Here is a 112,005-nt window from a genome sequence, read left to right as displayed (position 1 = left end):
CACGAACTCACCGTCTGGGAGCGCCTCATCGCCGCCGGACTCGCGGTCAAGCCATAGCCGTAACCGGCCCCACCAGTACGGCTCCCCGCCGGGCGCCGACCACCGGCCCGGCACGGAGTAGCTGCTCGCGCGTACCGACTCCGACCGTGTGAAACTCCCAGTAGTGATCCGACTACCAGGAGGTACCGCTGTGCTTCGCAAGCTCGCCTCGGCCGCAGTGACCGCCGGCGTCATATTCGGTGGCCTGTGCGCCGCAGCGCCCGCACAGGCCGACGATGCCGCGGGCGCGGCGTACGTACTGAAAGGCAAAGTCCTGTGCCCCGGCGGCGTGAAGCCCACCGGCGCCGTGGCGATGCAGCTCAAGGTCGGCGAGGAAGTGACGGGCACCTTCGACAGCAAGGCAGACGGGACGTTCAGCCAGTCAGTGACCTTCCCGAGCAGCCTCGGCTTCGATGCCGTCACCCTGATCGCCACAGCCCCGACCGCGGCGTGCGCGGCGGAGACCAAGCCGACGACGGTGGCGCTGGGAGCCCGGGTTCTGGGCCTGAACCTGGTGCCCGCGCTGCTCGGCGCGGACGTGACGGTCGTGCTCACAGCCAGCGATCAGCCGGTGAAGTAACCCCGGGACACACGGTCGTCGCCCACCTCCCGGGGCGGAGCCGGGAGGTGGGCGGGCCGGTGGGCGTCAGGCGTGGTCGCCGTTGCGGCGGCGGCGTACGAGGAGGAGACCGCCGGCGGTCGCGGTGGCAAGGAGGGCGCCACCGATGAGGGCTTCGGGGGTGTTCAGGCCGCCGGCGGTGCCGCCGAAGCCGCCCTGGATGGCGGCGGTAGGCGCGGGGGTGGTGCCGGGGGTCTGGGAGGGGTCGGCGGACGGCGAGGTGGACGGGGCGGCGGAGGCCCTTGCGCCGCTCGCGATGGTGAGGGTGGTGTGGCCGGACTCGCCGTTGCAGGTGAAGTTGACGGTGTACTGGGCGCCGGGCTTGGCGTCGGAGTCGACGCGGACGAGCTTGGGGTGGCCCTCGACGAGCTGGACGGTGTCGAAGACGCCGGAGGAGGCGGTCACGGAGGGCACGTCGCAGCCGGAGGAGCTGAGTTTGACGAGGCCGCCGGCCCTGACGGTGCCGGGGCTGACGCCGTATCCGAAGGACGTGATGTTGCTGTCGCCGGAGGGGGAGACGGCCGAGACGGCGGGCGAAACGGAGAGGCCGAGGGCGGCCATGGCTATGAGGGCGACGGCAGCCGGGCGGACGGAGCGCGAGCGGGGGCGGGAACGCATGTGAGGAACCTCCAGGTATCGGGCCGAGTGCCCGTCACATGTGACGTTATGTCGGCTTTATACCGGTGGCGATCGGTCGCCGTTCAAATGGGTGAGGCCGCAGGAAAGTTACCGACCAGTTAACTGAAGTTCGGTTAGCGCTCATCCCGCAGGGCCAAAGTGTCTGCATGGACACATCACGTTGGAGACGAGGCGTCGCGACCGCAGCGGTCGTCGCAGCGATCGGCACCGCCGGAGTCGCCCTCCCGGCGACACCCGCCCTCGCGGCGAGCACTTCGGCGAGCAGCACGGCCAGTACGACCACCACGCCCACGTACGACACCTGGGTGCAGGACGTCAGCGCGGTCACCGACACCGCGCAGTCCTACGTCGCGCAGCGCACCGCGAGCGCGGGCAGCGGCGAGAAGCTCGCGATCGTGCTGGACATCGACAACACCTCGCTCGCCACGTACTTCAAGGGCGGCTATCCGACCCCGGCGACACCGGGCGTTCTCAAGCTCGCGCAGTACGCGCACGCCCACGGCGTGAGCGTCTTCTTCGTCACCGCCCGGCCGGACTTCATCGAGACGGTGACCGAGTACAACCTCGACGAGGTGGGCTATCCGGTCGACGGGCTGTACGGGAGGTCGCTGACCGACCTCTTCGGCGACGTGAGCGCCTTCAAGACGGCGCAGCGGGCGAAGATCGAGGACAAGGGCTACACGATCATCGCGAACGTCGGCAACAACACCACCGACCTGACCGGCGGCCACGCCGAGCAGACGTACAAGCTGCCCGACTACGACGGACTCCTCGACTAGCCGGAGGCTAGAGCGCCGCCCGGTTGCCCGTGTCCACCGCCTGGGTGGATGTGGCCGCCCGGGCGGCGTCGGTGGTGACCTCGTCCGCCGTGAGGACGTAGCCGGTGGTGGCGTCCGTGGTGGAGCGGGCGAAGACGACGCCGTAGACCCTGCCGCTCTTGGTGAGCAGCGGGCCGCCGGAGTTTCCGGGGCGGACGGTGGAGCGGATCTGGTAGATGTCACGGGTGACGGTGCCGTCGCCGTAGATGTCCTGGCCGTTGGCACGGATGCGGCCGGCGACGGTGGCTGCGCGGAGGTCGAGGCCGCCGTTCTCGGGGTAGCCGCCGACGACGGCGCCGTCGCCGCGTGAGGCGGTGCCGGCGAAGCTCAGGGTGGGGGCGCGAAGGCCCGGGACGTCCAGGACGGCGACGTCCTTCTTGGGGTCGAAGAGGACGACCTTGGCGGTGTACGAGCGGCCGGTGCCGCCGATCCGGACGGTGGGCGCGTCCACTCCCGCCACCACGTGGGCGTTGGTCATGACGTGCTCGTCGGCATAGACGAAGCCGCTGCCCTCCTGGCCCTGGTGGCGGCCCTCGACGTCGGCGATGCCCTCGATCTTGACGGTGCTGTCCTTGGCGGCGACGGTGGCCGCCGCCGTGACGTTGTCGCCGGAGGGCTCGGGGACGCCGTTGACGGGTTCGGACTCGAAGGGGTTGAAGACCTGCGGGAAGCCCGCCGCCGCAAGGGCGCCCGTCGCGCGGCTGAACCAGGTCGGGGCCTGCGAGGGCATCGCGTCCTGCACGGCTCCGAGGACCGCCGAGCCCCGGATGACCTGGTTGAGGGTCACGGAGGCGGAGGAGACCAGCACGCTCGCCGCGACCCAGGAGACCAGCAGTACGGCGACGACGTTGGCGGCGGCGCCCCCGACCCCGTCCACCCAGCGGGCCGGGCCCCAGTTCAGCCCTGCGCGCAGTTTCCAGGCGAGCCCGGCGGCCACGGCGTGACCGGCGGCGGCCGGCAGGAGGACGGTGAGCAGGGCGACGAAGGTGGCCTGCGAGGTGCCCGCCTTGACGTGCTCCAGGACGTACGGCAGGAGCCATACGCCGAGCACCGCGCCGCCGAGGAAGCCGGCGAGGCATACGAAGCCGGCGACGAGGCCGCGGCGGTAGCCGGTGATGGCGTAGGCCAGCACCGCGAGAAGGAGCAGCAGGTCGAGCAGGTTCAACGGAGGACCCTTTCCGGTACGCCCGCCACGGAAAACGCACATTAACCGACAATCGGTTCCCTTTTGTGACGCACGGCACTCGACACGGCGATCCGAGAAGCGTTGAGGCCCGGTGGCCGATTCCATGATCGGAATCGGCCACCGGGCCTCATCTCCGCTCCGTACCCCGTCCCCACGGGTCGGTGCGGGCTACCACATGCCGCTCACATGTGGACTGCGGGTGCCGCCTGCGGGTCCGTCTGCGGGACGCCGCGCCGGTACAGCAGCACCGCGATCAGGGCGCCGGCGGCGAAGAAGCCGGCGGACCACCAGTAGGCGGTGGAGTAGCTCTCCAGGGCCGCGTTGGCCTGGACGAGCTTGTTGGTCGGGTCCTTGCCGACGAGGTAGGTCGTCGCGGCGCTGGCGGCAAGGGTGTTGAGCAGGGCGGTACCGATGGAGCCACCGATCTGCTGCATGGTGTTGACGGAGGCGGAGGCGACTCCGGCGTCGTCGGGCGCCACGCCGGCCGTGGCCAGGCTCATCGCGGGGGCCATGATCAGGCCGATACCGAAGCCGATGACAAGCAGCGGGGGCAGGACGTTCGCGGCGTAGGTGCTGCTCAGGTCGAGGCCGGTGATCCCGACCAGGCCGACCGCACCGAGGAGCATGCCCAGCGAAACGACGATCTTGGGGCTGATCCTCGTGAGCAGGAAGTTCGTGGAAGCGGTCGCGCTGACCATGAGGGCGCCGACCATCGGGAGGAAGGCGAGGCCCGTCTGGATCGCGGAGAAGCCGAGGCTGAGCTGCAGGTAGTAGGTGAGGAACAGGAACACACCGAACATCCCGGCGCTGGCGATCAGCATGGCCGCGAAGGACGCGCCGCGGTTCCGGTCCAGGAGCACGCGCAGTGGCAGCAGCGGGTGCGAGGCCTTGGTCTGCCACCAGGTGAAGGCGCTCAGGAGCACCGCACCGGCGGCGAGGAAGCCCCAGGACAGCGGGGAGCTCCAGTCGTGGGACTCGGCGTTGGAGAAGCCGTACACGATGCTGAAGAGGCCGGTGGTGACCAGGATCGTACCGGGGAGGTCGAGCTTGGCACTGCGGTCGCGTGGCGTGCGCTTGAGCAGCAGCGTGCCGCCGATGATGGCGAAGACGGCCAGGAAGAGGTTGACGTAGAGGGTCCAGCGCCAGTTCAGGTACTCGGTGAGGATGCCGCCGAGCAGCAGGCCGATGGCCGCGCCGGAGCCGGCGATGGCGCCGAAGATACCGAAGGCCTTGGCGCGCTCCTTGGCGTCGGTGAACGTCGTGGTCAGCAGCGAGAGCGCGGCGGGCGCGAGCAGGGCGCCGAACAGGCCCTGGAGGGCGCGGCCCGCGACCAGCATCTCGAAGTTGGTGGCGGCGCCGGCCACGGCCGAGGCGATCGCGAAGCCGCTCACGCCCACCAGGAAGGCGGGCTTGCGGCCGAAGAGGTCGGCGATCCGGCCGCCGAGCAGCAGGAGGCTGCCGAAGGCGAGCGAGTAGGCGGTGACGATCCAGGTCCGGTTGCCGTCGGAGAAGCCGAGGTCGGCCTGGGCGGACGGCAGGGCGATGTTCACGATGGTCGCGTCGAGTACGACCATCAGCTGGGCGAGGCCGATGATCGCGAGGATCCACCAGCGATGGCGGGAGCCGGTCTCGGAGGCAGGTGAGCCGGCCTGCCCGGTAGCCGCGGTGGCCTCTGCGGAGGCTGTCTGGGACATGGGGACGTACTCCAGTCGTGAGCTGAGAGCTGGGATGTGGTCGGAGAACCGATTCGCTTCTGCGATACGAAACCGTTTCGTACGTGGATTAGCCTAGGCCAGACCCGAGCGAAACGCAAGCGTTTCGATCGCGCCGCCCGGCCCGCCTCCCTAGAGTTGGCGGAGGACCGAGGGAGGTACCCCGTGGGACAGCAGCAGAGCGGCAGCCCCGAGCAGGTGATTCTGGCCCGGATCAGCGCCATGGTCGCCGACGAGAAGACCCTGCGCGACCTTCTCGCCTCCGGCGAGATCGACGGCGAGACCGAGCAGCAGCGGCTCGCCGCCCTGGAACGCGAACTCGACCAGTGCTGGGACCTGTTGCGGCAGCGCCGCGCCAAGGCGGAGATCGGCGAGGATCCGGGGGAGGCGCGAGTGCGGCCGTCCGACACGGTGGAGGGCTATCAGTCATGACCCCGGAAGTGACCGACGCACCCGACGCGAAGCGCTACGAGGCGCGCGTCGACGGCAGGTTGGCGGGCGTCGCCACCTACATCCGTACGCCCGAGGTGATCGCCTTCCTGCACACCGAGGTGGAGCCGGAGTACGAGGGCCAGGGCGTCGGCTCGGCGATCGCGCGCGCCGCGCTGGACGAGGCCCGGGCGCGGGGGCAGCGCGTGCTGGCGGCGTGCCCGTTCATCGCGGGCTGGATCGCCCACCACCCGGACTACCAGGACCTGGAGTACCAGCCGCGCAGCACGGTCAGCGACTGACCGGCGTCACCCCGAGGGCGGGGAGGATGACGGCGTCGACGTACGCGTGCATGAACTCGGGGTCGACCGACCGGTCCTCGATCAGCGGCCGGCCGAGAAAGGCGCCGATCATCATGTAGGGGAGCAGGTCCAACGCCTTCCGGCCGGCGACGATCTCACCGCGCTCGACGGCCCGGTCCAGCATGCGGTGCAGCGCGGCGGTCTCCGGCTCGAACAGGGCTTCCCGCAGCGCCTTGGCGAGATCGGGATTCTGCGCGGTGGCGTGCGCCAGGGCACGCATCACGGCGGTGTCGTCGTCCCCGTGCTTGACGGCGCCCCGGGCCAGCTCGTGCAGGTCCGTGACGATGGAGCCGGTGTCGATCTCCGCGGTGTGCACCGGCTTGCAGGCGCGCAGCGAGGTGGCGACCAGTTCCGGCTTGCCCTTCCACTGGCGGTAGAGGGTGGCCTTGCTGGAACGTGTACGGGCCGCGACGGCGTCCATGGTCAGGGCCTCGTAGCCGACCTCGCGGAGCAGGTCCATGACTGCGGTGTAGAGCTCCAGCTCCCGTTCCGGGGTCAGGCGGGTGCGGCGCGGGGTGGCCGGTGCTTGGGTGGTCATGCTCACCCCTTCGTCATCGAAACGGTTGCGTACACCTAAGAGGATAGACCGCCGCCTGCCGGAACCCAAGTGTCCCGACAGACGGCGGTCGTATGTCCCGACAGGTGGCGGTCGCGCCGAAGGCTCAGCCCAGGCCGGCCGTCAGCGTGATCGTCGTGCCCTTGAGCGCCTGGCTGACCGGGCAGTTCGCCTTGGCGTCCTCGGCGGCCTTGATGAAGTCGGCCTCGTCCAGACCCGGCACCTGGGCCTGTACGGTCAGGTGGATGCCGGTGATGCCCTCGCCGGGCTGGAAGGTGACCTCGGCCTCGGTGCGGAGGCTGGTCGGCGGGGTGCCGGCCTGGGCGAGGCCGTGCGACAGGGCCATCGAGAAGCAGCTCGAGTGCGCCGCCGCGATCAGCTCCTCGGGGCTGGTCTTCCCGTTGGCCTCCTGCGAGCGGGAGGCCCACGTCACCGGGTACTCCCCGACTCCGGACGAGTCCAGGGTGACGACGCCCTTGCCTTCGAGCAGACTGCCTTCCCAGGCGGTGTGCGCAATGCGCTTGGTAGCCATGATGGATTGACTCCTCGTGTGTGCGGTCCTGCGTCCTGGCGCCAAGGGTCCAGTCTCGCTCAGCGGGCCGCCCTTCGCGATCGTTACGCGCCCGTTGCCACCCGGCGCGATTACCGCAGGCGACAAATCTGTGTCACTCACACGGGTGGCCGTTGACGCGGATCGCCACAGACGGCCGCCGCCCAGCCTACTTTCGAGGCTCCAGGCAGCGTCACAAGCGCGTCAACACAAGGATGTGAGCCAGGTGGTGGAGGCTGTGCGGACGCCCATCCGCGCTTCGTGGCAGCGATGTCTCGACCGTGGCCTCACCCCGGACCGGCTGGAGCTTCCGTACACCGACGAGCTCGACCTCACCGGCGACTTCGCCCGCGCCGCCCGGCCACCCCTCGACCGGCTGGAGGCGGCACTGTCCGGTACCCGGGTCAATGTCGCGCTCACCGACGACGCGGGCGTCATCCTCGACCGCAGGGCCGCGCAGCCGTCCTTCCTCCGCGCCCTGGAGAAGGTCGGGTTCGCCCCCGGATTCAGCTACCACGAGCGCGACGCGGGCACCAACGGCATGGGCACCGCCCTGGAGGAACGGCGGCCGGTCCGGGTCGTCGGCCGCGAGCACTTCTGCGATCTGCTGACCCACCTCACCTGCGTGGGCATCCCCGTACGTCACCCGGTCAGCGGCCGCATCCAGGGCGTCCTGGACCTCACCAGCGAAGCCGCCGACGCCCATCCCCTGATGACCGGCCTGGCCCACGAGGCCGCCCTCGCCATCGAGCAGCGTCTCCTCGACCAGTGCTCCGACCGCGAACGCGCCCTGCTGCACGCCTTCCTGCGCGCCGACCGCCGCTTCCGCACCCCGGCCCTCCTCCTCGACGGCGACGGCACCCTCCAGCGGCTCGGCGTCCCCGCCGTCATCACCGGGCGCGACGAGGTCCTGCTCACCGACGCCGCCGCCGGGCTGATCTCCGCCGGCCGGCGTGCCGCGCTCGAAGTGCCGCTGTCCTACGGGCGTACGGCGATGCTGCTCTGCCGCCCGGTCGGCACCACGTACGGCGAGTCCGGCGCCGTCGTCGAGGTGAGCCTGCCGTACGAGGCCGGGCCGCACAGCATCGCCATCGGCACGGCCACGCCGAGGGAGGCGGGCGGCTCGACGGGCTCGAGCGGCGACGACGCCGGGCAGCTGCTCGTCGGCGAGCCCGGGGTCAGCAAGCTCGCGGTGGCCGCCCGGCGCCGGCTCGAGCTGCTCTGCGATGTCGGGGCCCTGATCGGGACCACGCTCGACGTGACCCGGACCGCCGAGGAGCTGGCCGAGGCCGCCGTACCGCGCTTCGCCGACCGGGCGACGGTGGACCTCTTCGAGCCGGTGCTGCGCGGTGAGCAGCCCGGCGTGGCGGGCCTGGGCCTGCTGCACGCGGCGCCGCCGACGTCCGCCGGGGGCACCGTCCGCTTCCACCCGGCCGTCCCGCAGGCCCGCGCCCTCGCCCTGGGCGCCCCCGTCCTGGCCGACGGGGACCGGCTGATCGCCGTACCGCTGCGGGCCCGCCAAACGCTGCTCGGGGTCGCGTGCTTCGAACGGGACGTCAGCGCCGGGGAGTTCGGGCCCTTCGAGGAGGACGACCTCGCGCTGGCCCAGGAGCTGGCCGCCCGCACCGCCCTCGCCATCGACAACGCCCGGCTCTTCACCCGCGAACACCACCTCGCCCTGGAGCTGCAGCGCAGCCTGCTCCCGCAGACCCTCCCCGAGCAGCACGCCGTCGAGGCCGCGTACCGCTACCAGCCCGCCCGGGGTCAGGTCGGCGGCGACTGGTTCGACGTCATCCCGCTGTCCGGCGCCCGGGTCGCCCTCGTCGTCGGCGACGTGGCGGGGCACGGGCTGCACGCCGCCGCCGCGATGGGCCGGCTGCGTACCGCCATCCACACCTTCTCCGCTCTCGACCTGCCGCCCGACGAACTCCTCAGCCGGCTCGACGACCTCGCCGACCGTCTCGACGGCGGCTCGAGGCTCGTCGGCAGCCTCGTCAGCGCCACGTGTCTGTACGCGGTCTACGATCCCGTCTCGCGTCGCTGCGTCATGGCGCGGGCGGGCCATCCGCCGCCGGCCCTGGTCCTGCCCGACGGCCGTGTCGAGATCCCCGACCTGCCCGCCGGGCCACCGCTGGGTGCGGGCGGACTGTCCTTCGAAACCGCCGAGTTCGAGCTTCCGGAGGGCAGCGACCTCGTCCTGTTCACCGACGGCCTCATCGGCGGCGCCGACGGCCGCGACCTCGACCCCGACACCGGCATGCAGGTCCTCCGGCACGTCCTGAGCGGTGCCGGCCGGACCCCGCCACGCACGGCCCGTACGGCCGACGAGGTCTGCGCCGCCGTCGAGGAAGCCCTGCTGCCCTCGCCGTACACCGCCTCCGACGACGTCGCGCTGCTGGTCGCCCGCACCCGTACGCTCGACAGTCGCCGCGTCGCCTCCTGGGACGTCCCCGACGACCCCGCCGCCGTCTCCGACCTGCGCGCCGCCATCATCCGCCGGCTCACCGACTGGGGCCTGGAAGACCTGGCCTTCACCACCGAGCTCATCGCCAGCGAGCTCATCACCAACGCCATCCGGCACGCCGACGGCCCCGTCCAGGCCCGCCTCCTGCGCGACCGCGCCCTCGTCTTCGAGGTCTCCGACGGCAGCGGCACCTCCCCCCGTCTCCGCCGCGCCGCCACCACCGACGAGGGCGGCCGCGGCATCTTCCTCGTCGCCCAACTCAGCGCCCGCTGGGGCACCCGCCACACCCCCCGCGGCAAGGTCATCTGGACGGAGCAGCCCATTCCGGGCCCCGGCGAATTCAGCCCGTCCGGCGTTTGAGGACCCGCCGTCGGGCGTTCGGGGACGGAAACGGGCCCCAAGGGTCAGCTGAGGGCGCGGGCCTCCGCGGCGGCCGCGCCCGGCCCGACCGGGGCGGGGGGACCCGCAGGGATCCGTACCGTGAAGACAGTCCGCCCTGGCACGCTCTCCGCCGCGATGATGCCGCCGTGCGCCTCGACGACGGCCGCGGCGATCGCAAGGCCGAGCCCCGAACCACCCCCGGGGACAACGCCGCGCGAGCGGGACGCGTCGCCCCGGCTGAAGCGCTCGAAGACCGCGGGCAGCAGCTCCGCCGGAATGCCGGGCCCGTCGTCCTCGACCCGTACGACGCATTCGGCACCCACCTCGGCGACCTCGGCCACGATGGTGGTGCCGGCCGGCGTGTGCGTACGAGCGTTCGCCAGCAGGTTGCCGACGACCTGGCGGACCCGCGCCTCGTCGCCCATCACCACGGCAGGCCCGGAGGGCAACCGCACCTGCCAGCGATGACCGTCGCCCGCCGCCGCCCGGGCGTCCCAGACGGCCTCGGCGACCAGCGACGTCAGGTCGACCTCGCCGGACTCCAGCGGGCGGCCCTCGTCGAGCCGCGCGAGCAGCAGCAGGTCCTCGACCAGCCCCGTCATACGGGAGGCCTCCGAGGCGACCCGCTGCCAGGCGCGCGCGAGGTCGATGGCCGAACCGCCGCGGTTGGCGAGCTCGGCGTATCCGGCGATGGAGGCGAGCGGCGTACGCAGTTCGTGGCTGGCGTCGGCGAGGAAGCGCCGCATGCGGGCCTCGCTCTGCTGCCGTACGGCCAGCGACGTCTCGACGTGCTCGATCATGCGGTTGAGGGCGGCCCCGACCTGGCCCGCCTCGCTGCCCGGGTCCGTGTCGGGCTCCGGCACCCGGGTGAGGCCGGCGACCTCGCCGCGGCCCAGCGGCGAGCGGGAGACCTCGACGGCCGTGGCCGCAACGCGGCCCAGCGGCCGCAGTTGGCGCCGGATGACCACGGCGCAGGCGCATCCGGCCAACGCGAGGGCCACCGCCGCGGTGACCGCCTCGGCGGCGACGAGCTTGTCGATGAACTCCTGCTCGGCGGCGAGCGGCAGCCCGGCGAGGACGGGCCGGCTGGTGTCGGCGAGGCGGACCACGCGGTAGGCACCCAGGCCCGGGATCGTACGGGTATGGACGGCGCCGTCGGCCGGGACGGCGGCCAGCGCGGCGCTCTGCGCTGCGGTCAGCGTCTGCGGGCCGCCCTCGGTGACGACCTCGGCCGCGCTGATCGTGCCGTTGGCGCGGTAGCGGGCTGCGAGGGTGCCGACGGCCTGACCGCTCTTGTTGAGGAAGCCCAGATCCGTGTCGTCGTCGGGGGCGGAACGATTCTGCACGCCGCCCTGACTGCGCGCGGCGGCGATCCCGACCCGCGAGTCGAGGCCGTCCATCACGAAGTGCCGACCGACCAGGATCGTGATCAGGGCCATCGCCGCGCAGACCACGACCAGGGTCGCGCTGATCACGACGAGCAGCCGGACCCGTAGCGACGAGCTGCGCAGGCTCACCTCCGCTCCTCGGGGCATTCGATGGCGTGCGGGGGACACCGCCGGGCAGTTCGGAGCGCCGTCGCACCGTCGCCGCCGCGGAACGGCTGACGGCCGGCCTCGGAGACGGCCGGAGACAGCGGTTCCGCGATTCCGTCCTCGTCGGCCACGACGAGAACGCGTACGAGGTCAGCATGTACGGGCATTTCACCATCGTGGATGAGGAGTTTGGGCGTGCGCTTCGGGCCCGCTGTGTGTTTGCTGAGGGTATGGAGCAAACGGAAACCGCTATGGATACCCACGACGTCCATGACGTCTACGACGTCATCGTGATCGGCGGCGGCCCGACCGGCGAGAATCTCGCCGACCGGACCCGGGCCGCCGGGCTGACCACGGTCCTCGTGGAGAGCGAGCTGGTCGGCGGCGAGTGCTCGTACTGGGCGTGCATGCCCAGCAAGGCGCTGCTGCGGCCGGCCGCGGCCCTGACGGAGGCGGCCTCGGTGGCCGGCTCACAGGAGGCGGTCGGCGACCGCCGTCTCGATGCCGCGGCGGTGCTCGCCCGGCGCGACGAGTTCGCCTCGCACTGGAAGGACGCCGGCCAGGTGAAGTGGCTGGAATCCGCCGGCATCGACCTCGTACGCGGCCAGGGCCGGCTCGACGGCCCCCGCCGCGTCTCCGTGGAGACCCCCGAGGGCGGCCACCGGGTGCTCACCGCCCGGCACGCGGTCGCCGTCTGCACCGGCACCCGCGCCCTCCTGCCCGACCTGCCGGGCCTCGACACCGCCCACCCCTGGACCAGCCGCGACGCCACCAGCTCCCCCGACGTGCCGGGCAGCCTCGTGGTCGTCGGCGGTGGCGTCGTCGGCGTCGAAATGGCCACCGCCTGGCGCGCCCTCGGCTCCGAGGTCACCCTCCTGGTGCGGGGCGACGGACTGCTCCCCCGCTGGGAGCCCTTCGCCGGTGAGCTGGTCGCCGAAGGCCTGCGGGAGGCCGGCGTCGACATCCGTACCGGCGTCTCGGTCGCCGGCGTGAGCCGGGCCTCGGAATTCGACCCGGTGACGGCCGACCTGTCGGACGGCTCCCAACTCACCGCCGACGAGATCCTCTTCGCCACCGGGCGCGCCCCCAGCACGGACGAACTGGGCCTGGAGACGGTGGGCCTGCGGCCCGGCTCCTGGCTCGACGTCGACGACACGTGCGCCGTCACCACCGTCCCCGACGGCTGGCTCTACTGCGCCGGCGACACCAACCACCGCGCCCTCCTCACCCACCAGGGCAAATACCAGGGCCGTATCGCCGGCGCCGTCATCGCCGCCCGCGCCTCCGGCGCACCCCTCGACACAGCCCCCTGGGGCGCCCACTCCGCCACCGCCGACACCGCCGCCGTCCCGCAGGTCGTCTTCACCCAGCCCGAAGCCGCATCGGTCGGCCTCACCGCCGACGCGGCGACCCGTGCCGGGCTGGCCGTACGCGTCGTCGACTACGACCTCGGCAACGTCGCCGGCGCGTCCCTCCACGCCGACAACTACCGCGGCCAGGCCCGCGCCGTCATCGACCCCGACCGCGACCTCCTCCTCGGCCTCACCCTCGTCGGCCCCGGCGTCGGCGAACTCCTCCACGCCGCCACCATCGCCATCACCGGCCAGGTCCCCATCCACCGGCTCTGGCACGCCGTCCCCGCGTACCCCACCATCAGCGAGATCTGGCTCCGCCTCCTGGAGACCTACCGCGGCTGAGCCCGCTGCTCCGGCAGGAAGAATTCCCCCACCCCCCACCCCTTCCCGAGACCAGGGGGCAAACCCCCTCACCCCCGAACGCCCTACGGCGGGTCCTCGGAAGGCGTTATGAGGCTTGAATTCCGTTCTGTGGTCGCCTGATCCCGAGGGTCTGCGAGATCCGGGCAGGTCGGCCGTGTCGGGGTGGCGGGGTGAGTGAGCGCAAGCCGTACCCGAGCGACTTGCCCGACGAGCGCTGGGCATCGATGAGCCCGCGCTCTCCGCGTGACCCTCTGACACCCAGGACCGAACCTCTACCACCAGGAATTCCTGACCTCGAAACCGCTGACGCCCACCCACTGCCACCAAACCCCACACTCCCGAGGGTCTTACCGTCATAGCGAGTCCGCCGACCGCCCTGCCCGTCGGGCGGCTGGATGATGATGCGGGGTAGGTCGGACATGACCCCAGCCTCTGTCGGTGAGCTGCTGTGCGCATTCGCTCGGCGTCCCGATCATGCCCCCGTCGGTATGGGGCAAAAGCGGATAGGTCGGGCCGGGTGACACGCGGTGCGGTCATCCCCGATACTCGCCCGCGAGTCGCACTTCTACCGCAATATGGAACTCACAGTGACCAATGGCATGCAGGAGGGCCCCGCGCGTGGCAGACCATCGCGACGAAACCGATGCCACCGAGAAAGCTGAGCGAGCCGAGGGTGCCGGGCGCCCGGAGGGGGCCGAGCACGCTGGACAGGCCGACGAAGCTCAGGAGGCTGAGGAGACCGATGAGGACAAGCCGAGCTTGGTAAAGACCCTCGCGGGCAGCCTCTGGTTCCCCATGCTGTTCTTCTTCGGCTTTCTGTTCTGTTACATGCTGCCGTTCCACGCCCCGACCCCGCGCGACGTGAAGGTTGCCGTATCCGGACCGGCGTACGCCGAGCAGGTGAGGGCCGGCCTGGAGCAGAAAGCCCCGGGAGCCTTCGAGATCTCCCCGGCAGCGGACGCAGCCTCCGCCCGCCGAAAAGTGCTGGACCGGGAGGCGGTGGCCGCCTATGCGGTCCAGGGCGACAAGGCGACTCTCTTCCTGGCCAAGGCTGCGGGGGCCCCGCTGGCGGACGTGGTCAGCGCGACCTTCGTCAAGGTGGCCGAACAGGGTGGCCAGCGGCTCACCATCGTCGATCTCGCTCCCACCGCGGGTGGCGACACAAGCGGCACCGGTCTGTTCTACCTCGGCATGGTGTGGAACATCGTCCCGTATATCACGGTGATGATGATGATGCGCGCCGTCACTCTCAGTCGCCGAGTCAAGGTGATGACTCTGGTCGGCATGGGCGTCTTCATCAGCGTCGTCGGCTACCTGATCGCCCTGGCGATGAACGTCGTACCCAACGAGCCACTGGCCATCCTCTACGCCTTCATGATCACCCAGGCGGTCGCCTGGACCACCTACGGGCTGGTGCCGTTCGTCAGACAGTTCATCCCCGGAGTGGCGATCACACTCTTCGTCCTCCTCAGCATTCCTTCCAGCGGCGGGGCCATCCCCTACCAAATGGTTCCGGGGTTCTTCCGCGCCCTGCACCCGATCATGCCGCTGGGCAACCTGATCGAGGCCCTGCACGGCCTCTTCTACTTCGACGGCAAGGGGATGCTGCTCCCCACCCTCGTACTGTGTGCGTGGCTTGTCGTCGGTGCGGCCCTCATCGCTGTCGGCGGCTTCCTCGAGCGGCGCAAGGCTGCGGAGGCCACGGCCGGCGCGGAAGCGGAGCAACCGATCGAGGAGACCGTCGAAGACCCGTCCATCCAGGCCCCCGCTCCGCACGCCCTGCACCCCGGCTCCGGCAAGCACTTCGGGGAAGAGGCCCCCATGCTCATCGGTACGGTTTGCCACGCCGATGGGACACCCGCCCCGAACGCCATGGTCATGGTCCTGGCCCCGGGCGGCAGGCAACTCATGCGCACCACCACCGACGAGGACGGTCGCTACGCCGCCGCTGGGCTGCCCGAGGAGTTCCTCGCCGTCCTCCTCCTGGCCCGCAACCACTCACCTGTGGTCACCAAGCTCCTGCTCCGTACGGGACACACTCTCCGCCAGGACTTCATCCTCAACGAGGCCACTCCCGCCCCGGTCCGCAGCCACGACGGCGCCGGGGCATGACGAAGGGGGAACACCGCCCGTGTCCGCCGACCTCTTGATCACCAAAGACATCCGGGCCAACACCGTTGCTCATGAGGCTTGATGCCGGTTTCATTCTTGGGGCTGGGTGAGGTGTGCTGGCCGCGGGTTCGTAGCGGGTGCTACGGGTGGGGTTGGGCGAACAGGCCGGGTTCGGGCTCGGTGAGGATGCCCCGGCTGACCATGCGCTTGAGCTTGGAGCGGATGCCTTCGGTGTTCTTCGGCAGGATGGGCAGGTCGAGGGCCTCGCACAGGTCCCGGGCCCGCATCGACCGGCGGTTGTCGGCGAAGACGGCCAGGATCTGCTGGTAGGCCGGATGGTTGGGCGTGGCGGGCTGGGGGGCCGCTTCAGTGACGGGCAGTTCGTCGGCGAGGCCGAGGAGTGTTTTGCGGGTGATCCGCAGGTTATCGGTCTCTTCGTCGAGTTCGCGCAGGTGCACGGTCAGTTCCTCGGCCGAGGGACGCCCGGCCTTCCACGCGGAGAGCACGGGCTCGATCAACGCCCACCGCTCGTCGGACAAGTCGCTCGGGTACTCGAACGCCGGACGGGCCGAATTCGCCCCCGGCCACCCACCAGGCGGGGGCCCAGAGGGGTTACCCCATGGTTTCGGGAAGGGGCGGGGTGGGAGGTGCCGCAGGCAGTAGCCTGTGGGACCCCGAGCGCCAGCGACCCCCGGCCGGGCGAACGGAAGGGGGCGGTGGCGAGAGCCGCTCGGGAGTGGAGGAGGACGAGGCCGGAGGATGCGGGTACGGCTGTTGGGCCCGGTGGAGCTGGCGGACACCGCCGGCACGCCCGTGGCCATCGCGGCGCCGAAGCGGCGGGCGGTGCTGGCCGCACTGGCGCTGGAGCTCAACCACGTGGTGCCCGTGGACCGGCTGTTGGACCTGGTCTGGGACGGAGACCCGCCGCCCCGCGCCCGTACGGCCCTGCAGGGGCACATCTCCGCCCTGCGGCGGCTCGGCCTGGAACTGGTCACCAGGGACCCGGGGTACGCCCTCCTCGGTACCGACGCCGATATCGACCTGCACCTCTTCCGCAGCCTCATCGCCCAGTCGGCCACCGCCCCGGACGACCGCAGCGCCGCCGAACTCCTGGGCCGCGCCCTCACGCTCTGGCGTGGCGCGCCGCTCGCCGACCTGCCGAGCGCGGCCCTGCGCGACGAGGTCGGGGCCCGCATCGTGCAGGACCGGCTGGCCGCGCTCGAGACCTGGGCGGAGCGCAAGGTGCGCCTCGCGGAGGGCCGCGACACCGTCCCGGCGTTGAGCGAGGCCGTGAAGGCGGAGCCGTTCCGGGAGCCGCTGATAGCGCTGCTCGTGCTGGCCCTGCATCAGGCGGACCGCCAGCGGGACGCGCTCGACCTCTTCCACCGCACCCGCGAGCTGCTGGACGCCGAGCTGGGGGTGGCACCCGGGCCGCCGCTGCGGGCGGCGTACGAGACGGTGCTGCGCGGCGCCGACGAGCAGCCCGCACCGGCCGCCGCCGCACCGGCCCAACTGCCGCGCGAGAGCGCCGGGTTCGTCGGGCGCGACGGCGAGCTGGCCGCCCTGGGCACCGCGGCGGCCGGCCCGCGGCTCGCCCTGATCGTGGGCCCCGCGGGGGTCGGCAAGACCGCGCTGGCGCTGCGCTGGGCGCACGCCAACGCCGCCGCCTTCCCGGGGGGCCAGCTCTTCGCGGACCTGCGCGGCTTCTCGGAGGCGGGGTCGCCGGTGTCGACGGCCTCCGTCCTGGCGGGTTTTCTGCGGGCGATGGGCCCCGCGGACCGTACGATCCCGGCCGATCTGGACGAACGCGTCGCGCTGTACCGCTCGCTGCTCGCCGACCGCCGGGTCCTCGTCGTGCTGGACAACGTCCGCACCGTCGGCGACGTGCTGCCGCTTCTGCCCTCCGGCCCGGGCTGCGCGACCGTCGTCACGACCCGCAATCTGCTGGGCGGTCTGGTGGCCCGCGAGGGCGCGGCCGTGCTGCGCGTCGAGGCGCTGCCCGCCGAGGAGTCGCACGCCCTGCTGGCGCACACCGTGGGCCGCAGCCGTATGGCGGCCGAGGCCACGGCGGCGGCCGAACTCGTGCGGCTGTGCGAGGGGTTGCCGCTGGCCCTGCGGGTCGCCGGGGCGCGGCTGGCGATGCGCCCGGCGTGGACGGTGTCCGAGCTGGTCGCCGACCTTTCCGACGAGCAGGCCCGGCTGTCGGTGCTGACCACGGACGACGCGGACTCCGGGGTCGAGGCCGCCCTGCGGCTGTCGTACCGCGTGCTGCCGGAGCCCGCCGCCGCCCTCTTCCGGCTCCTGGGCCTGCACCCGGGCACGGACGTGGACGCCTGGACGGCCGCCGCGCTGTCCGGCCAGTCCTACGCCCAGGCGACCCGCGCCCTCGGTGACCTGGCGTCCGCGCATCTGCTCCAGGAGACCTCGGCGGGCCGTTTCGCCCGCCACGATCTCGTACGGCTCTACACCGTGCGGCTCGCCGAGCGCGATCTGACCGCCGCCGAGCGCGACGCCGCGTACGACCGGCTCCTGGACTACTACCTGGCGGTGACCGCCGTCGCCGCCGAGTCCGTCGTCTCGCGCAAGCAGCTCCTCTACCGGCCCGGCGCCCCGCCGGCCGCCGGCATGCCGAAGGTCGCCGACGACACCGTCTGGTTCCGCGGCGAAGTCCCCGCCATCCAGGCCCTGATCACCGCCTGCGCCGACGGCCCCCTGGCGGGCCGGGCCTGGCGACTGGCCTCCAACACGATGCCGATGTACTTCCGTACGGAGCACGTGGACGACTGGGTCACCGTGAGCCTCGCGGGGCTGCGGGCCGCCGAGTCCTCCGGTGAGGCGGCGGGACGGTCGCGGCTGCTCACGGACGTGGGGATGGCGCTGTGCGAGCGCAGTGACTTCGACGAGGCCATGCCCTATCTCCACCGCGCGGTCGGGCTCGCCGACGACTCCGGGAGCCAGGAGATCCGCTATCTCGCGGTCAGCCGGCTCGCCATCGGCCAGATGGAGACCGGCCTGACGGAACAGGCCCGGGACACCATGAAGGACGCCCTCGGCATCGCGCGCGAGCTGCACGACCTTCCCTTGCAGGCCGCCGTCCTCAACAACCTCGGCCACCTTCTCAATCTCCTCGGTGAGCATCGCGAGGCCCTCGAATCCGCCGACCAGGCCCGCCTGTTGACCGCTGCCATGCCGTCCACGCACACCCACCTGGCGTCCCTCGCCACCACGGCCGAGGCCCTGCACGCGCTGGGCCGGCCGACCGAGGCCATCGCCCACGCCCGCGAGGCGGGCAGGCTCTCCCACCGGTACGGCAATCCCGCGTACGAGGCGCTGGCGCTGCGCCTGATCGGCCAGATCCAGCGCGATCTCGGCCAGCAGGCCGAGTCCGCCGAGTCCTTCCGCCAGTCCCTGGGCGTCCTCGCCCCGCTCGGCGACCGTACGGAGGCGGACGCCGTCGCCGCTCTCCTCGACGACGGGCCCACCGCCGGAGGCTAGTGCCCCTCCGCCGCCGGGCGGAAAGACCCTAGGCCACGCGTTGGGTCGCCGCCCTCACCACCAGGGGCGCCGGCCCGCACCGTGGACACGGTCGGCACCTGGGTCCGCCCGACCCGGGTACCAGCCGGCCGTCATGCAGCTCGATGACCTCTCCCCAGCCACGGCACACCGGGCATCCGTGTTCTTCTGGACACGCACATGCTCGGCACATGACGGCACCTCCGCTTCTTGGGGAGGTGCGGCCGGACAACGTGGGGGGAAGGATGCCCGGCCGCGTGAACTCCCTGTGCGTTACCTTTCCCTGTCCCGCTAACGCGCCGCCGACGCCGCGCTAACGCCTCTCACCCCTCCGCGTCGAGATGTGGCATCACCCGGTCCAGCCAGCGCGGGATCCACCACGCCCGGCGCCCCAGCAGCGTCATCACCGCCGGCACCAGCAGCAGCCGTACGATCGTCGCGTCGATGAGCACACTCACCGCCAGCCCCAGCCCCAGCATCTTGACGACGATGTTGTCGCTGAGGATGAAGGCCGCGAAGACGCTCACCATGATCAGCGCCGCGCAGCTGATCACCCGGGCCGTGATCTCCAGCGCGTGGGCGACGCTGCCCTTGCTGTCGTGCGTGCGCAGCCACGCCTCGTGCACCCGGGCCAGCAGGAAGACCTCGTAGTCCATGCTCAGGCCGAAGACGATGGCGAACATCATCATCGGTACGTAGCTCTCGATCGGCACCTTCCCCGACACCCCCAGCGCGGGTCCGCCCCAGCCCCACTGGAAGACCGCGACCACGACACCGTAGGACGCCGCGATCGAGAGCAGATTGAGGACGGCTGCCTTCACGGCGACGAGCAGGCCCCGGAAGACGATCAGGATGATGATGAAGGCCAGTGCGACCACGACCGCGATGATCAGCGGCAGCCGGCTGGAGACGATGTCCAGGAAGTCGATCTGCGCGGCCGTCGTCCCGGTCACATAGCCCTCGGCCGCCGTGCCGGACACCGCCTGCGGCAGCACGTCGTCCTTGAGGTGGTTGACCAGGTCCGTCGTGCTCTCGTCCTGCGGCGCGCCCTTGGAGATGACCGTGGAGATGAGTACGTCTCCGTCGCCGGTGGCCTGCAAGGGGCTGACGCTCGCGGCGTCGGTGAGCCCGTTGAGGGCCTTGGTCACGCTGCCGGACAGCGCGGCCCGGTCGGCCGCGGGCACCTTGCTCTGGTCGATGACGACGGTCAGCGGCCCGTTGGAGCCCGGCCCGAAGCCCTGCGACATCAGGTCGTACGCGCGCCGGTCGGTGAAGCTCGTCGGGTCGGCGCCGTCCCCGATGTGCCCGAGCCGCATCGAGAACAGCGGAATGGCCAGCACCACCACCGCGACCAGCCCGGCCGCCAGGAACCACCACGGCCGGCGCTCGACACGCAGCGCGTACCGGTGCCAGGTGCCCTGCACCTCCTCCCCCGGCGCGGCGTCGGTCTCCGCGACCGGTCTGCGTACGTGGTAGCGGTCGATCCGCCGCCCGATCAGCCCGAGCAGCGCCGGCGCCAGCGTCAGCGCGCCCACCACAGCCGTGATCACGGTGATCGCGGCGGCGAGACCCAGCTTGCTGATGAACGTCACCCCGGACACCGACAGCCCGGCCAGCGCGATGATGACCGTGCAGCCCGACACCACGACGGCCCGGCCACTGGTGGCCACCGCCCGGCCCGCGGCGACCGCCGGGTCGTCGCCGTCCATCAGCAGCTGGCGGTGCCGGGTGAGCAGGAACAGGGCGTAGTCGATGCCCACGCCGAGGCCGATCATCGTGGCGAGCGTCGGCGACACGCTCGCGAAGGTCAGGCCGGCCGCCAGCAGGCTCAGCAGACTGAGCCCGATGATGACGCTGACGAGCGCCGTCAGCAACGGAAGCCCGGCCGCGATCACACTCCCGAAGCCGATCAGCAGCACCACGATCGCCACCGCGAAGCCGATCGCCTCGCTCGTCAGGTCCGAGGCCTTCGGCCGCGCCAGCTCGCCCAGCGTTCCGCCGTACTCGACCTCCACCCCGGCCTTCCGCAGCGGCGCCACCGCCTCGTCGACCTGGTCGATGTAGGAGTGGCCGAGGGTGGAGGGGTTCACGTCGAACCGTACGGTGCTGTACCCGGTCTTCCCGTCGGCCGACAGCGCGCCGGAGTTGCTCTGCAGCGGATTGCTCGCGCCCAGCACGTGCGGCAGCTTCTGCAGCGCCCCCACCACCTGGCCGACCTGGTCCTGCACGTCCGTCAGCGGCGCCTTGGCGTCGTGCATGACGACCTGCGCGCTCGTGCCACCCGTCTTCGGCGAGTGCTCCTTGAGGACGTTCAATCCCGTGTTGGACTGCGTGCCCGACAGCGTGAAGTCGTCGGAGTACGTTCCGCCGAACGCGTGCTGCGCCCCCTGAAGCCCACCCAGCGCCACCAGCCACAACACGATCACCACGACTCCGCGCCGGGCGCACCACTCGCCGAGGCGCCGCAGCCACCCCTGTCCGTCGGAGCTCATGATTCTGACGGTATGTCGCATACTCCGCCCACGCCGCGCGTTGCTCCGCCGGACGGGTAGGGTGCGCACCCATGGCGACCTGGCAGCGCACCCTCGACCGCGCGGGCATCACCGACCCCCGCCTCCGCGACGACTACACCCGCGCCCGCCGCGCCGTCGCCGCCTTCGAACGGGGCCCGTACGTCGCCGTACGCCTGCTGCTCCCCGACTCCGTCGTCCCGCACGTCATCGCCGCCACCGCCTTCATGCACCACGGGGACAACATCATCGACCGCGGCTCCCTGCCCGACCGCGTCGCCGCGTTCGCGGTCTGGGAGAAGCAGGTCCGTACCGCCCTGGAGACCGGCACCGCCGCCGGCGACCCCGTCCTGGCCCCGCTGCTCCACACGATCGAGGCCTGTCCGCAGCTGCACGGCCACGTCGAGGACTACCTCCTCGGCTCTCCCGTCGACCTGTGCTTCGAGGGCTTCGCCACCGAGGCCGACTACCAGGCCTACGTCGACGGCTGGTCACTCCCCGCCTTCATGATGGTCGCCAGCCTCCTCGCCCCGCCGCCCGGCACGGCCGCCTACCGGGACTACGTCGCCGGCAGCCGCATACTCATCGAGGCCTGGCAGCGCCTCGACTTCCTCGACGACCTCTCCGAGGACCTCGCCCAGGAAGGCCGCCTCGGCATCCCCGCCGACGCCCTCGCCCGCCACGGCGTCACCCGCCACGACCTCGAGAACGCCCGCCCCACGGACGGCGTACGCGACCTCTTCGCCGACATCGCCGGCCTCGTCCGCCCCGGCCTCCGCGCCGCGCACGGCCTCCTGGGCCTGATCGCCGACGGCAACCAGCCCTTCGTCCGCACCCTGATCGCCCTCCAGGAACACCGCCTCCGGGCCGTGGAGAAGAGGGGCGTCGCTCTCCTCCACGGCCCTTCCCGCCCAGCCGTCCCCTCCGCGCTGGGCGTCCTCGCCCGGGAGTACCGCCGGGCGAAGGTCCATCACTGATACGTAACGCCCGACGTGCTGTACAGGCAGTTCGTACCGTCCGGCCCGCTGCCGAGCGCCGGCGGCTCGGCGCCGGTGTTGTTGCCCTTGAAGCGCTCGCAGACGACGAGCTTCCTGTTCGTGTCGCCGACGATCGTCACGCCCGAAATCCTGGCCGTGTCCCCGTAGTTGGAGTTGATACCGGCCAGCACCTTGCCGGGGCTCGTCGCCCGTACGTTGCTGATCACGACATGGCGTGCGTACTGCGTCCTGCAGTTGCCGCACGACCGGTACAGCTTGCCGAAGTCCTCCACCTGGAAGTTCCTGATCGTCAGCGTCCCGGCCCCGTTGTGCTGGAAGACCTTGTCGTCCGCCTTCCTCGCCCCTCCGCCGTCGACCACGTACGTCGCCGACGCCGACTTCCCCTTGAAGGTGGCCGCGTCCTCGCCGACGTCCTCCCACCACACGTTCTGCAGCGTGCAACTGCCCAGGCAGTGCACGCCGTCGGCAGCCGGCGCCCCCAGGATCACGTTCTTCAGCGTCGCCCCGTCCGCCAGCTCGAAGATCGGCCCCTGATCCTCGCTCTGCCCGGCCGTCCCGAGGTCCCCCGACCCGTAGAACCGCTTCAGGCCGCCGTCGTAGCTGCCGGTCACCTCGATGGTGGCGGTGACGGGCTTGGAGGCGGTGGCGGTCGGCCAGGCGGCGAGGGCGGTGGTGGTGGACGCGGAGGGCGAGGCGGAGGGCGAGGCGGTCTTGGTCGCCGTCGCGGAGGCCGAAGCGGAAGCCGAAGAGGTAGCCGACGGTGACGCTGAGGCTGAGGCGCTCTTGGTCGCCGATGCCGACGAACTCGCAACAGCCGTGGTCGCCTTCAGCGCCCAGCTCTTGCTCGCGGCCGAGTCGCAGGAGTTCTGCTGCGCCAGCCCGCCCTTCACATTCAGGCACTTGCCACTCTTGGCGTTGACCAGGTGGTACGCCTCCCCCACCGCGCTCAACTTCCACACCTGCGACGCGCCCCCGCCGCACGCCTGCTGCTGCACCGCCTTACCGCTCGACGTCGCCGCGCCCTTCACCCCCGCGCACAGCCCGCTGTGCCCCGCCTTCACCGTGAACCCGGCCCCCGACACGGCCAACTTCCACGTCTGGTCGGCGGCACTCCCGCACGCCGCCTCGCCCAGCCGCACACCGCTCGCCCTGCTGGCGGCCGGCACGTCCAGGCACGTGCTGTCGGCGGCGTTCACCAGCTGGTACGTACCGGCGCTGGGCCCTGACGCCGATGCCGTCATCAGCACCCCGCCCGCTATCGCACCCCCGGTCAGCGCCGTGGCCAGCGCTCCGACCAAAACGGTCCGCCGACGGTTGCTTCTCCTACGCCGAAGCTTGCGCAGGGCTGCTCGTGTGCTCACGTGGTGACTTTCGTTCGACTGTTCGGGAGTTCCTCGTCCGTCAGTCGCCACCACCCCCACAAAGGTTGCCGCCTACGCGAACAGTCCTCGCACGGCCCGCCCTTCGGCGCTCTCCGTCCCCGGCCCTGCCAGGTATTGGAAGTACTCCGTCCCGAGCGCCACCTCCCGCAACTCCGGGTGCCGGTCCAGTGCGGCGACCCGCGCCCCCCGCGCGAACTCCGAGTCGTGCGACCGCAGTGCCCGCCACTTGACGTCGAGCCAGTCCCGTACGTCCACGGCCACGTACGGCCCTCCGGCCCCGGCCCGGACCCGCTCCTCCCCCGCCGCGTCGGTCAGCACGTCCGCCAGCTCCTGCGGCACCGTGGCGAGCCACACCTGCTCGACCGCCCACTCGTCGGCGGCCGCCTCGACCGCCCCCAGCGTCGCCTCGTGCACGCGGATGTGATCCGGATGGCCCGACAACCCGAACGCGTCGTACGTCACCACCGCTACGGGCCGCAGTTCGCTTATGTACGCGGCAAGTTCGCCGACGACCACGTCGAGCGGCACATCATTCAACGCCCGGTCGGCATACCCCAGCATCCGCGACTCGCCGACCCTCAGCTCGGCCAACGCCGCGCCCAGCTCGCCCGTCCGCGTCCCCGGCGCCGCGAACGACGACCCGTCCGCCAGCTCACCGCTCGTACACGTCATCACCGCCGTACCGATCCCCTGCGCGGCCGCCCGCGCCAGCACCCCGCCCGTCCACAGCGACTCGTCGTCGGGGTGCGCGTGCACCGCCAGCAGCGGGACCCCGGCCACCCTCATCCGCGACCCAGCGCGGCCAGCGCGTCCCGCACCTGCCCCGCCGGGTCCGCCCCGACCGGCCGCAGAACGACGGTGTCGGCTCCCGCGTCCCACAGGCTCCGGATCCGCTCCGCCGCCGTCGCGACGGGACCCGCTGCCAGGAAGACGTCGTCGGCCGGGACCTTGAGCCAGCCCATGTACTCCTCGACGATCGGCGCCGTGGCCGCCGCGACCCGTTGCGGGTCGTCCCCAACGCACAGATGGGTGAAGACGATCACCTCATGCGACGCCGCCCCGGCCTCACCGATGCCCTTGCTGATGTGCCCGATCGCAGCCTCGATCTCCCGCGGCCCCTGGCCCTCCGCGATGACCGTCCCGTCCGCCACCCGCCCGGACAGCTCCAGCGACCTCGGCCGTACGACCCCCGCGACCACCGGCGGAGCCGCCGCCGGCGGATGCACCAGCCGTACGGCGTCCATGCGTACGGTCTGCCCGGCCACCGTGAGGGTCTCCCCGCGCAGCAGCGCCTTGACGGCCGCGATCGTCTCCTCGAGCAACGCCAGCTTCCGCGGCGTGGCCGCCCCCACCTGCGCCATCCACTCGGGCGCGCCGTGCCCGATGCCCGCGATCAGCCGCCCCGGGAACACCCGTTCCAGCATGGCCAGTTCCATGGCGAGCAGCGCTGGGTTCCGCAACGGCGCCGGCGCGATGCCGATCCCCACCCGCAACCGGTCCGTCGCGGCGAGCGCGAGCGCCGCCGAGGACATCGCACCGGCCCAGCCGAGGTCCTCCACCACCCACAGGTCGTCCACCCCGAGATCCTCGGCCTCCCGGGCGAACGGGCGGAGTTCCTCCGGTCGGCGGTCCCTGTCGAACATCACGCCGATGCGACGGCGGCGGCCCTGCTGTGAACGATCACTCGACATACCGTCAGCCTATCCACGACGTAGGATCCCGCCCATGTCCGACGGAGGAACTCGCCTGCCCGGCAGGGCCGCCGCCGCAGCCTTCGGCATCCTCTGCGTACTGCTCGCGCTGCTCTCGGGGCTCGCGCTGACAGGCGACACGCGACTCCGGCACCAGCCCCGGCCTTGCGACTACCGCCGTCCCGTGCCGGGGTCGACCACCAACTCGGTGGCGCCTACCCACCGCCCCGCGGCGCCGGCGCCGCGGCCCGCACTTTCTCCAAACTGATGGCCGCCCCCTCCAGAACCGGCCTCGGGCGCTTGACGTAATCGATGGCCATATCGCTCTCCGGAATCAGTCGTCATGCACGCGGGACGCGAGTACGGTACGCCCCGCCCGGCCGCCGCGACCTTCAGAGCAGGGCTGCCCTGAAGGCAGAGCGGTTGGCCGAGGTGTAAGCGTGTTCGCGCTCCTGCCGGGCGAGCCGCAGGGTCACCGGGAACTCCGCTTCGCGAGGGGCTGAGTCACGCCTCGGGGCGGACTTCGGGGCGGACTTCGTGGCGGATCGCCGCGTCGGAGAGGTGGCCGGGCTCGAAGGTGGCCACCGCTACCCGGAATTCCGGGGCGAGCGCGTCCCAGAGTTCCTCCAGGAGCTCGTCGCGGTTGGCGGCTTCGGTGCGGGCCTCGATGAAGGGCTCGCCGGTGGCGACGTGGTGTCCGTCCGATCGGTAGGTGGTCATCATGACGCTCTCGCCCAGGCCCAGGCCCCGGACCGCGAGGGTCAGGACATTGGTCGCGATCCTGCCGCTGAGGCTTCGGCGGGCCGCGCCGAACCAGGCGTCTCCCGGTGAACGCAGGTCCGCAGCCACGGTGATCCGGGGCGTGAAGATCGGCGGGTCGGGCTCGTACTCCAGCCCGTCCAGGGCTGAGGCCGGGTTACGCCCGCTCTGGAGCCGGTCGGCAACGGTGGCCACCTGCTCCCCGTTGCCGAAGACAAGCCAGCCGCCCCGCTCACGGGCGGCCGCGTAGTGCCGCAGGGGATCGTGAGCGGTCTGGTCCGTGGGAGCGACGATCAGTTCCCCGTCCGCACGGCGCAGAGCCCGGGCCCGGGATGCCGCGCTGCGTCCGGTGAGGAAGTACGCCCCGCACAGGGTGCCGTCGAGCGTCCTGGCCCACAGCACTCCCCGCCCCGGATAGCGGTTGACGCACAGAGCCCGGGATACCTGGTCTGCGGTCACGCGCGCTCCTTTGCCGGTCGGGTTTCGCGAGGCGGATCTCGGCAGCGCCACCATCCAAGCAGAGGTGGCCACGCTCCACGTGCCCCGTTTCGGCGTGGTCAGACGGCCGGGGCCCGGGGACAGAAGAGGCTGCCGCGGGCGGAGGCGCGGGCGGTGCGCAGGGCGACGGTGAGCCAGGCGATGACGAGAAGGACGTAGAGGGCTACGGCGGCCCACCGAAGGAACGCCGATCCGGTGTGCAGGGCCAGCTCGGTGGTGCCGGTGACGCACGTGCCGACGGGGAAGGTGAAGCTCCACCAGGTGAGCGAGAAGGGCAGGTGCCGGCGTGCGGTGCGGGCCGTGATGGCGGCGGCGAGGGCCAGCCACATCATGGCGAAGCCCCAGGTGGGCACTCCGTACAGCAGGCCGAAGACCTGCGCCCCGGTGGAGTACGGCCGGGGGAGGGCGGTGTGGGCGACCCCGCCGAGGAGGTTGGCTGCCGTGACCGACTGGCCGAGCGGGCCGAGGACGATCCACAGGGTGGGGACCATGGCGGCGGGGCCGACCTTGTGGTGGACCAGCCGGGCCCAGATCTGGGTGATGATGACGACGCTCGCGAACAGGCTGATGCCGAACATCGCGTAACACGCGAGCAGCAGGGTGAGCCGCAGCTGTCCGGCGGTCGCGAAGGGCACGAGCAGGGCGCCGGTCGAGGCCGACACCATGGGAGGCACGACGGGCATGAGCCAGCCGCCGAACGCCGCGTCCGGGGCAACGGAGTGGCTGGTCATCGCGCGGTAGGGGATCCACACGGCGGTGACCAGACCGAGCAGGGTGCCAGCCGACCACAGCACCGTGTCCACCCCCAGCGCGGCCGGAAGGCCGATCCAGTCCCGCCCCAGGGTCAGGGTGCCGGCCCCCACCGTGAGGAGGGCCATCGCCGGCGCACCCCAGAAGTGGGCCATCACCGGGTTGTCGGCATGGGCCCTGGCCTGGGCACGGTAACGGACCCAGTGCACGGTCCAGGCGGCGGTGAGCGCCACCAGCAGGGCGGCGGCCAGTGCCCATACGACGGTCGCGGCCGTACGCAGTCCCGGCATGTGGACCGGAAGGGTGGCAGCCGCGGTGGCGACGATGCCGGTCCCCATGATCGACGCGTACCAGTTGGGGCCCAGGTTCCGGAACATGTCCGAGGGGCGGTCCAGCTCGCCGAGCAGTCCCAGCGGCAGCCGCGCCGCGGGCCGGGATGCGGGCCTCGGCGGGGCAAGGGTGCTCTTGGTCATCGTTCCGTTGGTCATGCCTACAGCGTTGTCCTGGGCTTTCAGCCTCGGTAGGCGCCAATCCGCGATGGGGTCATAGGCTCGGCTTATGCCCATGCCGAGCCGTGTCAGTGACCTGGCCGCCTTCGATCTGCTGCTCTCCGTCGCGCGGCTGGGCAGCGTGGGCGCCGCCGCTCGTGCTCATGGCGTCACCCAGCCCGCCGCCAGCAGCCGGATCCGCAACCTGGAGCACCTGCTGGGCGTGCCCCTGCTGGAGCGCTCCCCGCGGGGTTCCCGGCTCACCGAGGAGGGCGGGCTGGTGGCCGACTGGGCCCGTACGGCCATCGACGCCGCCGTCGCTCTGGACGCGGGCATCACTTCCCTGCGCAAGACGCTGGAGAGCCGTCTGTCGGTCGCGGCCAGTCTGACAGTCGCCGAATACCTCGTGCCCCACTGGCTCGCGGCCTTCCATGCCTCGGCCGCGACCACCTCGGTCGCGCTGACGACCGGCAATTCCGACGATGTCGCCGCCGCCGTCCTGGCGGGCACGGCGGACCTCGGTTTCATCGAGGGTCCGGACGTACCGGACGGCCTGCGCTCCCGCACGGTCGCCCGGGACACGCTGACGGTGATCGTGAGCCCGGGGCATCCGTGGGCGCGGCGGCGTTCCGGCATCACCACCGAGGAGTTGGCGGCCACGCCCCTGGTGAGCAGGGAGCACGGGTCCGGCACCAGGCGCTATCTCGAACGCGCGCTGCGGCGGACCACCGACAGCGTCCTCGCGGCGCCCATCCTCGAACTGTCCTCCACCACGGCGATCAAGTCCGCCGTCGCAGAAGGCGTGGGCCCGGCGGTGCTCAGCTCACTGGCCGTCACCGGGGAACTCGCCGACGCCAGGCTGGTGTCCGTCCCGGTGCTCGGCCTCGACCTCACGCGGGTCCTGCGTCTGGTGTTCCCGAAGGCGCGGCCGCTGACCGGAGCGGCGCAGGCACTGGCTTCGATCGCCGCTCGCGGCGGCTCCGTGGTCACTCGCGGCGGCTCCGTGGCCTCCCGCGGCGGCACCCGGCCCTGACGTGCCGTTACTGCCTTCCCGGGCATCCGGAGCCCGGCGCGACGTGACAACAATAAGGTATAGACCTTTGCAGAAGTATTGACGCCCATCACCCCCGGCACTTAAATCACGTCCTGAACTAAGCCGTGAGAGAAGCCCCCAGAGTGTCCTGCAGTGTCCCGTCTGTCAGGTGCACGCCTTCTCGCTGATCTCTGACGTCCCCACCAAGGAGTCCGGCATGTCGGCATCACCCCCCACCCGACGTATACGTCCCCTCGCTTTACTGGCCGCCGCCACCCTGCTGCTCTGCGGCTGGCTCCAGCAGGCCCCGTCCCCGCAGGCCGCGAACGCGCCCGCGCTCGCCCCGGCCGCCGCCACCGCGACCTTCACCGACGACTTCAACGGCACGGCCGGCACTCCCGTCAACAGCTCCAACTGGCGCCCCGAGACCGGCGACAACGTCAACAACCACGAGCGCGAGTACTACACCAGCGGCACCAACAACCCCGCGCTCGACGGGCAGGGCAACCTGGTCATCACCGCCAAGAAGGAGAACCCGGCCAACTACCAGTGCTGGTACGGCACTTGTACGTACACCTCCTCCCGGCTGTCGACCGCGCAGACCTTCACCCAGGCGTACGGCCACTTCGAGTCCCGTATGAAGCTGCCGCGAGGCCAGGGCATGTGGCCCGCGTTCTGGATGCTCGGCAACAACATCGGCACCGTCGGCTGGCCCAACAGCGGCGAGCTCGACATCATGGAGAACGTCGGCTACGAGCCCGGCACCATCCACGGCACCATCCACGGCCCGGGTTACTCCGGTTCGGCCGGTATCGGCGCCGGATACACCCTCCCGAACGGGCAGAGCTTCTCCGACGCCTTCCACACCTTCGCGGTGGACTGGTCGCCCAACTCCATCTCCTGGTCGGTCGACGGCATCGTCTACCAGACCCGCACCCCCGCCGACCTGGGCGGCAACACCTGGGTGTTCGACCACCCCTTCTACATCATCCTGAACCTCGCGGTGGGCGGCTACTGGCCGGGCGACCCCGACAGCAGCACGTCCTTCCCGCAGCAACTCACCATCGACTACGTCCACGTCACCACCAGCGACACCTCCACCGCCGTCGGCCATCCGATCACCGGCCTCGGCGGCAAGTGCATCGACGTGGCCGGTGCCAACTCCGCCAACGGCACAGCCGTGCAGCTCTACGACTGCAACGGCTCCGCCGCACAGCAGTGGACGGTCGGTTCCGACGGCACCCTGCGCGCCCTCGGCAAGTGCATGGACATCACCTCCGCCGGTACGGCCGACGGCACGCCGATCCAGCTCTACGACTGCAACGGCACCAACGCGCAGAAATGGACCGTCAGTTCCGCGAACGACATCGTCAACCCGACGGCGAACAAGTGTCTTGACGCGACCGGCAACAGCTCAGCCAACGGCACCAGGCTCCAGATCTGGACCTGCACCGGCGGCGCCAATCAGAAATGGACCGTGACCGGCTGATGAGAAAACTCGCGACCTTCCTCGCCGCCGCCCTCGCCGCCGGCACCCTGGCCGCCCTCGGCGTCACCCAGGCCTCCGCCGCCGACCCGACGGGACCGATCACCGGCATCGGCGGCAAATGCATAGACATAGCCGGTGCGAGCACCACCAACGGCACGGCCGTGCAGCTCTACGACTGCAACGGCACCAGCGCACAGCAGTGGACCGTGAGCTCCGACGGCACCCTGCGCGCCCTCGGCAAGTGCATGGACATCACCTCCGCCGGTACCGCCGACGGCACCAAGATCCAGCTCTACGACTGCAACGGCACCAACGCCCAGAAGTGGTCGATCAGTTCCGCGAAGGACATCGTCAACCCGGCGACGGGCAAGTGTCTTGACGCGACCGGCAACACCTCCGCCAACGGCACCAGACTCCAGATCTGGTCCTGCAGCGGCGGCACCAACCAGAAGTGGACCACGCCGAGCAGCACCACCACGCCGCCCACCACCACGCCGCCCGCCACCAACGCGGTGCAGGCCGTGGCCCCGTACATCTACAACGGCTGGGGCAACCCGCCGGACCCGACGACCATCATGTCGGCCACCGGCGTCAAGTGGTTCACCCTCGCCTTCGTGCTGAGCAACGGCACCTGCACCCCCCAGTGGGACGGCAGCCGTCCGCTGACCGGCGGCGTCGACCAGACCACCATCAACAAGATCCGGGCGGCCGGCGGCGACGTCGTCCCGTCCTTCGGCGGCTACAGCGGCAACAAGCTGGAGTCCTCCTGCACCAGCGCCTCCGCACTCGCCGGCGCCTACCAGCAGGTCATCAACGCCTACGGGCTCAAGGCCATCGACATCGACATCGAGGCCGACGCCTACAGCAACTCCACCGTCCAGCAGCGCACCGTCGACGCCCTCAAGATCATCAAGACCAACAACCCCGGCATCGTCGAGTACGTCACCATCGGCAGCGGCACGACCGGCCCCGACACCAGCCTGATCAACAAGGTCGCCGCCTCCGGCCTCACCGTCGACAGCTGGACCATCATGCCCTTCGACTTCGGCGCCGCCGGCCAGAACATGGGCAACCTCACCATGCAGGCCACCGACGGCCTCAAGAACGCCCTCAAGACCGCCTACGGCTACACCGACGACACGGCATACCGCCACAGCGGCATCTCCTCGATGAACGGCATCACCGACGCCAACGAGACCGTCACCGTCGCCGACTTCCGCACCATCCTCAGCTACGCCCAGACCCACCACCTCGCCCGCCTCACCTTCTGGTCCGCCAACCGCGACCGCCCCTGCTCCGGCGCCTACCCCAACGACGACACCTGCTCCGGCGTCTCCCAAGCCGCCTGGGACTTCACCCGCACCTTCGCCGCCTACACCGGCTGACCCCCCGGCGACAACCCCCCGCTCCCCGGCCGCCCACCCGCGGCCGGGGAGCGGTTGCGTTCACCTTCGGATGCAGGCCTCGGCGTCCCGCACTTCGCCGACCCGGCGAAAGCTCCGCCCTGTGCATCACCTGCGAGGCCGAGTCGGAACCACTCGACGACGAACCGCCGCCGGTAGCGGTCCGCTTCGGCAATGATCTGTGGCCTCGCTCGTCAGTGGGTTCTGGCGGGCGCTTCTGCGCTGGAGAGGGTCCACCTGATGTCAGATCTTGCAGCCGAGCTCACCGGGTTCATGTCGCGGTACGAACAGGCGAACAACAGCCACGACATCGATCGTGTGGTACCGCTGATTGCGGACGACGCCACCTACTGGTTCTCCGACGGCTCCTACGAGGGCCTTGAGGAGATCACAGGGGCGATCGCGCGGACCTTCTCAGCGATCCAGGACGAGGTGTACGAGGTCAGAGATCTTGAGTGGGTCGTTGTCACGGCAGACCACGCCGTGTGCCGCTATCGCTTCCACTGGCGGGGAACAGTGGCCGGGCGGACGCGGACCGGCCAGGGGCGGGGCACGAACGTGATCGTAAGGCGTGACGGGATGTGGAAAATGCGGCACGAGCACCTGGGCTGACCGGCTCGCAGTACTCCCATGCGGTACGGCGCGAAGAAGCCCCCGGCGGATCACTCCGCCGGGGGCTTTGAGCTGCTGTGGACCTGAGGGGATTCGAACCCCTGACCCCCTCGATGCGAACGAGGTGCGCTACCGGACTGCGCCACAGGCCCTTGCAACGAGGAAAACTTTAGCATCTCCGGCGGGGTGGTCAGGCCAGGGAGGGCCGGGGGCCGGGGAGGGGGTTACTCGTTGGCGGCGCGGGGGCGGTCGGGGTTGGAGTACTGGTCGAAGAGGGGGGTGCCGCGGGGGGCGCGGTCGCGGGGGCGGGGGCGGGTGACGGGGGCGGTGGCGAAGGTGGGGCGGGGGGCGGGGACTTCCCAGGTGTCTTCGGAGGGGGCGCGCTGCTGGTCGACCCACTCGGCGTGGTCGGTCTGCTCGACGAGGGCGCGGCGGTCCGCGGCCGCGGGCTGCTCCGGCACGGGGATGGGCTCGGGCGCGGGCTCGGGGTGGGCGGGGCGGTCGCGGAGGCGCTGGGCGGCGTCGGCGGCGCGGCGCTGGTCGAGCTTGACCTCGAAGCGGCGGCGTTCCTGGGAGCGGAGGTGGCCGATGTAGAGGGTGAGCAGGACGGCGGGGACGGCCGGGGCCCAGAGGAGGGCGAGGCCGCCGACGGCGGCGACGACGGCGCCGGCGGTGAAGGCCAGGAAGAGGAGGGTGGTGGTGCGGCGGCGGCGGGCCAGGACCTTGGCCCGGGGGGTGGGGACCTTCGCCTTCCGCTGCCCCGGGACCGGGACCGGCGCCGGGACCGGGGACTTGGCCGGGGACTTGGCCTGGGTCGCGGGTACGGCGAGGGACCGGACGTCGACCGGCTCCTCCGGTTCCGCGTCCAGCTGGTCCGGCTGCCGCTCGGCTGCCGGTTTGTCGTCGTCGTGCTCGTCGCGCGTTTTGGCGTACTTCCGCTCCATCGCCGCCCGTCCGGACAGGAGCCGGATGGCGGTGCTGAAGCGTTCCGTCGGACGGGCCTCGTTGAGCTCGTCCTGCCTACGGAGCCACATTGGCACCAAGTAGGCAGCCCAGGCCCCGACGATGACTGCGTAGATGAGGCCGCTGCTGCTCACGCTTCACACGGTAGGGGGATAAGGCCAGGGCCATACGCAATTTGCTGCGGTGTGTCGCACGATCTGGCTGATACGTCGAAACTTTTTTGTGATTGTGGTCCAGGATGCGCTTTCTTTCGAACGTTTATCTTATTTTTGGTGTGTACCAGGTCGTGCCTGGTGCCAGCGGGTGAGGAGCCCTTCCGGGATCTCCTCGGCCGTGAGGGCGAAGACCAGATGGTCGCGCCAGGCGCCGTCGATATGGAGATAGCGGGGGCGAAGGCCCTCCTCGCGGAATCCGAGTTTTTCGACGACGCGGCGACTGGGGGCGTTCTCGGGGCGGATGCAGACCTCGATGCGGTGCAGACCGACATGGCGGAAGGAATGGTCCACGGCGAGGGCGACGGCGGTGGGCATGACGCCGCGGCCGGCGACGGCCTCGTCGACCCAGTAGCCGATGTGGGCGGAGCACATGGAGCCCCAGGTGATGCCGGCGACGGTGAGCTGGCCGGCAAGGCGGCCCTGGTACTCGATGACGAAGGGCAGCATGCGGCCGGCGTGGGCCTCGGCGCGCAGGTGGCGGACCATCTGGCGGTAGGTGGGGCGCTGGGTGAGGTGGCCGGGCGGGGCGGGGGGCACGGTGGCTTCCCAGGGGCGGAGCCAGTCGCGGTTGCGGCGGTTCACCTCGCGCCAGGCGCGCTGATCGCGCAGCTTTATGGGGCGGAGGAGGACGTCCCCGTCCGCCAGTTCGGCAGGCCAGGACCCGTTCAGCTTGGTCTCCCAGAGGTGTGCCCGGACGTGGGGTGGTCGCCGCCGCGGATCTGGTCGACGGCGTGGGCGAGGAGGGGAGCGAGTACGGCCAGGCCGTCCTTGACGCCGCCGGTGGATCCCGGAAGGTTCACCACCAGGGTGCGCCCGGCGACCCCGGCGACGCCACGTGAGAGGGCGGCCGTGGGGACCTTCTCCCGACCGGCGGCGCGGATCGCCTCGGCGATGCCCGGGATCTCGTAGTCCAGGACGCTCCGGGTGACCTCCGGTGTGCGGTCGGTGGGCGAGATGCCGGTACCTCCGGTGGTTACCACGAGCGCATACTCCCCGGTCACCGCCGCCTGGAGGGCGACGGCGACCGGCTCGCCGTCCGGCACGACCTGCGGGCCGTCCACCGCGAAGCCGAGCCCTTGCAGCGCGGCCACGATCAGGGGGCCGCCCCGGTCCTCGTAGACGCCTGCGGCGGCGCGGTTGGACGCCGTGATCGCGAGCGCGCGGTACGGCTGCGCCGAGGCGGTCACCTCGCACCGCCCGTCGGCGCGGAACGCACCCACTCGCCGGACTTGCCGCCGGTCTTCTCCTCGACCCGTACGTCGGTGATGACGGCGGCCTTGTCGACGGCCTTCACCATGTCGATGACGGTGAGGGCGGCGACGGTGACGGCGGTCAGGGCCTCCATCTCGACGCCCGTACGGTCCGTGGTCTTCACGGTCGCCGCGATCTCGACGGCGTCGTCGGCGACCGCGAGGTCGACCTTGACGCCGGAGACGGCGAGCGGGTGGCAGAGCGGGATGAGGTCCGGCGTCCGCTTGGCGCCCATGATGCCGGCGATGCGGGCGGTGGCGAGGGCGTCGCCCTTGGGGACGCCCTCACCGCGCAGCAGCTCGACGACCCGGGGGGAGACGAGGACCCGGCCGGTGGCGCGGGCGGTGCGGGCGGTGACGTCCTTCCCGGAGACGTCGACCATGCGGGCCGCGCCGGCCTCGTCAAGGTGCGTGAGATGTCGTTGCTGCTCGGTCACCGGGCCACCGTACCGGCTCAGTCGAGCAGTACCACGTCCACCTCGGCGCCGTCCGACACCTCGACCACGTCCTCGGGGACGACGATCAGCGCGTTCGCGTGCGCCAGGGCCTTGACCAGGTGCGATCCGGCGCCGCCCACGGGGGTGACGCGGCCGTCCGCGTACCAGCCGCGCAGGAACTGCCGCTTGTCCTTGGGGGACGAGGTGACGCCGCCCTCGCAGACGGCGCGTACGGAGCAACGGTGGACGGGCTCGACGCCCATGAGGGTGCGGATGGCCGGGCGTACGAAGAGCTCGAAGGAGACGTACGAGCTGACCGGATTGCCCGGGAGGGCCAGCAGGGGGATGCGGGCGGTGCGGCTTTCGCCCTCGGTCTCGCGCTCGCCGCCGACGAAGCCGAAGCCCTGGGGCTTGCCGGGCTGCATGGCGAGCTTGCGGAAGTCGATCTGGTCGCCCAGCGCCTCCTTGACCACGTCGTACGCGCCCACGCTGACGCCGCCGCTGGTGACGAGGAGGTCGGCGCGGATGATCTGGTCCTCGATGGTGGTCCGGAGCGTTTCGGCGTCGTCGACCACGGCGCCGACGCGGTAGGAGAGGGCGCCGGCGTCGCGGGCGGCGGCGGTGAGCATGAAGCTGTTGGAGTCGTGGATGGTGCCCGGGGCCAGGGCCTCGCCGGGCGGGACCAGCTCGCTGCCGGTGGACATCACCACGACGCGCGGCCGGGGCCTGACCCGTACCGTCGCGCGGCCGACGGCGGCCAGCAGCGCGATCTGCGGCGGCCCGAGGACGGTGCCGGCCTCCAGGGCCAGCTCGCCGGCGGCGACGTCGCTGCCCCGGGCCCGTACGTACTGGCCGGGGGCGGCCGGGCGGTGGACCCGGACCTCGGCGCCGGCCGGCTCGGCGCTTGCGGCGCGCATGCCGATCGCCGGGGCCGGGGAACCCGTACCGCCGTCCGTCCACTCCACCGGGACCACGGCCTCGGCGCCGGGCGGCAGCGGGGCGCCGGTCATGATGCGGGCGGCCTCGCCGGGCCCGACGGTGGGCAGCTCGCCGGCGCCGGCGGCGACGTCGCCGATGACGGTGAGGACGGCCGGGTGCTCGTCGGTCGCACCCTCGGTGTCGGTGGTGCGGACCGCGTAGCCGTCCATCGAGCTGTTCTCGAAGGGCGGCAGCGCGACCGGGACGGTGACGTCCTCGACGAGGACGCACCCTTGCGCATCGAGGAGTTGCAGCTCGATCGGCTCCAGCGGCTGGAGCTGCCGCAGGATGTTGTCGAGGTGTTCGGAAACCGACCAGACGCGGTCAGCCGTGCCACGCGCCGTACTGCTCAAGCTTGCATCTCCTCGTTGACATACTGGCGAAGCCAGGACCGGAAGTCCGGTCCCAGGTCATCACGTTCGCATGCCAGTCGGACAATCGCACGCAGATAGTCGCCCCGGTCTCCGGTGTCATAGCGGCGGCCGTGGAAGACCACCCCGTGCACCGGCCCGTCGGGGCCGCCTTCCTGGGCCAGTTCGCGCAGCGCGTCGGTGAGCTGGATCTCGCCGCCACGGCCGGGCTTGGTCTTGTTCAGGACGCCGAAGATCGACGGGTCGAGTACGTAGCGGCCGATCACGGCGTACGAGGACGGGGCCTCGCCCGGCGCCGGCTTCTCGACCAGGTCGGTGATCCGGACCACGTCCTGGTCGGTGGTCGGGAGTATGGCGGCGGAGCCGTAGAGGTGGATCTGGCTCGGGTCGACCTCCATGAGGGCGATCACGCTGCCGCCGTGCTCCTCCTGGACCTCGATCATGCGCGAGAGCAGGGGGTCGCGCGGGTCGATCAGGTCGTCGCCGAGCAGGACCGCGAAGGGCTGGTCGCCGACGTGCGGCTCGGCGCACAGCACGGCGTGGCCGAGGCCGCGCGGGTCGCCCTGGCGGACGTAGTGCATGGTGGCCAGGTCGCTGGACTCCTGGACCTTGGCGAGGCGGGATTCGTCACCCTTGTGGGTGAGGGCCTGCTCGAGCTCGTAATTGCGGTCGAAGTGGTCCTCGAGCGGCCGCTTGTTCCGGCCGGTGATCATGAGGACGTCGGAGAGACCGGCCGAGACGGCTTCCTCGACGACGTACTGGATGGCGGGCTTGTCGACGACCGGGAGCATCTCTTTGGGGGTCGCCTTGGTGGCCGGCAGGAAGCGGGTGCCAAGGCCCGCCGCAGGGATGACAGCCTTGCTGATCCGAGTACGCGCGTGAGTCATGCTCTGCACCATAACCCGTGTGTATGAGGTGAAGATGAAGTTCCGGTTGTTTGATGGGGATAGGCGGGGATTGTGCGCCAAATGGGTGAGGACCACCGTAACAAGTCCGTGTTGCGAGCTGATCTCCTCCGGGTGAGAGCTGCGTTGACGGCGGAGCAACGGGCGGGGGCAGCGCGGGCGATCTCGGAACGTGCTCTTGAGCTGGAGGAATTGGCCGGCGCACGGACGGTGGCCGCGTATGTGTCGATCGGGAGTGAGCCCGGGACACGGGCGTTGCTCGAGGTGCTCCGGGAGCGTGGGGAGCATGTGTTGCTGCCGGTGCTCCTGGAGGACAACGATCTGGACTGGGCGGTGTACGGCGGCCCCGAGGGGCTGGAGCGGTCGCCGCGTGGGCTGTACGAACCGGCCGGCCCGCGGCTGGGGGTGGACGCGGTGACGGAGGCGGACGTGGTGCTGCTTCCGGGGCTCGCGGTGGACGGTCGGGGGATGCGGCTGGGGCGGGGCGGAGGGTCGTACGACCGCGTGCTGGGCCGCCTGGGGGCGGCGGGGGCGGGGGCGGCGTTGGTGGTGCTGCTGTATGGGCACGAGGTGCTGGAGCGGGTGCCGGCCGAGGCGCACGACCGTCCTGTCGACGCGGTCGTCACGCCGGAGGGCGTGACGCGCTTCCGGCGTCCGGGTGGCTGAGGTCCGGGGGCCTCGCCCCCGGACCCCGGACCCCGGACGGGCCGGTCTACGGCGTGAGCGCCAGCGTGTCCGACGTCGACGCCTCGACCTTTTTCTCGGAGAAGACCCATGGCAGGAGCTCGCCTCTTGCCCATTTGGTGGTCTGGTCGGAGTAGTGGGCGCTGTAGGCGTGGCCGGAGGCGCCGGTGAGGTTGATCCAGCGGGATTTGTCGAAGTCGGCGAGGGAGACGACCATCCGCATGGACGGCACCCAGACGACGTCGTAGCCTCCGGCCGCGTTCCAGCCGGTGGCGTTGACTGCCGCCTCGCCGCCGCCGACGTTCCAGGGGCCGCGGTTGAGGAGCCACTTGACGACGGAGGGGCCGGAGGTACCGAGGGTCTGGTTGTTGAGTTCGAGCTTGTGGAGGCGGCCCCAGCTCCAGGTGTCGATGTCCTTGCCGAGCTTGGCGGTGAGCTCGTAGCGGGCGTCCTTCATGGCCTGGGCGAGGAGTTCGTCGCGGGTGGTGCGCTGCTTGTCGCTGTTCTTGTCGTAGAAGGCCGTGGGGGACGAGATCCACCACTCGTTCGTCTTGTCGTTCAGGATCGAGCGGACCACCTCGAACCAGCGGTCGCCGCCGTCGGGCTGGGCCTGGTCGGGGGCGCGTTCGCCGCATTCGCGTACGAGCTTGGCCTTGCCGTTGAGGTCGTCGACGGGGCCGGACTGGTCGGTGGCCGGGACGGTGAGGCACTGGCCCACGGGGCGTAGTTCCTTGGGGAGCTTGTTGCCGAAGGCGAGCTTGAGGGTGTTGCGCCAGACCGCGTTGAAGTAGGCCGCGGCGGCGGAGTCCGAGTCCTGGTTGTAGTCCCAGGTCTCCAGGAGCTTCTGGGCGTCGCGGACGTAGTCGTTCTTGTCGTTCTTGATGTCGATCTTGGTCAGGATGGGGACGAGCAGCTTGGCGATCTCGCTGCTGCTGTCGTTCTGCATCTCCTGCATGTCGTCCATGGAGATGAGCCCACCGTCCTTGATCTTGGACTTGATGAGGTTGTTGATCCGCTGGCTGCGCGTGCCGTAACCCCAGTCCTCGGTGATCAGGTAGGGGTACTTTCTCTGGTCGACGGCAGCCTGGTTGGCGGTGACGATGTAGCCGCTCGTCGGGTTGTACTCGGTCGGCATCTGGCTGTACGGGATGTAGCCCGTCCAGCGGTAGCTGGAGTCCCAGCCGGGTGCCGGGTAACGGCCGTCGCCCTTGGCGCGGATGGGGACCTGACCGGGGGCCTGGTAGCCGATGTTGCCCTGGGTGTCGGCGTAGATGAGGTTCTGGGACGGGACGGCGAAGTCCTTTGCCGCGGCGCGGAACTGGGTCCAGTCGGTGGCGGTGTCGATCTCGAAGACCGCGTCCATGGTCTTGGAGGGGGTGAGCGCGGTCCACTTGAGCGAGACCGCGTAGCCGTTGCCGCGGTCGGGGGCGGAGCTGCCGACCGGCGCCTTGTCACCGACCTTGAGCAGCTCGGAGTCGCGGTCGGAGATCACCGGGCCGTTGTTGGTGGTTCGTACGGTGATGGTGTGGCTGGCGCCGCCGGCGACCTTGATGGTCTCCTTGCGGGTGGCGAACTTCTGCTGCTTGCCGTCGTAGAGGTAGGTGTCGCTGGTGACCTTCTCGAGGTAGAGGTCGGTCACGTCGGCGCCCATGTTGGTCATGCCCCAGGCGATGTCCTGGTTGTGGCCGATGACGACTCCTGGCATGCCGGAGAAGGTGTAGCCGGCGACGTCGAAGGGGCAGGCGCTGCTGACGGTGTTGCAGTGCAGGCCCATCTGGTACCAGAGCGACGGCATCTGGGGGGCCAGGTGCGGGTCGTTGGCGAGCATGGGTTTGTGCGTGGTGGTGTATTTGCCGGAGACGACCCAGGAGTTGGAGCCGATGCCGCTGCCGGACGGGCCGAGCAGGGACGGGATCTCGTCGAGGGTGTTGGAGAGCGCGGAGAGCTGCGACTCGACGTTGGAGGCGGCAGTGGAGGCGGACGTCGTGGTCGCGGACGCCGTCGTCGCGGACGTGCCGGTGCTCGTCGTGCCGGTGGTGCCCGTTGTGCCTGTCGTGCCGGTGCCGCTGGTCCCGGTCGTGCTCGTCGTGCTCGTGGTGGAGCTGCTGTCGACGATCGGGGCGTTCCGGCTGTACGGGTAGTCCGGGTACAGGTCGGAGATCTGCTGGGAGCTCAGGCGGCTGGTGAGCAGTGAACGGTCGATCTCGTCCTGCATGTTGCCGCGCAGGTCCCAGGCCATGGCCTTGAGCCAGGCGACCGAGTCGACGGGGGTCCACTTCTCGGGCTTGTAGTCGTTCTCGAACTTCAGGGCGGCGTACTCGACCGACAGCGAGGAGCCGCTGTGGTTCGCCAAGTAGGCGTTGACGCCGTCGGAGTAGGCCTGGAGGTACTTCTTTGTCGTGGCCGAGAGCTGGTGGTCGTACTCCTCCTGCGCGGTCTTGCGCCAGCCGAGCGTGCGCAGGAAGGCGTCGGTCTCGACCTGACCGCTGCCGAACATCTCCGAGAGCCGGCCCGAGGTCATGTGCCGGCGCACATCCATCTCGTAGAAGCGGTCCTGCGCCTGGACGAAGCCCTGGGCGCGGAACAGGTCCTCGGCGGTGTCGGCGTAGATCTGCGGGACGCCGCTGCTGTCGCGCTTGACCTGGACGGGGCTGGAGAGGCCGTCGAGCTTCAACGTACCGGTGGTCTGCGGGAAGGACGCGCGGACGGTGTCGACGCTCCAGTACGACCCGTAGCCGATGCCCGCCACGAGCAGGATCACGAGCCCCATCACAAGGAGGCGCGTGCGGCGGGATTTCTTCTTGGCGGGCATCGATGTCCTTCGAGGGGCAGGGTGGACCGATTGCTGGGTCACACCATAGGCGCAGCGCCTGAGCGTCCCCTACGCGGAGTCACCGAGATCGCCCAAGTCTCAAGTGCAGGTAAAATATTAGGTAAGGCAACGAACTTCCAGCCGAACTTCGTGCCCCTCCCCTGTCACCGGCCCAGTGGAAGGACCGTCTCCTGACTGTCGACCGGCTCAACGAACTCCTGCTGGTGTGCGCGGCGGTACTGCTCATCGCGGTGGTCGCGGTGCGTCTCTCGTCGCGCAGCGGGCTGCCCAGTCTGCTCATCTACCTGGGCATCGGCGTCGCCATAGGGCAGGACGGGCTGGGGGTGCGCTTCGACAACGCCGAGCTGACCCAAGTACTGGGATATGCGGCACTTGTGGTGATCCTGGCGGAGGGCGGGCTCGGCACCCACTGGCGGGAGATCAGGCCGGCGGTGCCGGCGGCGGCCGTTCTGGCGACGGCCGGCGTCGCGGTCAGCGTCGGCATCACAGCGGCCGCGGCGCACTATCTGGTGGACCTGGACTGGCGGCAGTCACTCATCATCGGCGCGGTGGTGTCGTCCACGGACGCGGCGGCGGTCTTCTCGGTGCTGCGGAGGGTGCCGCTGCCGACCCGGCTGACGGGTGTGCTGGAGGCGGAGTCGGGCTTCAACGACGCCCCGGTCGTCATACTCGTCGTCGCCTTCTCCACGGCCGGGCCGATCGAGCACTGGTATGTGCTGATCGGTGAGATCGTTCTGGAGCTGGCGATCGGGGCCGCCGTCGGACTGGCGCTCGGCTTCCTGGGTGCGTACGCGATGCGGCATCTGGCGCTGCCGGCCTCGGGCCTCTACCCGATCGCGGTGATGGCGATCGCCGTGCTGGCCTACGCGGGCGGGGCGCTGGCGCACGGCTCGGGCTTCCTGGCGGTGTACGTGGCCTCGCTGGTGCTGGGCAATGCCAAGCTGCCGCACGGGCCGGCGACGCGGGGCTTCGCGGAGGGGCTGGCATGGATAGCGCAGATCGGCCTGTTCGTGCTGCTGGGGCTGCTGGTGACCCCGCATGAGCTGGGCGACGACCTCTGGCCGGCGGTGGTGGTCGGCCTGGTGCTGACGGCGTTGGCGCGGCCGGTGTCGGTGCTGCTGAGCCTGGCGCCCTTCCGTACGCCGTGGCGGGAGCAGGCGCTGGTGTCGTGGGCGGGGCTGCGCGGGGCGGTGCCGATCGTGCTGGCGACGATCCCGATGGTGTCGGGGGTGGCGGACAGCCGGCGGATCTTCAACATCGTCTTCCTGCTGGTGATCGTATACACCCTGGTGCAGGGGCCTACGCTGCCGTGGCTGGCGCGGTGGCTGCGGCTCGGCGACCCGGAGGCGGCCGCCGACCTGGGCATCGAGTCGGCCCCGCTGGAACGGCTGCGGGGGCATCTCCTGTCGGTCCAGATCCCCGAGGCCTCACGGATGCACGGCGTGGAGGTCGGCGAGTTGCGGCTGCCCGCCGGGGCCGGGGTGACGCTGGTCGTTCGCGACGGGACGAGCTTTGTGCCGCTGCCCACGACGGTGCTGCGGCGCGGGGACGAACTGCTCGTGGTGGCGACCGACCCGGTCCGCGACGAGTCGGAGGCGCGGCTGCGGGCGATCGGACGTGGCGGAAAACTCGCAGGCTGGCTGGGTACCGGCGGTCGTGGGGACGGCGGAACACGCTAGGATAGGTGGCTGTTGAAACATGATGGAAATGCTGGAAACACCAACTCTGTCTGATGAAGAGCTGGCGCAACCGCTTGGCGGCCGGGTACCGACCCGGTATCTACCCCGGTACGGCGCGAGAGGACAGTTCTCGGCGCAGCCCCTGAAGTGACGGGGCCCGCTACCAGGCGGCAGAAAGGCCCGGCCGTGGCATCCACGGTCACTCGTTCGCCCCGAGAGGGGTTCAAGCCCGGATACGGGCAACTGCTGCGCACGCCCGGCGCGTGGGGCTTCCTGCTGCCCGGCTTCGCGGCGCGGCAGCCCTTCGCGATGCTGACCATCGGCATCGTGCTGCTCGTCGAGCACACGACGGGCTCCTACGGCACGGCGGGCGTGGTCGCCGCCGCCACGGGCGTCGCCATGGCGCTGTTCGCGCCGCAGAGCGGCAAGCTCGCCGACCGCTACGGGCAGGGCGCCGTGCTGATGCCGGGCGTGCTGGTGCACGCGGCGTCGGTGGCGCTGCTGACCGTGCTGGCGCTGGCGCACGCCCCGCTGTGGGCGCTGTTCGTGGCCGCTGTGCCGGCGGGTGCCTCGGTGCCGCAGGTCGGTCCGATGGTGCGGGCCCGGTGGGCGGCGACGCTGGACTCCGGATCGCCGCTGATGCAGACGGCTGCGGCCTTCGAGTCGGTGACGGACGAGTTCACCTTCGTCATCGGCCCGGTGCTGGCCACCGCGCTGTGCGCCGGCGTGCACCCGGCGGCCGGTCTGGTCGCCGAGGCCTCGCTGACGCTGGCCGGCGGGCTGCTGTTCGCCGCCCAGCGCCGGACCCAGCCCGTGCCGAACCGCGTCGCCGAGGAAGCCGGGGCCGCCCGCGAGAAGCGCGCCTCGGCGCTGACCGTGCCGGGTGTGCGAGTGCTGGCCGTGGCCTTCCTCGGCATCGGCGCCGTCTTCGGCGGTATGCAGGTCTCGCTGACCGCCTTCGCACAGGAGGCCGGGCAGCCGGGGATCAACGGCGTGCTCTACGGGATCTTCGCGGCCGGCAACATGCTCGCCGGCCTCGTGTGCGGTGCCATCGCCTGGAAGACCGGCCCGCGCCGCCGCCTGCTCGTCGGCTACGCCGCCCTGACCCTGGCCGCGTCGACCCTGTGGGCCGTCCACTCGGTGCCGCTGATGGGCGCCGCCGGGCTGCTGGTCGGCCTGTGCATAGCTCCGGCGCTGATCACCGGCTTCACCCTGGTCGAGGGCCTGGTCCCGGCGACCGCGCGCACCGAGGCCTTCACCTGGCTCACCGGCTCGGTCGCCCTGGGGCAGGCCGCGGCGGTCACTGTCGCCGGTCAGCTGGCCGACGGCTTCGGCGCCAGTGCCGGGTTCGTGGTGCCGCTGGCCGGCACCGCCCTGGCCCTGGCCACGGTGGTCGCCCTGCGCGGCCGGCTCGCCCGGCGGCCCGCCGGCCGGGTCGTGGCCCGTGGGATCGGTCACCAAGTGCCGGTCGCAGTGGACTGAGGACGCGGAATGCTGCACTATTGACCGTCGTTAGCACTCACTGAGTGAGAGTGCCAGGAGGAGCAAGTGCCGACCTACCAGTACCAGTGCACCGCTTGTGGCGAGGGCCTCGAGGTGGTGCAGAAGTTCACCGACGACGCGCTCAGCGAGTGCCCGGCGTGTGACGGACGCCTGCGCAAGGTCTTCTCAGCGGTCGGTGTCGTCTTCAAGGGCTCCGGCTTCTACCGGACCGACAGCCGCAGCTCGTCGTCCAGCAGCACCCCGGCGGCGAAGCCCGCCGCTTCCGGCGGCAGCGACTCGAAGCCGTCGAGCACGCCGAGCACCACCAGCTCCTCCAGCGCCGGGACCGGCTCGTCGAGCGGCAGCTCGGCCGCCTGAGCACCGTCGCAGCCTGATTCCTCGTTCGGGCCCCGCCGATTCGTCCGGCGGGGCCCGAACGCATGTCGTGACGGACATCACAGTCGAAGCTCCCTTGGTTGGTTGGTTGGTCGGGTGGGGGTCTTTGGGGTGGGGGTCTTTCGGGCGGGTGGGTCGACGCGGGCGTCCAACCGCGTCAGGACGCAGACTGGAAGCATGCTGAGCGGGTGGGTCGTGGACCGGCCGGGGCGGATGGTGACGGAGCCCCTGGCGAAGGTGCGCCGCCCGGTGCCGGAGCCGGGGCCGGGTGAGCTGCTGCTGCGGGTCGAGGCGTGCGGGGTCTGCCGGACGGACCTGCACCTCGCGGAGGGCGACCTGCCGCCCCGCCGGCCCGAGACCGTACCCGGCCACGAGGTGGTCGGCCGGGTGATCGGCACCGGGTCCGGGGTCACCCGCTTCCGGGAGGGCGACCGGGCCGGGGTGGCCTGGCTGCGCGGCACCTGCGGGATCTGCCGCTACTGCACGGCCGGCCACGAGAACCTCTGCCCCGAATCCGTCTACACCGGCTGGGATGCCGACGGCGGCTTCGCCGACTACACGCTCGCGCCCGAGGAGTACGCGTACGAGCTGCCGGACGGCCCCGAGGCGGCCCAGCTGGCGCCGCTGCTCTGCGCGGGGATCATCGGCTACCGCGCACTGCGCCGCAGCGACCTGCCGCCTGGCGGGCGGCTCGGCATCTACGGCTTCGGGGCGTCGGCACACCTGGCCGCACAGGTCGCGGTGGCCGAGGGGGCCACCGTCCATGTGCTGACCCGGTCGGAGCCGGCCCGGGTGCTCGCCCTGGCGCTGGGCGCGGCCTCGGCGCGGGACGCTCGGGAGGCGCCCCCGGAGCCGCTGGACTCGGCGATCCTCTTCGCGCCGGTGGGCGACCTGGTGCCCGTGGCGCTGGAGGCCCTGGACCGCGGCGGGACACTCGCGGTCGCCGGGATCCACCTCACCGACATCCCCGTACTGAACTACCAGCGCCACCTCTTCCAGGAGCGCCAGCTGCGCAGCGTCACCTCCAACACCCGGCAGGACGGGCGGGAGTTCCTCGCTCTGGCCGCCCGGATCGGGATCCGGGCCGTCGTCACCCCCTATTCGCTGAATCGCGCCGACCAGGCGCTCACCGATCTGGCCGAGGACCGGGTCAACGGGGCCGCCGTGCTCATCCCTGACTCTCGCGTATGAGGCAGCCGCTGACCCGGTCCGGGATGATGCGTATCCACAGGTCCCGCTTCCCCGCGGCTTCCTCCTCGGACGGTGTGACGCGCTCGGCCGTGCCGACGGCGAGCACGCTCCACCCGGCGGCGATCGCCTCGTCGACCTGATCGATCTCGAAGCCCACCTCGCTGCCCACGGCGGCGGCCGGGGCCTCGCCTGACTCGGTCCGGTAGACGATCGCGCCGGCGATGACGGCGTAGTTGACCGGCAGGACCGCCGGGCCGTCGTCCGTGGCCAACGCGAGCCGTCCGACGCCGTGTTCGGCCAAGCGGCTCCAGCAGTCGGTCGGGTCCATCTCCTGCAGAACGGTCTGAGGGGGCGGCGCAAGGGCCTCCGCCGGATGCTCGGGGCCCACGCCGAGCAGTTGTCTGCCGGTCGTGCGGAGGGCGGCGGCGAGCCGCAGCAGCGCGCTCGAACCGATCGTGTCCGACTGCTCCTCCACGTACTGAACATAGCTCGGTGCCATGCCGGCCCGTGCCGCCACCTCCTCCAGCGTCAGTCCCAGCTGTTCGCGCCGCAGCGCCACCCGGCGGCCGACGTCCCCCGGCTGGTGCGCCGTCTTGTGAGGCACGGTCTTGTGGGGCACGGTCATCACCTCCGCCTCCGCGTATCGAACGAATGTCTGTTACCAGCAGAGCACCCGAGCGGCGGCTTGGCCAGAGTCGCCCCATAATGTCCATCGAACGGGTGATCGAGTTATCCACAACCGGCGAGTTATCCACAGGTTGGGGGCGGCTCGCTGCGGGGTGTCCGGGCTGTGGGGCATGGTGGAGATCAGTCAGCCGAGCGGCAGGGACAGGGGGTGGTCGCGTTGTCTGAGAGCAGCGTGGGTCGAGTGGGTGTGTCGGGGACTCTCCCCCGGCCTGGCGGCTGGGCGGTGCCCCCACCGCCGTGCGGGGTGCCGGTCTTCGGGCCGATCCGGGCGGGCGGCGGGCGGCACCGGATCCGCCGGGCGGTCCGGATCCGGCGCAGGGCGATGGCGGCGGGCCTCGCGGTCACCGCGGCGGCCCTCGCGGCCTCCGCGCCGCGCGGTGACGCCAGGGTGGTGCGTACGCCGCGGGCCGCCGCCTCGCCCGTGACGGCGCGGGAGGTGGTGCGGGCACCGGTGCGGATCGCCGACGCGGCAGCCGTGGGGTTGCTCAGACCGGGCGACCGGGTGGATGTGCTGGCCGGTGCGCGGGTGGTCGCGCGGTCCGTGCCCGTGGTCGGGGTGCCGGAGGCGCGGGCCGACGAGCCGACGGACGGGCCGCCCCCGGACGGCGGGGCGCTCATCGTGCTGGCGGTGCCACGTCCGACGGCAGCCGCGCTGAGCGGGGCGGCCGCGAACTCGGCGCTGGGGGTGGTGCTGTGCTGAGCCCCGGGTTCCGGCCACTCGAAAGCATGCAATCAACCTCCATACAGGTGCGAGGGGTTGGCCGTTCCGGCGCCGAAGCGAACAATCGACCGGTGTGAAGGGTTTCAAGGAATTCCTGTGGCGCGGCAATGTCGTCGAGCTCGCCGTCGCGGTCGTCATCGGTACGGCCTTCGGCGCGGTGGTCGACGCGTTCGTCAAGGGCGTGCTCAATCCGTTGATCGGAGCGTTCGGGTCGAAGAACCTCGACTCGTACGCGTCCTGCATCAAGGGGCCTTGCACCATCGCCGGTGGCGAGGTCACGAAGGGGGTCGCCGTCCTGTGGGGTTCCGTCATCGGGGCGGCGGTCACTTTCACCCTGGCCGCCACCGCGGTGTACTTCGTGGTCGTGCTCCCGCTCAATGCGTACAACCGCCGCAAGAAGCAGGTGGGCGAGCCCGTACTCTCGGAGGCCGATCTGCTCACCGACATCCGTGACCTGCTGGCACAGCAGCGCCGCTAGCCGGGGTCACGGCTGAAAGAAAACGAAGGGACTGTCTCTGTTGAAGGGCTTCAAGGCCTTCCTCCTGCGAGGCAATGTCGTCGAACTGGCCGTCGCCGTCGTGGTAGGCGCGGCGTTCAGCAAGATTGTCGACGCGTTTGTGAAGGGCATCATCAACCCGGTCGTCGGGCTCATCGGCACGCAGAACCTCGACGGCTACGCGTGGTGCCTGAAGGCCCAGTGCCAGGTCAGTGCGGCGGGTGAGATCAAGTCGGGCGTGGCCATCGCCTACGGTTCGGTGCTCGGCGCGGCGTTGACGTTCACGATCACGGCAGCCGTTGTCTACTTCCTGCTGATTCTGCCCATGAACAAGTTCAACGAGCGGCTGAAGAACGGCAAGGAGGAGGCACTGGCTCCGACCGAGGTCGAGCTGCTGACCGAGATCCGCGATCTGCTGGCCCGCGAGGCGGCGGGGCGGGATGTGACGGTGCCCGCGCCGACCGATCACGGCGGGGCGAAGAGCTTCCGCTAGTCGCCGGCTCGGCCCAGAGGCTCAGAGGTGGTGCGGGGGCTTCTCGTCGAGAAAGCGGGCGAGATCGGCGGCGCTGCCACTGCTCTGGGCCGGGCGGTCACCCCAGCCGGCATCGCTGTCGTCCGCCGAGGGGCGGTCCAGCGGGTCGTCGAAGATCAGCGCGGCGGCGGGATCGGGGTTGGGGGCGGGGGTGCTCATACGGTCAAGGGTACGGGTCCGCCCGTACGCCGAAGGCCCGGCCACACGTCGGGGGAAGGACGCGTGGCCGGGCCTGACCCGGGGCCGGATTATGCGGCGACGGGGACCTTGGCCTCGGCGGCGGCCTGGGCGGCCTCGGCAGGGGCGAGCTCAGGGGTCTTACGGAGGCCCTTGAGCAGGATCACCAGACCGGCGGCAACCGCGGTGCCGGCGGCGATGGCGATCAGGTAGAGGAACGGCTTGCCGATCAGCGGGACCACGAAGATGCCGCCGTGCGGGGCGCGCAGCGTGTTGCCGAACGCCATGGCCAGGGCGCCGGTGACCGCGCCGCCCACCATGGAGGACGGGATGACCCGCAGCGGGTCGGCGGCCGCGAAGGGGATCGCGCCCTCGGAGATGAAGGAGGCACCGAGGACCCAGGCGGCCTTGCCGTTCTCGCGTTCCTCCTCGGTGAAGAGCTTGCCGCGGACCACGGTCGCCAGGGCCATGGCGAGCGGCGGGACCATGCCCGCGGCCATGACGGCGGCCATGATCTTCAGAGAGCCGGGGGTGGGGTTGGTGACCGCGATGCCGCCGGTGGCGAAGGCGTAGGCGACCTTGTTGACGGGTCCGCCGAGGTCGAAGCACATCATCAGGCCGAGGATGACGCCCAGGATGATCGCGTTGGCACCGGACAGGCTGCTCAGCCAGTCGGTCATCCCTTTCTGGGCCGAGGCGATCGGCTTGCCGATCACGACGAACATCAGGAATCCGACGACGATCGAGGACAGGAGAGGGATGACCACCACCGGCATCACGCCACGCAACGTCTTGTGGACGTGGACCTTCTGGATGGCGAGGACCACCGCACCCGCGATCAGACCGGCGATCAGACCGCCGAGGAAGCCCGCCTTGATGGTGACCGCGATATAGCCGCCGACGAAGCCGGGGACCAGTCCGGGGCGGTCCGCCATGCCGTAGGCGATGAAGCCGGCCAAAACCGGGATCAGGAAGCTGAAGGCCCCGGCGCCGATCTGGAACATCAGGGCGGCCCAGCTCGCCTTGTCGGCCCAGTCGAAGTGATCGACGACGGACTTGGCGTTGACGATCTCGTAGCCGCCGACCGCGAACGACAGGGCGATCAGCAGACCACCTGCGGCGACGAACGGCACCATGTAACTGACGCCCGTCATCAGCCACTTGCGGAGCTTGGTGCCGAAGTGGTCGTTCGCCCCGGCGCCCTTGTCCATCGGGACGCCGCCACCTGCGGCGGGGGCGGTGGCCTCACCGCGGGCCGCCTTGCCGCGGGCCTCGTCGATGAGCTCGTCGGGGCGGTTGATGCCCGCCTTGACGCCCACGTCGACGGTCGGCTTGCCGGCGAAGCGCTCCTTCTCGCGGACCTCCACGTCGTGGGCGAAGATCACGGCGTCGGCGGAGGCGATGACTGAGGGGTCGATCCGGGTGAAGCCGGCCGAACCCTGGGTCTCGACGGTCAGCGCTATGCCCTTGTCGGCGGCGGCCCGCTGCAGGGACTCGGCGGCCATGTAGGTGTGGGCGATGCCGGTCGGGCAGGAGGTCACCGCGACGATGCGGAAGGGCTCGTCCGCCGGAGGGTTGGTTGCCGCCGCGCCCGAAGAGGAGGCCACTCCCGGGGTCTCGGGTGCGGCGGCGGTCTGGGGTTCCGCGGACGGTTCGACGTCACCGCGGATGAGGGCCGCGACGTACTCCGCGTCGTCGGCGGAGCGCAGCGCGCCCGTGAAGTCGCCGTCCATCAGGCGGCGGGCCAGCGCTGACAGGATCGTCAGGTGGTCGCTGTCCGCGCCCGCCGGGGCGGCGATGAGGAAGATGAGGTCGGCCGGACCGTCGGGCGCACCGAAGTCGACCTTGGCGGCGCTGCGGCCGAAGGCGAGGGACGCCTCGGTGACGTGCTCACTGCGGCAGTGCGGGATACCGATGCCGCCGTCGAGCCCGGTCGGCATCTGCAGCTCACGGGCCGCCACGTCGGCAAGGAAGCCGTCCAGGTCGGTGACCCGGCCAGCGGCGACCAGACGCTCCGCGAGGGAACGCGTCGCGGCTTCCTTGGTGTCGGCGGTCAGGTCGAGATCGACCAGATCCGCGGTGATCATGTCGCTCATCGCGCGGCTCCATTACGAGAGGAGTTGGGGACGTGGTTCCTCACGCCGGCTCCCGAAGGAGACGGTCGATCGGGACATCGGTGGTCGTGGTGACCGCCGAGGGTTCGAGGTCCTCGGGCGTCGGCATGACGCTCCCGGGGAGTTGGACGGCGGCCGCGCCGTGCGCGACGGCCGAGGCGAGGGCGGCGGCGCCGGTGCCGCCCGCGGTGAGGAAGCCCGCGAGCGAGGCGTCGCCGGCGCCCACGTTGCTGCGTACGGCGCCTGCGGGGACGTCGGCACGGCCGTAGTACGTGCCCGTGTCGTCGACCAGCAGCTGGCCGTCGGCGCCGAGGCTGGCGAGGACGGCGCGGGCGCCCATCGCACGCAGCTCGTCGGCGGCCTTGACCGCGTCGCCGATGGTGGTGAGCGGGCGCCCGACGGCCTGGGCCAGCTCCTCGGCGTTCGGCTTGACCACGTCGGGGCACTCGCGCAGCGCGGCCAGCAGCGACGGGCCCGAGGTGTCCAGGGCGATGCGGGCTCCGGCGCGGTGGGCGCGGACGACCAGCTCGGCGTACCAGGCGGGGGCCAGGCCGCGCGGCAGGCTGCCGCAGCAGGCGATCCAGTCGGCGCCGGCGGAGCGGGTGCGTACGGCGTCGAGCAGCGCCTCGGACTCGGCGGGGCACAGGTGGGGGCCGGCCGCGTTGACCTTGGTGAGGGTGCCGTCGGGTTCGGCGATGGAGATGTTGATCCGGGTCCGGCCGCTGATCTCGACGCCGGCCGCCTCGATGCCCTGCTCGGCCAGGAGCCGGGTGAGCAGTGCGCCTTCCGGCCCGCCGAGCGGAAGCACGGCGATCGTGCGCTGCCCGGCCGCGGCGACCGCGCGGGAGACGTTGACGCCCTTGCCGCCGGGGTCGACCCGGTCGGCGGTGGCGCGGAGCACTTCGCCGCGGTCCAGGGACGGCACCTCGTACGTACGGTCCAGGCTCGGGTTGGGGGTGACGGTCACGATCATGCGCGCACCACTTCCGTGCCGGCGCGCTCGATCGCGCGGGCGTCCTCGGGGCTCAGTCCCTGGTCCGTGATCAGCACGTCCACGTCGGCCAGCTCGCCGAAGCGGGCGAAGTGCGCCTGCCCGAACTTCGAGGAGTCGGCGAGCAGTACGACCCTGCGGGCGGCGCGGATCATGGCCCGCTTCACCGCTGCCTCGGCGAGGTCGGGGGTGGTCAGGCCGCCCTTGCCGTCGGTGGCGAGGGAGAAGCCGTTGGCGGCGATGAAGGCGACGTCCGCGTTGATGTCGCCGTACGCGTTGAGCGCCCACTCGCCGACGGCTGCGCGCGTGCGGTGGCGTAGCCGGCCGCCGACCAGGTGGAGGGTGAGGTCCGGGTACTCCGCGAGGCGGGCGGCGATGGGGAGGGCGTGGGTGACGACGGTGAGGCGGGAGTCCAGGGGAAGGGCGGCGACGAAGCGGGCGGTGGTGGTGCCGGCGTCGATCACGACGCTGCCGTCGGCGGGTAGCTCGGCGAGGGCCGTTTTGGCGATGCGGTCCTTCTCGTCGGCGGCGGTCGCCTCGCGCTCGGTCAGGTCGGGCTCGAAGTCCAGGCGGCCGGTGGGGATCGCACCGCCGTGCACGCGTCGAATGAGGCCGGCTCGGTCCAGCGCCTTCAGGTCCCGGCGGACGGTCTCGGGCGTGACGTCGAACTCCTCGGCGAGGGAGGGGACGTCGACGCGACCGCGGTCGCGGGCGAGGCGCAGGATTTCCTGCTGGCGCTCCGGTGCGTACATGTCTGGGTGAGTCCGTTTCGTGTCCGAACCTGTGGTTTCGGCACACCGTACGCCCGCGTTGCGGGAAAGTAAACAGACTCGGGCAATATTCGGGCCGACCCGGGCATCGGGGGCCGGATCAGTGGGCCTGCGGCGGTTGGAATCCCCCACCCCGCCTCTTCCCGAAACCGGGCTCCGCCCGGGACCCGCTGGGGCTCTGCCCCAGCCTTCGACCGGGGTCCCCCGGACCTCAGACGCCGGACGGGCTGAATTCAACAGTGAGCCCCCGGTGCCGGGGGGAGGGCACCGGGGGCTCGGCTCAGGGAGGCCGCAAGCCGTGAGCGGTTAGGCGGCTTCGTATGCAAGACCTGATGCTCGGGCCATGCGCTTGAGATCGGCAAGAGCGTGCTTCTCGATCTGGCGGATGCGCTCGCGGGTGAGGCCGTGCTGCTTGCCGACCTCGGTGAGGGTGCGCTCGCGGCCGTCCTCGATGCCATAGCGGGCACGGATGATGGAGGCGGTGCGGTCGTCGAGGCGGCCGATCAGGTCCTCCAGCTCCTCGCGGCGCAGCATGACGAGGACGGAGTCCTCGGGGGAGGCGGCGGAGGTGTCCTCGACGAGGTCGCCGAACTGGGTCTCGCCCTCGTCGTCGACGGCCATGTTGAGGCTGACCGGGTCGCGGGCCCAGTCGAGTACGTCGGCGATGCGCTCGGGCGTGGAGTCCAGCTCGGCCGCGATCTCGGCGTGCTCGGGGTCGCGTCCGTGCTCGCGGTTGAACTCGCGCTGGACGCGGCGGACGCGGCCCAGCTCCTCCACGAGGTGGACGGGGAGCCGGATGGTCCGGGACTGGTCGGCGATGGACCGGGTGATGGCCTGACGGATCCACCAGGTCGCGTACGTCGAGAACTTGAAGCCCTTGGCGTAGTCGAACTTCTCGACGGCGCGCACCAGGCCGGCGTTGCCCTCCTGGATGAGGTCGAGAAGCGGCAGGCCGCTGCGCGGGTAGCGTCGGGCTACCGCGACGACGAGGCGCAGGTTGGAGCGTATGAAGACGTCCTTGGCGCGGGCTCCGTCGGCGGCTATCGCCTCGAGCTCCTCGCGGCTCGCGGCCGCGCCCTGTCCGAGCTCCTCGCCTGCCAGGAGCTGCTCGGCGTAGACGCCGGCCTCGATCGTCCTGGAAAGCTCGACCTCCTGCGCGGCGTCGAGCAGCGGAGTACGCGCGATCTCGTCCAGGTACATCCCGACGAGGTCGCGGTCCGCGATCTCGCCGTGGCCTGTGCGAGCGCTGCTGTTCCCGCCAGCGGTACGACGGGCGACGGCACGGGTTGCCATGCGTGCTCCCTTGCGAAGGTTCGGTCGGGTGTCGGTTGAGTGGGTTCAGAAGCAGTTACCGTGCAGCTGCCCACTCGAAAAGGGATAACGACTGGAATCCGGACACAATTCCCATCCATGCCGCCGATTTTTACGATCTTGCAGTACCCTGTGCGGCCACACAGGGAGGTGGCTCGTTGCCAGAGCGTATGGACGTCCAGGTCAGGCCCGGTCGGGAGGAGGATCTGGAGGCCCTCACCGAGCTCTACAACCACTACGTCCGTGAGACCCCGATCACCTTTGACCTCGAACCCCTGACGCCGGAACAGCGCCGCCCGTGGCTGGTCTCCCACCCGGAAGACGGGCCGTACCGCCTTTTGGTTGCCTGCGAAGCGGTCCGCGGCCCCAACCCCGGCCGGATCCTCGGATACGCCACCAGTAGCCCTTTCCGGCCCAAGGCGGCTTATGCCACTTCCGTCGAGGTCACCGTCTACCTCGCGCCCGACGTGGGCGGCCGGGGCATCGGCACCCTCCTCTACGAGGCGCTCTTCGAAGCCCTGGCGACCGAGGACCTGCACCGCGCCTACGCCGGCGTCGCCCAGCCCAACGAGGCCTCGGAGCGGCTGCACGCGCGCTTCGGCTTCCGGCCGGTCGGGGTGTACCGGGAGGTCGGGCGCAAGTTCGGGCGGTATTGGGACGTCGCTTGGTACGAGAAGGAGCTGAACGCCGAGCCCTAGAACCCCTGCCACGGCGGTCAGTTGGCGTCGCCTAGCGCCTCCGCCGCCCCTCGGGAGGCACAACGCGCAATGTCACCCGAACCGGCGACAACGGCTCCTAGCGTCAGCGTCGGGGGGAGTCAGAGGAGCCCAGGGAGGCTGATGTGGCGACCGAATCCAAGCGGACGGTCATCGAACCGACGCGGGTCATCGGGCCGCTCAGAACGGCCCGGCGACTGGACGACGACGAGCTGTTCCGCCCCACGGAGTCCGCGAAGACCATGGAGCCCACGCAGGCCGCCAAAGCCTCCGAGGCGCCCCAGGCATCGCCCCCTCCCCCGCCGCCACCCCCGGACGACGACACCGAGGTCCTGGACCTGCGCCCCCACCGGCGCCCCGCCCCATGGCGGAGGGCCCGCCTGTCCGCGATCATTGCGGCGAGCATCGGCGGCGGGTTCATCCTCGCCCTCGTCCTGACCGCCCGGATCGTCGTCCCGGCGTCCCCGACCGCCCCCCAGAGCAGCGCAGGCCCCAGCGCCCGAGCGAGCGCCTCCGCGCAGCCGCAGGCCGCCGTGCTGCGCCAGGGCGACAGCGGCACGGACGTCTCCGACCTGCAGTCGCGGCTGCTCCAGATCCCGGACGTCTACCCGGACGGCAGGGTCGACGGCCGGTACGACACCGTCCTCGCCGCGGCGGTGGCCCGTTTCCAGCTCTGGTACGGGATCCGCGGCGACGAGGACGGGGAGTACGGGGACGCGACGCGCCGGGACCTGGAGTCCCGTACGACGGCAACCGGCACAGGTAGCTGACGGGTCAGCGCAGCCAGGGCAGGTCGGCGGCCGTGCCCAGCCGCGGCTGGAGGCCTTCCGCGATCACGCGGTGGATCTCGCCGAGCTGCTGGATCTGCTCCGGGGTGAGCCGGTCGAAGATGGCGTTGCGGACCGCCTCGACATGGCCGGGGGCGGCGGCGGTCAGCGCCTCGAGGCCCTCGTCCGTCAGGACGGCGAGCTGGCCGCGCCGGTCGCTGGGGCAGTTCTCGCGGCGGACCCAGCCGTTCTGCTCCAGGCGGGAAATGGCATGGGAGAGGCGGCTGCGCGTAATCTTCGAGCGTTCGGCCAGTTCGGTCATGCGCATGCGGCGCTCGGGCCTCTCGGAGAGCCACACGAGCAGGGCGTAGTACGCGTGCGGCATGCCCGCGTCGCGCTGGAGCTGCCGGTCGAGGGCGTCGGAGACCAGCTGGGCAGACGCGATGTAGGCGCGCCAGGCGAGCTGCTCCTCCTCGCTCAGCCAGCGGGGTTCTGCGGTCGTCGTCATGTTTCCAGTTTATTGACTTCGCTTGAATTTTCAATAATCCGGCCGTATCGTCTTTCCTGAAGCCAATGGCTTGAATCTTCAAGATCTTCACGTGCTTTAGGAGCGAGCAAGCGATGAGCACCCCCACCCGCGAAGAGCGCATGCCCGCGATCTACCTCTCGCACGGCGCCCCGCCGCTCGCCGACGACCCCGTCTGGCCCGGCGAGCTCGCCGCCTGGTCCGCCGACCTGCCCCGCCCCAAGGCGATCCTCATCGTCTCGGCGCACTGGGAAGAGGCCCCGCTGGCGCTCGGCGCGACGACCACCGTGCCTCTCGTCTACGACTTCTGGGGCTTCCCCCGGCACTACTACGAGGTCCGGTACGCGGCCCCCGGCGCCCCCGCGCTCGCCGACTCGGTGCGCAAGCTGCTGCGTGGCGCCGGCACGCCGGTGCAGGACTTCCCGGACCGCGGCCTCGACCACGGGGCGTACGTACCGCTGGTGGAGATGTTCCCGGCGGCCGACATCCCGGTGCTGCAGATCTCGATGCCGACGCTCGACCCGGTGAAGCTCCTCGAGATCGGCCGGAAGCTGGCGCCGCTGCGCGACGAGGGTGTGCTGATCATCGGGAGCGGCTTCTTCACGCACAACCTGGCCGCGCTGCGGCAGGCGGCGGTGCCCGGCTGGTCGGCGGAGTTCGACGACTGGGGCCGGCGCGCGCTGGAGGCGCAGGACATCGACGCGCTGCTCGACTTCGGCCACAAGTCCCCCGCCGGGCAGCTCGCACACCCTCGTACGGAGCACTTCGCACCCCTGTTCGTTACGCTCGGTGCCGCCGGGGACGAACTCGGCGAGCAGCGCAGCGTCATCGACGGTTTCTGGATGGGCCTGGCCAAGCGCTCCATCCAGATCGGCTGAACGAACGGGATCCCCACACCACCATGAGCACATCGAAGAACAGCAAGGCCGCCAAGGCCAACACCGCTGAGCGCCGCGCCCGAGTCGCGGCTCAGCGCGAGGCGGCCAAGCGCGCGGAAGCCCGCCGCACCCTCATACGCCGGATATCCATCGGCGCCGGCGTGCTCGTCCTGGCCGGCGGAGTCGTCACCGGCGCGATCCTGGTCCACGACGCGGGCGGCGGGTCGACGTCCTCCACCGCCAAGGGCAACGGCATCAAGTCCGTCCCCGCCACCCCCCTGACCGCCGTCAAGGGCGCCGCCACCTCCCCACCGTGGGCCGCCCCGACGAACGCCTCCGCCCGTGCCAAGGCCGCCGGGCTGCCGATGCTCGGCGCCGAGGGCCAGGTGCTGCACATCCACGCCCACCTGGACGTCATCGTCAACGGCAAGGCCGTGACCGTACCGGCGAACATCGGCATCGACGAGGTCCAGCAGCAGCTCAGCCCGCTGCACACGCACGACACGACGGGCGTCATCCACATCGAGTCGCCCACGAAGGCCGACTTCACCCTCGGCCAGGTCATGACCGAGTGGGACGTGGCGCTCAGCGACAAGGGCATCGGCGGCCTGAAGACTGGCGGCGGCAACCAGCTGCACGTCTACGTGGACGGCAAGGAGCAGACCGGCAATCCGGGCGCGATCAAGCTCGCCGCGCACGAGGAGATCGCCGTCGTCTACGGCAAGGACACCAGCAGTGTGAAGGTGCCGAGTTCGTATACCTTCGCCAAGGGCGAGTAGCCCAACGGCGAACAACGCCAAGGGCGGACAGCCCGAAGGGCCCCGCCTCCTTGCACGAGGCGGGGCCCTTCTTCGTACGCGTACGAAAGGCTTACGTACCCGTCAGTCCGTCAGTTGCGCCGGTCCGTCGGTCCGTCGGTCATCAATGCGCCACGACCGGCACCGACAGCGCCTCGGCGCTCTCGCCGTCGCTCGACGTCGCGACCGGGCCGCTGTCACCCTGCCCGGTGTTGATCAGGACGGCCGCGATGATCGCCGCCAGGGCCAGGATGCCGACCGCCCACCAGATGGCGGTGGCGTAGCCGTGCACGGCGGCGGCGTTGATGAAGCCCTGCTGGCCGAGGGTGCGGGCCTGCGCGGCGTGCGAGGCGACCCAGGCGGTGGTGGAGCTGGCGGCGATGGTGTTGAGGAGGGCGGTGCCGATGGCGCCGCCGACCTGCTGCGAGGTGTTCACCATGGCCGAGGCGACCCCGGCGTCGCGCGGCTGGACGCCGTGCGTGGCCAGGCTCATCGCCGGCATGAAGGCGGTACCCATGCCCAGGCCGAGCAGGATCTGCGCGGGCAGGACGAGCCCGGCGTAGGAGCTGCCGACCGACAGCTGGGTCAGGATCAGCATGCCGACCCCCGCGGTCAGGAAGCCCGGGGCCATCAGCAACCGCGGCGGGACCCGGGTCATCAGCCGGGCGCCGATCTGGGTCGATCCGGTGATCATGCCCGCGATCATCGGGAGGAACGCGAAGCCGGTCTTGATCGGCGAGAATCCCTTGACGATCTGCAGGTAGTACGTGAGGAACAGGAACAGGCCGAACATCGCGATGACGGCCAGACCCAGCGACAGGTAGACGCCACCGCGGTTCCGGTCGGCCAGGACGCGCAGCGGCAGCAGCGGTGCGCGGACCCGGCTCTCGACGAGCACGAAGGACAGCAGCAGCACGGCCGCGGCGACGAAGAGGCTGATGGTGGCGCCGGCGGCCCAGCCGTCGGTGGAGGCCCGGGTGAAGCCGTAGACCAGCGAGACCAGGCCGAGGGTGGCCAGGACGACGCCGGGGATGTCGAGGCCGCTCTTGTTGCGGGCGCCTGCGGGCTCGCGGATCACCAGGAAGGCACCGGTGGCGGCGATGATCGCGAAGGGGATGTTGACGAAGAACGTCCAGCGCCAGTCGAGGTACTGGGTGAGCACGCCGCCGAGGATGAAGCCGACGGCACCGCCGCCGCCCGCGATGGCGCCGTAGATGCCGAACGCCTTGGCCCGCTCCTTGGCCTCGGTGAACATCACCGAGAGCAGCGAGAGCGCGGCGGGCGCGAGCAGCGCGCCGAACGCACCCTGCAGTGCGCGGGCGCCGAACAGCATGCCCTCGTTGACCGCCGCGCCGCCGAGCGCGGAAGCGCCCGCGAAGCCGATCAGTCCGGTGACGAAGGTACGGCGGCGGCCCCACAGGTCCGCGATGCGGCCGCCGAAGAGCAGAAGTCCGCCGAACGCCAGGGCGTAGGCGGTGATGACCCACTGCTTGTTGGCGTTGGAAATGCCCAGGTCGGCCTGGGCGTTCGGAAGGGCGATGTTCACGATGGTCGCGTCGAGCACGACCATCAGCTGGGCGATGGCTATGAAGGTCAGCGCTTTCCAGCGCCGGGGATCGGGCTGTAGTGCCTGAGCCGCTTCTGACATGGGTTGACCCACTTACTGGTGCGGAGAACTGACAACGGGACGTGTGTGTACGTATGAGTGAAAAGGTGGATCAGACGCGCTGAAGCTCCTGGAAGGTGACTGCCGTTCCGGGCAGTTCCGAGCGCGCCGGGGCTTGCAGGCCGTCGAGAAAGATCAGCAGGTGGCGGTGGACGAACCGGTCCGCGTTCACGCACGCCGTTCCCGGCAGCGGCCGGGAGAGCTGGGTGATCGCCACCATGAGGTCGCCCACGGCGACATCCGCGCGCAGCTGGCCGGAGCGGCGCGCCCGGTCCAATATGTCTTCGATCGTCCGCTCAAGACGATCACGGGATTCCACGACTTCGGGATGGGCCCGGTTGAATGCGTCGGAGAGCATCGAGCACAGCGCCCCGACCCGCTCCTCCGCCGCCCCGAGCACGAAGCGCCGCAGCGCCTGGAAGGCGTCCGGCTCCTCGGCGACCGCCGTGTCGGCCTGCTCCTGGATCCCCTCCATGACCGAGAGGGTGACCTGGAGCATCAACTCCCCGCGGTCGGCGAAGTGCCGGTAGACCGTGGCATTGCCGACGCCCGCACGTCGCGCGACCTCGTCCAGCGGCACCTCGGCGCCGTACTCGACGAGCAGTTCGCGCGCCGCCGCGACGATCCGGTCCCGGTTGCGTGAGGCGTCCGCCCGCAGCCGGGGGATGACGCGGCACTTGCGGTCCACGGCAGATCCCCTTCCTGTTCGGATGCGGGGAAAGACTCCCCGCTTCGCAATGTCGTAGATACAAACGGGGAGAGAGTCCCCGGAAATTTCACCGTGGAGTGTGACCTACGTCACACCGCAAGCCCGTAGGCCGTATCGCGATCGCGGTACGGCCTACGGGCTTGCGAGGGTGTTGCGTACGAATTTCAGACGGATTGCGCGGGGATTGCCTGTGGGGTGCGCCTACTCGACGATGAGCTCGACCTGGATGTTGCCCCGGGTGGCCTTGGAGTAGGGGCAGACCTCGTGGGCCTGCTTGACGAGCAGCTCGCCGGTCTCGCCCTCGAGCTCGGCGGGGAGCTCGACGCGGATGACGGCGGAGAGGCCGAAGCCGCCGCCTTCCGAGCCGATGGAGATCTCGGCGGTGACGGAGATGTCCTTGGTGTCGACCTTGGCCTGACGGCCGACGAGGCCGAGCGCGCTGGCGAAGCAGGCCGCATAGCCGGCGGCGAAAAGCTGCTCGGGGTTGGTGCCCTGCCCGTTGCCGCCGAGCGCCGGGGGCATCGCCAGGGCGAGGTCCAGCTGGCCGTCGGAGCTGACGGCGCGGCCCTCACGGCCGTTGGCGGTGGCGACAGCGGTGTACAGCGCGTCCATGGAAAACCATCCCTCTCGAAGTCATTCGGGGTGCGTCCGAACTCGATGACGTAAGTAGAGCACGCAATTAAGTTGTGCGCAACTAAACTGCGCGCGGCGAGCTATCCTGGAGCCATGACGACGAACACGCCGACCGAGACCGGGGAGGACTTCCTCCGCCTCGACCACATGGTCTGCTTCTCCCTCCATGCCGCCTCCCGGGCGTTCGACGGCGTGTACCGCGTCATCCTCAAACGGCTCGGCCTCACCTACCCCCAGTACCTGGCGATGCTGGTGCTCTGGGAGCACGGCGAGCTGCCGGTGAAGAAGATCGGCGAGTATCTGCGGCTGGACTCCGGCACCCTGTCCCCGCTGCTCAAGCGCCTCGAAGCCGCCGGTCTCGTACGGCGCGAGCGCAGCGCCACCGACGAGCGTTCGGTGACCGTCCGCCTCACCGACGAGGGCGCCGCATTGCGCGAACGCGCCCTGCTGGTCCCCCGGCAGATCTACGAGGCCACCGGCATCGGCTTCGACGAACTGCTGGAGCTGCACGCCCGCCTCGACCGGCTCACGGCAGCCCTCGACTCGGCCGCGCTCCCCGAGGAGCCGGCCGCCGCGCACGGCTGACCGGCCAGGCCCTAAGCGCAGCCCATGACCGCCAACCGCGCCCACTGGGGTGACCGGGTCGGTGACAACGGCGGTAATTCCCATGCCACTTGCCTGTTGTCAAGCCTCTCGTCCCACTCTTGTCCCACTTGTGGAGGATATGAAAAGATCCGGCCCTGATCCTCCACCTCCCCCTGTCGCATGTGAGCCAGGAAAGTGCCGCCTATGGCCGCCGATACGTCTGGTGACCGCCCGGATCTCGAAGCAGCCCTGCTGTCCGAGCACTGGCAACCGGTCCTCTGCTACGCCGACTTGTGCACGATCTCCGCCGAGGAGGCCGTCCAGCTAGCATCGGAGGCCTTCGCCCGCACCCTCCGCGAGGCCCCGCCGTGGAGCGCGCCGCACTTCGCGTGGCTGCCCCGGCTGCTCATCGGCGTGCGCAACACCGCCGCCGACTGGCAGGCGGAGGGCAACGCCGACCTTCTCGCCCCCGGGCTGCGCATGTGGTTGCAGGCGGAGGAGGGCCCCTCGACCGCGCTGCACGGCTTCCAGGACATGCCCGAGCCGGACAAGTCCCTGCTGTGGCACTCCGAGATCGAGTCACGGCCGCCCGCCGAGAGCGCGGCCGCGCTGGGCATCGGCACCGACCGCGCGGAGGAGGAGATCGTACGGACCCGGGAGCTGTTCCGGGAGTCGTGCCTGCGGGCGCGCATGCACACCCTCGCGGACAAGGAGTGCCGGGGTTACGCCAAGCTGCTCGACGTCGCCACCCGGGAGCCCGAGGCCTCGTATCCGGCGGACCTGCGCGGGCACCTCGACCGATGTCGGGACTGCGCCGCCACCGCCAAGGACTTCGCCCTGCACAGCGGCCGCCTGCCCTACACCCTCGCCGAGGGCGTCCTCGGCTGGGCGGGAGCCGCCTACCTCGACCGCCGCCGCGCCGTCTCGACCGCGCCACCGGGTCCCATACCCACCCCGCGTCCCGCCCGGCGCCGCGTCGCCCTGACGGCGGCCGCGCTGGCCGTGCCCGCTCTGGTGCTGGTGGCCATCCTCGTGCCGTCCTCCGGCGCCCCGACCAGCGCCGCCGGTTCCCGCGCCCCGGTCCCGGCGACCACCACCGCGCCGGACCTGCCCGTGGTGCCGAGCACCGCGTCCCCGTCGCCGTCCCGGTCCCGGTCTGCGTCGGGCGACGTCGCCAACGGCGCCACCCGGCTGACGGCCGTGCCGTCGCCCACGCCGACTCCGTCGCCGACGAAAACCACGACGCCCTCCAAGTCCCCGGCGAGCTGCACCGCCAGCTACCACCTGGTGAGCCAGTGGGACGGCGGCTTCCAGGCCGAGGTCCGGGTCACCTCCCGCACGGACCTCAACGGCTGGAGCGTCCAGTGGAGTTACCCCGACGGCCAGCGCATCACCCAGATGTGGGACGGCAACGTCACCCAGCGGGGCCCCGACGTCACCGCCACCCAGGTCGACTACAACGCCTCCGTCCCCGCCCGCCGGCCGCTGGTGTTCGGCTTCCTCGGCACCTGGTACTCCTCCGACACGGCCCCCTCATCCCTCACCCTCAACGGCGCCGCCTGCGACAGCTGAGTCCTCCTCATGCAGGTGGACGATCAGCCATCCGCCCTCGCCACGCCTGAGGATCGCGGTGTTGCGTACGAGGTCGGTCGCGCCGGCACGGTAGTCGACCCGCAGCCAGTACCGGGCCACCGCCAGGTCGCCGAAGACGTCGACGACGGGGTCGTACGCCGTCAGCCCGGCCTCCACAGGGCCGCCGCCGTCGGCGGGCCGCCCGTCCCGCACCCGGTCCAACTCGGCCTTTCCGCAGACGAGTCCGGGCGTCGCCGAGTCCCAGATGGTGGCGTCGGGGTCGAGGAAGGAGTCGATGCGCTCGCGGTCGCCGGCCGGATAGGCCGCGTACATGCCGGTGATCGCCGACCAGACCGCCGTCAGGTCGGCGGGAGCGCCGCCGGGTCGGGCGGCAGCGGTGCGGGGAGGGGAGGCGGGCATGCGGTGTCCTTCGTACGGGTCCTACGGACAAGGGAGTGACGAATAGGGAGTTGCGTCAGGAGCGGTCGTGCGCCCAGGTCTGCAGGGCCAGCGAACGTCCCTTGTTGACGACGTCGAGCAGCGGCTCGTCGGTCAGGTGGTAGCCCCCGGCGACGGCAACGGCGACGCTCGCGGCGTTGCCCCCCTCGATGCTGAGGGTCACCCGGGGCAGTCCGGCGGTGTGATGGGCGTAGTGCGTCATCACGATGAGGGCCCGGGCCGCCAGGCGACGGCCCCGGTGGGCGGCGCCGACCGAGTAACCCAGGCTTGCGGCGGGGTCGTCGGCGGCCTTGCGGATGAGGAGGATCTCGCCCAGCGGCGGGCCGCCGTCGGTGGTGATGGCCAGCTGGACGCGCAGACCGTCGGCGCGTGCCTGCCGGGCCGTGGCGAGGTAGGCGCGGGCGGCGGCCTCGTCGAAGGGTGAGGCGAGCGGCGTCCAGTACGCGATGGCCGGGTCGTCGAACAGTACGGCCATGGCGGGCGGATCGTCGTCGGTCCACTCGCGCAGGACGAGCCCCTCGCCGGTCAGCCGGAGGGCGGCTGGGTCGGTGCTCTTCACGTCACGCCGCCTCGTACAGCCGGCAGGCGACACCCCCGGCGATCAGCTGCGGCTCCTCGCGGTCGCAGCCGTCGAAGACGCGCGGACAGCGGGGGTGGAAGCGGCAGCCGCTCGGCGGAGCGGACGGGTCCGGTACGTCGCCGGGGAGTTCGGCGGGCAGCAGGCCGGCGCCGTCCGGCTGCGGGATGGCCGCGAGCAGGGCCTGGGTGTACGGGTGGCGGGGCTCGGCCCAGACCTCGGCGGTGGGACCGGTCTCCACGATCCGCCCGAGGTACATCACGGCGATACGGTCCGCGATGAGCCGTACGACGGACAGGTCGTGGCTGATGAACAGCAGCCCGGCGCCGGACTCGACGGCCAGCGACCGCATCAGGGTGGCCACCTGGAGCTGGGCGGAGGCGTCGAGAGCGGAGATCGGCTCGTCGCCGACCAGCAGGCGGGGCCGGGCCGCGAGGGCGCGGGCGATGGCGACGCGCTGCCGCTGGCCGCCGGAGAACTCCTGGGGGTAGCGCTGCGCGGCGCTCGCCGGGAGGCCGACCCGGGTGAGGTAGTCCTCCGGGGTCTCCGAGCCCTTGGCCTCGCCGCGCCCGGCCGCCGTACGGATGCCGTCGGCGATCTGCGCGCCCACTCGGCGGCGGGGGTTGAGGGAGCCGTACGGGTCCTGGAACACCATCTGGACGGCGGTCAGCGCGGGGTCCCGGCGGCGCACCTTCAGCGCCCGCACCGGCGTGCCGTCGAAGGTGATCCCGCCCTCCTTGGGCGCCGTGAGCCCGCAGACCGCCCTGGCCAGCGTGGACTTGCCGCAGCCCGACTCGCCGACCAGCCCGACGACCTCCCCGGCCCGCACCTCCAGGCTGACCCCGGCGACCGCGCGGGTCGGCGGGGCGCCGGGACGGCGGTACTGGACGACGAGGTCGTCAACACTGAGGAGGGGGGCGGGCGGGGTCATACGGTGCTCCTTCCGGGGAGCGCGTCCAGGAGCGTACGGGTGTACTCGTGCCGGGGCTCGGTGAGCACCTGACCGCGCGGGCCGGTCTCGACGACCAGACCGTGGCGCATCACGCTGACCGTGTCCGCGATGGCGGACATGACGCCCAGGTCGTGGGTAACCAGGAGGACGGCCAGCCCGAGGTCGTCGCACAGCCCGCGCAGCAGCCGGAGCACGCCGGCCTGCACGGTGACGTCGAGTGCGGTGGTCGGCTCGTCGGCGATCAGCACCTGCGGTTCGCAGGCGAGCGCGATGGCGATGGCGATCCGCTGCCGCATGCCGCCGGAGAACTGGTGCGGGTAACGCCCCAGCGCTTCCCGGGGGTTGGGGATGCGGACCTGGCCGAGGAGGTCGGCCGCCCGCTCCTTCGCCGCCTTCCGGTCCAGCTTGAGGTGGTGGCGGAGGTGGTCGGTGAGCTGGTGCCCGATGCTGAGCATGGGGTGCAGGCTCGTCGACGGGTCCTGGAAGACCATGCTCATCGCCCGGCCGCGCAGTTCGCCCAGCCTGCGGGGCGGCAGCGTCAGCAGATCGGTGCCGTCGAGCTGGATCCGGCCGCCGGTGCCGGCGCCGCCCGGCAGCAGACCGAGGACGGCGAGGCCGGTCATGGTCTTGCCGGAGCCGCTCTCGCCGGCCAGGCCGTGGATGCGGCCGGGCTGGAGGGCGAGGTCGACGCCGTGCAGGATGCGGTTGGGGCCGTTTTCGGAGGGCAGGTCGACGGTGAGGCCGGTGATCTCCAGAACGTTGGCGGCGGTGTCGAGGCTCACGCCACACGCTCCTTCTCCGCGCCGATGGTCCGCGCGGTGCCGGGGTCGAGGGCGTCCCGCAGCGCGTCGCCGAGGAAGTTGAAGGCGAGCACCACGGTGAGGATCGCCAGCCCCGGGAAGACCCCGATCCACCACTTGTCGAACTCCTGCGTACCGGCGGCCACCATCGCCCCCCACTCGGCGGTCGGCGGCTTCGCGCCCAGCCCGAGGAACGACAGCCCCGACAGCAGCAGCGTCGCCGTCCCGATGTCGAGGGTGGCCAGCACCAGCAACGGCCCGAGCACATTGGGCAGGACGTCCACCCGCAGCGACCGCCAGGCGGAGAAGCCCAGCAGCCGTCCGCTGAGGACGAACTCGCGCGTACGCAGCCCCATCACCAGGCCGCGCGTCACACGGGCATACGACGGCCAGGCGACGACGAGGACGGCCAGCACCGCATTTTGCAGGCTCGCGCCCAACGCGGCGGCGACGACCATCGCCAGGATGACGGTGGGGAAGGCGAACACCAGGTCCGCGATCCGCATCACCGTCTCGTCGACCCAGCGCCCGAAGAACCCGGCGCAGGCGCCGAGCACTCCGCCGATGAGCAGGGACAGCGTCACCAGCAGCAGGGCGAGCGGAATGGACACCCGCGCCCCGTACAGCACCCGGCTCAGAACGTCCCGGCCCAGCTCGTCGGTGCCGAACCAGTGCCCGGCGCCGGGCCCGGCCAGCCGGGGCAGGTTCTGCGCCAGCGGATCGTGCGGGGCGAGCAGCGGGGCGGCCAGCACGATCACCAGCCAGACGACGCTGACCGCGCCCCCGACGACCGCGAGCGGCCTGCGCCAGGCGCGGGGCAGCCGCCGCAGCGGGTTGAGTCGAAGCCTCACTGCACCCTCACCCTCGGGTCGATCACGCCGTACAGCACGTCCACGGCGAGGTTGACGGTCAGATACACGATGCCGACGACCAGCCCGACGCCCATCACGGCCGGCAGGTCGAGCGTGGTCGCGCTCCGGTAGGCGTACGCCCCCAAGCCCGGCCAGGCGAAGATCGACTCGACGAGGACGGTGCCCGACAGCAGCGCCCCGAAGGCCAGTCCGGCGACCGTGATGACGGGCACGAGGGCCGCCCGGAGCACGTACTGGAAGAGCACGGTCCGGCCGGGCAGGCCCTTGGCGCGGGCGGCCCGGATGTAGTCCTGGCCCAGCACCTCGAGGACCGCCGACCGCGTGAACCGGGTCAGCAGCCCCACGGTGTACGCGGTGAGCACCAGCGCCGGGAGCACCAGGTGGCCGACCGCGCTCCAGAAGACCGGCCACTGCCCGGCGAGGGCGGCGTCCACCGTGTACAGCCCGGTGACGTGCGGTGGGGCGGTCAGGTCGGGCGCGATGCGGCCACTGCCCGGCGCGATGCCGAGCCGGTAGAAGAAGACGTAGAAGGCCAGCAGCGCCAGCCAGAACGTCGGCACCGAGACGCCGAGCAGGCTCACCACCCGCAGCAGCTGGTCGGTGAACCGGTCCCGGCGCAGCGCCGCGATCACCCCGAAGGCCACGCCGATGATCAGCGACACGACGATCGCCGCCCCGGCCAGCTCCAGCGTCGCCGGGACGGCGGTCGACAGGTCCGTCAGCACGGGCTGATGGCTCTGCTGCGACTCGCCCAGATCGCCCTGGAGGAGATTGCCGAGATACGTCACGTACTGGACCGGCAGCGGCTTGTCGAGGCCGTAGTGGTGCCGGAACTGGGCGACGATCGCCGGGTCGCCGACCGCCCGCTGCCCCAGCGCGGCCGCCGCCGGGTCGCCGGGGACGAGGTTGGTGAGGACGAACGTCACCAGGGTCACCCCGAAGGCCAGCAGCACGGCGACCGCGGTCCGCCGCAACAGGAATCGCGCGAGCGGGTGGCGGGCGAGGAGCCGGCCGCCACCTGCGCGCTTACTTCGCACCAAGCTCGGCGACATCGATCGTCCACACCGGGTTGTACGAGAGACCGGAGACCGTCGAGGCGGCCACCATGTGCCGGCTCGGCTGCATCAGCGGAATGAAGGGGCCGCTGGAGTTCAGGGTGGTCTGGATCTGCTCGTACAGCTTCTGGCGGGTGGCGGTGTCGGTCGTGGTGGAGGCCTTGTCGCCCAGCGCGGTCAGCGCGGGGTCGGCGCCCGCCTTGTAGCCGGCGCGCAGACCGACCAGGCCGCCGGGCAGGAAGACCAGGTAGTCGCTGGGGTCCGGGTAGTCCGGGCCCCAGTACCAGAGGCCGACCTGCTCCTTGCCGTTGCGGTAGTTGTCCAGCTCCGTCGTGGTCGGCGCCGGGGCGAGGGTCACCGTGATGCCGACCTCCTTCAGCTGCGACTGCACCCGCTCGGCGAGCGTCTGCAGCGACAGGCCGTCGAGGGTGAGGTCGCTGGCGTAGGCGAGCTTCACCGTCGGGTTCTTGATCCCGCTGGCCTTCAGGGCCGCCTTCGCGCCGCTCAGGTCCCGCTTCTGCGCCTGCGCGGCGGGCAGCGCGCCGACGAACGTCGTCGGTATGAGCCCGGGCGCCTGCACCGAGCCGGTCCCGCCCAGCGACAGCAGGCTCGTGTAGTCGATGCCCTTGCGGACCGCCTCGCGGAACTTGGCGTTGGCCGTCGTGCCGCTGACCGCCTTGTCCAGGTTCAGCAGCAGGAAGATCACATCCGACGACGCCCCGCTCAGCACCTTCAGCCCGCCGGTGAGCCCCGTCACCTGGTCGGAGTTCAGGTCCAGGGCGACCTGGCTGTCGCCGCGCTGCACATTGAGCTTCTGCGTCGGCGCCTGAACGTTCCGGATCACGATCTTGTCGTACGTCGGCGTGTCGGAGCCGGTGTACTTCGGGTTCTTCGCCAGCACGACCTGCGTGTTCGTGTTGAACGAGGTCAGCGTGTACGGGCCCGAGCCCGCCGACGTCTTGTTCAGGTACGTCTCCGAGCCGCCGTTCGCCTTGACGGTCTTCGAGTTCAGGATGCCCAGCGCCGGGTTGGGGAGGATGAAGGGCAGCGCCGGGTTCGCCTTCTTCGAGGTCAGGGTCACCGTCGAGGCGTCCGTCTTGGCCGCCGTCACCCCGTCCAGCAGGAAGGACGGATTGCCCTTGAGGTCGATGACCCGCTGCAGCGAGTACACAACGTCGTCCGCCGTGACCGCGGTGCCGTCGGAGAACTTCGCGCCCTTGCGCAGGTGCAGGGTCAGCGTCTTGCTGTCCGAGGACTCCTCGTACGAGGACGCCAGCCCCGGCAGCGGCTTGGTGACGTCGCCGCCCTTGAAGGTCAGCAGCGTCTCGTACAGCGCCTTGTCCACGATCATTCCGGTCGTCTCGAACTCACGGCCCGGGTCGGCGGTCTTCAGGTTGAACGACGTGTCGACCACCAGCGTCTTGCTGCCCGAGGAGCCGGACGTGCTGCCGCTGCCGGAGCAGGCACTGAGGGCGAGCGCCGCGACGGCGACGAGCGAGACCGCCGCCGGGTACGACCCGGTGCGAGATCTGGACATGGGTGCCTCCGAGAGCGGGGGACGGAGCGGAAGAAGGCACGGCGGGCATCGACGGCCGCCGGATGAAGTCCCTGGACGATTCACCGTTAGGGTGGGCTGAAACTAACCAACTCCTCCGGCTAACGGGATCAAGCCAAGACAGAATTTGTCTGAAAGGCGCCATCATGGGAGATCTGTCAAGCCCGGACTCCTCCGGCGAACGCCGCTCTGGACGGATCGGCATCGGCCTTGCCCTGGATTCGGTACATTTCAAGATCCTCGATGTGCTGCGGACCCAGGGCCGGATCTCCGTCGCCGCCCTCGCCGAGCGCGTCGGGATCTCCCGCGCCAACGCCTACACCCGCTTCGAGGCCCTCCGTGCCGACGGTGTGATCAGCGGCTTCAGCGCCCGCGTCGACCCTTCGCGGGTCGGCCTCGACATCTGCGCGCTGGTGTTCGTCACCGTCCGCCAGGACCTCTGGAAGCAGTTCCGCGCCACGCTGGCCGCCATGCCCGAGGTCGAGTACTGCGCGATCACCACCGGCCAGCACGACGCCATGATCCAGATCCGGGTCCCCGACGTCGGCGCCGTGCACCGGCTCGTCACGGAGCAGCTCGCCCCCGTGCCGGCGGTGCGCGCGACGGAGACCGTCATCATCCTCGACGAGGTCATGCGCCGCCCGTACGTCCTCCCCACCGGCCCCGCCGCGACCGCGACCCCGGCCGCCGCCGGTGCCACGCAGCTCGGCATGACCCGCTTCATCCGCGCCGCCGACGGCCGCGCCGACCTCCAGCGCGGCACCACCGACCCCGACGACTGACACCTCGGGAGGTGCCGTCAGGCCGGTCTCGTCGCGGGCAGTGTTCGCGGGTTCACCGGGAACAGGTGCCGGACCCCGCCCGTGCACAGGTCGAGGGCGAGCTCGCAGAACATGGCGTTGGCCCAGCCGAACCAGTCCCGGGTGAACCGGCCGGGATCGTCCACATGGAAGCTCTCGTGCATCAGCCCGGTGCCTGCGGTGGTGGCCGCCAGCGTCCCCAGGGCCTGCGCGGCGGCGTCCTCACCGCCGGTCAGGCCGGCGGTGGCGATCGCCAGCGGCCAGACGTGGCCGTCCGGGGTGTGCGTACTGCCGACGCCGGACGCGAACCTGCCGCTGAAGTAGGAGGGGTTCGCGTCGGACAGCACGAGGCGCCGGGTGGCTTGGTAGAGCGGGTCGTCCTGCGCGCACCAGCCGCTGAGGGGCAGGCTCAGCAGGCTGGGGAGATTCGCGTCGTCCCCCAGCAGCGCCGCCCCGTGGCCGTCCACCTCATAGGCCAGGACGGACGTGCCTGCCACGTCGACGACCGCGTCGGCCAGGATTCCGGCATCGATCTCGTCGGCCAGCTTCCAGGCCTCATGGGCGAGTTGTGAATCCTGGAGAACCGACGAGGCCAGTTCGGCGAGCCCGTGCAGACTCGTCGACGCCAGCGCGTTGGCCGGGACCAGAAAGCCGTGTTCGCAGGGATCGTCGCTCGGCCGGAAGCCCGACCAGGTCATCCCGGTCCGTCCGACCCGGTCTCCACGGCCGCCACGGGGAAGGCTGTCGCCGGAGAAGGGGCCGGAGGGCCGAAGGAAGAGATACGGCGACCGGTCATGGGACTGCTCGGCGCGCCAGATCCGTACGATCGTCCAGGCAGCGCGATGGAAAGCCCCGTCGAGATGGTCCACGCGCCGGGTCGCCCGCCAGATCGCATAGGCCAACTGCAACGGCGCGCACAGGGAGTCGAGTTCGTACTTGCGCTCCCACACCCACTCCCCCGGTGTGGGCTGGTCGCCGGGCTCGCCGTGCGCGCCGGTGGGTCCGTCGTTGAAGGCGTTGGCGTACGGGTCCAGCAGGACGCAGCGGATCTGGCGGCGCGATACGGCGACCAGGACGTCGCCGACCTCCGGGTCCGGGGCCACCGCCAGGTAGGGGCGCACCTGCGCGGTGCTGTCGCGCAGCCACATCGCCGGTATGTCCCCGGTCTTGACGAAGACCTCGGGCCGGCCCGGATCACCCCAACTCATCGAGGTGGTCCAGGTGTTGGTCAGGCAACTCTCGACAATGTCCGCTGCCGGGCTGCTCCGCAGACCGGCGGCCAGCTGCTGTCCGAGCGTCCGCAGTGACTCCGGAACCGCCCAGGGGGTTGAGGATGTCGATCCGGGAAACGTTGCCATCGCGCCTCTTGACTCCCTCTGTGGCGTACGCCACCGTGTGATCAACAGGGAATGGAAACGTTACCTTGAAGGAGCTGGAGACCACCAGACGGCCGGGACCGCCCTACCGCCCCGCGCCGGTCCGAGTCACCAACTCCTCGGAGCGAGAAGGTGAGCGCGTGTGACAGCCACTCCGCACCAGCAGGTACGAACCACCGCACCGCCCGCGAACCGCCCGTCCGACCGCGAGCGCCGAGGACGGCCATGGCGCCGGCGAAAGAAGCGGGCCTCGGACACCCGGGCCGCGTACGTGTTCCTGGCGCCGGCCGTCATCGGTTTCGCGGTGTTCGTCGTCTACCCGCTGATCCGGTCGGCCTACTTCGCGCTGACGCAGTACAACGGCCTCTCGGACCCGAGGTTCGTCGGCCTCGACAACTTCCGCAGGATGTTCACCACCGACCCGTCCTTCTGGCCGTCGGTGCGCGCCACGGTGCTGCTGGTCGCTCTGTACGTACCGCTGTCGCTGGTCATCGGGCTGGCGCTGGCGGTGTTCTGCAACCAGCGGCTGCGGGGCGTCCGCCTGCTGCGCACCCTGTGTTACCTGCCCGTGGTGCTGCCCGTGGTCGCCACGATCACGCTGTGGAAGTTCGTGTTCAATCCGCAGGTCGGCCTGGCCAACCAGGTTCTGACGTGGTTTCACCTGCCGACGAGCGAGTGGCTGTCCGGGTCGGGCTCGGCGATGCCGTCGATCGTGATCGTCATGCTCTGGAGCGTCGGCTCGACGATGATCATCTTTCTCGCCGCGCTCCAGGCCGTCCCCACCGAGCTGTACGAAGCGGCCAGGCTCGACGGCGCGGGACCCCGGACGGTGTTCTTCCGGATCACTCTGCCGCTGATCAGCCCGATCCTGGTGCTCCAGGTGGTGCTGCAGATGGTGACCGCCCTCCAGGCCTTCAACCAGCCGAAGATCCTCTCGCCGGACGGGACCGGCGGCCCCGGATTCAGCACCAGGGTGCTGATGCTGTCGATCTACAACAACGGCTTCCCGAAGCTCGGGCAGGTCCCCCAACTCGGCTACGCCTCCGCCCAGGTGTGGGTGCTCTTCCTCGCCGTCGTCGTCGTGATCGCCGCCACCGCCCGCTTCTCCTCGATCTGGAGCTACAGTGACCACGCTTCCTGACGTCACGACAGCGCCGGCGCCGGCGGCGACACCGGGGGCGACACCGAAGCCGCGTGGCAGGGCGATACGTACGGCGTCCTGGTACGCCACCGCGCTGCTGATCTCCTCGGTGATGATCCTGCCCATCCTGTGGATCATGACCGTCGCCCTCAAGGGCCACGCGGCGGTCTTCCAGGTCCCGCCCACGCTGCTGCCCGACCAGTTCCACTTCGAGAACTTCGTCGACGGCCCGAAGGCGATCCACTTCCCGCGGCTGCTGCTGAACTCCGTGGTCATCACCGGCCTGTCGGTGATCGGCGGGGTGATGACCTCGATGATGGCCGGATACGCCCTGGCCCGGCTTCGCTTCCCCGGCCGGAAGGTCTGGTTCTACCTCTTCGTCGGCAGCATGCTGCTGCCCCCGGTGGTCGGCATCATCCCGCTGTTCCAGCTCTTCAAGGACATCGGCTGGTACGACACCTGGCTGCCGCTGATCGTGCCGGCCTGGCTGGGCGGCAATCCGCTGTTCATCTTCCTCGCCCGCCAGTACTTCCTGTCGATTCCCTACTCCCTCGACGAGGCGGCGAAGGTCGACGGCGCCGGGCACTTCCGGATCTTCGTCAGCGTCATGCTCCCCATCACCAGACCCGCCTGGATCACCATGGCGATCCTGGCCTTCCAGATGTCGTGGAACGACTACCTCAACCCACTCATCTACCTCTACTCGTCGGAGAAGTGGCCGCTGAGCGTCGGCATGGCCTCCTTCGTCTCCCAGTTCGCCGGTCAGACCCCGGACTGGAATCTCTACATGGCCACCAACCTGCTCTACATGCTCCCCCCACTGGCCGTGTTCTTCGTGGCCCAGCGCTACTTCATCCAGGGCCTGAGCGCTCTGGGCACCGTCAACCAGCGCTGACCCGCACCGCACCGCGCCCGGCCGGCCCGCTCGCCGGCCAACCACGCATCAGCCATGTATCAGGAGGCCTCGATGAAACGATCGACGATCCATGTCGCCGGAGCACTGCTGGCGGCAGGCGGGCTGCTGGCCACCGCCGCCTGCGGCGGCTCCTCGGGAAAGGCGGCGGACGGCAAAGCGACGGTCACGGTGATGACCTGGGAGTCCAACGGCACCAACAAGGCCATCGACAAAGCCCTCGCCGGATTCCACGACCCGAACATCACCGTCAAGCGCATCGACACCCCCAACGGCAACTACGGCGACAAGCTCGCGGCCCTCACCCAGGCCAAGAAACTCCCCGACCTGTTCTGGTGCGGCAACGACACCGAGCAGCAGTACACCGCCCAAGGGCTGCTCACCGACTGGTCCTCCCGGCTCTCCGGCGGCGGTGACTTCAGCGCCGGCAGCTTCGTCTCCTCCACCATGAAGAACTGGAAGACCGCGGACGGCAGGATCGGCGGCGTCCCGTCGCTGATGAACACGTACGGCATCTGGTACGACATCGACGCCTTCAAGGCCGCCGGGATACCCGTGCCCGCCTCCGGGTGGACCTGGGACCAGATGTTCCAGGCCGCCGACAAGCTGCACAAGAAGGGTGCCAAGTACGGCCTCGTCGCCGACGCCATGACCGCCCTCGACGGGCCCTTCACCCTCAGCACCTACTCCCTGTCGGCGGGCGGCGCGCCCTTCACCGACTCCGTCCACCAGCCCACCAGGGCAACGGTCGACGCGACGTACACCGAGGGCGTCAGCAAGCTGGTGGCAGGGATCAAGAGCGGCGCCGTCGCACCTCCCGGGTACGACATCAGCAACCAGCAGTCGCTGTTCGCCGCCGGTCAGATCCCCATGCTGTGGAGCGGGCAGTGGCTGGCCGCCGGCTTCCTCACGGACAAGCCGAAGATCAAGTACGGCTTCGCGCCCATTCCGCAGGTGGACAAGCCGGCGACGCTGTACGACGCCGTGGGCATCTGCACCCCCTCGTACACCCAGAACGCGGACGCCACCTTCAAGGTCCTCACGTACCTGGACTCCACGGTGTGGAGCAAGGTGCTCCCCGACTCCCCCGTCGCGGCGCCCGCGTACACCTCCGCGCAAGGCGCCTACTTCGGCGCGCTGGACAAGGCCGGGCTGACGACGGTCTCCTCCACCGTGAAGACCGAACTGAACACGTCGTCCACCATCGGCGTGCGCTTCACCACCCAGTGGGCCAACCAGACGAACGACCTGATCACGGCGTACTGGCCGGACATCCTCCAGGGCAAGAAGCCGCTCTCGGATCTGCAGACCATGACCGACAAGATCAACGAAGTGATCAAGAGCAACAGCTAGCCGGTCGGAGCCCCTCAGGGAGGGAGCCGGGGCCGGGACTGGAAACGTATCCTGAGGACGGTCCCGGCCCCCGAAGCGTGATGAAAGTTGGTCGTCCCCCGACGTGAGCAGTCGCCCCCCGCACCGCCAGAACACCAGGCCGACGATGCGCGATGTCGCACAGCGGGCCGGAGTCGCCGTGGTCACCGTGTCGCGCGTCGTCAACGGCATCGGAACGGTCCGCGAGGAGACGGCCGAACGCGTGACCGCGGCGATCAACGCCATCGGCTACCAGCGCAACGAGATCGCGCGCTCGCTGCGTCCCGGGCAGAACTCCATGACCATCGGGCTGCTGCTCGGTGACCTGACCAACCCCTTCTACGCGTCCCTGGCGAAGGCCGCCGTCGAGGTGGCCAACCACGCCGGCTACGCCGTCCTCCTCAGCACGGCCGACGAGGACCCGGAGGTCGAACGCCGCGCGGTGGGCGAGCTCATCGGACGACGGGTCGCCGGGCTCATCATCGTTCCCGACCAGGGCGACCACGCCTTCCTCAACGAGATCAACGGTCACGACCACGTGCCCATCGTCTTCGTCGACCGCCCCGCCACCGGCGCCGAGGCCGACGTCGTCCTCGTCGACAACGAGGACGGCGGCCGCAAGGCCACCCAGCACCTCGTCGACCAGGGTCACCGCCGGATCGCTATCCTCGTCGCCCCCTCGTACTACACCACCGGCCGGAGGCTGCGCGGATACCGCAAGGCCCTGCGCCAGAGCGGCATCACCCCCGACGACGACCTCGTCGTCACCCTGCGCCGCGGCACCACGGAGGAGGCCTCCGCCGCCACCCGCGCCCTCCTCACCTCCGCAGATCCCCCCACGGCGATCTTCTCGACCACCGGCTTCCTCACCGAGGGCGTCCTACGCACCTGCCGGCAGCTCGAAGCACGCATCGCGGTGGTGGGGTTCGACGACTTCAAGCTGGCCGACATGCTGCCCACCCCGGTGACGGTGGTGACCTCCGACACCGAGGAGCTCGGCCGCCACGCCGCGCACCTGCTGCTCGACCGCATCAACGGCGACGACGCCCCCTCCCGCCGGACCGTCCTCCCGGTGCATCTGATCGCCCGGGGCACGGGCGAGGTCGGGCGTCAGTAGGCGGTCGAGGGTCAGTGGCGGTCGGGCGTCAGTAGAGCGTCGGCCACTTGGCGGGAGGCCACGCCAGCACGGCGTACAGCTGCGCGAGGGCGGCCTGCTGGATCGCCTCCGTGGTGCCGGCCGTGTTGAAGTGCACCAGGCCGGTCGCGGGATCGCGCATGGTGGACCACACCTGGTCGGCGTAATCGGCCATCGCCTGCTGGTACTTGCGGTGTCCGGTGGCCGCCTCCAGGAGCAGTAGGTTCTTGAAGAAGATCGAGTTGAAGAACACGGGCTGCGTGAACAGCCGCCCCTGCTCGACGTAGTAGGCGTACGCGGCCTCGGCGATCCGCTCCGCCCGGCGCAGATAGGCGCGGTCGCGGGTCACCTCGTAGAGGAGGACGTTGACGCCGACCGGCACGCCCTGGTTGTACGACCAGAAGGTCTTCTCGACGGTGCCGTGCAGGTCGAGGTGGTCCCAGTACAGGCCGCTGGGACTCTGCAGGTGGGTGTTCGTCCAGTCGTAGAAGCGTCTCGCCCGGTCCAGGTAGCCGGCTTCGCCGGTGATCTGGTGCAGGCGAAGGGCCAGTTGGGCTCCCGGCATGTTCGAGACGGTGTTGCGGTCCTGGCTCCAGCCGGCCTGGGTCCAGAAGACCCCGCCGGGCGCGGCGTGGCTCGTGTCGGTGTCCCAGCCCGATGCGACCAGGGCGAAGATCTCTTCCGCCCGGGCCAGGGCGGCGGCGTCACCGGTCTGCAGGTGCCGCTGGACCTTGGCCAGGCCGACCCATTCGTTGTCGTCGTAGAACATGTCGCCGCCCGAGCCGTACGGCGCGTCGGGGTAGGAGTCGTAGCCGGGAAGCCCGGTCGTGCCTCCCTTGGCGTTCCAGTAGTGCTCCTGCGCCTTCGCCCGCTCCGCGAGCTCCGACTCGTACGTAGCATCCACGGCCGCGAGGTCGAGCGCGGCGATGTGCACCTGGGAGTACGGCCATTCGTACGAGTACGGATGGTCGTCGGCCGCCGCCGGATACTGCTCGCGGACCAGCCCGGAGCCGTCCTGCGCACCGAGGTGCTTCTGCAGTGCGGTGTAGGCGGTGATGGCGCGCGACAGCGCCCGGGCCCTGTCCGAGCGCTCGGTCGCGGCCGCGGGTCCGGCGGTCATCGTCGTCATCGCGGTCACCGCGGCCAGGCCGGAACCGACGAGCACGCGACGTGAGGGATACAAGCGCATGGGAACCGCCTCCTGGGTTGTGAGGGCGATGGAAACGTTGCCATTGAGCCGGGTGGCCGTCAACGGTCCGGACGACGCGAGTAATTCAGCCATTCGGCCGTGCGTAGGTGAACATCACTCGCGCCAGCGGCAGTTATGGTCCGGACCATTGACGTCCGAACCGACTGGTGGCACCTTCGCGATGGTTACGTTTCCAGAGATGCCCCACCTCGGCAGTTGGACATCGTTGTCGAGCAGGTGAGTTCGTCCGGCCCCACACGGCGAAACGGAGACACCGACATGACAGTGCAGGCACACTCCCTGAGAGCCCTCAAACCGCTGAGCGGCGCCGTCGCGATGGTGCTGCTCCTGGTACTCGCCCCGGCCCTGCTCGTGCTCGGTGCCGCCCCCCGCGCGCAGGCCCTCGACAACGGCCTCGCCAGGACGCCCCCGATGGGCTGGAACGACTGGAACGCCTTCGGCTGCAACGTGAGCGAGCAGCTGGTCGAGCAGACCGCCGACTACCTCGTCTCCTCCGGCCTCAAGGCCGCCGGATACCAGTACGTCAACATCGACGACTGCTGGATGACCTCGGCCCGGAACTCCGCCGGCGCCCTGGTGCCCGACCCCGCCAAGTTCCCCAACGGCATCAGCGGGACCGCGGCCTACGTACACGGCAAGGGCCTCAAGCTCGGCATCTACGAGAGCGCCGGCACCGCCACCTGCGCCGGCTACCCCGGCAGCCTCAACCACGAGCAGCAGGACGCCAACAGCTTCGCGGCCTGGGGCGTCGACCTGCTGAAGTACGACAACTGCAACCACCAGAACGTGCCCGACCAGCAGCGCTACAACGCCATGCGCGACGCCCTGAAGAACACCGGCCGCCCCATCCTCTACAGCCTGTGCAACTGGGGCCTCGCCGGCGTGTGGACCTGGGGCGCCGCCACCGGCAACATGTGGCGCACCACCGGCGACATCAGCGCCGGCTTCTCGTCGATGCTGTCGATCTACCACTCCAACGTCCAGCTCGCGCAGTACGCCGGACCCGGCGCCTGGAACGACCCCGACATGCTCGAGGTCGGCAACGGCATGTCCTTCACCGAGGACCGTTCCGAGTTCAGCCTCTGGTCCGAGATGGCCGCCCCGCTCATCACCGGAACCGACCTGCGCAAGGCCTCCGCGGCCACCCTCTCGCTGTACGGCAACCGGGACGTCATCGCCGTGGACCAGGACTCCCTGGGCAAGCAGGGCACCCAGGTCTCCTCCTCGGGCGGCCTGGACGTACTCGCCAAGCCACTGGCGAACGGCGACGTGTCGGTGGTCCTCTTCAACGAGAACGCCGGCGCCGCCACCATCACCACCTCGGCCGGCGCGGTGGGCCTTCCCTCGGCATCCTCCTACCAGCTCAACAACCTCTGGTCGCACGTCGTCAGCAGCACCACCGGCGCCATCTCGGCCACCGTCCCCGGACACGGCTCGGTGATGTACCGGGTCTCCGCCGGCAGCGGCACCAGCGTCGGGACCACCCACCCGCTGGTCGGCGCCTCCTCCAACCGCTGCCTCGACGCGTACAACAACCAGACCACCCCCGGCACCAAGATCGAGATCTGGGACTGCGGCGGCGGCGCCAACCAGGCCGTCACCATCACCACCGCCGGTGAACTGCGGCTCTACGGCGGCACGCAATGCCTGGACGCCTACAACAACCAGACCACCAGCGGCACCGTGGTCCAGCTCTACACCTGCAACGGCGGCGCCAACCAGCGCTGGCGCCCCAACCCCGACGGCACCATCACCGGCACCCAGTCCGGACTCTGCCTCGACGTCACCGGCGGCGACCAGCCCGCGGGGAACGTCAACGGCACCCCCCTGGAGCTGTGGACCTGCAACGGCGGCGCCAACCAGCAGTGGCGCCTGGGCTGACCCACCACCCCTACGGAGCTGACATGCACCTCACGGCAGGTAGAGCAGGCATGATCCGGGCCGGTGTGATCGCGACCCTGATTCTGTCGGTACCGGTGTCCGGGACCGCCGAAGCAGCAGCCCAGGCAGCCATCTGCAACAAATACTGCGACGCCCGGGACCCGGCCCTCTCCCCCCAGGACCGGCAACCGGTGACCGCCACCATCTACTCCCGCACCATCGTGCTGCACTTCGACGACACCGACGCGATGGGCTGGGCCTCGATCAGCAACGGCAGCCCCGGCGACGAGGTCTGGCTCGACCGCTCCTTCGACGGCGGCCGCACCTGGGCCTCCGGCAGCAAGCTCGGCGACACCACCGTCCCCTCGGGCCAGGGCGGCTGGCGCACCCTCATGTACAACGTCGACGACTGGAACAACCTCGGCGTCGGCGCCCTGCGCGCCTGCGGCAAAGCCGGCGACCGGAGCGAGATCGCCTGCACCCCATGGGCTCGTACGACCTGGAACGCGTACAGCCGCCCGACCGCCGCGGCGACCGCCCTCATGCAGTCCTACAACAACAGCACCGGCCTCTTCGACACCACCGGCTGGTGGAACTCCGCCAACGCCCTCACCGCCGTCATCGACAACATCCGCGTCACCGGCATGCCCAGCTACACGTACGCCATCGCCAACACCTACGACCGCAACCTCTCCGCCCAGGGCGGCAACTTCACCAACGCCTACATCGACGACACCGGCTGGTGGGGCCTCGCCTGGGTCGACGCCTACGACCTCACCGGCGACAGCCGCTACCTCGACACCGCCCGCGCCGACGCCGACTACATGGCCCGGTACTGGGACTCCGTCTGCGGCGGCGGCGTCTGGTGGAGCACCGCCAAGACCTACAAGAACGCCATCGCCAACTCCCTCTATCTCGAACTCGACGCCGCCCTCCACAACCGCATCCCCGGCGACACGGTCTATCTGGGCCGGGCGAACGCGGAATGGTCCTGGTTCAAGGCCACCGGCATGATCAACAGCTCCCACCTCGTGAACGACGGCATCAACCTCTCCACCTGCGCCAACAACGGCGACACCGCCTGGACCTACAACCAGGGCGTCCTCCTCGCCGGCCTCGCCGAGCTCCACCGCGCCACCGGCGACCCGGCCCTCCTGACCACCGGCCGCCAGATCGCCGACGCCTCCACCACATCCACGTCGTTGAACTCCGCCGGCATCCTCCGCGAACCCTGCGAATCCACCGGCTGCGGCGCCGACGGCCCCTCCTTCAAAGGCGCCCACATCCGAGGCCTCGCCTCCCTCAACGCCCTCCTCCCCGACCACCCCTACACCCCCTACCTCCGCGCCCAAGCCGACTCCGCCTACTCCACCGACCGCACCCCCCTCGACACCTACGGCCTCCACTGGTCCGGCCCCCTCGACACCACCGACGCCGCCCGCCAACAATCCGCCCTCGACCTCATGAACGCCGCCCCCTGACCACCAAGCACCTGCTCAGCCCCGTGCGACCGGCGTTCTGCCTGATCAAAGTGGGTGGAGGTGGTTGCCCTGTGCTACCTCGTGATGTGCCGTCCAAAGGCATCCGGCCACCGAGACGGGCGCCCCAGATGTCACGGACAGGGAGAACCCGGAGTTGTTGGCCTCCCAAACGGCCTCACTGCTTCCGGCGTCTGGACGCCTCGTCGCGCGTTCCGTCGGCAAAGCCCCGGCGAGGAAGCGGTTGACTCCGCGCAAAGCGGTGGCCGGGCGTCGTGGTGGAGGGCCCGCAGGGCTGGGTCCGGCCGGAGTTCGGCACTCACGTCTCCAACGGGCGGAGGGTGGCGTGGGCGTGGTCGCCGACGTGGGCGCCTTGCCGGGCGGCTGGCGGGGCAGGGGGCTACGGGCGGGTGCAGAGGGGCTGGTAGGGCTCCTCGGGGAGGTACGTCTGCCAGTCGGCCCGGGAGAGGCCGGCGTCACCGGTACGGCGGCAGACTGCGGCGACGAGTTGGCGTGGGGCGATCGGGTAGCTCTGCAGGGGCACGTGGGCGCTGGTGGCGAGCAGGGTGTCGTTGCGTGGGCTGAAGGCGATGGAGTTGATCGCCTCGCCGGGGGTCGGCAGGTCCTGGCCCACCTGCTCCAGGGTGGTGGTGTCCCACAGTTGCAGGGTTCCCGCTTGCCCGGCGGCGGCCAACAGGTGTCCGTCGTGGGAGAAGGCCAGCGCCAGCACGGGTTCTGGTACACCGTGCTGGCTGCCGGTGAAGGTGCCCGCATACGTTCCGAGCCGGTGCTGGGCCGTGCCGTTCCACATGGTGATGCGTCCTTCCGTGTCTCCCACGGCCAGGTAGCGTCCGTCGCCGCTGAAGGCGAGCGCGGTGATGGCGCTGCCCTGGTTGAGGATCCGGGTGGTGACCGGCCCGGCGGGCACGGGGGCCAGCTGTTCGAAGGAGGTGGCGAGAAACCGTCCGTCGGGCCGGAGCGCCAATGCGATGCCGGAGATCCCGGAGAGGGTGCCGATGCGTACGCGTCGGCGGGTGTCCCACCGCTCCGTGGTGTACACCGCTGTCGGGTCACCGCCGTCGGGTTCCCGGCCGACGAGCAGGATGCTGCCGCCCGGGCCGAGCGCGATCCCGAGCGACGGCTGACCGGGAAGGTCCAGTCGGGTGGCACGCCGAGCCGGCACGTCATAGACGACGTACGGCTGGGCCGCGGTGTGCAGGTCGCTGCCGATGCCGAAGGCGAAGGCACCGCTGTCCGGGCTGAACGCCAGGTTCGGGGTGTGGTCGGATTCGTCCGCCTGACCTGACGAGGGTGGTGGCAACGGCAAGGTGGTGTCGTTGAGAACGCGTCCGTGGCGCAGGTCGGTGAGGACGAAACGGAACCCGTCGGCCGTGCGCTGGGCGGTGCCGAGCAGGGAGCCGTTCGGGCTGAGGAGGCCGGCGTCCAGGCGAGTGGTGTGCCAGTCGGCGTCCACCGTCGCACCGACGTCCAGCGAGCGGACGGTCGCGTTGTCCAGGAAGCGCAGCAGGTGGCTGCGCGGATCCCACCTGAGCTGGTCGGCCATTTCGTTGGCCAGCGGGTAGCGGGCCGCCGGGGCGTGCGGCTCGCTGAGCCGCCAGATCACGATCTGGTCGCCGGCCCCGGCGGCCATGAACTGTCCGTCCGGGCTGTAGGCGATTTCGTTGAGCCCGTCCTGCAGCAGAGTCTGGAGCTCCGTCCGGTCGGCGATGGACCAGATCCGCACCCCGCTGCTCGAGGCGGCCGCCAGTTCGCGGCCGTCCGGGCTGAACGCGAGAGTGCTGTCGGTGCACTCGGCCTGCTCGCTGTCCCAGGGGCCGGTGAGCCGCTGCTGCCGCTTGACGTCCCACAGGTGGGGCGGCTGCCCCTCTGAGCAGACCGCCACCATGCGGTCGTCCGGGGAGGCGACGGCGACCGGAGCACCGGTTGTGGGTCGCCGGAGCAGCGTCCGCCCGCTGGTCGCGTCGCGCAGCTCGGCCGAGGGGGGAGTGCTGCCCAGCTGCTGGACGACGAGGGTCCGTCCGCTGGGTCCGAAGCTCTCGACCATGGCGTCCTTTTCCAGCGCGGCCCCGGTCGGCCGCCCGGTGGCCAGGTCCCACAGGCGTGTGCCCTGGTAGGTGCCGAGGGCGAGGGTTCGGGCGTCGGGGCTGAGGATGGGAATGGCTGTGGTGCCCGGATAGGCACCCGGATAGCCGAACCGTGAGATTCGGTGCCGGGTGGCGACGTCCCAGCTCTGCACGGTGCTGCTGGTCACGCTGATCAGCGTGCGGCCGTCCGCGCTGAGCAGTCGGCTGGTATCGGGATCGGTTCCGGGATCGGTGAAGGCATCCTGCTCTCGTTGCGCCCAGGCGCCGAGCAGCGCGGAGCGGGACTCGGCGATGTCGGCGGTCCGCCAGGCGGCGATGCCGAGCAGCATGGCCTGCTGGGGATTGGTGACGCGCTGGTTGGCCGCGGCCGAGGCAACCCGCCGGGCCAGCGTCGACGTTCGTTCGCGCGTGGCGGTGTTGTTCTGCTGCCAGGCGATCAGGCCGGCGCCCGCGGACAGGACCAGCAGTGCGGTGAGGGCCGCGCCGAGGATCCGCAGCCTCCTGGAGATGCGCGCCGACGCCTGTCTCTCCTGGTCGCGATGGGCCATGCCGGCGGCCAGGAATGTGCGTTCCAGCGTGGTGAGTTCACCGCTGTGGATGTCGGCGCGGAAGATCTCCTCGGCGGTGGCCAGCCGCTCCCCCCGGTACAGGGCTCCGGGGTCCTTGCCGAGTTCCTCCCACTCCTGGGCGGCCTGGGTGAGCTGGCGGTGCCGTCGCAGGCGCTCGCGGGCCTCGTCGATCCAGGACCGCAGCCGCTGCCAGCCGTCGATCAGCGCCTCGTGGGCGAGTTCGACCGCCCCGTCGTCCAGGACGAGCAGCCGGGCCTGGGTCAAACCGTCGAGCACCAGGGCCGTGTCGGCGGCCCGGCCGGTTTCCAGCTCCGCGGGCTCGATGCGGCGGCGCGTGTCCGGCGCCCCGTCACCGGGGGCGATGAGCCGCAGCAGGATGCTGCGGGCGATCCGGGCCTGGCCGGGGGTGAACCGGGAGTAGACGTCCTCCGCGGTGGTGGCGATCGCTCCGTGCAGACCGCCGGACGCCTGGTAGGCGGCCAGGGTCAGCATCTTGCCCTGCCGTCGGCGCCAGGTCTCCAGCATCGCCTGGGAGAGCATGGGCAGGCTGCCCGGCTGCTCGGCCACCTCGCTGACCAGCGCGGCGGTCAGCGACCGTTCCACAGTGAGCCCGGCTACGGCCGCCGGCCTCGTGATCGCCTCTCGGACCTCCTGCGCGTTCATGGGCCCGACCAGGAGATGGGCCTCGCGCAGCGCCGCGGCCAGTTGGCGGTGCTCGGCGCAGTGGCCGTAGAAGTCCGCCCGGAGCGCGAGGACCACCCGCGTCCCGCTGTCCGGCTCGCGCGCGGCGAGCAGCAGCTCGAAGAAGTCGGCCCGCTCGCCCCGATCCGCGCAGAGGGTGAATGCCTCCTCGAACTGGTCGACGATCACCAGGGTGTCTGCGGCTCCGCCTGCCCGGTCCGGCTTCAGCAGACCGGCGTGGGTGCGCATGGGGTGCTCGCCGGGGGTGAGTACCCGGATCGCCGCCGGGCGCAGGCGCGGTGCCTGCGCCTCGCGCAGCGGTGGGATCAACCCGGCGCGCAGCAGCGAGGACTTCCCGCTGCCGGACGAGCCGAGCAGGGCGCTGAACCTCTTGCGTTCCACCAGGTCCAGCAGCTCGGCGACGAGCCGGTCCCGGCCGAAGAACCAGCCCCGGTCAGTGGTCTCGAACCGGAACAGGCCGCGGTAGGGCGGGTCGATGCCCTCCTGGACGGTGATCTCCTCGGAGGCGTGACGCCAGCGCTGCTCCCACTCGGCGGCATTCCCGCCGCACGCCTCGACGTATCCCAGGAGGGCCTGGAGGGTCGGCAACTGGACGCCTGCGGCCGCGCGGGCGAGTGTTGCCACCGAATGGGGCACCTGGCCGGCCATCTCGCGGTAGGTAGGGCTGCCTGCCTCCCTGCGCAGAGCGCGCAGTTCGTGGGCAAATCGCGCGACCGGTCCGGCCTCGGGATCCACCGGATTTTCCAGACGTCCCATCGGCAGCGCCTCTCCACGTGGTACTTCAGCGAAACTCGCTGGAGCAGGGGGACGGGAGGTGAACTGCGCGTCACAAAAACAACACAGGGCAGGTTCGGCGGGGTCGATCCGTGATCGTTTCACCCTGGGCGGTGCCCGTGAGACAACAACGCGGACGGCCACTACCGGAACTTCCACTTCATCGGCATTGGAATGACCTCCCTGGCCACGGCCCGCAAGGGCCCTGACCACGAGAGAGGCGGTCATCGATCGTTACCGGCCGATGACCGCCTCTCCCTGTGCATGTCGGGGGAACTGCTCCGTCAGCCCTTCCAGAACAGCAGCAGCGCGGCGATCGCGGCCACGTTCGACAGCGTCTGGATGTGCTGGTTGCCGATCCACCCGTACTCCGGAGTGGCCGATCCGTGTTCCAGCCTGTTGCGGGTCCAGCTGGTCAGGGACGCCCAGTTCCTGACCATGTCCACGGAGGTGGAGTCGAACGTCGCGCCGGCGTCCCAGTTGGAGGCGATGCGGTTGGAGATGTAGCTGAAGCGGGCACCCTCCGAGATCGCCTCCACGAAGGAGAGCAGGGCACCGGCCCGCTCGGAGCCGCGGGATTCGTGAGCCCTCAGGATGCCGGCGTTTCTGCTCATGTCGAAGGGCCGGAACCTGGGGGTGGTCATGGTCTGGTCGGCGTACCGCGTCATGCTCAGGTAGTCGCCGTTGAACGGCAGCTGCAGATTCGACGCGTTGCTGTTCGGCAGGTAGCTCTTCGCGGTCGCGTCGCCGAAGTGGTAGTAGTACCTGAGATCGGGAACGTACACGCCCTGGATGTACAGGTTCTCGGCTCGCACGATGAGACGGATGGACGGGACGTTGCCGTCCAGCGACGTCTCCCAGACGTTGACCGAGAAGTAGTCGTTCACGTCGCCCGTGGTCATGTCCATTTGGTCGTAGACCACCCGGCCCGCCGCCCGCGCGCGAACCTGCTTGATCATCTTGTTGTACCCGGCCGCGCCGTCGCGAATGTGCCAGTTGATGTCCCGGCCGTCGTCGATGGCGTGCGCGCTGGTGGCGCCGAAGGGCTGGGCCAGGCTGAACATCAGCACCAGCAGCACGGTGACCGCTACGGAGAGCGTCAGCTTTCTCTGGGGGGTGTACGCGGTGCCCACGAGGGGATTCGCCATGATCGGTATCCGCTCTTCCGTCAGAAGCCGCAGTCGGACTTGCTCGCCGGGTGGTCGAGGGCGATGGTCGCGCCGACCGGGCTGCCGTCCGGGTTGATGACGTTGGCCTTGGCGTCGTAGTAGGCCCCGTACGAGGTGATGTCCTTGTACCCCCGGCCGCGCCAGGTGTTGGTGTCCCACCAGTGGCCGGAGTTGTCGCCGCCGGTCTCCCACATGTAGCGGGTGACGTGGAAGACCGGGTTGGAGCGGACAGTGCGCATCAGCGGTGCGAAGTTGAGCTGCGCCTTGGTCCGCGGCGGCACGTTCAGCGAGTCGCTCTGGGTCCAGGTGCCGGCCTTGCTGTAGGACCAGGTGTGCTCGTAGTTGAAGGCCGCCTCGACCGACAGCACGTCCGGGATGATGCTCCACTCGACGCCGACCGAGCCGCCGACGCTGTTGCTCGTGGTGCTGGTCTTGGTGACGCTCTTGGTGATCGACTCGGACTGGGTGACCCGGTAGCCGCAGTTCATGACCAGATTGCTGATCTGCGTCTGCGGACCGGTCCAGGTCCAGGAGGACGCCTGCGGGTAGCTGCAGTAACCGGTGAACTGCTCCTCCCACGCCGGGGCGACCACATGTGTCTGCCAGTCGGCCCTGATCTTGTCGGGGCGGACCGCCCCGGTGCGGGTGTCGAAGAACCAGGAGTGCACGCCGGTGTTGCCCGTGCACAGTGACATCAGCAGCGTGTCGGTGTTCCACGACTCGGTCCCGCGGATGTTGGTATCCGCGCTGGCGGGGGCGGCCAGTGCGACCACCGAGGTCAGGCCGGCGGCCAGGCCGATGGCAACCATGGCCGCCTTCTTGAGTTTGCGCACGTCGGTAGTCCTTGCGTCCTAGGGGGCGTCCCCATATGGGTGACAGGTCCGAGCGTGGAGGCGCCGGGATTTGTCTCACAGCCCGCTCATGACGCGAAACAACCGAGTGTCCGCCGTGCGGCTGAGGTTCCCCCGCTGGTCCGGACAGTGACACCTGCGGTCCACCGCAGTTTTACCTGGACGCGGCCGGAAGCCCTCGATATCTCCAACGGTGCACGGGCCGCGGAACTGCTCGGCGCCACCCGGCGCCATGTTGATCCCGGTCAGAGGCTGACATGGTCACCCGCCGGCGCCGCTCGACGGAACCACGAGCTGGGCGGCCGCACCGACGTCGCCACTGCCCGTGAGGTAGGCGATGACCATGTCGCCCAGCAGCGTGCGGTAGTGATCGCGGCGGTCCGCGGCGGTGAGGTCCCGTCCGAAGAGGGCGCCGAAGGTGTGCCGGTTCGTGATGCGGAAGCAGCAGAACGAGCTGATGATCATGTGCATGTCGATGGCGTCCACCTGCGTCGTGAAGACGCCCTGCTCGCGGCCGGCGCGGAGGATGCGGTCGAGGATGCCGATCACCGGGGCGTTGAGTGAACGCAGCGTCGGAGAGGCGGCGATGTGCTCGGCCTCGTGGATGTTCTCGATGCTGACGAGGCGCATGAAGTCCGGGTGGGCCTCGTGGTGGTCGAAGGTGAGGTCGGCCAGCCGGCGGATCGCGGACACCGGGTCGAGATGCTCGACGTCGAGTTCCTGCTCGCTGTGGCGGATGGAGGAGTACGCCCGCTCCAGGACAGCGGTGAACAGCTGTTCCTTGCCGCCGAAGTAGTAGTAGATCATCCGCTTGGCGGTGTGGGTGCGGGCGGCGATGTCGTCCACGCGGGCGCCGGAGTAGCCGGCGCGGGCGAACTCCTCCGTCGCGACGTCGAGGATTTCGGCCCGGGTCCGGGCCGCGTCGCGTGTGCGCCTGGGGGCGGACTGCGTCTGCGGCGGGACGGCGGCTGGCATATGGTTCCTCACCGGGCGGGGGCGCCGACGAGGTCGGCGAGATCATCGAGCATACGGTCGGTGTGGGGCTCGCGGCCAGTGAACAGCCGGAAGGCGTCGGCGGCTTGGAAGACCGCCATGCCGCCGCCGTCGAGGGTGCGGCAGCCGAGGGCGCGTGCTCTGCGCAGCAGCTCGGTCTCCAGTGGGCGGTAGACGACCTCGGCCACCCACAGCTGCGGGCGCAGCAGTTCGGCGGGGAACGGCAGGCCCGGATGGGCTGCCATGCCCGTGGGGGTGACGTGGGCGAGTCCATCGGCGCGGGCCAGCTCGGCGGCCAGTTCCACAAAGGGGGCGGCGGTCGCACGGGCCGGCCCGAAGCTGCTGTTGAGGGCGGCGGCGAGAGCGGCCGCGCGGGCGTGGTCGGTGTCCACGAGGGTGAGCCGGTCCGCGCCGAGGGTGAGCAGCGCGTGGGCGACGGCGGCGCCGGCTCCGCCCGCGCCGAGCTGCACGACCCTGCCTGTGGGTGCCTCGGGCAGTCCGCGGGCGAAAGACTGGGCGAAGCCGGTGACGTCGGTGTTGTGCCCGATGGCGCGGCCGTCGTGGAAGACCACGGTGTTGACGGCACCGAGTTGCTCGGCCTCGGGGGCGAGTTCGTCCAGGTGCTCGATCACCAGTTGCTTGCAGGGGTGGGTGATGTTGAGGCCGTCGAATCCCAGCGTGCGGGCGGCATTCAGCAGTTCGCCCACGGCCGTGGCCGGCAAGCCCAGCTCGTCGATGTCGATCGTGCGGTAGAGCAGGCGCAGTCCGTGCCGGTCGGCTTCGCGCTCGTGCAGGGCGGGGCTCAGCGATGGGCCGATCCCCGATCCGATCAAGCCGGTGAGATAGGAGGAACTCACGCTGGAGGGGGTCACAGTGGAGGAGGAGGTCACGGTGATCGCGGGGTTCCTTCCGACTTCGGGGGTGAGCGTGCCTGCGGCCGTCTACGTGGAGTGGACGGCCGCAGGCGCGGCGGGGACGGGACGGGGGTCAGGCTGCCGCCGACTGGGGCTTGGTGGCCTGGGCCGGGCGCATGCCCGGCTTCATGCCGAGCTCGGCGGTGGGCACCTTGTAGGTCTCGCGGGCGGTCAGTACGGCGATGGAGCTGACGGCGCACATCGCGGCGGTCAGGATTGCGACAGCGACCCAGTTCTTGCCGTCGGGGCCGGAGAGCTGGGCCGCGTAGGTGACGGCGAATCCGGTGATCGCGAACCCGCACTGGGTGCTGATGGCCATGCCCGACAGCCGGACCCGGGTGTTGAACATCTCGGCGTAGAGCGAGGGCCAGATGCCGTTGGAGGCGCTGTAGACCAAACCCATGGTGGCGGCGCCGGCCAGGAAGATCAGCGGGTAGCTCTTCGAGGTCACCGCCCCCAGGTAGACGAAGATCATGACGGCGCTGCCGATGGAGCCGATGAGGAAGACCGGCTTGCGGCCGATGCGGTCGGAGAGCTTGGCCCACAACGGGAGCGCTATCAGGGCCACCAGGTTGGCGAAGACACTGACCCACAGCATGGTGGTGCGGTCGAGGCCGACGGCGGCGGTGGAGTAGGACAGCACCCAGACTCCGCCGATCGTGCTCACCGCCGCGATGAGCGCCGCCGAAGCCACCCGCAGCATGTCGGCCCAGTGGTTCCGGAGGAGTTCGACCACCGGCAGCTTGGCCACCTCGTCGCGCTCCGAGATCTCCTCGAAGATCGGCGCCTCCTGCAGCGAGCGCCGGATGAAGTACGCGGTCAGGGTCACCAGCGCGCTCAGCAGGAACGGGATGCGCCAGCCCCAGGTGAGCAGCTGGTTCTCCGGGAGGGAGGCGATCGGGATGAAGACCAGGGTTGAGATGATCAGCCCGAACTGTGTTCCGTTGAGGGTGAAGCTGGTGAAGTAGCCGCGTTGGTTCTGCGGCGCGTGTTCCAGGGTCAGGGAGCTGGCGCTGGACTGCTCACCTGCGGCGGACAGGCCCTGCAGGAAGCGCAGCACCACGAGCAGAACCGGGGCCAGGGTGCCGACCTGGGCGTAGGTGGGCAGGCAGCCGACCAGGAAGGTCGACAGGCCCATCAGGAAGAGGGTGAAGACCATGACCTTCCTGCGGCCGATCTTGTCACCGAAGTGCCCGAGGAAGACGGCGCCGACGGGGCGGGCCGCGTAGGCGACGCCGAAGGTCGCCATCGAGATCAGGGTCGCGGTGGCCGGGTCGTCCGGGTTGAAGAAGACCCGGGGGAAGACCAGGGCGGCGGCGCTGCCGTAGATGAAGAAGTCGTAGTACTCCAGGGCGCTGCCGATCCAGGCGGCAAAGGCCGCCTTTCGGTGCCCACTGGTTGGAATCTTCGATTCCGAGGCGTCATCGAGCGAACGAGCGGTCACGTGTGCTCCTCATTGAGTACCGCAAGCGCTCCCGTTACGGGAACGGCCGGGCTGGGCGGGGACAGAGGGGGGACGAGCGCGGACGACGTCACGACTCGCATACGGGGATGCCCGTGTCGAGCGGACTTGCCGGATGGCTGCGGGGTTGCGGCCAGTTAACGCACTAGGCAGTTAATAGAGGATCGTGAGACCACCCTCGCCGACTGTCAAGATTCCTGATGGAAATATGTTCGTCACGCTTCACCTCTTGCCATGGAGGCATCCTGCGGCTAGATATAACGGACCAGTGCGTACATTGACTCGGCCACGAAGAGGTGCGCAGTTCATGCCAGGGATACAGGTGGAGACCCTGACGGGGCCCGTCATAGGCGCCGCGGAGGGCCCAGTGCTCTCCTGGAAGGGCATCCCCTACGCCGCGCCGCCCACCGGGGAGTTGCGCTTCCGGCCCCCGGCCCCCGTCAAGCCCTGGACGGCGGTGCGGGACGCCACACGGTACGGTCCCCAAGCCGTCCAGTTCACTCCGGTCCCCAATGCCTCTGACCAGGGCATCGACGGGCGGGAGGACTGCCTCGCCCTCAACGTCTGGGCCCCCGCCCAGCCGACGGCGCCCAGGCCGGTCCTGTTCTGGATCCACGGCGGCGCTTTCCTGCACGGCAGCGGCAGCCTTTACGACGGCGCGTGGCTGGCCGAGGTCTGCGACGCGGTCGTGGTGACCGTCAACTACCGGCTCGGGCCACTCGGCTTCGTGGACCTGGAGCACCTCGGCGTGGCGGACAGCGCCAACCCCGCGCTGCGCGACCTGGTTGCCGCCCTTGAGTGGGTGCGCGGGAACATCGCGTCGTTCGGCGGCGACCCCGGCCGCGTGGCGCTCTCCGGCCAGTCGGCCGGCGGCATGCTCACTACCACGCTGCTCGCGGTCCCGGCCGCGCGCGGGCTGTTCCACCAGGCCCTCGTACTCAGCGGCGCCGCACGGAACGTCCACACCCCCGAACAGAGCGCAGAGGTCACCCACCGCCTGCTCACCGCACTGGACGTGAGCGCCGACGGGCTGGCCGACGTGCCGGTGCAGGCGCTACGGGCCGCTGCGGCGCACGTCGTGGCCGGCGCGGGCGACGCGGTGCTGCGCGGCGACGGCTACTGCCCCGTGGTGGACGGCGCCGTGCTGCCCAGGCCGCCGCTGGCGGCGGTCGCGAGCGGCGAGGCCCGGCACCTCCCGGTCTGGATCAGCCACGTCAGCCACGAAATGGACATCTTCCTCGGCCCCCCTGCCGCCCCGGTCCTGGCCGGCACGGACGCGGCCGGTCAGGTGGCCCTCGGCGAGCAGCGCTGGGCCGAGCTCAGGGAGGCGTACACCCCCCTCGCCGAAGCGGGCCGCGACCCGCAACTCGACCTGCTGGACGACACGATGTGGCTGATCCCCGCCATCCGGCTGGCCGAGGCCCAGCACGCCGCCGGCGGCCAGGTCTGGTTCAGCCGCTTCGACCACGTGCCCGGACTGCCCCCGTACGACCGCCTCGGCGCGACCCACGGCGCCGACAACCGCTGCCTCTGGGCCCGCCCGCCCGCCTTCAACAACCTGGTCGGCCTCCCGCCCGCCCCGCCCATGCGCCCCGCCGACCTCACCGTCACCGCAACGCTGCACCGCGCCGTGCGGAGCTTCCTGCACGCCAGTGCCCCCGGCGGGCTGCCCGACGGGCTCCACTGGCCCCGCTACGAGCCACAGGACCGCGCCACGGCGATCCTGGACGACCCGCCCCGCATCGAGTACGACCCCCGCCGCGAGCGCCGCCTCCTCTGGGCCAAGCTGCCCGAAGGTTCCGCGCCCTGACCCTCCCCCAAAACCGGCCGGGCAGGTCCTGTCGGTGGGTGGTGGGACGGTGGCCGCCGCCGACGGGGCTACGGGGCAACCGGCGGTGCCCCGGGCAGTGGCCATGACCATCCGGGGGGATGGCCAAGACCTGCGCCTGGAGAGGCGGGAGGCGCTGCGGACCGCGATCCTTATCCTCGCGACACCGGGGCAAATGAACAGCCCCAGGTCGCCGACCTGGGGCTTCGCTCTGCAGTGCAGAGGCCGTTCACGGCCGTGCCAGGTCGACCTTGGCGCCGCTCCGGGACCCCGCACCGCCACTGCCCCGGCCTGGGGCGGGCCGGGGCGGGTTCAGCGCGCGGGAAGCGCCTCAAGAGCCTTGGACGCCTTGGTGAAGGCCTGGGCTGCCATCTCGTCGACCGGGAGGTCCCGGTAGCCGGGATAGTTGACCTCGACGCAGTACGGACCGCGGAAGCCGCGTTCGTGCAGGCCCAGCAGCAGGCCCGCGACGTCCAGTTCGCCGTCGCCGGGCAGCAGGCGCCCCTGCCGTGCCTCGGTGAGGAAGTCGCCGTCCACGACGCGGCCGTCGTTGAGCTGTACGGCCACGATCCGGTCGGGCGGCAGGCCGTCGAGGTCGGCGAGGGCGGAGCGGGTGTTGTAGAAGTGCCAGACGTCGATCATCAGGCCGGCGTTGGGGGCGCCCGAGGCCTCCACCACCGCGCGGGCGGTGGCCACGTCCTTCAGGCCGGACCAGGGGAAGGCCTCGACCGCGACGCGCAGACCGTGAGCGGCGACGTCGTCGCAGATCGTACGGAGCCGGGCGCCCGCGCCAACGATGTCGAGATCGTCCGCGCCGAACTCGCCCGCCGTGACGTGATGCGGCCGGAAGGCGTCGCCGAGCGCGCCGACGGCGGCGAGGGTGTCAGCGCCGCGGGTGCCGACCGTGGCCCAGCCGCTCAGGAACTCGATTTCCCGGAGGGCGAGTCCTTCTGTGTCGAGCAGGGTGCGCAGGGACGCGTCGCTCGCCCCGGCGGCCCGCATCCGCCGGTAGTCGTCGGTGTGCAGGCCGATGCCGGTGAAGCCCGCGGCGGCAGCCGCGCGGCAGCGCTCCGCGAACGGCACCCGGGCGGGCTGGGCGAAGCCCGCGCCGGACAGGGTCACGAAACTGGCGGTCAGCTCCCGCGTCATGGCAGGACCGGGGTGGCGTGGGAGTGGAAGCTCGCAGGCACGTCCAGACCCCAGGCAGTGGAGCGGCCCTGGCCCTCGGTGGTCCAGGTGACCGGCTCCCAGTCGGGGGCGAAGATGTGGAAGCCGCCGGAGAACACCTCGATCCGGTTGCCGCCCGGCTCCAGGACATAGAGGAAGAAGCCCTGGGTGCGTGAGTGCTTGGCGGGGCCGAACTCGATCTCGACCTCCAGCTCGCAGAAGATGTCGGCGGCGCGGAGCACGTCCTCGCGGTTCTCGACGGCATAGGCGAGGTGGTGCAGCCGCCCGGTGACGCCGGGAGCCGGCTCACGCGTGATGGCCAGATCGTGGGCCTTGTTCATCAAACTGAGCCAGGCCCCGACCTCGGGCTGGCCGGGCGGGATCAGGTGCTCACGGAGCTTGAAGCCCAAGGTGTCGCACATGAACGCGCGCGTGCCCGGCACGTCGTCCGCGAGGACGTTGATGTGGTCGATGCGCGCCGCGCCCACGCCCCGGGTGACCGAGGACTGCGGCTGGTTGGGCAGGTACGAGGCCTTGCCCGCCGGCGCACGGTACTTCTCGGTCTCGTAGTAGAGCTCCATGCTCTGGCCGCTCGGGGCGATGAAGGAGTACGCCTTGCCGTGCCCGAAGTCCCCGTCGATCCACTCACCCTCGACGCCGCGTTCCTCCAGCGCCGAGACCCGGCGGGTCAGGGCCTGCGGGCTGACCGCGCGCCAGGCGACATGGCCGAGACCGGCCCGGTCGGCGGCGGTCAGCTTCAGGGTCGTCAGGTCGTGGTCGCCCCAGGCGCGCAGGTAGGCGCTGCCGTCGGACTCGTGCACCAGGTCGAGACCGTAGACCTCGGTGAAGAAGGCCAGGCTTTGGTCGTACACCGGGGTCAGCAGCTCGGCGTGGCCGAGGTGGGCGAGTTCGTACAGCGGCTCACTCATGGTCTTGTGCCTTCTTCTCCAGTTCCGCGATGTCGGCCAGCACCTGCGGGCCGCGGTTGATCGCGGAGAACCCGGTGAACAGGAACGCCAGGTCGATGACGGCGCGCAGCTCATCCCAGCTGGCACCGGCCCGTAGCGCGGCGAGGCCGTGCAGCTTGGCGGCGTCGCTGAGTTTGGCGTGCAGGATGCCGAACAGCACCAGCTGGACGGTCTTCTGGTCCAGCGCGTCCGGGTACATGATCATGTTGCGCAGGCGCTCCTGGGCCAGCAGCAGTTCCGGGTTGGTCCTCTCGGACGCCTCGAACCGGGAGCCCACGCGCGGGGGGACGAAGCCCAGCATCTTCTCGTACGTCGCCCGGAATTCGTCGATGCTCTCGGGGCGCTCATCGCTCATGGGATGCCTCCTGTTCGGCCTTGGTGATGTCGCCCGCTGCCCAGTGCTCGGGCGGGATTTCGCGGACGAGGACCCGGATGGCGGCGCCGGGGGCGTCCAGGGAGTTCCGTACGGCGGTGTGCACCTGGTGGATGAGGTCGCGGATCTTCTCCGGGGGCCGCCCCGCGACGATGCTGATCTCGACGAGTGGCATGTCAGGCCCCGACCACCCGCAGGGTGCCGAGGTGGGTGAACTCGGCGCTGATCTCCCGGCCGGGCTCGACGAAGACCGCGTCGGTGAGGCCTCCGGTGAGCACGATCCAGCCGGCCTCGATGGCGATGCCGCGCGCGCCGAGGGAGTTCGCCGCCAGGGCGAGCGCCTCGGCGGGGTGGCCCTGGACGGCGGCGCCGGTCGCGGAGTCGGTGATCTCGCCGTCGATGCCGAGCAGGCAGCCCTCCAGCGCGAGGTCGAGGCCCTGGGGTGGCAGGCAGGTGCCGCTGACGACGAAGCGGGAGGACGAGGCGTTGTCGGCGACCACGTCGGGGAGGGTGAACTTGAAGTCGGTGTAGCGGCTGTCGATGACCTCGAAGCCGGCGTGCACGCTGCGGACGGCGGCGAGCGCGGTCGCGGCGGTCACGCCGGGACCCTCCAGCCGCTCGCCCATGACGAAGACGATCTCGGGCTCGACACGCGGGTGGATGAGTTCGTCCATCGGCACCGGTACGCCCTCCGGGAGCACCATCGCGTCGGTGAGCCACGCGGTGAGCGGGGAGTCGATACCCATCCGCTGCTGCTTGGCGCGCGAGGTGAGGCCCAGCTTGACGCCGACGACCTTCTCACCGGAGTCGACCTTGCGCTGCCGCAGCGCGTCCTGCACCTGGTAGGCGGTCGGCAGGTCGAGGCCGGGCCATTCGTCGGTGATCCGGCCGCCGTCCCTGCGGTCGGCCTCGCGGCCGAGCAGCTCCGTCACGGCGCGGTCGGTGGTCCAGTCGCTCATGCGGGTACGCCTTCCGGGGCCGTGGTCGGGGTCGGGGTCGTGGCGCGGGTGGAAAGGTCGATCGCCACGTCGATGATCATGTCTTCCTGGCCGCCGACGTACCCTGCCTCGCCGACTGCGCGCAGGATGGCGTGGGCAGGTACTCCGTAACGGTCGGCGGCGCGCTGCGCGTGCAGCAGGAACGAGGAGTACACACCGTGCCTGCCCTGCTCGATGGCCGGGCGGTCGGCGATGGGCAGCCGGGGAATCAGCGGCGTGAGCACCTCGTGCGCGGCGCGCAGCGCGCCGTCCACGTCCAGGCCGGTGGGGACCCGCATCCGTTCGAAGACGGTGGCGAGCAGTTCGGTCGGCGAGTTGCCGGCGCCGGCGCCCAGCGCACACAGGCTGCCGTCGATCTGGCGGGCGCCCGCCTCGTACGCGGCGATGGAGTTGGCGACGCCGAGCGAGAGGTTCTGGTGGCCGTGGAAGCCGATCTGGGCGTCCTCGCCGAGCTCGGCGGCCAGCGCCGATACCCGGTCGGTGACGTCGGTGGGCAGCAGCCAGCCCGCGGAGTCGACGACGTACACGCACTGGCATCCGGCGTCGGCCATGATCCTGGCCTGCTTCGCCAGCGCCTCGGGACCGACCCGGTGCGAGAGCATCAGGAACCCGACGGTCTCCATGCCCAGTTCGCGCGCGGCCCCGAAGTGCTGGACGGAGACATCGGCCTCGGTGCAGTGGGTTGCCACCCGTACGATCCCGGCGCCCGCGTCATGGGCCCGGTGCAGGTCCTCGACGGTGCCGAGGCCGGGCAGCAGCAGGACGGCGATACGGGCCTGGTGTGCTTCGTCGACGGCTGCCTTGACGAGGTCGATCTCGTCGGTGTGCGAGAAGCCGTAGTTGAAGGAGGATCCGGCGAGGCCGTCGCCGTGGGTGACCTCGATGACCGTCACGCCCGCGTCGTCCAGGGCGCGGGTCACGGCCCTTACCTGGTCGACGGTGAACTGATGGGCTATCGCGTGGCTGCCGTCACGCAGAGTGGTGTCGGTGATGCGCACGGCCGGCCGGGGGTCCGTGGTCGTGTCCTCGGTCATCGGGTCACGGCCTTCTGTCGCTGGCTGATGAGTTCGCCGACTCGGACGGCGGCGGCCGTCATGATGTCGAGGTTGCCTGCCCACGGTGGCAGGTAGTCGCCGTTGCCGCGGACTTCGAGGAAGACCGCGACCCGGGCCTGCCCGTTCCACCCGGGGCGCGGGGCGTCGTACTGCGGCTCGGCGCGCACCGTGTAGCCAGGCACGTACACCCGTACCTCGTCGGCCATCCGGTGGATGGACTCGGTGATGGCGTCGCGGTCGGCGTCGGCGGGGATGGCGCAGTACACCGTGTCGCGCATGATCATCGGGGGGTCGACGGGGTTGAGGATGATGATCGCCTTGCCGCGTCCGGCGCCGCCGACGGTCTCGATGGCGTGGGAGGTGGTCTCGGTGAACTCATCGATATTGGCGCGGGTGCCGGGGCCGGCCGAGCGGGAGGCGATCGAGGCGACGATCTCGGCGTACGGCACGGGCACGACCCGGGAGACGGCCGCCACGATCGGGATGGTGGCCTGCCCGCCACAGGTGATCATGTTGACGTTCGGCGCGGCTTCGTGCTCGGTGAGGTTGACCACCGGGCAGACGAAGGGACCGGCCGCGGCGGGCGTCAGGTCGATGGCGGTGATCCCGGCCTCGGCGTAGCGGGCGGCGTTGGCCAGGTGCGCTTTGGCGGAGGTGGCCTCGAAGACCAGGTCGGGCAGTTCTGGCCGGGCGAGCAGCCAGTCCACGCCTCCGGCGCTGGCTTCGACTCCGGCGCGGGTGGCTCGGGCCAGGCCGTCGGAGGCGGGATCCACCCCGACCATGTAGCGGACGTCGATGTCCTCGTTGCGCAGCAGCTTGACCATCAGGTCGGTGCCGATGTTGCCGGGCCCCACGATGGCGGCGGTGGTGGTCATGCGTCCTCCCCCTGTCCTTGTACGTGGGCGAATCGCGCGGTGACGGTGCCCAGGCCGCCGAACGTCGCGGTGACGGAGTCCCCGGCGGCCACCGGCACGGCGGCGCAGACGGAGCCGGGCAGGATGACATGGCCCGCTTCCAGGGTGACGCCGAGCCGACCCACCGTGTTGGCCAGCCACACCAGGGCGTTGAGGGGCGAGCCGAGGACAGCGCCGCCGGCTCCGGTGCCGACGACCTCGCCGCGGCGGGTCAGCACGCAGCCGGCCAGCCGCAGATCCACCGCGTCCACCGGGACGGGGCGGCTGCCGAGCACCACGCCGCCGGCGGACGCGTTGTCCGCGACCGTGTCGACCAGTGCGATCCTCCAGTCCCGGATGCGGGAGTCGATGATCTCGATGGCCGGCAGGACGTAGTCGACCGCCGACAGCGCCTGCGCGGCATTCACGCCCGGCCCGGTCAGAGGTCGCTTGAGCACGAACGCGATCTCCGGCTCGACCTTGGGGCTGATGAAATTCCCCAGCCCGATCGGCAGGCCCTCCAGATGGAACATGGACTCCATCAGATGCCCGTAGTCGGGCTGGTCGACGCCGAGCTGGCGCTGCATGGCCGCCGAGGTGAGCCCGACCTTGTGGCCCTGGACGCGCTGTCCGTCCTCGGTCCAGGCGCGGACCTGCTCCAGCTGGATCGCGTAGGCGTCGTCGACGGTCAGCCCCGGATGGGTCAGGGAGACGGGGTCGATGGGCTCGCGGGCGCGCCGCGCGGCCAGCAGTTCCTTCGCGACCACGGCGTGCGTGGCTTTGTCCATCTGCGGCTCTCTCCTCGGGTGGTGGGCTCTCCTCGAAGCATGTTGGGCGGAGCCCCGCCAGACAACCCAGGTGATCCGCTGAGCGGAACAAGATCGAGTGACGTCGACTCCGCCTTGTTCCGCTCAGCGGATCAACCAGCTTGCCCACTCCTCGTCACACGGGGGACAGTCCTCCATGACGGGACACACCACAGGCCGGACGCTGCGAAAGGGAACGGCATTGAGCGGACACCCTATGGGAGCCTGCTCAGCTCTCGCCTGTGGAGGGGCTCGGGCCCCGCAGCTCGCGGCTTATGGCCAGCCCCGCAGTGCGCACGGCGAGGCCCACCCGGCGCAGATTCAGCCTCCCGCTCCAGCCCGAGATGGACATCGCCGCGACGGGGCGGCCGTCGGCCCCGAGAATCGCGGTAGCGACACACCCCACCCCGGGGCCGGTCTCCTCGTTCTCGTACGCTACGCCCGCTCCCCGGATCCGCTCCAGCTCACGCCGGAACAGGCCGGGCACCGTGATGGTGCGCGGGCCCACCGGGGCGAGCCCATGAGCGAAGACCGCCTCGACGGCCTCCGCCTCACCGAAGGCGAGCAGTGCCTTACCCACGGCCGCGGCGTGCGCGGGCAGCCTGCCGCCCACCCGCGACCCCATCCTCGGCGCGTCCTTGCTCCGCAGAATCTCGACGTAGACGACTTCGGTGCCGTCCAGCACGGCCAGATGCACCGTCTGCCGGGTCGCCTCACGCAGATCGGCCATGTACGGCAGGGCGACCGCGCGCAGATTGCGGTGCCGGGAAGCCAGCTCGCCGTACTCGAACAGGCGCGTTCCCATATGCAGGAGCGAGCCGTCGTTCTCGTCGCGTTCCAGGAACCCGTAGCCGACGAGGTCCCGCACCAGGCGGGAGGTCGTGGACTTGGGCAGCCCGGCCCTGCGGGCGATCTCCGACACCCGCAGTTCGGCGTGAAGCGGGTCGAAAGCCCCGAGTACGGCGGCGACCCGCGCGACACCAGAGTCTGGAATGTTCCGTTCAGCGGGACACATCGAAGAATCATGACGGGAGCACCGCGCGGCACGCAAGCGGCTGCGCGGGCCTCGTCGGCGCGGGTGGAGGTCCATCGCCGTCACCGGTCGGCCACCGGCAGGAAGGCCACCGACGTGCCCGCATGCCGGTCGACGCCCCCGCTGTTCCGAGCGGTGGCGGCCCGTGCCCTGCGCGCTGGCGGCCGTACCGATATGTGCCTGTTCCTGACGCCAGAGGCATTCGAGCTCGTCACGGGCCGCCGCCCGGCACCGAGCGGATGTTCCACCACCTGTCGCTGCTGCTCACGCACCGAGAAATGCCCCAGCCCGCCTGACCCGCATGGCCCGTACTGATGAAGGAGCCGCGCATGTTCGACGCCACCGCCGAGAACGACCCCGGACGGACCGTCCTGTTCCTCAACGGCCCCAACCTCAATCTGCTGGGCGTGCGCGAGCCCGACAAGTACGGTTCCACCACGCTGCGCGAGGTCGAGGAGACCGTGACCAGGACTCTGACCGAACATGGCCTGACCGCGCGCTTCGTACAGAGCAACCACGAGGGCGTGCTGGTCGACGCGATTCATGCCGCGCACACCGAATGCGACGCGATCGTCATCAACCCCGCCGCGTTCACGCACACCTCCGTCGCACTCCGGGACGCGATCGCCGCCGTCGCTCTGCCGACCGTCGAAGTCCACATCGGTTGTCCGGCGGTACCCCGCACCGTGCTGGACGCGGTGGAGTTCCCGAAGGCCGGCCGGCGCCGGGGCTATGTCAGTGCTGGCCGGTGACGGCCTGCACCTCCTGCTGGGTGATCTCCTGCAGCGGCAGGCCGTCGTAGTTGCTGAGGACGACGCCGACCCAGCCGGTGTACGGGTAGATGTTCCAGCTGGCGCCGCTGCCGGGGTTGGCGCCGGCGCGCCCGAACACCCACTGTCCATTGATGATGTGGACCGGCATGTGGTAAGCGTCGAACGATGAGTCGGCGGAGGCTGCCCGGCCGCCCTGGGCCTGCCCATGGGGGATCTTGGCCCCGGTGAGCAGATCGGCGTAGGGCCGGTCCAGCACCGTGCCGTTGCGCAGCGCGTGTGCGAACCGGACCAGATCCGGTGCGGTGGCGAAGCCGCCGTCCCCGGGGGCATCGATGAAGCTGCGGCCTGGGTTCTTGCCTAATTCGTACGGGTACGGGCTGCCCTTGTCCAGATTGCGGACCGCGTCCACCCGGCTGCCGTCGGCCAGCGTCATGTACGAGTGCGCGATGTGCTCGTCGGTGAGCCACTGCGGCCTGGTGTAGAACGCCGTGCCGGTCATGCCGCAGCGCTCGAAGATGTTTTCCTGCACGTAGTCCCAGTACGTCTTGCCGGTCACGGCCTCCACGATCTGCGCGGGGATGGCGACCTCGGCGCCGGAGTGGTCGGTGGGAGTGCCGGGGGCGGCCACCAGCGTCGACTGCCGGGCCCACTGCTCGTAGAACTCGTGCACATCCTCCCGGCTCTGGAAGATGCGTTGCAGGTCCTCCTCCGGGGTGTTCAGCCCGGATGTGCCCGAGAGCAGGTGGTGGATGGTCACCTGCTCGGAGATCTCCTTGGCGAAGCCCGTCAGGTAAGTGCCCACCGTGTCCGACAGCTTCACCGCGCCCTGCTGCACCAACTGCAGGATGGCCACCGCGCCGAACGGCTTGCCCGCCGAGCTGAGGTCGAACGCGATGCCCTCGTGGTTGCGGATCCCCTTTTCCTTGTCGGCCATGCCGTAGCTGCGGGACAGCACCGTCCGGCCCCGGTGCGACAGCAGCACCACGCCGGAGAACTTGTCCTGGGCGGCCAGTTCCGCCAGGTACCGGTCGTAGGCTCCGCCGGGCAAGGTGTCCGGCGGGATGTCGGGGTCGGTCGGGGCCGGGTCGGCGTGGCCGGGCTGGGCGCCCACCAGCGGCACGCCGGCCGCCACCACGCCGGCAGCCGCCAGCCCGCCCCACCCGAGCAGCCGCCGCCGGTCGATACCACGTACGGAATCCGAATCCATGACCACGACCCTTTCCCAATCGACAAACCGACCCATACGCCACCCACATACGGACTCGCTGTGGTCCATGCCTCCACTGAAGACCCAAGACTGTTGCGGCGGCGTATGCGATATTCGATATGCCCGCGATACACCCTGGCCTGTTCGCTCCGACGCAGACGCAGAAGCCGCCGACCTCAGCGACAACACCGGGGAAGGCCAGGCGCACGCCAGCTGAGCTCAGACGACAGCCGCACCACCCCGCCCCTATCCGCTACCCTGTTCTGGGCTGCTCTCGCGGCAGCCCAGGCCCCTTGCCAAGACTGGCCAGAATCTCACTGAGAGTATTCAGCCACGTTTTACGCAAGGCCCGCCTCAGTCGCCTCAGTAGCTCAGGGGATAGAGCACCGCTCTCCTAAAGCGGGTGTCGCAGGTTCGAATCCTGCCTGGGGCACGTACAGCATCCACGACAGTGCCCGTGGCCCGGTTCCGGGTCGCGGGCATTCGCGTGTGGCGTTCCTGGTCAGGCATGGTGTCAAAGGCCCAGCCCCTGATCGCCAATCCCGCACGCAGTCGCGAGGTCCAGCAGCATCGCCGATCATTCTCGATCGGCCTCTCGCCGGAAGTCTCGCCACGTGCGGGCGGCGGCAGCCATGCGGCCGCTCCAGGGGTCGGGGTCGGCGCCTGCGATCTCACCCCAGATACGCGCGTTCGCTTCCGCGAAAGCGTTCGCGCCTGCCCCAGGCGCCCGCCTCCACGCCGGAATCCGCCTCGCCCACGCCTCGGCCTCGTCCGGCGTGTGCCCACCCGCAGCGATGAGCCAGATGACCCAGTAGGCGGCATCGAGCCAGGCGGCTCCGCGAGTGGCCCATCCCCAGTCGACCAGGTGGGCCTGAGGCTGGCCGGTGATCAGCAGGTTGTGATTGTTGAGGTCGGTGTGGAGCAGGCTGTCGCCCCGGAAGTACTCCAGTACGGCCGGATCGTCGACATACGACGAGAGTCGCTGTTCAGCAAGCCGCAGCGGAATGTCAGGACAGGAGACGTCACCGAGCCGGCCCAGCGCCTGCACGACCTTGGGCAGGTCGGGAGAGCCTGGGCTGTAGTCGGCGTGGTGGCCGTCGATCGTCTCGAAGCCGAGGAGGTTCCAACCGTCGGTCTCGATGTGCCACAGGAGCCGTGGAGCGAGCGGCACGACGTACGGGTTGACGTCGGCCTCACGCTGTTGCGTCCATACCCAACGGTGATCGCTTGGCAGGCCCTTGGTAAAGGCGCTGCCGCTCGCCGTGTGGATCCGCGCGGACACCGCGCTGTTGAACCCGGCGGAGACCGTCTCGACTTTGATGATGGGCCCAGTGCGGGCTTCGACGGCGGCGCGGACACGCTCGGGCAGATCCTCGAAAGACACCGGGGTGGTTGCCATGACAACAGGCTCCCAGAAGCGGAGGGAGGGCGGGGTCCACCGACACTCAGCGTCGGTGGACCCCGACCCTGGTTGATTACTGGTATGGGTTGTCGTCGCCGCAGCCCGGCAGTGCCGACTCGCCAAACGCCTCCAGGTCGTCGAGGAGGACGATCTCCTCGTCGGCCTCGGCGTGCCGGATCGGTGCGATCTCGACGTGAACAGCGGTCATGGTCAACTCCTTGTGTCTGTGTGCTGGCAGTAGTGAGCGAGTGGTGCCTTCGCCTCCTGGTAGGCCTTGGCCAACGGCCTGCATACCCGGCAGGTGCCGGACAGCTGGCAGCCAGAGCAGCCACCGGTGCGAAGCATGAGGGAGTCGGCGATGCCGCCCAATCGGGCGAGGCCTCGGACTCCTTCGGTCATGAGCGGGATCTGCCGGTCGCGGCCGACCTTGCAGATGCTTGCCATGCCGAGCGGGTCGACGTGGAAGAAGGTGTGGCCGGCTGGGCAGCCGGTGAAGATCTCGCCCTTGTTGAGGTAGCCGGGGGCCTGCGCGGCCAGGGTCTCGCCGGTGCCGAAGTAGGTGGGCGAGATGTTGGCGTACTCCTTGGTGCGCGCACCAAGGCCCTGGGCCATGGCGCGCATCTGGTCGGCCTCGTGAGCGTTGTGCCGCGTGATGATCAGCGCGAGTTCCAGCGGCACCCCACCCTCCCGGGCCGCGTGCAGGCCTCTCTCCACCAGCTTGAACGCTCCCCGGCGCTGGGTCAGTGCGTCGAAGCTGTCGGCGGTCGCGCCGTAGAGCGAGACCGTGACCTTGCTCGGCCGCATGCGAGCGAAGAGCCCGAGCATCTGCGGGCTGGCGAGGCGGGACCCGTTGGTCAGGATCTCGATCACCATGCCGAGCTCGTACGCGAGGGCATAGGCGTCGGCGAAATGCTTGTCGATCATCGGCTCACCGCCGGTGAGCTGAAGCCAGAGCACACCGGCGTCACGCAGGATGTGCAGCAGTCGGACCTTGTCCTGCCAGGCAAGGCCCTGGAATTCCTTGAGCCCGAGGTAGCAGTGCTCGCAGGCGAAGTTGCAGCCCTTGTTGATCTCGTACGAGGCGCGGCCGTATCCGTACGGGGAGGGCGTACGGACCAGGACGGTCCCCGATGCGGGCAGCCCGGCAAGGTCCGTTCCCCAGGCAAGGCGGGCATGGTCGACCAGCCAGTCCGGGCACACATGGCTGTTGTCGACTGCGTACCGAAGCTGCCGGTACTTGCTCGATGGAATCTTCAGCCCGGACGGGCTACCGGGTCGCAGGACGAGGTAACTGTCCAGGAAAGGGCTGGCGATGACTTCGTGCACGGTCACTCCTCGGGACAGGGACGGTCGTGAACTGCCGGATGCCTCGCTGTCTCAGGCCTCCTGGAACTCCTCCGAATCGATGTCGTGCCACCACTCCAGGAATGACATGGTTCGCATGGGGCAGGCCGCCAGCACGTAGTGGGCTTCGTCGTCATGCGTGGCGACCGCGTACAGCTCTCCGGCGATGAGCGCTCGCAGCGCGGCCTCGTGCTCGAGGGCGTTGCCGCACCACTCCCGAACGGGGACCGCAGCCGCGGCATCGATCTGCTCCGCAATGCGCATGGCCTGGCTGCGCAGCCAGCGCAGCGCCGGTCTGGGCGTCCGGGCCTGGCGACCCCCGAGCAAGATCGGGCGCTCGGAGGTGAAGGCTGCGCACTCGCACCAGTAGCCCTCGGATCCATCACGCGGGATCAGCACGTCGGCTCCACCCCACTGGCACGACTGCGCACGGCGCGGGCGGTGCCGAAGAATAGACGGCCAGCCTTCAGCCCGTGGTCGAGGTAGCCGTCGATGTCCGCCATGCCGCTGGTCCGGGCAAGCGGATCCAGGCCGACAATCACCGCCACATCCATCCGTTGGAGCAGCAACCGGACCCATCGGGGCTGGGCCGGAAGCCGCAGCCCGTATCGGCTCCCTTCCGGCCGCAGCACAACCTGCGAGCCCGCATGGATGGACAGGCATGGCCCCAGGTCGGGAATGGGCTCCTCCGGGCTGCCCATCCCAAGCGCGACCGCGAAGTCCCGCATCCCCTGCTCAACGCTCCTGCCGGTCCCCTCCGCACTTCGGACCGGGGCATGAGTCACCAGCACCATGCCCACCGCAGCCTCAGCCGGATCGAGGCCGACCCAGGTGAACGCGCTCAGTGACGCCAGCAGCCCGGCGGAGACGTACGAATCCTGTGACGACGACCCGGTCAGCATGCGACTGCCGCCATGCTCCAACCCGCATCGGACTCAGGTTTGAGCCGGAATTCGCACCAGACGGTCTTGCCGTATTCGCCCTCGACGACGCCCCAGTCATCAGACAGGGCCTCTACGAGCAACAACCCTCGACCAGAGACGTCCTCCAGCCGGGCAGCTCGCCGCACCGGCATGCCTGTGCCCTGGTCTTCCACCTCCACACGCAGCAGTCGGGCCCAGGCCAGAACGCGGAGCGTGAAGCCGCCGGCCGGGGGTGTCGCGTGCACAAGGGCGTTCGTACTCAACTCGCTGACGCACAGCCGGAGGTCTTCGGCCCGATCCGCGATACCCCAGCGCGCCAAGATCTCCATCGCGAAGAGCCGGGCCTCGCACACGGCCGCCTGGCTGTCGCCGAATCCGCCCTCCTCGGATCCGAGGAGACGTCCTCCGTCCACATCATCTTGCATCGTCTTCATTCGCACCGCTTCCTCCATGAGAAGCCAACGGCCTCCGCGAAGGCGTCCAAGTGATCGCCCGCGTACGCCCGATGGTTCGAGCGAGCGCAAGATCAGGTTGGCTGCGGTGACAGGTCACAAATAAGGCCCACGTGATTACCCAACGTGGGTAATCTTCTTGAACGCCCAGTTCGCCGAACGCCGTGTCAGAAACCCTCGGAGGGAGGGGATCCGACGATGCCCGCTCCGGAAGGACCGCGTGAACTTCCAGCCACGCTCCTGCGCGATCCGGAGCTGGTGCGCGCCTGCCGCACCCGGGACTTCTCCGCGATCTTCCACCTCGTACGACGGCGGGTCGGAATCTACCCCTCGCGCATCGCAGCCCTGTGCGGGATGACGCCCAGCCGGGTCGGCGAGATCATGAACGGCCAGCGCAAACTGGCCCACATCGACGTCATCGAGCGCGTCGCCGACGGGCTGCGCATCCCGGGCGCCTTGCTCGGGCTCGCCCACCGCCCCTGGGAAATCCCGCGCCAAGCGGTGGTTACCGAACCCGAACCCGCCTCCTCCGTCGCACGCACAGAGCAGGAGGAAGGAGCCGGCCAAAGCCGCACGAAGGACGTCGACGACATCCTGTCGCTCGTCGACGAAGACCGCGTCACCCGTTCCACACTGACCGCCATCCAGTCATCCATCGAGGACTACTGGCGTCGCGACGACCAACACGGCGGAGCAGCCCTCCGCCCGGCTGTGGTCGGCCAACTGCGGCACGTCCAGCGCCTCATCGGCTCCACCGCCGAGCGCGACCTCAAACGCGGCCTTCAATCCATGGCCGCCGAGCTGGCCAGGCTCGCGGGGTGGGCCTATTTCGACGCCCGCCGCTACAGCACTGCCCGCTCGTACTTCTCCCAGGCCCTCCTCCTCGCGAAGGACATCGGCGACCAGCAGTTCATCGCCAACGTCCTGTCCTGCATGAGCCTGCAAGCCACCTACGAGGGAGACGCCCGCGAAGCCACTGCCCTCGCCTGCGCCGCCCAGGACACCGCCCGCGACACGACACCGTCCGCACTGGTGATGTCCATGCTCCACATGCGTGAGGCCTTCGCTCTCGCGTCGCTCCGCGACTCCTCGGCTTGCCACACGGCCATCGACAAGGCACATCAGCACTTCGAACGAGCAACCGGCGAAGGCCCGGCTCCGCAATGGGTGCGCTACTTCGACGAGACCAAGCTCGTCGTCGACACCGGCATCGCCCTCGCCCAGCTCGGCGAACCCCACAAAGCCGAACCACTCATCGCCGAGGGCTTCCGGCGCGAGAACGCCACCCAGCAACGCGGCCGGGCCTTCCACGCCTTCTGGCTCGCCACCACCCAGCTCCAGCAAGGCGCACTGGACAAAGCCTGCGACACCGCGAGCCTCGCCCTGGAGCTGGCGACCAGCATCGAATCACCCCGCGTAACGGGCCACGTCCGCGAATTCCATAACCGACTTCAGCCATACGCCCGCGAGACCTCGGTGATCGCCTTCGAGGCGCGGATGCGCGAAGCTTTGGCCTAACCAGCAGTGGCCTCATCCAGCAGCAGATAGAGCAGCCCGATGAGGGAACCGCTGCTGACAACCTCACGGCGGTCGATCATCCCCCGGACGTCCTTGAGCGGGATCCACTCGATCCGGTCAGACTCATTCTTTTCCGTCGGCGGACCGATGTACGAAGCTGCGTCCGCCCGGAAGACGTAGTGCTCGGAGTCGGTGATGCCGTTGGCCGGCTGGCCGTAGATCAACGGCTTGACGCCCTCGACCCGCCAGCCCGTCTCCTCCTCGACCTCGCGCACAGCGGCCTGCTCGGGCGTCTCGTCAGCCTCGATCAGTCCCATGGGCAGCTCCCACGCCCACGTGTCCGTGATGAAGCGGTGCCGCCACATCATCAGGACCCGCTTCTGGTCGTCCACCACAGCCGCGACCGCCAAGTGCCGCATCCGTACGACGTGATGCTCCCAGCGCCGCCCATCGGGCTGCTGGACATCCACCAGCCACAGATTGACCCAGGAGTTGCCGTAGATCTGCCGCTCACCGTGGATCTCCCACTGCATCTGTCCAGCCCCTCTCAACGCGACGGCTCCAGCATCTCAGTTCAGCTAGTCGCGGGGAGGACCCCGGCCACTCAGTCACCACTTCGATGGTCTGGCTCAGCGAGCAGCACGGGTGCCCTTGCGGGTCCCGAGACGCTCGCGGTGTTCGAGCAGCAGCTTCGCGAGGGCCTCAGCAGTGGCCCGGCTGACATCGAGCACGCCGGTGTAGGTGACATTGGTCAACGCGTGAAGCCTCTCGGTACCCGGAACCTGTTCTTCGCAGACCTGTTCCTACCAGGGGCTTCTCGCGTATCTGATGCTGGGTCAAGCCCGTCTGATGTCCCTAGTCAGGAAGATCTCGGATCTGTCGGACGGGCGGCATACCCTGAGCCCCCGTCCGCACTATCTGGGAGAGTCATGACAAGTAGGTTCACCGAGTTGGCCGTTGACTGCCACGATCCGGAGAGGCTCGCGGCCTTCTGGTGCGAGGTCCTGGACTTCAAGGTGATCGACCGGAGCGAGGGCAAGGTCGAGATCGGCTCCTGGGTGCCTACCGTCGAGGATGTTCGGGCCCGCCAGATGCCGCCCACCCTGCTGTTCATCCAGGTGCCCGAGGGCAAGACCGTGAAGAACCGGCTTCACCTCGACGTCAGCCCGATCGACGGCAGCACCGAGGACGAGGTGACCAGATTGCTCGGCCTCGGCGCCACCAAGACGGATGTGGGCCAGGGCTCAGACCGAAACTGGGTGGTCATGGCGGACCCCGAGGGCAACGAGTTCGACGTCCTTCGCACCCTGGCACCGCAGAACTAGGCCGCGAGCGGGCACCCGTACCCCGTCACACACCGCAACTATCACGTTGCCGAGAAGACCTCATTGGGCTGTCGCAATCAAATGGCTGCCGGGCGGAGTGGCGAGTTACTCGATGGAGCCTGACCTTGCCGCACTCTGGCGGGTCGTACGCCGACGGGAGTCTGACGCTTCAGTCGAGAAACCTTAAACCCCAGCGGCCTGAGCTTCGGGGCCGGCTGTCGGCTCACCCGCAACACAGAGCCGCAAGTGCAAAGCTATCCTCATCCCTACGTCGTTGATGGGGCAGTCCTGCCCGCGTAGGACGAAGGACCGCGGGTGAGTCAAATACGTGTCGCGCTGGGTTTGTGCGCTGTCGTCGTAGGCACAGCGTGGTCCGTCGGGGGCATAGCTGCCCTTCGCTCGGTAGTCGGCGTGATCACCATCGTCGTCCCGGCACTCGTGGTGCTGGGAGGTGTGGCGCTCGTCGTGCGCACGGCCGTTCCACACGGCCGACTGGCCGGGCCACTCGCCCTCGCATGTCTGGGACTCGCAGCCCTTCTGCTCCGGTTCAGCGACTCCTCGTACATCGTCGCGGTCGAACAGAAGTCACCGACGGTCCTTATCGCAGGGGGATTCATCATGGCTCTCTTCCGCCGTCGGCCAGTGGCGTCCATCGATACCGGTGTCCGGCGGTTCACGTCCGTGGCCTATCCCCATGTGAACGAGACGTTTGCGGAGCCGAATACCACTCCTCGGAAAGTCATTGTCCGAGCCCTCCTCGGCGGCAGTGTGCGGGTTGATCTGGCACGCGCTTCCTATCCATTCGTCGACGCCCGCATGGTCGTAGACGTCACGGTCCTTGGGGGCCAGGTCGAACTGGTGGTACCCGAGGAATGGCAGGTCATGGCGGGCCGCGTCGACCTGACCTACGGCGTCCGATTCGAAGGACGGCTGTCCACAGCAGAACTCGCCCCCCTCCTGCCAAGGCCGGAGGAAGCCGACCGCCGCACAGTCGTCATTAACGTTGTGGGCTCAGGAGGAAGTGTCACCGTCATCCGGGGGTGACCCACTCGCTCTCGGTGTTGGGTGCACATACCTCAGCCCTTCGAGATCGCGCTTCGCGAGGGCACCTCGATCGCTGAAAAATTCGGAGAGCTGGACGTTCAGCTCGTACTCCCGCTCTGGCGTAACGGGGAGTTCCACATGCAGGGCAGCGAGCATGTCGAAGCGGTGCAAGTCGAAGGCGGTGGCAAGCAACCCAGCGTGCGCGGAGGCCACACGCAGCGCTCCCCGGTAAGCGCTGGCCACAAGGAGTACCGTCGCCACCGGGAGCAGGCTCCAGACATCCAACCTGAAGAGCAGCGGAAGACCGGCAGCCGTCGCGAGCCCGAAACAGACGCACAGGGCAGCGATCGAGTCGAGCAGGTCCAGCTGCTGTGTGATCGCGGTATCGAGTTTCGGCGACAGCTGTGGGTAGAGCCGGTGCGCCACCCACTGGAGGTCGAGTCCGTAGCGGCGTCCGCTGGCATCTTCGCCATCCCGCAGGACGTTCCCGAGCATCGTCGGCATGAGTCGATCATCATCGCCGATCACCGCGCTGCCTCCTCCACCGTGTATTTCGGTTCCGAAGACAGGGGCCGGGTAGCGCAGGACAGTCCGTTCGCCGCGCACGTTCATCTTCTCGATGCGGCGTTTTCTCCGCGCATGGGTCACCAATTCCCCGAATTCCACAGTAGGTTCGGGCGGCGGAGCAGAATCGGACAGAACCTCTGCCGTATTCAAACGGCGGCGGTGTCGTTCGATCGCCAGATCCGCCGCGAGCTCCACAGCAAATCGTCCGCTCCAGTAGCCCTCGAGTATCTGCACCAACGCGATCTGGAACGGTCGCAACAGCACTCCCGCCAAAAGCAGGCCGAAAGCGCCAGCGGCGGACCAGCCCGGATGGTCACCGAGGCGGAGGAAGAGCGCGCCCATGTGTACATCGCCTCCGCTGTACGCACCAGAGGACGCCAGCGCTGCAACGAAGGCCGCGAGAACGGACACCGGAAGGACGTTGATCAGGCTGAATCGCGCCCCGCCAAGAACCTTTCCTGCCGCTTGCGAGAGTGCCGATATCATCGTGCAGACTCACCCACCCGACCCAAATGATTCCGCCGCGGGGAACATCAAGCCTCCGCAGCTTCTACACTTCACGTAACTCGCCTTGGACCGCCTCTGGCTCGCTCGGCCGCAGTCCCCGCACACGTACGTTCGCTGTCGTGGCTTGCCCTTCCCCCGCGACATGGAGAAGTCCCCGGGCTTCAGCAGCACCCCGGCCACGACAAGGGCAACCGCTCCAACCAGTGATCTGCCGATCCCATCTCGCACGACTGACTCCCCCGAGGATGGCGGTGGCGTCAAGTATGCGACCCGCAGCGCCCCCGTAAGGCCTCGCGGCAGGAATCGACAGCAAAACAACGAGGGCGGACACAACTGACCCACGCCCTTTCCTAGCCTCGATCGTTCATGAGCCCTCGTCGATTCCTTGATGAGGGCTCTGTGCCTGTGTGGTGCGGCCTCTCCGGAGTTGGGGCAGGCTGGCGGCCCGACTGTCGCGTCGGGTTGGCGCCGGGTTCCACCTCTCCGGTGTGGTCGTGCGGGCTGTTGGAACGGTCGACGTGGCTCGTCAGCCGGGGTGTGGCAGGCTCTGCAGCTGGTCGATTGCCCGGGTGATGACGTCGGTCCAGTGCCATCGGGCGGTGAAGCGGAGCCAGTGGCTGCGGCCGGTGTGCACGAGCTGGGGGGAGGCGGAGAACAGCCGGAACCGGAGCCGTTTGGGTTCCCAGCGGTGGGTCTCGCCGGTCAGGGAGAGCATCGGCATCCAGGCTAGGAGGTCGAGCGCGAGGGAGACGATCTCCAGCCAGATCCGGTTCTGGGCTGTGTCGTGCAGGGGCAGGTTGCGCAGGCCAGTGTCGCGGGCGCCTCGGATGCGGTCCTCGCAGCAGGCCCGTCTGCGGTGACGGAGTTCGAGGTGGGCGAGCTGGCCGCCCTTTGTATTGGTCGCGAAGCATGTGAGCCGGTTGCCGTCGATGCCGGTGAAGTACAACTGGGCACCTGGGTGCGGGCGTTCCCTAAGGACGATCAGTCGCATTCCCTTCGGCCAGGTGCTCAGGCCGGGCATGTCGGTGATCTCCGCGACCCAGGCGCCGGGCCGCTCGGTGCCGCCTGCGTCGTAGGCCGGCGTCCACGCCTTCTTCGGGATCTTCAGCGAGGCCTGTTGATGGCGTCGGTGATGGTCATTCCGACGGAATACGACAACCATCGTCCGCGCCTGGAGAGCCAGTCGAGGTTCGAGCTGCCGGTCTTCTGCCAGTACGGCATCGGCGGGCCGAGCTTCGGGGCCTGGAGAGAGCTCGTCGTGCACACCATGACGACCAACTGGGTGCTCGCGGGGGGATACGCGGGCTTCCCCCTGATGTACCACTGGCGGGTGCTGCCGGACTCGACACCCCTGCCCGAGGAACTGGCCGACATCGAACGGGCCATCGCCTACCGGGGCGGCGGATGGCAGGTGCGCAGTCGGAATCGACGCTCTCCAGCAGTCCTCGGCGAGCGTCGCGCTGTTCCTGGAGTACATCCCGCAGAACCTGCACCAGTGGCTGGGCACTCAGGTCGAAGCAGGCGACGAGGCCACCAACCGAGCCAGTGCCATGGCGGAGAGGGACCTGGAAGCTGGAACCTCGTTCATGAACAGCCGAGGGCTCCTGCACTTCGACGCCCACTTCGAGAACATCCTGACCGACGGTCAGCTCCTCTACTTTGCGGACTACGGCCCGCATCGAGCGCGCTCGCCGGCGCCACGTCCTGAGCTGTGGTCAGCGGATGGGGAACACGGCCCCGCGTTCGGAGTCGGGTCGGGGGCCGAAGATGCGGCGGTCGGTCTCCTGGATCGGGACGTCGTTGATGCTGGCCTCGCGGCGGGCCATGAGTCCGTTGTCGTCGAACTGCCAGAGCTCGTTTCCGTACGAGCGCCACCACTGGCCGTCGATGTCATGGCTCTCGTACTGGAAGCGGACGGCGATGCGGTTGCCGTCGAAGGCCCACAGGTCCTTGCGGAGCGCGTAGTCGAGTTCACGCGACCACTTCTGGGTCAGGAGTTCGACGATGGCGGACCGGCCGGTGACGAAGGTGTCGCGGTTACGCCACTGCGAGTCCTCGGTGTAGGCGAGGGAGACCCGGTGAGGGTCGCGGGTGTTCCACGCGTCTTCGGCCGCCTGCACCTTCTGGCGGGCCGTCTCGGCGGTGAAGGGAGGGAGAGGGGGGCGAGCGCTCATGGTGGCGTCCTCGGGAGACGGGCGGACGGGTTCGCGGACCGGCTGCGCACCCGGCGGAGAACCAGCGTTCTCACTGTCTGCTGATACGCTAGAGAACGATGGTTCTCCGGTCAAGGGGTGATGGGTGGTGGACGGCGCGGACGCCCGTGAGCAGGCACTCGATGCCGCGGAGCGGCTCTTCTACGGCCGCGGTATCCAGACCGTGGGCATGGACGAGATCCGTGGCGCCTCGGGGCTCTCGCTCAAGCGGCTGTAC

General features: G+C 70.3%; 107 protein-coding genes, 2 tRNA genes and 4 pseudogenes (2 of these 113 cut by a window edge). 43 read left to right on the top strand and 70 right to left on the bottom strand.

Going from position 1 to position 112,005, the window contains the following annotated elements; translation table 11 throughout:
• Positions 1-57, top strand: partial view of an SAM-dependent methyltransferase gene (locus tag ACFXJ5_RS12515; protein ID WP_384630310.1) — the final stretch only. 756 nt of this gene lie to the left of the window's left edge; only the last 57 of its 813 coding nucleotides appear in the window; the start codon falls outside the window, past its left edge; the stop codon is at positions 55-57.
• A 133-nt stretch (positions 58-190) separates the two neighbouring features.
• Positions 191-619: a hypothetical protein gene (locus tag ACFXJ5_RS12510; protein ID WP_384630309.1), complete on the top strand. Its 429-nt coding sequence runs from the start codon at positions 191-193 to the stop codon at positions 617-619.
• 66 nt (positions 620-685) lie between these two features.
• On the opposite strand, the gene ACFXJ5_RS12505 is transcribed toward ACFXJ5_RS12510, so the two are convergent.
• Positions 686-1,276 (bottom strand): hypothetical protein, encoded by a 591-nt coding sequence (locus ACFXJ5_RS12505; RefSeq protein ID WP_384630308.1) that lies wholly within the window; start codon positions 1,274-1,276, stop codon positions 686-688.
• 167 nt (positions 1,277-1,443) lie between these two features.
• Here ACFXJ5_RS12505 and ACFXJ5_RS12500 point away from each other — a divergent pair, with 167 nt between their 5' ends.
• The gene (locus ACFXJ5_RS12500) at positions 1,444-2,076 is read left to right on the top strand and encodes an HAD family acid phosphatase (protein WP_384630307.1); all 633 of its coding nucleotides are present in this window, start codon (positions 1,444-1,446) and stop codon (positions 2,074-2,076) included.
• Positions 2,077-2,083: 7 nt separating this feature from the next.
• Here ACFXJ5_RS12500 and ACFXJ5_RS12495 read toward each other — a convergent pair whose 3' ends face one another.
• Positions 2,084-3,280, bottom strand: a complete 1,197-nt coding sequence (locus ACFXJ5_RS12495; protein ID WP_384630306.1) for a MarP family serine protease — start codon at positions 3,278-3,280, stop codon at positions 2,084-2,086.
• Positions 3,281-3,483: 203 nt separating this feature from the next.
• Positions 3,484-4,995, bottom strand: a complete 1,512-nt coding sequence (locus tag ACFXJ5_RS12490) for an MFS transporter (protein WP_384630305.1) — start codon at positions 4,993-4,995, stop codon at positions 3,484-3,486.
• A 183-nt stretch (positions 4,996-5,178) separates the two neighbouring features.
• Between ACFXJ5_RS12490 and ACFXJ5_RS12485 the strand changes: the two genes are divergently transcribed.
• Positions 5,179-5,445 carry a DUF2630 family protein gene (locus ACFXJ5_RS12485; protein ID WP_384630304.1) on the top strand — a complete coding sequence of 89 codons (267 nt, stop codon included), beginning with the start codon at positions 5,179-5,181 and terminating at the stop codon, positions 5,443-5,445.
• Positions 5,442-5,744, top strand: coding sequence for a GNAT family N-acetyltransferase (locus ACFXJ5_RS12480; protein WP_384630303.1), 303 nt, complete (start codon positions 5,442-5,444; stop codon positions 5,742-5,744). Before ACFXJ5_RS12485 ends, ACFXJ5_RS12480 begins: the two co-directional genes overlap by 4 nt.
• Here the strand turns inward: ACFXJ5_RS12480 and ACFXJ5_RS12475 are convergent.
• Both ACFXJ5_RS12475 and ACFXJ5_RS12470 read right to left on the bottom strand, forming a co-directional pair.
• Positions 5,734-6,342: a TetR/AcrR family transcriptional regulator gene (locus tag ACFXJ5_RS12475; protein WP_384630302.1), complete on the bottom strand. Its 609-nt coding sequence runs from the start codon at positions 6,340-6,342 to the stop codon at positions 5,734-5,736. The two genes, ACFXJ5_RS12480 and ACFXJ5_RS12475, sit on opposite strands and share 11 nt — an antisense overlap.
• 124 nt (positions 6,343-6,466) lie before the next feature.
• Positions 6,467-6,892: an OsmC family protein gene (locus ACFXJ5_RS12470; RefSeq protein WP_384630301.1), complete on the bottom strand. Its 426-nt coding sequence runs from the start codon at positions 6,890-6,892 to the stop codon at positions 6,467-6,469.
• Positions 6,893-7,136: 244 nt separating this feature from the next.
• Here ACFXJ5_RS12470 and ACFXJ5_RS12465 point away from each other — a divergent pair, with 244 nt between their 5' ends.
• Positions 7,137-9,734, top strand: coding sequence for a SpoIIE family protein phosphatase (locus ACFXJ5_RS12465; protein WP_384630300.1), 2,598 nt, complete (start codon positions 7,137-7,139; stop codon positions 9,732-9,734).
• Positions 9,735-9,778: 44 nt separating this feature from the next.
• Here ACFXJ5_RS12465 and ACFXJ5_RS12460 read toward each other — a convergent pair whose 3' ends face one another.
• Together ACFXJ5_RS12460 and ACFXJ5_RS12455 are read right to left on the bottom strand one after the other, a co-directional pair.
• Complete coding sequence (locus ACFXJ5_RS12460) at positions 9,779-11,290, bottom strand: sensor histidine kinase (protein WP_384630299.1); 1,512 nt, start codon at positions 11,288-11,290, stop codon at positions 9,779-9,781.
• Complete coding sequence (locus ACFXJ5_RS12455) at positions 11,269-11,457, bottom strand: hypothetical protein (RefSeq protein ID WP_384630298.1); 189 nt, start codon at positions 11,455-11,457, stop codon at positions 11,269-11,271. The genes ACFXJ5_RS12460 and ACFXJ5_RS12455 overlap by 22 nt, the downstream gene beginning before the upstream one ends.
• Positions 11,458-11,541: 84 nt before the next feature.
• Here ACFXJ5_RS12455 and ACFXJ5_RS12450 point away from each other — a divergent pair, with 84 nt between their 5' ends.
• Entirely contained in the window at positions 11,542-12,987 is a 1,446-nt protein-coding gene (locus tag ACFXJ5_RS12450; protein ID WP_384630297.1) for a dihydrolipoyl dehydrogenase family protein, read from the top strand.
• A gap of 639 nt (positions 12,988-13,626) precedes the next feature.
• Positions 13,627-15,120, top strand: coding sequence for a carboxypeptidase regulatory-like domain-containing protein (locus tag ACFXJ5_RS12445; RefSeq protein WP_384630296.1), 1,494 nt, complete (start codon positions 13,627-13,629; stop codon positions 15,118-15,120).
• 140 nt (positions 15,121-15,260) lie between these two features.
• On the opposite strand, the gene ACFXJ5_RS12440 is transcribed toward ACFXJ5_RS12445, so the two are convergent.
• Together ACFXJ5_RS12440 and ACFXJ5_RS12435 are read right to left on the bottom strand one after the other, a co-directional pair.
• On the bottom strand, positions 15,261-15,584 hold the full coding sequence (locus ACFXJ5_RS12440) for a hypothetical protein (RefSeq protein WP_384630360.1): 324 nt from the start codon (positions 15,582-15,584) through the stop codon (positions 15,261-15,263).
• Positions 15,561-15,659 (bottom strand): annotated as a pseudogene (locus ACFXJ5_RS12435) (IS5/IS1182 family transposase); the annotation flags it as partial. The gene ACFXJ5_RS12440 and the pseudogene ACFXJ5_RS12435, both read right to left, overlap by 24 nt.
• 220 nt (positions 15,660-15,879) lie before the next feature.
• On the opposite strand from ACFXJ5_RS12435, the gene ACFXJ5_RS12430 reads away from it, so the two are divergent.
• The gene (locus tag ACFXJ5_RS12430) at positions 15,880-18,615 is read left to right on the top strand and encodes a BTAD domain-containing putative transcriptional regulator (RefSeq protein WP_384630295.1); all 2,736 of its coding nucleotides are present in this window, start codon (positions 15,880-15,882) and stop codon (positions 18,613-18,615) included.
• Positions 18,616-18,956: 341 nt separating this feature from the next.
• Here the strand turns inward: ACFXJ5_RS12430 and ACFXJ5_RS12425 are convergent, their stop codons facing one another.
• The gene (locus ACFXJ5_RS12425; protein ID WP_384630294.1) at positions 18,957-21,125 is read right to left on the bottom strand and encodes an MMPL family transporter; all 2,169 of its coding nucleotides are present in this window, start codon (positions 21,123-21,125) and stop codon (positions 18,957-18,959) included.
• Between the two features lie 71 nt (positions 21,126-21,196).
• Here ACFXJ5_RS12425 and ACFXJ5_RS12420 point away from each other — a divergent pair, with 71 nt between their 5' ends.
• The gene (locus ACFXJ5_RS12420) at positions 21,197-22,120 is read left to right on the top strand and encodes a phytoene/squalene synthase family protein (protein ID WP_384630293.1); all 924 of its coding nucleotides are present in this window, start codon (positions 21,197-21,199) and stop codon (positions 22,118-22,120) included.
• On the opposite strand, the gene ACFXJ5_RS12415 is transcribed toward ACFXJ5_RS12420, so the two are convergent.
• The 6 genes and pseudogenes from ACFXJ5_RS12415 to ACFXJ5_RS12390 form a co-directional block, all read right to left on the bottom strand.
• On the bottom strand, positions 22,114-22,971 hold the full coding sequence (locus ACFXJ5_RS12415) for a pectate lyase (RefSeq protein WP_384630359.1): 858 nt from the start codon (positions 22,969-22,971) through the stop codon (positions 22,114-22,116). The two genes, ACFXJ5_RS12420 and ACFXJ5_RS12415, sit on opposite strands and share 7 nt — an antisense overlap.
• A pseudogene (locus ACFXJ5_RS12410) lies at positions 22,951-23,382 on the bottom strand (RICIN domain-containing protein); the annotation flags it as partial. The gene ACFXJ5_RS12415 and the pseudogene ACFXJ5_RS12410, both read right to left, overlap by 21 nt.
• Before the next feature lie 192 nt (positions 23,383-23,574).
• On the bottom strand, positions 23,575-24,303 hold the full coding sequence (locus tag ACFXJ5_RS12405; RefSeq protein ID WP_384630292.1) for a PIG-L deacetylase family protein: 729 nt from the start codon (positions 24,301-24,303) through the stop codon (positions 23,575-23,577).
• A 2-nt stretch (positions 24,304-24,305) separates the two neighbouring features.
• Positions 24,306-25,214 (bottom strand): LLM class flavin-dependent oxidoreductase, encoded by a 909-nt coding sequence (locus ACFXJ5_RS12400; RefSeq protein WP_384630291.1) that lies wholly within the window; start codon positions 25,212-25,214, stop codon positions 24,306-24,308.
• A 504-nt stretch (positions 25,215-25,718) separates the two neighbouring features.
• Positions 25,719-26,432, bottom strand: coding sequence for an IMP cyclohydrolase (locus tag ACFXJ5_RS12395; protein ID WP_384630290.1), 714 nt, complete (start codon positions 26,430-26,432; stop codon positions 25,719-25,721).
• A 98-nt stretch (positions 26,433-26,530) separates the two neighbouring features.
• Positions 26,531-27,709 (bottom strand): TDT family transporter, encoded by a 1,179-nt coding sequence (locus ACFXJ5_RS12390; protein WP_384630289.1) that lies wholly within the window; start codon positions 27,707-27,709, stop codon positions 26,531-26,533.
• A 70-nt stretch (positions 27,710-27,779) separates the two neighbouring features.
• Here ACFXJ5_RS12390 and ACFXJ5_RS12385 point away from each other — a divergent pair, with 70 nt between their 5' ends.
• The 4 genes from ACFXJ5_RS12385 to ACFXJ5_RS12370 all read left to right on the top strand — a co-directional run bounded on the left by ACFXJ5_RS12385 (position 27,780) and on the right by ACFXJ5_RS12370 (position 32,246).
• Entirely contained in the window at positions 27,780-28,742 is a 963-nt protein-coding gene (locus ACFXJ5_RS12385; RefSeq protein WP_384630288.1) for a LysR family transcriptional regulator, read from the top strand.
• Positions 28,743-28,959: 217 nt separating this feature from the next.
• Positions 28,960-30,231 (top strand): ricin-type beta-trefoil lectin domain protein, encoded by a 1,272-nt coding sequence (locus ACFXJ5_RS12380; protein WP_384630287.1) that lies wholly within the window; start codon positions 28,960-28,962, stop codon positions 30,229-30,231.
• Complete coding sequence (locus ACFXJ5_RS12375) at positions 30,231-31,616, top strand: ricin-type beta-trefoil lectin domain protein (RefSeq protein ID WP_384630286.1); 1,386 nt, start codon at positions 30,231-30,233, stop codon at positions 31,614-31,616. The genes ACFXJ5_RS12380 and ACFXJ5_RS12375 overlap by 1 nt, the downstream gene beginning before the upstream one ends.
• Before the next feature lie 192 nt (positions 31,617-31,808).
• Positions 31,809-32,246, top strand: coding sequence for a YybH family protein (locus ACFXJ5_RS12370; protein WP_384630285.1), 438 nt, complete (start codon positions 31,809-31,811; stop codon positions 32,244-32,246).
• Positions 32,247-32,324: 78 nt separating this feature from the next.
• On the opposite strand, the gene ACFXJ5_RS12365 is transcribed toward ACFXJ5_RS12370, so the two are convergent.
• The 7 genes from ACFXJ5_RS12365 to galU form a co-directional block, all read right to left on the bottom strand.
• Positions 32,325-32,398: transfer RNA gene (locus ACFXJ5_RS12365), tRNA-Ala, on the bottom strand.
• Between the two features lie 72 nt (positions 32,399-32,470).
• On the bottom strand, positions 32,471-33,343 hold the full coding sequence (gene sepX, locus ACFXJ5_RS12360; protein ID WP_384630284.1) for a divisome protein SepX/GlpR: 873 nt from the start codon (positions 33,341-33,343) through the stop codon (positions 32,471-32,473).
• Between the two features lie 129 nt (positions 33,344-33,472).
• Positions 33,473-34,093, bottom strand: a complete 621-nt coding sequence (locus ACFXJ5_RS12355) for a GNAT family N-acetyltransferase (protein ID WP_384630358.1) — start codon at positions 34,091-34,093, stop codon at positions 33,473-33,475.
• Positions 34,090-34,611, bottom strand: a complete 522-nt coding sequence (locus tag ACFXJ5_RS12350) for a molybdenum cofactor biosynthesis protein B (RefSeq protein ID WP_384630283.1) — start codon at positions 34,609-34,611, stop codon at positions 34,090-34,092. The genes ACFXJ5_RS12355 and ACFXJ5_RS12350 overlap by 4 nt, the downstream gene beginning before the upstream one ends.
• The gene (moaC, locus tag ACFXJ5_RS12345) at positions 34,608-35,057 is read right to left on the bottom strand and encodes a cyclic pyranopterin monophosphate synthase MoaC (protein ID WP_384630357.1); all 450 of its coding nucleotides are present in this window, start codon (positions 35,055-35,057) and stop codon (positions 34,608-34,610) included. Before moaC ends, ACFXJ5_RS12350 begins: the two co-directional genes overlap by 4 nt.
• A 71-nt stretch (positions 35,058-35,128) precedes the next feature.
• The gene (gene glp, locus ACFXJ5_RS12340) at positions 35,129-36,442 is read right to left on the bottom strand and encodes a molybdotransferase-like divisome protein Glp (RefSeq protein ID WP_384630282.1); all 1,314 of its coding nucleotides are present in this window, start codon (positions 36,440-36,442) and stop codon (positions 35,129-35,131) included.
• Positions 36,439-37,347, bottom strand: coding sequence for a UTP--glucose-1-phosphate uridylyltransferase GalU (galU, locus tag ACFXJ5_RS12335; RefSeq protein WP_384630281.1), 909 nt, complete (start codon positions 37,345-37,347; stop codon positions 36,439-36,441). The genes glp and galU overlap by 4 nt, the downstream gene beginning before the upstream one ends.
• 81 nt (positions 37,348-37,428) lie before the next feature.
• On the opposite strand from galU, the gene ACFXJ5_RS12330 reads away from it, so the two are divergent.
• Positions 37,429-38,031, top strand: coding sequence for a 5-formyltetrahydrofolate cyclo-ligase (locus tag ACFXJ5_RS12330; RefSeq protein WP_384630280.1), 603 nt, complete (start codon positions 37,429-37,431; stop codon positions 38,029-38,031).
• Between the two features lie 46 nt (positions 38,032-38,077).
• Here the strand turns inward: ACFXJ5_RS12330 and ACFXJ5_RS12325 are convergent, their stop codons facing one another.
• Positions 38,078-40,861 (bottom strand): penicillin acylase family protein, encoded by a 2,784-nt coding sequence (locus ACFXJ5_RS12325; protein WP_384630279.1) that lies wholly within the window; start codon positions 40,859-40,861, stop codon positions 38,078-38,080.
• 161 nt (positions 40,862-41,022) lie between these two features.
• Here ACFXJ5_RS12325 and ACFXJ5_RS12320 point away from each other — a divergent pair, with 161 nt between their 5' ends.
• From ACFXJ5_RS12320 to ACFXJ5_RS12305, 4 genes are all read left to right on the top strand, one after another.
• Complete coding sequence (locus ACFXJ5_RS12320; protein WP_384630356.1) at positions 41,023-42,561, top strand: potassium/proton antiporter; 1,539 nt, start codon at positions 41,023-41,025, stop codon at positions 42,559-42,561.
• Between the two features lie 186 nt (positions 42,562-42,747).
• Complete coding sequence (locus ACFXJ5_RS12315) at positions 42,748-44,043, top strand: MFS transporter (RefSeq protein ID WP_384630278.1); 1,296 nt, start codon at positions 42,748-42,750, stop codon at positions 44,041-44,043.
• A 66-nt stretch (positions 44,044-44,109) separates the two neighbouring features.
• A complete protein-coding gene (locus ACFXJ5_RS12310) occupies positions 44,110-44,421 on the top strand; it encodes an FmdB family zinc ribbon protein (protein ID WP_384630277.1) in 312 nt (103 codons plus the stop codon).
• Positions 44,422-44,616: 195 nt separating this feature from the next.
• Positions 44,617-45,630 (top strand): zinc-dependent alcohol dehydrogenase family protein, encoded by a 1,014-nt coding sequence (locus ACFXJ5_RS12305; protein ID WP_384630276.1) that lies wholly within the window; start codon positions 44,617-44,619, stop codon positions 45,628-45,630.
• On the opposite strand, the gene ACFXJ5_RS12300 is transcribed toward ACFXJ5_RS12305, so the two are convergent.
• Positions 45,608-46,255 carry a helix-turn-helix domain-containing protein gene (locus ACFXJ5_RS12300; protein WP_384630275.1) on the bottom strand — a complete coding sequence of 216 codons (648 nt, stop codon included), beginning with the start codon at positions 46,253-46,255 and terminating at the stop codon, positions 45,608-45,610. The two genes, ACFXJ5_RS12305 and ACFXJ5_RS12300, sit on opposite strands and share 23 nt — an antisense overlap.
• A gap of 285 nt (positions 46,256-46,540) precedes the next feature.
• Between ACFXJ5_RS12300 and ACFXJ5_RS12295 the strand changes: the two genes are divergently transcribed.
• From ACFXJ5_RS12295 to mscL, 3 genes are all read left to right on the top strand, one after another.
• The gene (locus tag ACFXJ5_RS12295; protein WP_384630274.1) at positions 46,541-47,017 is read left to right on the top strand and encodes a hypothetical protein; all 477 of its coding nucleotides are present in this window, start codon (positions 46,541-46,543) and stop codon (positions 47,015-47,017) included.
• Between the two features lie 94 nt (positions 47,018-47,111).
• Positions 47,112-47,516, top strand: coding sequence for an MscL family protein (locus ACFXJ5_RS12290; RefSeq protein WP_384630273.1), 405 nt, complete (start codon positions 47,112-47,114; stop codon positions 47,514-47,516).
• 40 nt (positions 47,517-47,556) lie between these two features.
• Complete coding sequence (gene mscL / locus ACFXJ5_RS12285) at positions 47,557-48,027, top strand: large conductance mechanosensitive channel protein MscL (protein WP_384630272.1); 471 nt, start codon at positions 47,557-47,559, stop codon at positions 48,025-48,027.
• 21 nt (positions 48,028-48,048) lie between these two features.
• Here the strand turns inward: mscL and ACFXJ5_RS12280 are convergent, their stop codons facing one another.
• The 5 genes from ACFXJ5_RS12280 to ACFXJ5_RS12260 form a co-directional block, all read right to left on the bottom strand.
• Positions 48,049-48,225, bottom strand: a complete 177-nt coding sequence (locus ACFXJ5_RS12280) for a hypothetical protein (RefSeq protein ID WP_384630271.1) — start codon at positions 48,223-48,225, stop codon at positions 48,049-48,051.
• Positions 48,226-48,314: 89 nt separating this feature from the next.
• Positions 48,315-50,339, bottom strand: coding sequence for a fructose-specific PTS transporter subunit EIIC (locus ACFXJ5_RS12275; protein ID WP_384630270.1), 2,025 nt, complete (start codon positions 50,337-50,339; stop codon positions 48,315-48,317).
• Positions 50,340-50,379: 40 nt separating this feature from the next.
• Positions 50,380-51,330, bottom strand: a complete 951-nt coding sequence (pfkB, locus tag ACFXJ5_RS12270; RefSeq protein ID WP_384630269.1) for a 1-phosphofructokinase — start codon at positions 51,328-51,330, stop codon at positions 50,380-50,382.
• A complete protein-coding gene (locus ACFXJ5_RS12265; RefSeq protein ID WP_384630268.1) occupies positions 51,327-52,100 on the bottom strand; it encodes a DeoR/GlpR family DNA-binding transcription regulator in 774 nt (257 codons plus the stop codon). Before ACFXJ5_RS12265 ends, pfkB begins: the two co-directional genes overlap by 4 nt.
• Before the next feature lie 324 nt (positions 52,101-52,424).
• Positions 52,425-53,411, bottom strand: coding sequence for an RNA polymerase sigma factor RpoD/SigA (locus ACFXJ5_RS12260; RefSeq protein WP_384630267.1), 987 nt, complete (start codon positions 53,409-53,411; stop codon positions 52,425-52,427).
• A 188-nt stretch (positions 53,412-53,599) separates the two neighbouring features.
• Here ACFXJ5_RS12260 and ACFXJ5_RS12255 point away from each other — a divergent pair, with 188 nt between their 5' ends.
• Positions 53,600-54,127, top strand: coding sequence for a GNAT family N-acetyltransferase (locus tag ACFXJ5_RS12255; protein WP_384630355.1), 528 nt, complete (start codon positions 53,600-53,602; stop codon positions 54,125-54,127).
• 143 nt (positions 54,128-54,270) lie between these two features.
• Entirely contained in the window at positions 54,271-54,915 is a 645-nt protein-coding gene (locus ACFXJ5_RS12250; protein ID WP_384630266.1) for a peptidoglycan-binding protein, read from the top strand.
• 4 nt (positions 54,916-54,919) lie between these two features.
• On the opposite strand, the gene ACFXJ5_RS12245 is transcribed toward ACFXJ5_RS12250, so the two are convergent.
• Positions 54,920-55,420: a MarR family winged helix-turn-helix transcriptional regulator gene (locus ACFXJ5_RS12245; protein WP_384630265.1), complete on the bottom strand. Its 501-nt coding sequence runs from the start codon at positions 55,418-55,420 to the stop codon at positions 54,920-54,922.
• A 113-nt stretch (positions 55,421-55,533) separates the two neighbouring features.
• On the opposite strand from ACFXJ5_RS12245, the gene ACFXJ5_RS12240 reads away from it, so the two are divergent.
• Positions 55,534-56,316, top strand: coding sequence for a dioxygenase (locus tag ACFXJ5_RS12240; RefSeq protein ID WP_384630264.1), 783 nt, complete (start codon positions 55,534-55,536; stop codon positions 56,314-56,316).
• Between the two features lie 23 nt (positions 56,317-56,339).
• Positions 56,340-57,095: a hypothetical protein gene (locus ACFXJ5_RS12235; RefSeq protein WP_384630263.1), complete on the top strand. Its 756-nt coding sequence runs from the start codon at positions 56,340-56,342 to the stop codon at positions 57,093-57,095.
• Between the two features lie 142 nt (positions 57,096-57,237).
• On the opposite strand, the gene ACFXJ5_RS12230 is transcribed toward ACFXJ5_RS12235, so the two are convergent.
• From ACFXJ5_RS12230 to ACFXJ5_RS12220, 3 genes are all read right to left on the bottom strand, one after another.
• Complete coding sequence (locus ACFXJ5_RS12230) at positions 57,238-58,761, bottom strand: MFS transporter (RefSeq protein ID WP_384630262.1); 1,524 nt, start codon at positions 58,759-58,761, stop codon at positions 57,238-57,240.
• A 70-nt stretch (positions 58,762-58,831) separates the two neighbouring features.
• Positions 58,832-59,467: a TetR/AcrR family transcriptional regulator gene (locus tag ACFXJ5_RS12225; protein ID WP_384630261.1), complete on the bottom strand. Its 636-nt coding sequence runs from the start codon at positions 59,465-59,467 to the stop codon at positions 58,832-58,834.
• A 222-nt stretch (positions 59,468-59,689) separates the two neighbouring features.
• Complete coding sequence (locus tag ACFXJ5_RS12220; RefSeq protein ID WP_384630260.1) at positions 59,690-60,100, bottom strand: organic hydroperoxide resistance protein; 411 nt, start codon at positions 60,098-60,100, stop codon at positions 59,690-59,692.
• A 114-nt stretch (positions 60,101-60,214) separates the two neighbouring features.
• Here ACFXJ5_RS12220 and ACFXJ5_RS12215 point away from each other — a divergent pair, with 114 nt between their 5' ends.
• Together ACFXJ5_RS12215 and ACFXJ5_RS12210 are read left to right on the top strand one after the other, a co-directional pair.
• On the top strand, positions 60,215-60,706 hold the full coding sequence (locus ACFXJ5_RS12215; RefSeq protein ID WP_384630259.1) for a MarR family winged helix-turn-helix transcriptional regulator: 492 nt from the start codon (positions 60,215-60,217) through the stop codon (positions 60,704-60,706).
• Positions 60,707-60,910: 204 nt separating this feature from the next.
• Complete coding sequence (locus ACFXJ5_RS12210; RefSeq protein WP_384630258.1) at positions 60,911-62,278, top strand: cellulose binding domain-containing protein; 1,368 nt, start codon at positions 60,911-60,913, stop codon at positions 62,276-62,278.
• Here ACFXJ5_RS12210 and ACFXJ5_RS12205 read toward each other — a convergent pair.
• The 7 genes from ACFXJ5_RS12205 to ACFXJ5_RS12175 are packed head-to-tail and all read right to left on the bottom strand — an operon-like array spanning position 62,240 to position 68,530.
• Entirely contained in the window at positions 62,240-62,698 is a 459-nt protein-coding gene (locus tag ACFXJ5_RS12205) for a DUF4440 domain-containing protein (protein ID WP_384630257.1), read from the bottom strand. The two genes, ACFXJ5_RS12210 and ACFXJ5_RS12205, sit on opposite strands and share 39 nt — an antisense overlap.
• A gap of 55 nt (positions 62,699-62,753) precedes the next feature.
• Entirely contained in the window at positions 62,754-63,296 is a 543-nt protein-coding gene (locus ACFXJ5_RS12200; protein WP_384630256.1) for a GNAT family N-acetyltransferase, read from the bottom strand.
• A gap of 1 nt (position 63,297) precedes the next feature.
• Entirely contained in the window at positions 63,298-64,245 is a 948-nt protein-coding gene (locus ACFXJ5_RS12195) for an oligopeptide/dipeptide ABC transporter ATP-binding protein (protein ID WP_384630255.1), read from the bottom strand.
• On the bottom strand, positions 64,242-65,048 hold the full coding sequence (locus ACFXJ5_RS12190; RefSeq protein WP_384630254.1) for an ABC transporter ATP-binding protein: 807 nt from the start codon (positions 65,046-65,048) through the stop codon (positions 64,242-64,244). Before ACFXJ5_RS12190 ends, ACFXJ5_RS12195 begins: the two co-directional genes overlap by 4 nt.
• The gene (locus ACFXJ5_RS12185; protein ID WP_384630253.1) at positions 65,045-65,917 is read right to left on the bottom strand and encodes an ABC transporter permease; all 873 of its coding nucleotides are present in this window, start codon (positions 65,915-65,917) and stop codon (positions 65,045-65,047) included. Before ACFXJ5_RS12185 ends, ACFXJ5_RS12190 begins: the two co-directional genes overlap by 4 nt.
• Positions 65,914-66,975 carry an ABC transporter permease gene (locus tag ACFXJ5_RS12180; protein ID WP_384630252.1) on the bottom strand — a complete coding sequence of 354 codons (1,062 nt, stop codon included), beginning with the start codon at positions 66,973-66,975 and terminating at the stop codon, positions 65,914-65,916. The genes ACFXJ5_RS12185 and ACFXJ5_RS12180 overlap by 4 nt, the downstream gene beginning before the upstream one ends.
• A complete protein-coding gene (locus tag ACFXJ5_RS12175) occupies positions 66,965-68,530 on the bottom strand; it encodes an ABC transporter substrate-binding protein (protein WP_384630251.1) in 1,566 nt (521 codons plus the stop codon). The genes ACFXJ5_RS12180 and ACFXJ5_RS12175 overlap by 11 nt, the downstream gene beginning before the upstream one ends.
• Positions 68,531-68,694: 164 nt before the next feature.
• On the opposite strand from ACFXJ5_RS12175, the gene ACFXJ5_RS12170 reads away from it, so the two are divergent.
• Entirely contained in the window at positions 68,695-69,330 is a 636-nt protein-coding gene (locus tag ACFXJ5_RS12170; RefSeq protein WP_384630250.1) for an Lrp/AsnC family transcriptional regulator, read from the top strand.
• 17 nt (positions 69,331-69,347) lie between these two features.
• Here ACFXJ5_RS12170 and ACFXJ5_RS12165 read toward each other — a convergent pair whose 3' ends face one another.
• A complete protein-coding gene (locus ACFXJ5_RS12165; protein ID WP_384630249.1) occupies positions 69,348-70,706 on the bottom strand; it encodes a glycoside hydrolase family 125 protein in 1,359 nt (452 codons plus the stop codon).
• Between the two features lie 160 nt (positions 70,707-70,866).
• Here ACFXJ5_RS12165 and ACFXJ5_RS12160 point away from each other — a divergent pair, with 160 nt between their 5' ends.
• The 4 genes from ACFXJ5_RS12160 to ACFXJ5_RS12145 all read left to right on the top strand — a co-directional run bounded on the left by ACFXJ5_RS12160 (position 70,867) and on the right by ACFXJ5_RS12145 (position 75,266).
• Positions 70,867-71,865, top strand: a complete 999-nt coding sequence (locus ACFXJ5_RS12160; protein ID WP_384630248.1) for a carbohydrate ABC transporter permease — start codon at positions 70,867-70,869, stop codon at positions 71,863-71,865.
• A complete protein-coding gene (locus ACFXJ5_RS12155) occupies positions 71,849-72,760 on the top strand; it encodes a carbohydrate ABC transporter permease (RefSeq protein WP_384630247.1) in 912 nt (303 codons plus the stop codon). Before ACFXJ5_RS12160 ends, ACFXJ5_RS12155 begins: the two co-directional genes overlap by 17 nt.
• Before the next feature lie 72 nt (positions 72,761-72,832).
• Positions 72,833-74,131: an ABC transporter substrate-binding protein gene (locus ACFXJ5_RS12150; RefSeq protein WP_384630246.1), complete on the top strand. Its 1,299-nt coding sequence runs from the start codon at positions 72,833-72,835 to the stop codon at positions 74,129-74,131.
• 145 nt (positions 74,132-74,276) lie between these two features.
• A complete protein-coding gene (locus ACFXJ5_RS12145) occupies positions 74,277-75,266 on the top strand; it encodes a LacI family DNA-binding transcriptional regulator (RefSeq protein WP_384630245.1) in 990 nt (329 codons plus the stop codon).
• Positions 75,267-75,294: 28 nt separating this feature from the next.
• Here ACFXJ5_RS12145 and ACFXJ5_RS12140 read toward each other — a convergent pair whose 3' ends face one another.
• Positions 75,295-76,473: a glycoside hydrolase family 76 protein gene (locus ACFXJ5_RS12140; protein ID WP_384630244.1), complete on the bottom strand. Its 1,179-nt coding sequence runs from the start codon at positions 76,471-76,473 to the stop codon at positions 75,295-75,297.
• 279 nt (positions 76,474-76,752) lie between these two features.
• Between ACFXJ5_RS12140 and ACFXJ5_RS12135 the strand changes: the two genes are divergently transcribed.
• Positions 76,753-78,375 carry a glycoside hydrolase family 27 protein gene (locus ACFXJ5_RS12135; protein ID WP_384630243.1) on the top strand — a complete coding sequence of 541 codons (1,623 nt, stop codon included), beginning with the start codon at positions 76,753-76,755 and terminating at the stop codon, positions 78,373-78,375.
• Positions 78,376-78,425: 50 nt separating this feature from the next.
• Positions 78,426-79,856 (top strand): glycoside hydrolase family 76 protein, encoded by a 1,431-nt coding sequence (locus tag ACFXJ5_RS12130; protein WP_384630242.1) that lies wholly within the window; start codon positions 78,426-78,428, stop codon positions 79,854-79,856.
• 397 nt (positions 79,857-80,253) lie between these two features.
• Here ACFXJ5_RS12130 and ACFXJ5_RS12125 read toward each other — a convergent pair whose 3' ends face one another.
• From ACFXJ5_RS12125 to ACFXJ5_RS12100, 6 genes are all read right to left on the bottom strand, one after another.
• Positions 80,254-83,985 (bottom strand): nSTAND1 domain-containing NTPase, encoded by a 3,732-nt coding sequence (locus ACFXJ5_RS12125; RefSeq protein WP_384630241.1) that lies wholly within the window; start codon positions 83,983-83,985, stop codon positions 80,254-80,256.
• Positions 83,986-84,287: 302 nt separating this feature from the next.
• Positions 84,288-85,151, bottom strand: a complete 864-nt coding sequence (locus tag ACFXJ5_RS12120) for a ribosome-inactivating family protein (RefSeq protein ID WP_384630240.1) — start codon at positions 85,149-85,151, stop codon at positions 84,288-84,290.
• A 20-nt stretch (positions 85,152-85,171) separates the two neighbouring features.
• Positions 85,172-86,005, bottom strand: a complete 834-nt coding sequence (locus tag ACFXJ5_RS12115; protein WP_384630239.1) for a hypothetical protein — start codon at positions 86,003-86,005, stop codon at positions 85,172-85,174.
• Between the two features lie 279 nt (positions 86,006-86,284).
• Entirely contained in the window at positions 86,285-86,998 is a 714-nt protein-coding gene (locus ACFXJ5_RS12110; protein ID WP_384630238.1) for a TetR/AcrR family transcriptional regulator, read from the bottom strand.
• An 8-nt stretch (positions 86,999-87,006) separates the two neighbouring features.
• Positions 87,007-87,873 carry a shikimate dehydrogenase gene (locus ACFXJ5_RS12105; protein ID WP_384630237.1) on the bottom strand — a complete coding sequence of 289 codons (867 nt, stop codon included), beginning with the start codon at positions 87,871-87,873 and terminating at the stop codon, positions 87,007-87,009.
• A 130-nt stretch (positions 87,874-88,003) separates the two neighbouring features.
• The gene (locus ACFXJ5_RS12100) at positions 88,004-89,374 is read right to left on the bottom strand and encodes an MFS transporter (RefSeq protein WP_384630236.1); all 1,371 of its coding nucleotides are present in this window, start codon (positions 89,372-89,374) and stop codon (positions 88,004-88,006) included.
• 325 nt (positions 89,375-89,699) lie between these two features.
• Between ACFXJ5_RS12100 and ACFXJ5_RS12095 the strand changes: the two genes are divergently transcribed.
• Complete coding sequence (locus tag ACFXJ5_RS12095; RefSeq protein WP_384630235.1) at positions 89,700-91,202, top strand: carboxylesterase/lipase family protein; 1,503 nt, start codon at positions 89,700-89,702, stop codon at positions 91,200-91,202.
• A gap of 330 nt (positions 91,203-91,532) precedes the next feature.
• On the opposite strand, the gene ACFXJ5_RS12090 is transcribed toward ACFXJ5_RS12095, so the two are convergent.
• From ACFXJ5_RS12090 to ACFXJ5_RS12050, 9 genes are all read right to left on the bottom strand, one after another.
• Positions 91,533-92,369, bottom strand: a complete 837-nt coding sequence (locus ACFXJ5_RS12090) for a sugar phosphate isomerase/epimerase family protein (protein ID WP_384630234.1) — start codon at positions 92,367-92,369, stop codon at positions 91,533-91,535.
• Positions 92,366-93,316: a VOC family protein gene (locus ACFXJ5_RS12085; RefSeq protein WP_384630233.1), complete on the bottom strand. Its 951-nt coding sequence runs from the start codon at positions 93,314-93,316 to the stop codon at positions 92,366-92,368. Before ACFXJ5_RS12085 ends, ACFXJ5_RS12090 begins: the two co-directional genes overlap by 4 nt.
• Positions 93,309-93,710: a carboxymuconolactone decarboxylase family protein gene (locus tag ACFXJ5_RS12080; protein WP_384630232.1), complete on the bottom strand. Its 402-nt coding sequence runs from the start codon at positions 93,708-93,710 to the stop codon at positions 93,309-93,311. The genes ACFXJ5_RS12085 and ACFXJ5_RS12080 overlap by 8 nt, the downstream gene beginning before the upstream one ends.
• Positions 93,700-93,903 (bottom strand): tautomerase family protein, encoded by a 204-nt coding sequence (locus ACFXJ5_RS12075; protein ID WP_384630231.1) that lies wholly within the window; start codon positions 93,901-93,903, stop codon positions 93,700-93,702. Before ACFXJ5_RS12075 ends, ACFXJ5_RS12080 begins: the two co-directional genes overlap by 11 nt.
• A 1-nt stretch (position 93,904) precedes the next feature.
• A complete protein-coding gene (locus ACFXJ5_RS12070; protein WP_384630230.1) occupies positions 93,905-94,687 on the bottom strand; it encodes a 2-keto-4-pentenoate hydratase in 783 nt (260 codons plus the stop codon).
• The gene (gene dmpG / locus ACFXJ5_RS12065) at positions 94,684-95,760 is read right to left on the bottom strand and encodes a 4-hydroxy-2-oxovalerate aldolase (protein ID WP_384630229.1); all 1,077 of its coding nucleotides are present in this window, start codon (positions 95,758-95,760) and stop codon (positions 94,684-94,686) included. Before dmpG ends, ACFXJ5_RS12070 begins: the two co-directional genes overlap by 4 nt.
• On the bottom strand, positions 95,757-96,656 hold the full coding sequence (locus tag ACFXJ5_RS12060) for an acetaldehyde dehydrogenase (acetylating) (RefSeq protein WP_384630228.1): 900 nt from the start codon (positions 96,654-96,656) through the stop codon (positions 95,757-95,759). Before ACFXJ5_RS12060 ends, dmpG begins: the two co-directional genes overlap by 4 nt.
• Positions 96,653-97,462, bottom strand: a complete 810-nt coding sequence (locus ACFXJ5_RS12055) for a 2-keto-4-pentenoate hydratase (RefSeq protein ID WP_384630227.1) — start codon at positions 97,460-97,462, stop codon at positions 96,653-96,655. Before ACFXJ5_RS12055 ends, ACFXJ5_RS12060 begins: the two co-directional genes overlap by 4 nt.
• Before the next feature lie 247 nt (positions 97,463-97,709).
• A complete protein-coding gene (locus ACFXJ5_RS12050; RefSeq protein WP_384630226.1) occupies positions 97,710-98,495 on the bottom strand; it encodes an IclR family transcriptional regulator in 786 nt (261 codons plus the stop codon).
• 347 nt (positions 98,496-98,842) lie between these two features.
• On the opposite strand from ACFXJ5_RS12050, the gene ACFXJ5_RS12045 reads away from it, so the two are divergent.
• Positions 98,843-99,265: a type II 3-dehydroquinate dehydratase gene (locus ACFXJ5_RS12045; RefSeq protein WP_384630225.1), complete on the top strand. Its 423-nt coding sequence runs from the start codon at positions 98,843-98,845 to the stop codon at positions 99,263-99,265.
• On the opposite strand, the gene ACFXJ5_RS12040 is transcribed toward ACFXJ5_RS12045, so the two are convergent.
• Positions 99,249-100,493, bottom strand: coding sequence for a serine hydrolase domain-containing protein (locus ACFXJ5_RS12040; protein WP_384630224.1), 1,245 nt, complete (start codon positions 100,491-100,493; stop codon positions 99,249-99,251). The genes ACFXJ5_RS12045 and ACFXJ5_RS12040 overlap by 17 nt on opposite strands.
• 360 nt (positions 100,494-100,853) lie before the next feature.
• Here ACFXJ5_RS12040 and ACFXJ5_RS12035 point away from each other — a divergent pair.
• Positions 100,854-100,926, top strand: a tRNA-Arg gene (locus ACFXJ5_RS12035).
• A gap of 144 nt (positions 100,927-101,070) precedes the next feature.
• Here the strand turns inward: ACFXJ5_RS12035 and ACFXJ5_RS12030 are convergent.
• The 6 genes from ACFXJ5_RS12030 to ACFXJ5_RS12005 all read right to left on the bottom strand — a co-directional run bounded on the left by ACFXJ5_RS12030 (position 101,071) and on the right by ACFXJ5_RS12005 (position 104,596).
• Complete coding sequence (locus ACFXJ5_RS12030; RefSeq protein WP_384630223.1) at positions 101,071-101,892, bottom strand: aminoglycoside phosphotransferase; 822 nt, start codon at positions 101,890-101,892, stop codon at positions 101,071-101,073.
• 76 nt (positions 101,893-101,968) lie between these two features.
• A complete protein-coding gene (locus ACFXJ5_RS12025) occupies positions 101,969-102,103 on the bottom strand; it encodes a hypothetical protein (RefSeq protein WP_384630222.1) in 135 nt (44 codons plus the stop codon).
• A 2-nt stretch (positions 102,104-102,105) separates the two neighbouring features.
• Complete coding sequence (locus ACFXJ5_RS12020) at positions 102,106-103,221, bottom strand: radical SAM protein (protein ID WP_384630221.1); 1,116 nt, start codon at positions 103,219-103,221, stop codon at positions 102,106-102,108.
• A 51-nt stretch (positions 103,222-103,272) separates the two neighbouring features.
• Entirely contained in the window at positions 103,273-103,638 is a 366-nt protein-coding gene (locus tag ACFXJ5_RS12015) for a hypothetical protein (protein WP_384630220.1), read from the bottom strand.
• Complete coding sequence (locus tag ACFXJ5_RS12010) at positions 103,632-104,141, bottom strand: hypothetical protein (protein ID WP_384630219.1); 510 nt, start codon at positions 104,139-104,141, stop codon at positions 103,632-103,634. The genes ACFXJ5_RS12015 and ACFXJ5_RS12010 overlap by 7 nt, the downstream gene beginning before the upstream one ends.
• Positions 104,135-104,596 (bottom strand): ATP-binding protein, encoded by a 462-nt coding sequence (locus ACFXJ5_RS12005; protein ID WP_384630218.1) that lies wholly within the window; start codon positions 104,594-104,596, stop codon positions 104,135-104,137. Before ACFXJ5_RS12005 ends, ACFXJ5_RS12010 begins: the two co-directional genes overlap by 7 nt.
• Positions 104,597-104,812: 216 nt before the next feature.
• Between ACFXJ5_RS12005 and ACFXJ5_RS12000 the strand changes: the two genes are divergently transcribed.
• Positions 104,813-106,132, top strand: a complete 1,320-nt coding sequence (locus ACFXJ5_RS12000; protein ID WP_384630217.1) for a helix-turn-helix domain-containing protein — start codon at positions 104,813-104,815, stop codon at positions 106,130-106,132.
• On the opposite strand, the gene ACFXJ5_RS11995 is transcribed toward ACFXJ5_RS12000, so the two are convergent.
• Positions 106,129-106,665: an NUDIX hydrolase gene (locus tag ACFXJ5_RS11995; protein ID WP_384630216.1), complete on the bottom strand. Its 537-nt coding sequence runs from the start codon at positions 106,663-106,665 to the stop codon at positions 106,129-106,131. The genes ACFXJ5_RS12000 and ACFXJ5_RS11995 overlap by 4 nt on opposite strands.
• Before the next feature lie 96 nt (positions 106,666-106,761).
• Entirely contained in the window at positions 106,762-106,887 is a 126-nt protein-coding gene (locus ACFXJ5_RS11990) for a hypothetical protein (protein ID WP_384630215.1), read from the bottom strand.
• A gap of 174 nt (positions 106,888-107,061) precedes the next feature.
• Between ACFXJ5_RS11990 and ACFXJ5_RS11985 the strand changes: the two genes are divergently transcribed.
• Together ACFXJ5_RS11985 and ACFXJ5_RS11980 are read left to right on the top strand one after the other, a co-directional pair.
• Complete coding sequence (locus ACFXJ5_RS11985) at positions 107,062-107,457, top strand: VOC family protein (RefSeq protein WP_266360597.1); 396 nt, start codon at positions 107,062-107,064, stop codon at positions 107,455-107,457.
• A gap of 411 nt (positions 107,458-107,868) precedes the next feature.
• Positions 107,869-108,501, top strand: a complete 633-nt coding sequence (locus ACFXJ5_RS11980) for a hypothetical protein (protein ID WP_384630214.1) — start codon at positions 107,869-107,871, stop codon at positions 108,499-108,501.
• Here ACFXJ5_RS11980 and ACFXJ5_RS11975 read toward each other — a convergent pair.
• Positions 108,469-109,554, bottom strand: a complete 1,086-nt coding sequence (locus ACFXJ5_RS11975; protein ID WP_384630213.1) for a hypothetical protein — start codon at positions 109,552-109,554, stop codon at positions 108,469-108,471. The two genes, ACFXJ5_RS11980 and ACFXJ5_RS11975, sit on opposite strands and share 33 nt — an antisense overlap.
• Positions 109,555-110,101: 547 nt before the next feature.
• Positions 110,102-110,763, bottom strand: a pseudogene (locus tag ACFXJ5_RS11970) (transposase); the annotation flags it as partial.
• Between the two features lies 1 nt (position 110,764).
• Here ACFXJ5_RS11970 and ACFXJ5_RS11965 point away from each other — a divergent pair.
• Positions 110,765-111,248 (top strand): annotated as a pseudogene (locus tag ACFXJ5_RS11965) (protein kinase family protein); the annotation flags it as partial.
• 42 nt (positions 111,249-111,290) lie between these two features.
• Here the strand turns inward: ACFXJ5_RS11965 and ACFXJ5_RS11960 are convergent.
• Entirely contained in the window at positions 111,291-111,749 is a 459-nt protein-coding gene (locus ACFXJ5_RS11960) for a DUF1348 family protein (RefSeq protein ID WP_384630212.1), read from the bottom strand.
• A gap of 127 nt (positions 111,750-111,876) precedes the next feature.
• Here ACFXJ5_RS11960 and ACFXJ5_RS11955 point away from each other — a divergent pair, with 127 nt between their 5' ends.
• Positions 111,877-112,005, top strand: the 5' end (the start) of a protein-coding gene (locus ACFXJ5_RS11955; protein ID WP_384630354.1) for a TetR/AcrR family transcriptional regulator. The gene runs 429 nt beyond the window's last position; the window shows 129 of its 558 coding nt (coding positions 1-129); its start codon is at positions 111,877-111,879; the stop codon falls past the right edge of the window.

Origin of the sequence: Streptomyces sp. NPDC059373, from assembly GCF_042751495.1 — a bacterium.
Taxonomy (GTDB): domain Bacteria; phylum Actinomycetota; class Actinomycetes; order Streptomycetales; family Streptomycetaceae; genus Actinacidiphila.
Note: the sequence above shows the minus strand (reverse complement) of the source record. Positions and strands in the feature narration are given on the sequence as shown.

Bases quoted from the DNA above. Each gene is read 5' to 3' on its own strand.
- ACFXJ5_RS12470 (WP_384630301.1), bottom strand. From the start codon at position 6,892: ATGGCTACCAAGCGCATTGCGCACACCGCCTGGGAAGGCAGTCTGCTC.
- ACFXJ5_RS12175 (WP_384630251.1), bottom strand. From the start codon at position 68,530: ATGTCCAGATCTCGCACCGGGTCGTACCCGGCGGCGGTCTCGCTCGTC.
- ACFXJ5_RS12080 (WP_384630232.1), bottom strand. From the start codon at position 93,710: ATGAGCGATGAGCGCCCCGAGAGCATCGACGAATTCCGGGCGACGTAC.
- ACFXJ5_RS12260 (WP_384630267.1), bottom strand. From the start codon at position 53,411: ATGGCAACCCGTGCCGTCGCCCGTCGTACCGCTGGCGGGAACAGCAGC.
- ACFXJ5_RS12110 (WP_384630238.1), bottom strand. From the start codon at position 86,998: ATGCCAGCCGCCGTCCCGCCGCAGACGCAGTCCGCCCCCAGGCGCACA.
- ACFXJ5_RS12125 (WP_384630241.1), bottom strand. From the start codon at position 83,985: ATGGGACGTCTGGAAAATCCGGTGGATCCCGAGGCCGGACCGGTCGCG.
- ACFXJ5_RS12150 (WP_384630246.1), top strand. From the start codon at position 72,833: ATGAAACGATCGACGATCCATGTCGCCGGAGCACTGCTGGCGGCAGGC.
- ACFXJ5_RS12025 (WP_384630222.1), bottom strand. From the start codon at position 102,103: ATGACCGCTGTTCACGTCGAGATCGCACCGATCCGGCACGCCGAGGCC.
- ACFXJ5_RS12305 (WP_384630276.1), top strand. From the start codon at position 44,617: ATGCTGAGCGGGTGGGTCGTGGACCGGCCGGGGCGGATGGTGACGGAG.
- ACFXJ5_RS12385 (WP_384630288.1), top strand. From the start codon at position 27,780: ATGCCCATGCCGAGCCGTGTCAGTGACCTGGCCGCCTTCGATCTGCTG.
- ACFXJ5_RS12210 (WP_384630258.1), top strand. From the start codon at position 60,911: ATGGCCGCCGATACGTCTGGTGACCGCCCGGATCTCGAAGCAGCCCTG.
- ACFXJ5_RS12050 (WP_384630226.1), bottom strand. From the start codon at position 98,495: ATGTGTCCCGCTGAACGGAACATTCCAGACTCTGGTGTCGCGCGGGTC.
- ACFXJ5_RS12165 (WP_384630249.1), bottom strand. From the start codon at position 70,706: ATGGCAACGTTTCCCGGATCGACATCCTCAACCCCCTGGGCGGTTCCG.
- ACFXJ5_RS12505 (WP_384630308.1), bottom strand. From the start codon at position 1,276: ATGCGTTCCCGCCCCCGCTCGCGCTCCGTCCGCCCGGCTGCCGTCGCC.
- ACFXJ5_RS12170 (WP_384630250.1), top strand. From the start codon at position 68,695: ATGGGAGATCTGTCAAGCCCGGACTCCTCCGGCGAACGCCGCTCTGGA.
- ACFXJ5_RS12045 (WP_384630225.1), top strand. From the start codon at position 98,843: ATGTTCGACGCCACCGCCGAGAACGACCCCGGACGGACCGTCCTGTTC.
- ACFXJ5_RS12130 (WP_384630242.1), top strand. From the start codon at position 78,426: ATGATCCGGGCCGGTGTGATCGCGACCCTGATTCTGTCGGTACCGGTG.
- ACFXJ5_RS12300 (WP_384630275.1), bottom strand. From the start codon at position 46,255: ATGACCGTGCCCCACAAGACCGTGCCTCACAAGACGGCGCACCAGCCG.
- ACFXJ5_RS12005 (WP_384630218.1), bottom strand. From the start codon at position 104,596: ATGAAGACGATGCAAGATGATGTGGACGGAGGACGTCTCCTCGGATCC.
- ACFXJ5_RS12090 (WP_384630234.1), bottom strand. From the start codon at position 92,369: ATGACGCGGGAGCTGACCGCCAGTTTCGTGACCCTGTCCGGCGCGGGC.
- ACFXJ5_RS11985 (WP_266360597.1), top strand. From the start codon at position 107,062: ATGACAAGTAGGTTCACCGAGTTGGCCGTTGACTGCCACGATCCGGAG.
- ACFXJ5_RS12140 (WP_384630244.1), bottom strand. From the start codon at position 76,473: ATGCGCTTGTATCCCTCACGTCGCGTGCTCGTCGGTTCCGGCCTGGCC.
- ACFXJ5_RS12500 (WP_384630307.1), top strand. From the start codon at position 1,444: ATGGACACATCACGTTGGAGACGAGGCGTCGCGACCGCAGCGGTCGTC.
- ACFXJ5_RS12450 (WP_384630297.1), top strand. From the start codon at position 11,542: ATGGATACCCACGACGTCCATGACGTCTACGACGTCATCGTGATCGGC.
- ACFXJ5_RS12205 (WP_384630257.1), bottom strand. From the start codon at position 62,698: ATGCCCGCCTCCCCTCCCCGCACCGCTGCCGCCCGACCCGGCGGCGCT.
- ACFXJ5_RS12480 (WP_384630303.1), top strand. From the start codon at position 5,442: ATGACCCCGGAAGTGACCGACGCACCCGACGCGAAGCGCTACGAGGCG.
- ACFXJ5_RS12265 (WP_384630268.1), bottom strand. From the start codon at position 52,100: ATGTACGCACCGGAGCGCCAGCAGGAAATCCTGCGCCTCGCCCGCGAC.
- ACFXJ5_RS12215 (WP_384630259.1), top strand. From the start codon at position 60,215: ATGACGACGAACACGCCGACCGAGACCGGGGAGGACTTCCTCCGCCTC.
- ACFXJ5_RS12120 (WP_384630240.1), bottom strand. From the start codon at position 85,151: ATGGCGAATCCCCTCGTGGGCACCGCGTACACCCCCCAGAGAAAGCTG.
- ACFXJ5_RS12010 (WP_384630219.1), bottom strand. From the start codon at position 104,141: ATGCTGACCGGGTCGTCGTCACAGGATTCGTACGTCTCCGCCGGGCTG.
- ACFXJ5_RS12475 (WP_384630302.1), bottom strand. From the start codon at position 6,342: ATGACCACCCAAGCACCGGCCACCCCGCGCCGCACCCGCCTGACCCCG.
- ACFXJ5_RS12460 (WP_384630299.1), bottom strand. From the start codon at position 11,290: ATGCCCCGAGGAGCGGAGGTGAGCCTGCGCAGCTCGTCGCTACGGGTC.
- ACFXJ5_RS12275 (WP_384630270.1), bottom strand. From the start codon at position 50,339: ATGAGCGACATGATCACCGCGGATCTGGTCGATCTCGACCTGACCGCC.
- ACFXJ5_RS12430 (WP_384630295.1), top strand. From the start codon at position 15,880: ATGCGGGTACGGCTGTTGGGCCCGGTGGAGCTGGCGGACACCGCCGGC.
- pfkB (WP_384630269.1), bottom strand. From the start codon at position 51,330: ATGATCGTGACCGTCACCCCCAACCCGAGCCTGGACCGTACGTACGAG.
- ACFXJ5_RS12000 (WP_384630217.1), top strand. From the start codon at position 104,813: ATGCCCGCTCCGGAAGGACCGCGTGAACTTCCAGCCACGCTCCTGCGC.
- ACFXJ5_RS12245 (WP_384630265.1), bottom strand. From the start codon at position 55,420: ATGACGACGACCGCAGAACCCCGCTGGCTGAGCGAGGAGGAGCAGCTC.
- ACFXJ5_RS12370 (WP_384630285.1), top strand. From the start codon at position 31,809: ATGATCTGTGGCCTCGCTCGTCAGTGGGTTCTGGCGGGCGCTTCTGCG.
- dmpG (WP_384630229.1), bottom strand. From the start codon at position 95,760: ATGACCGAGGACACGACCACGGACCCCCGGCCGGCCGTGCGCATCACC.
- ACFXJ5_RS12145 (WP_384630245.1), top strand. From the start codon at position 74,277: ATGCGCGATGTCGCACAGCGGGCCGGAGTCGCCGTGGTCACCGTGTCG.
- ACFXJ5_RS12085 (WP_384630233.1), bottom strand. From the start codon at position 93,316: ATGAGTGAGCCGCTGTACGAACTCGCCCACCTCGGCCACGCCGAGCTG.
- ACFXJ5_RS12070 (WP_384630230.1), bottom strand. From the start codon at position 94,687: ATGAGCGACTGGACCACCGACCGCGCCGTGACGGAGCTGCTCGGCCGC.
- ACFXJ5_RS12060 (WP_384630228.1), bottom strand. From the start codon at position 96,656: ATGACCACCACCGCCGCCATCGTGGGGCCCGGCAACATCGGCACCGAC.
- galU (WP_384630281.1), bottom strand. From the start codon at position 37,347: ATGACTCACGCGCGTACTCGGATCAGCAAGGCTGTCATCCCTGCGGCG.
- ACFXJ5_RS12195 (WP_384630255.1), bottom strand. From the start codon at position 64,245: ATGACCCCGCCCGCCCCCCTCCTCAGTGTTGACGACCTCGTCGTCCAG.
- ACFXJ5_RS11995 (WP_384630216.1), bottom strand. From the start codon at position 106,665: ATGCAGTGGGAGATCCACGGTGAGCGGCAGATCTACGGCAACTCCTGG.
- ACFXJ5_RS12455 (WP_384630298.1), bottom strand. From the start codon at position 11,457: ATGCCCGTACATGCTGACCTCGTACGCGTTCTCGTCGTGGCCGACGAG.
- ACFXJ5_RS12040 (WP_384630224.1), bottom strand. From the start codon at position 100,493: ATGGATTCGGATTCCGTACGTGGTATCGACCGGCGGCGGCTGCTCGGG.
- ACFXJ5_RS11960 (WP_384630212.1), bottom strand. From the start codon at position 111,749: ATGAGCGCTCGCCCCCCTCTCCCTCCCTTCACCGCCGAGACGGCCCGC.
- ACFXJ5_RS11975 (WP_384630213.1), bottom strand. From the start codon at position 109,554: ATGATATCGGCACTCTCGCAAGCGGCAGGAAAGGTTCTTGGCGGGGCG.
- ACFXJ5_RS12240 (WP_384630264.1), top strand. From the start codon at position 55,534: ATGAGCACCCCCACCCGCGAAGAGCGCATGCCCGCGATCTACCTCTCG.
- ACFXJ5_RS12030 (WP_384630223.1), bottom strand. From the start codon at position 101,892: ATGGCAACCACCCCGGTGTCTTTCGAGGATCTGCCCGAGCGTGTCCGC.
- ACFXJ5_RS12380 (WP_384630287.1), top strand. From the start codon at position 28,960: ATGTCGGCATCACCCCCCACCCGACGTATACGTCCCCTCGCTTTACTG.
- ACFXJ5_RS12490 (WP_384630305.1), bottom strand. From the start codon at position 4,995: ATGTCCCAGACAGCCTCCGCAGAGGCCACCGCGGCTACCGGGCAGGCC.
- ACFXJ5_RS12255 (WP_384630355.1), top strand. From the start codon at position 53,600: ATGGACGTCCAGGTCAGGCCCGGTCGGGAGGAGGATCTGGAGGCCCTC.
- ACFXJ5_RS12075 (WP_384630231.1), bottom strand. From the start codon at position 93,903: ATGCCACTCGTCGAGATCAGCATCGTCGCGGGGCGGCCCCCGGAGAAG.
- ACFXJ5_RS12280 (WP_384630271.1), bottom strand. From the start codon at position 48,225: ATGAGCACCCCCGCCCCCAACCCCGATCCCGCCGCCGCGCTGATCTTC.
- ACFXJ5_RS12390 (WP_384630289.1), bottom strand. From the start codon at position 27,709: ATGACCAACGGAACGATGACCAAGAGCACCCTTGCCCCGCCGAGGCCC.
- ACFXJ5_RS12055 (WP_384630227.1), bottom strand. From the start codon at position 97,462: ATGGACAAAGCCACGCACGCCGTGGTCGCGAAGGAACTGCTGGCCGCG.
- ACFXJ5_RS12425 (WP_384630294.1), bottom strand. From the start codon at position 21,125: ATGAGCTCCGACGGACAGGGGTGGCTGCGGCGCCTCGGCGAGTGGTGC.
- ACFXJ5_RS12325 (WP_384630279.1), bottom strand. From the start codon at position 40,861: ATGCCCGCCAAGAAGAAATCCCGCCGCACGCGCCTCCTTGTGATGGGG.
- ACFXJ5_RS12220 (WP_384630260.1), bottom strand. From the start codon at position 60,100: ATGGACGCGCTGTACACCGCTGTCGCCACCGCCAACGGCCGTGAGGGC.
- ACFXJ5_RS12230 (WP_384630262.1), bottom strand. From the start codon at position 58,761: ATGTCAGAAGCGGCTCAGGCACTACAGCCCGATCCCCGGCGCTGGAAA.
- ACFXJ5_RS12095 (WP_384630235.1), top strand. From the start codon at position 89,700: ATGCCAGGGATACAGGTGGAGACCCTGACGGGGCCCGTCATAGGCGCC.
- ACFXJ5_RS12375 (WP_384630286.1), top strand. From the start codon at position 30,231: ATGAGAAAACTCGCGACCTTCCTCGCCGCCGCCCTCGCCGCCGGCACC.
- moaC (WP_384630357.1), bottom strand. From the start codon at position 35,057: ATGGTCGACGTCTCCGGGAAGGACGTCACCGCCCGCACCGCCCGCGCC.
- ACFXJ5_RS12330 (WP_384630280.1), top strand. From the start codon at position 37,429: ATGGGTGAGGACCACCGTAACAAGTCCGTGTTGCGAGCTGATCTCCTC.
- ACFXJ5_RS12135 (WP_384630243.1), top strand. From the start codon at position 76,753: ATGACAGTGCAGGCACACTCCCTGAGAGCCCTCAAACCGCTGAGCGGC.
- ACFXJ5_RS12235 (WP_384630263.1), top strand. From the start codon at position 56,340: ATGAGCACATCGAAGAACAGCAAGGCCGCCAAGGCCAACACCGCTGAG.
- ACFXJ5_RS12420 (WP_384630293.1), top strand. From the start codon at position 21,197: ATGGCGACCTGGCAGCGCACCCTCGACCGCGCGGGCATCACCGACCCC.
- ACFXJ5_RS12400 (WP_384630291.1), bottom strand. From the start codon at position 25,214: ATGTCGAGTGATCGTTCACAGCAGGGCCGCCGCCGTCGCATCGGCGTG.